At 62.5% G+C, this 112638-nt stretch carries 103 protein-coding genes, 2 tRNA genes and 1 pseudogene; 56 read left to right on the forward strand and 50 right to left on the reverse strand.

Features of this window, described 5'->3' with window-relative positions; genetic code table 11:
• Window positions 1-46: 46 nt before the first annotated feature.
• Together ILT44_RS03625 and ILT44_RS03630 are read right to left on the reverse strand one after the other, a co-directional pair.
• The gene (locus tag ILT44_RS03625; protein WP_204238207.1) at window positions 47-634 is read right to left on the reverse strand and encodes a hypothetical protein; all 588 of its coding nucleotides are present in this window, start codon (window positions 632-634) and stop codon (window positions 47-49) included.
• Window positions 635-961: 327 nt separating this feature from the next.
• Window positions 962-1597, reverse strand: coding sequence for an SGNH/GDSL hydrolase family protein (locus ILT44_RS03630; protein ID WP_204238208.1), 636 nt, complete (start codon window positions 1595-1597; stop codon window positions 962-964).
• 164 nt (window positions 1598-1761) lie between these two features.
• On the opposite strand from ILT44_RS03630, the gene ILT44_RS03635 reads away from it, so the two are divergent.
• Window positions 1762-1998 carry a hypothetical protein gene (locus ILT44_RS03635; RefSeq protein ID WP_204238209.1) on the forward strand — a complete coding sequence of 79 codons (237 nt, stop codon included), beginning with the start codon at window positions 1762-1764 and terminating at the stop codon, window positions 1996-1998.
• 21 nt (window positions 1999-2019) lie between these two features.
• On the opposite strand, the gene ILT44_RS03640 is transcribed toward ILT44_RS03635, so the two are convergent.
• Complete coding sequence (locus ILT44_RS03640) at window positions 2020-2286, reverse strand: hypothetical protein (RefSeq protein WP_204238210.1); 267 nt, start codon at window positions 2284-2286, stop codon at window positions 2020-2022.
• A gap of 260 nt (window positions 2287-2546) precedes the next feature.
• On the opposite strand from ILT44_RS03640, the gene ILT44_RS03645 reads away from it, so the two are divergent.
• The 5 genes from ILT44_RS03645 to ILT44_RS03665 all read left to right on the forward strand — a co-directional run bounded on the left by ILT44_RS03645 (window position 2547) and on the right by ILT44_RS03665 (window position 5481).
• Window positions 2547-2810 carry a glutaredoxin family protein gene (locus ILT44_RS03645; protein ID WP_204238211.1) on the forward strand — a complete coding sequence of 88 codons (264 nt, stop codon included), beginning with the start codon at window positions 2547-2549 and terminating at the stop codon, window positions 2808-2810.
• A 7-nt stretch (window positions 2811-2817) separates the two neighbouring features.
• A complete protein-coding gene (locus ILT44_RS03650) occupies window positions 2818-3192 on the forward strand; it encodes an SPW repeat domain-containing protein (RefSeq protein ID WP_204238212.1) in 375 nt (124 codons plus the stop codon).
• 70 nt (window positions 3193-3262) lie between these two features.
• A complete protein-coding gene (locus tag ILT44_RS03655; protein ID WP_204238213.1) occupies window positions 3263-3445 on the forward strand; it encodes a hypothetical protein in 183 nt (60 codons plus the stop codon).
• Between the two features lie 73 nt (window positions 3446-3518).
• Complete coding sequence (locus ILT44_RS03660; RefSeq protein WP_204238214.1) at window positions 3519-4637, forward strand: FUSC family protein; 1119 nt, start codon at window positions 3519-3521, stop codon at window positions 4635-4637.
• Between the two features lie 34 nt (window positions 4638-4671).
• Window positions 4672-5481: an alpha/beta hydrolase gene (locus tag ILT44_RS03665; RefSeq protein ID WP_204238215.1), complete on the forward strand. Its 810-nt coding sequence runs from the start codon at window positions 4672-4674 to the stop codon at window positions 5479-5481.
• A 4-nt stretch (window positions 5482-5485) separates the two neighbouring features.
• Here the strand turns inward: ILT44_RS03665 and ILT44_RS03670 are convergent, their stop codons facing one another.
• Window positions 5486-7327: an adenine deaminase gene (locus tag ILT44_RS03670; protein WP_204238216.1), complete on the reverse strand. Its 1842-nt coding sequence runs from the start codon at window positions 7325-7327 to the stop codon at window positions 5486-5488.
• 514 nt (window positions 7328-7841) lie between these two features.
• On the reverse strand, window positions 7842-8225 hold the full coding sequence (locus ILT44_RS03675; protein WP_204238217.1) for a response regulator: 384 nt from the start codon (window positions 8223-8225) through the stop codon (window positions 7842-7844).
• Window positions 8226-8325: 100 nt separating this feature from the next.
• Between ILT44_RS03675 and ILT44_RS03680 the strand changes: the two genes are divergently transcribed.
• Together ILT44_RS03680 and ILT44_RS03685 are read left to right on the forward strand one after the other, a co-directional pair.
• Window positions 8326-8616, forward strand: a complete 291-nt coding sequence (locus ILT44_RS03680; RefSeq protein ID WP_204238218.1) for a DUF3572 domain-containing protein — start codon at window positions 8326-8328, stop codon at window positions 8614-8616.
• A gap of 12 nt (window positions 8617-8628) precedes the next feature.
• On the forward strand, window positions 8629-9897 hold the full coding sequence (locus tag ILT44_RS03685; protein WP_204238219.1) for a DNA polymerase IV: 1269 nt from the start codon (window positions 8629-8631) through the stop codon (window positions 9895-9897).
• Between the two features lie 87 nt (window positions 9898-9984).
• On the opposite strand, the gene ILT44_RS03690 is transcribed toward ILT44_RS03685, so the two are convergent.
• On the reverse strand, window positions 9985-10824 hold the full coding sequence (locus ILT44_RS03690; protein ID WP_204238220.1) for a cell envelope integrity EipB family protein: 840 nt from the start codon (window positions 10822-10824) through the stop codon (window positions 9985-9987).
• A gap of 125 nt (window positions 10825-10949) precedes the next feature.
• Here ILT44_RS03690 and ILT44_RS03695 point away from each other — a divergent pair, with 125 nt between their 5' ends.
• The 3 genes from ILT44_RS03695 to ILT44_RS03705 all read left to right on the forward strand — a co-directional run bounded on the left by ILT44_RS03695 (window position 10950) and on the right by ILT44_RS03705 (window position 13468).
• A complete protein-coding gene (locus ILT44_RS03695) occupies window positions 10950-11420 on the forward strand; it encodes a RidA family protein (protein WP_204238221.1) in 471 nt (156 codons plus the stop codon).
• Window positions 11417-12169: a glycerophosphodiester phosphodiesterase family protein gene (locus tag ILT44_RS03700; RefSeq protein WP_204238222.1), complete on the forward strand. Its 753-nt coding sequence runs from the start codon at window positions 11417-11419 to the stop codon at window positions 12167-12169. Before ILT44_RS03695 ends, ILT44_RS03700 begins: the two co-directional genes overlap by 4 nt.
• Before the next feature lie 123 nt (window positions 12170-12292).
• On the forward strand, window positions 12293-13468 hold the full coding sequence (locus ILT44_RS03705) for a GNAT family N-acetyltransferase (protein ID WP_204238223.1): 1176 nt from the start codon (window positions 12293-12295) through the stop codon (window positions 13466-13468).
• Window positions 13469-13470: 2 nt separating this feature from the next.
• Here ILT44_RS03705 and ILT44_RS03710 read toward each other — a convergent pair whose 3' ends face one another.
• Window positions 13471-14046: an NADPH-dependent FMN reductase gene (locus ILT44_RS03710; protein WP_204238224.1), complete on the reverse strand. Its 576-nt coding sequence runs from the start codon at window positions 14044-14046 to the stop codon at window positions 13471-13473.
• Between the two features lie 240 nt (window positions 14047-14286).
• On the opposite strand from ILT44_RS03710, the gene ILT44_RS03715 reads away from it, so the two are divergent.
• Window positions 14287-16248, forward strand: coding sequence for a PAS domain-containing HWE histidine kinase family protein (locus tag ILT44_RS03715; RefSeq protein ID WP_204238225.1), 1962 nt, complete (start codon window positions 14287-14289; stop codon window positions 16246-16248).
• A 70-nt stretch (window positions 16249-16318) separates the two neighbouring features.
• Here the strand turns inward: ILT44_RS03715 and ILT44_RS03720 are convergent, their stop codons facing one another.
• The 4 genes from ILT44_RS03720 to ILT44_RS03735 all read right to left on the reverse strand — a co-directional run bounded on the left by ILT44_RS03720 (window position 16319) and on the right by ILT44_RS03735 (window position 20077).
• Window positions 16319-16573 carry a hypothetical protein gene (locus ILT44_RS03720; protein WP_204238226.1) on the reverse strand — a complete coding sequence of 85 codons (255 nt, stop codon included), beginning with the start codon at window positions 16571-16573 and terminating at the stop codon, window positions 16319-16321.
• Entirely contained in the window at window positions 16570-19032 is a 2463-nt protein-coding gene (gene clpA, locus ILT44_RS03725; RefSeq protein ID WP_204238227.1) for an ATP-dependent Clp protease ATP-binding subunit ClpA, read from the reverse strand. Before clpA ends, ILT44_RS03720 begins: the two co-directional genes overlap by 4 nt.
• Before the next feature lie 28 nt (window positions 19033-19060).
• A complete protein-coding gene (clpS, locus tag ILT44_RS03730; RefSeq protein ID WP_204238228.1) occupies window positions 19061-19453 on the reverse strand; it encodes an ATP-dependent Clp protease adapter ClpS in 393 nt (130 codons plus the stop codon).
• Window positions 19454-19747: 294 nt separating this feature from the next.
• Window positions 19748-20077: a phasin family protein gene (locus ILT44_RS03735; RefSeq protein ID WP_204238229.1), complete on the reverse strand. Its 330-nt coding sequence runs from the start codon at window positions 20075-20077 to the stop codon at window positions 19748-19750.
• A 263-nt stretch (window positions 20078-20340) separates the two neighbouring features.
• On the opposite strand from ILT44_RS03735, the gene ILT44_RS03740 reads away from it, so the two are divergent.
• The gene (locus ILT44_RS03740; protein WP_204238230.1) at window positions 20341-21945 is read left to right on the forward strand and encodes a D-alanyl-D-alanine carboxypeptidase; all 1605 of its coding nucleotides are present in this window, start codon (window positions 20341-20343) and stop codon (window positions 21943-21945) included.
• Window positions 21946-22023: 78 nt separating this feature from the next.
• Here ILT44_RS03740 and ILT44_RS03745 read toward each other — a convergent pair whose 3' ends face one another.
• The 5 genes from ILT44_RS03745 to ILT44_RS03765 form a co-directional block, all read right to left on the reverse strand.
• Window positions 22024-22734 (reverse strand): DnaJ domain-containing protein, encoded by a 711-nt coding sequence (locus ILT44_RS03745; RefSeq protein ID WP_204238231.1) that lies wholly within the window; start codon window positions 22732-22734, stop codon window positions 22024-22026.
• 79 nt (window positions 22735-22813) lie between these two features.
• Window positions 22814-23521 carry a glutathione S-transferase N-terminal domain-containing protein gene (locus ILT44_RS03750; RefSeq protein ID WP_204238232.1) on the reverse strand — a complete coding sequence of 236 codons (708 nt, stop codon included), beginning with the start codon at window positions 23519-23521 and terminating at the stop codon, window positions 22814-22816.
• Window positions 23522-23614: 93 nt separating this feature from the next.
• Complete coding sequence (locus ILT44_RS03755) at window positions 23615-23971, reverse strand: hypothetical protein (RefSeq protein ID WP_204238233.1); 357 nt, start codon at window positions 23969-23971, stop codon at window positions 23615-23617.
• Between the two features lie 368 nt (window positions 23972-24339).
• On the reverse strand, window positions 24340-24777 hold the full coding sequence (locus tag ILT44_RS03760) for a DUF1489 family protein (RefSeq protein WP_204238234.1): 438 nt from the start codon (window positions 24775-24777) through the stop codon (window positions 24340-24342).
• A 54-nt stretch (window positions 24778-24831) separates the two neighbouring features.
• Window positions 24832-26808 carry an acetyl/propionyl/methylcrotonyl-CoA carboxylase subunit alpha gene (locus ILT44_RS03765; protein WP_204238235.1) on the reverse strand — a complete coding sequence of 659 codons (1977 nt, stop codon included), beginning with the start codon at window positions 26806-26808 and terminating at the stop codon, window positions 24832-24834.
• Window positions 26809-27036: 228 nt separating this feature from the next.
• Here ILT44_RS03765 and ILT44_RS03770 point away from each other — a divergent pair, with 228 nt between their 5' ends.
• Window positions 27037-28383 carry an Nramp family divalent metal transporter gene (locus ILT44_RS03770; protein ID WP_204238236.1) on the forward strand — a complete coding sequence of 449 codons (1347 nt, stop codon included), beginning with the start codon at window positions 27037-27039 and terminating at the stop codon, window positions 28381-28383.
• Window positions 28384-28513: 130 nt separating this feature from the next.
• Here ILT44_RS03770 and ILT44_RS03775 read toward each other — a convergent pair whose 3' ends face one another.
• The 5 genes from ILT44_RS03775 to ILT44_RS03795 all read right to left on the reverse strand — a co-directional run bounded on the left by ILT44_RS03775 (window position 28514) and on the right by ILT44_RS03795 (window position 34390).
• Window positions 28514-31222 (reverse strand): valine--tRNA ligase, encoded by a 2709-nt coding sequence (locus ILT44_RS03775; RefSeq protein WP_204238237.1) that lies wholly within the window; start codon window positions 31220-31222, stop codon window positions 28514-28516.
• 89 nt (window positions 31223-31311) lie between these two features.
• Window positions 31312-31905 (reverse strand): PopZ family protein, encoded by a 594-nt coding sequence (locus tag ILT44_RS32170; RefSeq protein ID WP_372441128.1) that lies wholly within the window; start codon window positions 31903-31905, stop codon window positions 31312-31314.
• Between the two features lie 120 nt (window positions 31906-32025).
• Window positions 32026-33390: a TolC family outer membrane protein gene (locus ILT44_RS03785; protein WP_239467896.1), complete on the reverse strand. Its 1365-nt coding sequence runs from the start codon at window positions 33388-33390 to the stop codon at window positions 32026-32028.
• Window positions 33391-33630: 240 nt separating this feature from the next.
• Entirely contained in the window at window positions 33631-34293 is a 663-nt protein-coding gene (locus tag ILT44_RS03790; RefSeq protein WP_239467897.1) for a protein-L-isoaspartate O-methyltransferase family protein, read from the reverse strand.
• 23 nt (window positions 34294-34316) lie between these two features.
• Window positions 34317-34390: transfer RNA gene (locus ILT44_RS03795), tRNA-Cys, on the reverse strand.
• Window positions 34391-34602: 212 nt separating this feature from the next.
• On the opposite strand from ILT44_RS03795, the gene ILT44_RS03800 reads away from it, so the two are divergent.
• From ILT44_RS03800 to sseA, 4 genes are all read left to right on the forward strand, one after another.
• Window positions 34603-34677, forward strand: a tRNA-Asn gene (locus tag ILT44_RS03800).
• A gap of 86 nt (window positions 34678-34763) precedes the next feature.
• Complete coding sequence (locus tag ILT44_RS03805; RefSeq protein WP_204238240.1) at window positions 34764-36245, forward strand: cryptochrome/photolyase family protein; 1482 nt, start codon at window positions 34764-34766, stop codon at window positions 36243-36245.
• Window positions 36246-36349: 104 nt separating this feature from the next.
• Window positions 36350-37072, forward strand: a complete 723-nt coding sequence (locus ILT44_RS03810; RefSeq protein ID WP_204238241.1) for an alanyl-tRNA editing protein — start codon at window positions 36350-36352, stop codon at window positions 37070-37072.
• A gap of 25 nt (window positions 37073-37097) precedes the next feature.
• Window positions 37098-37952: a 3-mercaptopyruvate sulfurtransferase gene (gene sseA, locus ILT44_RS03815; RefSeq protein WP_204238242.1), complete on the forward strand. Its 855-nt coding sequence runs from the start codon at window positions 37098-37100 to the stop codon at window positions 37950-37952.
• Between the two features lie 197 nt (window positions 37953-38149).
• On the opposite strand, the gene ILT44_RS03820 is transcribed toward sseA, so the two are convergent.
• The 4 genes from ILT44_RS03820 to ILT44_RS03835 form a co-directional block, all read right to left on the reverse strand.
• Window positions 38150-38866 carry an amino acid ABC transporter ATP-binding protein gene (locus ILT44_RS03820; RefSeq protein ID WP_372441129.1) on the reverse strand — a complete coding sequence of 239 codons (717 nt, stop codon included), beginning with the start codon at window positions 38864-38866 and terminating at the stop codon, window positions 38150-38152.
• Window positions 38867-38941: 75 nt separating this feature from the next.
• Window positions 38942-40261: an amino acid ABC transporter permease gene (locus ILT44_RS03825; protein WP_204238244.1), complete on the reverse strand. Its 1320-nt coding sequence runs from the start codon at window positions 40259-40261 to the stop codon at window positions 38942-38944.
• 8 nt (window positions 40262-40269) lie between these two features.
• Window positions 40270-41472, reverse strand: a complete 1203-nt coding sequence (locus ILT44_RS03830; protein ID WP_204238245.1) for an amino acid ABC transporter permease — start codon at window positions 41470-41472, stop codon at window positions 40270-40272.
• A 136-nt stretch (window positions 41473-41608) separates the two neighbouring features.
• Entirely contained in the window at window positions 41609-42628 is a 1020-nt protein-coding gene (locus tag ILT44_RS03835) for an amino acid ABC transporter substrate-binding protein (protein WP_204238246.1), read from the reverse strand.
• 230 nt (window positions 42629-42858) lie between these two features.
• On the opposite strand from ILT44_RS03835, the gene metC reads away from it, so the two are divergent.
• Window positions 42859-44055: a cystathionine beta-lyase gene (gene metC, locus ILT44_RS03840; protein ID WP_204238247.1), complete on the forward strand. Its 1197-nt coding sequence runs from the start codon at window positions 42859-42861 to the stop codon at window positions 44053-44055.
• Between the two features lie 21 nt (window positions 44056-44076).
• On the opposite strand, the gene ILT44_RS03845 is transcribed toward metC, so the two are convergent.
• Genes ILT44_RS03845 through ILT44_RS03855 form a run of 3 tightly spaced genes read right to left on the reverse strand, consistent with a single transcriptional unit; the run spans window position 44077 to window position 46934 of the window.
• On the reverse strand, window positions 44077-44442 hold the full coding sequence (locus tag ILT44_RS03845; protein WP_204238248.1) for a lipid-A-disaccharide synthase N-terminal domain-containing protein: 366 nt from the start codon (window positions 44440-44442) through the stop codon (window positions 44077-44079).
• A complete protein-coding gene (locus ILT44_RS03850; RefSeq protein ID WP_204238249.1) occupies window positions 44442-45176 on the reverse strand; it encodes a glycosyltransferase family 2 protein in 735 nt (244 codons plus the stop codon). Before ILT44_RS03850 ends, ILT44_RS03845 begins: the two co-directional genes overlap by 1 nt.
• A gap of 48 nt (window positions 45177-45224) precedes the next feature.
• Window positions 45225-46934 carry an ArnT family glycosyltransferase gene (locus ILT44_RS03855; RefSeq protein WP_204238250.1) on the reverse strand — a complete coding sequence of 570 codons (1710 nt, stop codon included), beginning with the start codon at window positions 46932-46934 and terminating at the stop codon, window positions 45225-45227.
• A 191-nt stretch (window positions 46935-47125) separates the two neighbouring features.
• Here ILT44_RS03855 and ILT44_RS03860 point away from each other — a divergent pair, with 191 nt between their 5' ends.
• Both ILT44_RS03860 and ILT44_RS03865 read left to right on the forward strand, forming a co-directional pair.
• The gene (locus ILT44_RS03860) at window positions 47126-47419 is read left to right on the forward strand and encodes a hypothetical protein (protein WP_204238251.1); all 294 of its coding nucleotides are present in this window, start codon (window positions 47126-47128) and stop codon (window positions 47417-47419) included.
• A gap of 17 nt (window positions 47420-47436) precedes the next feature.
• Window positions 47437-48606 (forward strand): RtcB family protein, encoded by a 1170-nt coding sequence (locus ILT44_RS03865; RefSeq protein ID WP_204238252.1) that lies wholly within the window; start codon window positions 47437-47439, stop codon window positions 48604-48606.
• 24 nt (window positions 48607-48630) lie between these two features.
• Here ILT44_RS03865 and ILT44_RS03870 read toward each other — a convergent pair whose 3' ends face one another.
• Together ILT44_RS03870 and ILT44_RS03875 are read right to left on the reverse strand one after the other, a co-directional pair.
• Complete coding sequence (locus tag ILT44_RS03870) at window positions 48631-49062, reverse strand: hypothetical protein (protein ID WP_204238253.1); 432 nt, start codon at window positions 49060-49062, stop codon at window positions 48631-48633.
• A 221-nt stretch (window positions 49063-49283) separates the two neighbouring features.
• Entirely contained in the window at window positions 49284-49904 is a 621-nt protein-coding gene (locus tag ILT44_RS03875) for a sigma-70 family RNA polymerase sigma factor (protein ID WP_204238254.1), read from the reverse strand.
• A 283-nt stretch (window positions 49905-50187) separates the two neighbouring features.
• Between ILT44_RS03875 and xylB the strand changes: the two genes are divergently transcribed.
• From xylB to ILT44_RS03890, 3 genes are all read left to right on the forward strand, one after another.
• Complete coding sequence (gene xylB, locus ILT44_RS03880; protein ID WP_204238255.1) at window positions 50188-51660, forward strand: xylulokinase; 1473 nt, start codon at window positions 50188-50190, stop codon at window positions 51658-51660.
• 121 nt (window positions 51661-51781) lie between these two features.
• Window positions 51782-52735 carry a carbohydrate kinase family protein gene (locus ILT44_RS03885; protein WP_204238256.1) on the forward strand — a complete coding sequence of 318 codons (954 nt, stop codon included), beginning with the start codon at window positions 51782-51784 and terminating at the stop codon, window positions 52733-52735.
• Between the two features lie 14 nt (window positions 52736-52749).
• Window positions 52750-54006 carry an AGE family epimerase/isomerase gene (locus ILT44_RS03890; protein WP_204238257.1) on the forward strand — a complete coding sequence of 419 codons (1257 nt, stop codon included), beginning with the start codon at window positions 52750-52752 and terminating at the stop codon, window positions 54004-54006.
• On the opposite strand, the gene ILT44_RS03895 is transcribed toward ILT44_RS03890, so the two are convergent.
• Window positions 53997-54932 carry a ribokinase gene (locus ILT44_RS03895; RefSeq protein ID WP_204238258.1) on the reverse strand — a complete coding sequence of 312 codons (936 nt, stop codon included), beginning with the start codon at window positions 54930-54932 and terminating at the stop codon, window positions 53997-53999. The genes ILT44_RS03890 and ILT44_RS03895 overlap by 10 nt on opposite strands.
• A gap of 418 nt (window positions 54933-55350) precedes the next feature.
• Between ILT44_RS03895 and ILT44_RS03900 the strand changes: the two genes are divergently transcribed.
• A complete protein-coding gene (locus tag ILT44_RS03900) occupies window positions 55351-56085 on the forward strand; it encodes a PhoH family protein (protein WP_204238259.1) in 735 nt (244 codons plus the stop codon).
• Between the two features lie 47 nt (window positions 56086-56132).
• Here the strand turns inward: ILT44_RS03900 and ILT44_RS03905 are convergent, their stop codons facing one another.
• Window positions 56133-56717, reverse strand: a complete 585-nt coding sequence (locus ILT44_RS03905) for a cold-shock protein (RefSeq protein WP_204238260.1) — start codon at window positions 56715-56717, stop codon at window positions 56133-56135.
• 876 nt (window positions 56718-57593) lie between these two features.
• Here ILT44_RS03905 and ILT44_RS03910 point away from each other — a divergent pair.
• Both ILT44_RS03910 and ILT44_RS03915 read left to right on the forward strand, forming a co-directional pair.
• Window positions 57594-57980: a response regulator gene (locus ILT44_RS03910; RefSeq protein ID WP_204238261.1), complete on the forward strand. Its 387-nt coding sequence runs from the start codon at window positions 57594-57596 to the stop codon at window positions 57978-57980.
• A 391-nt stretch (window positions 57981-58371) separates the two neighbouring features.
• Entirely contained in the window at window positions 58372-58794 is a 423-nt protein-coding gene (locus tag ILT44_RS03915) for an SET domain-containing protein (RefSeq protein ID WP_204238262.1), read from the forward strand.
• 21 nt (window positions 58795-58815) lie between these two features.
• On the opposite strand, the gene ILT44_RS03920 is transcribed toward ILT44_RS03915, so the two are convergent.
• The 6 genes from ILT44_RS03920 to uxaC are packed head-to-tail and all read right to left on the reverse strand — an operon-like array spanning window position 58816 to window position 65806.
• The gene (locus ILT44_RS03920) at window positions 58816-60294 is read right to left on the reverse strand and encodes a mannitol dehydrogenase family protein (RefSeq protein WP_204238263.1); all 1479 of its coding nucleotides are present in this window, start codon (window positions 60292-60294) and stop codon (window positions 58816-58818) included.
• A gap of 7 nt (window positions 60295-60301) precedes the next feature.
• Window positions 60302-61144 (reverse strand): ABC transporter permease, encoded by an 843-nt coding sequence (locus ILT44_RS03925; RefSeq protein WP_204238264.1) that lies wholly within the window; start codon window positions 61142-61144, stop codon window positions 60302-60304.
• 4 nt (window positions 61145-61148) lie between these two features.
• Window positions 61149-62060, reverse strand: a complete 912-nt coding sequence (locus ILT44_RS03930) for an ABC transporter permease (RefSeq protein WP_204238265.1) — start codon at window positions 62058-62060, stop codon at window positions 61149-61151.
• Complete coding sequence (locus ILT44_RS03935) at window positions 62060-63145, reverse strand: ABC transporter ATP-binding protein (protein ID WP_204238266.1); 1086 nt, start codon at window positions 63143-63145, stop codon at window positions 62060-62062. The genes ILT44_RS03930 and ILT44_RS03935 overlap by 1 nt, the downstream gene beginning before the upstream one ends.
• Before the next feature lie 20 nt (window positions 63146-63165).
• The gene (locus tag ILT44_RS03940; protein ID WP_204238267.1) at window positions 63166-64353 is read right to left on the reverse strand and encodes an ABC transporter substrate-binding protein; all 1188 of its coding nucleotides are present in this window, start codon (window positions 64351-64353) and stop codon (window positions 63166-63168) included.
• Between the two features lie 49 nt (window positions 64354-64402).
• Complete coding sequence (gene uxaC / locus ILT44_RS03945; RefSeq protein WP_204238268.1) at window positions 64403-65806, reverse strand: glucuronate isomerase; 1404 nt, start codon at window positions 65804-65806, stop codon at window positions 64403-64405.
• A gap of 122 nt (window positions 65807-65928) precedes the next feature.
• Between uxaC and ILT44_RS03950 the strand changes: the two genes are divergently transcribed.
• Together ILT44_RS03950 and uxuA are read left to right on the forward strand one after the other, a co-directional pair.
• Window positions 65929-66657, forward strand: a complete 729-nt coding sequence (locus tag ILT44_RS03950) for a GntR family transcriptional regulator (protein ID WP_204238269.1) — start codon at window positions 65929-65931, stop codon at window positions 66655-66657.
• A gap of 68 nt (window positions 66658-66725) precedes the next feature.
• Window positions 66726-67922 carry a mannonate dehydratase gene (gene uxuA / locus ILT44_RS03955; protein WP_204238270.1) on the forward strand — a complete coding sequence of 399 codons (1197 nt, stop codon included), beginning with the start codon at window positions 66726-66728 and terminating at the stop codon, window positions 67920-67922.
• 14 nt (window positions 67923-67936) lie between these two features.
• Here the strand turns inward: uxuA and ILT44_RS03960 are convergent, their stop codons facing one another.
• Entirely contained in the window at window positions 67937-69085 is a 1149-nt protein-coding gene (locus ILT44_RS03960) for an amidohydrolase (protein ID WP_204238271.1), read from the reverse strand.
• 209 nt (window positions 69086-69294) lie between these two features.
• On the opposite strand from ILT44_RS03960, the gene ILT44_RS03965 reads away from it, so the two are divergent.
• The 11 genes from ILT44_RS03965 (at window position 69295) to ILT44_RS04015 (ending at window position 80870) form a co-directional block, all read left to right on the forward strand.
• Entirely contained in the window at window positions 69295-70194 is a 900-nt protein-coding gene (locus ILT44_RS03965; RefSeq protein WP_204238272.1) for an SDR family oxidoreductase, read from the forward strand.
• 303 nt (window positions 70195-70497) lie between these two features.
• Window positions 70498-71274, forward strand: a complete 777-nt coding sequence (locus tag ILT44_RS03970) for a FadR/GntR family transcriptional regulator (RefSeq protein WP_204238273.1) — start codon at window positions 70498-70500, stop codon at window positions 71272-71274.
• Window positions 71264-72325, forward strand: a complete 1062-nt coding sequence (locus ILT44_RS03975; protein ID WP_204238274.1) for an ABC transporter ATP-binding protein — start codon at window positions 71264-71266, stop codon at window positions 72323-72325. The genes ILT44_RS03970 and ILT44_RS03975 overlap by 11 nt, the downstream gene beginning before the upstream one ends.
• Entirely contained in the window at window positions 72322-73422 is a 1101-nt protein-coding gene (locus ILT44_RS03980; protein WP_204238275.1) for an ABC transporter ATP-binding protein, read from the forward strand. The genes ILT44_RS03975 and ILT44_RS03980 overlap by 4 nt, the downstream gene beginning before the upstream one ends.
• Window positions 73423-73463: 41 nt before the next feature.
• The gene (locus ILT44_RS03985) at window positions 73464-74963 is read left to right on the forward strand and encodes an ABC transporter substrate-binding protein (protein ID WP_204238276.1); all 1500 of its coding nucleotides are present in this window, start codon (window positions 73464-73466) and stop codon (window positions 74961-74963) included.
• A 72-nt stretch (window positions 74964-75035) separates the two neighbouring features.
• The gene (locus tag ILT44_RS03990) at window positions 75036-75983 is read left to right on the forward strand and encodes an ABC transporter permease (protein WP_204238277.1); all 948 of its coding nucleotides are present in this window, start codon (window positions 75036-75038) and stop codon (window positions 75981-75983) included.
• The gene (locus ILT44_RS03995) at window positions 75980-76855 is read left to right on the forward strand and encodes an ABC transporter permease (RefSeq protein WP_204238278.1); all 876 of its coding nucleotides are present in this window, start codon (window positions 75980-75982) and stop codon (window positions 76853-76855) included. The genes ILT44_RS03990 and ILT44_RS03995 overlap by 4 nt, the downstream gene beginning before the upstream one ends.
• A gap of 30 nt (window positions 76856-76885) precedes the next feature.
• Window positions 76886-78679 (forward strand): gamma-glutamyltransferase family protein, encoded by a 1794-nt coding sequence (locus tag ILT44_RS04000; RefSeq protein ID WP_204238279.1) that lies wholly within the window; start codon window positions 76886-76888, stop codon window positions 78677-78679.
• A gap of 12 nt (window positions 78680-78691) precedes the next feature.
• Window positions 78692-79420, forward strand: a complete 729-nt coding sequence (locus ILT44_RS04005) for a DUF1028 domain-containing protein (RefSeq protein ID WP_204238280.1) — start codon at window positions 78692-78694, stop codon at window positions 79418-79420.
• Between the two features lie 81 nt (window positions 79421-79501).
• Entirely contained in the window at window positions 79502-80353 is an 852-nt protein-coding gene (locus ILT44_RS04010) for a sulfite exporter TauE/SafE family protein (protein WP_204238281.1), read from the forward strand.
• Window positions 80354-80399: 46 nt separating this feature from the next.
• Entirely contained in the window at window positions 80400-80870 is a 471-nt protein-coding gene (locus ILT44_RS04015) for an opioid growth factor receptor-related protein (protein WP_204238282.1), read from the forward strand.
• A 32-nt stretch (window positions 80871-80902) separates the two neighbouring features.
• On the opposite strand, the gene ILT44_RS04020 is transcribed toward ILT44_RS04015, so the two are convergent.
• From ILT44_RS04020 to ILT44_RS04050, 7 genes are all read right to left on the reverse strand, one after another.
• Complete coding sequence (locus tag ILT44_RS04020; protein ID WP_204238283.1) at window positions 80903-81844, reverse strand: succinylglutamate desuccinylase/aspartoacylase family protein; 942 nt, start codon at window positions 81842-81844, stop codon at window positions 80903-80905.
• Between the two features lie 19 nt (window positions 81845-81863).
• Window positions 81864-83387, reverse strand: a complete 1524-nt coding sequence (locus tag ILT44_RS04025) for a carboxypeptidase M32 (RefSeq protein WP_204238284.1) — start codon at window positions 83385-83387, stop codon at window positions 81864-81866.
• Window positions 83388-83404: 17 nt separating this feature from the next.
• Window positions 83405-84409, reverse strand: coding sequence for an ABC transporter ATP-binding protein (locus ILT44_RS04030; RefSeq protein ID WP_204238285.1), 1005 nt, complete (start codon window positions 84407-84409; stop codon window positions 83405-83407).
• Window positions 84361-85380: an ABC transporter ATP-binding protein gene (locus ILT44_RS04035; protein ID WP_204238286.1), complete on the reverse strand. Its 1020-nt coding sequence runs from the start codon at window positions 85378-85380 to the stop codon at window positions 84361-84363. Before ILT44_RS04035 ends, ILT44_RS04030 begins: the two co-directional genes overlap by 49 nt.
• Window positions 85377-86288 carry an ABC transporter permease gene (locus ILT44_RS04040; protein WP_204238287.1) on the reverse strand — a complete coding sequence of 304 codons (912 nt, stop codon included), beginning with the start codon at window positions 86286-86288 and terminating at the stop codon, window positions 85377-85379. Before ILT44_RS04040 ends, ILT44_RS04035 begins: the two co-directional genes overlap by 4 nt.
• Window positions 86285-87259 (reverse strand): ABC transporter permease, encoded by a 975-nt coding sequence (locus ILT44_RS04045; RefSeq protein ID WP_204238288.1) that lies wholly within the window; start codon window positions 87257-87259, stop codon window positions 86285-86287. Before ILT44_RS04045 ends, ILT44_RS04040 begins: the two co-directional genes overlap by 4 nt.
• A gap of 145 nt (window positions 87260-87404) precedes the next feature.
• A complete protein-coding gene (locus ILT44_RS04050; protein WP_204238289.1) occupies window positions 87405-88985 on the reverse strand; it encodes an ABC transporter substrate-binding protein in 1581 nt (526 codons plus the stop codon).
• 186 nt (window positions 88986-89171) lie between these two features.
• Between ILT44_RS04050 and ILT44_RS04055 the strand changes: the two genes are divergently transcribed.
• The 9 genes from ILT44_RS04055 (at window position 89172) to ILT44_RS04095 (ending at window position 97120) form a co-directional block, all read left to right on the forward strand.
• Window positions 89172-90158: a GntR family transcriptional regulator gene (locus ILT44_RS04055; RefSeq protein ID WP_204238290.1), complete on the forward strand. Its 987-nt coding sequence runs from the start codon at window positions 89172-89174 to the stop codon at window positions 90156-90158.
• On the forward strand, window positions 90155-90850 hold the full coding sequence (locus ILT44_RS04060) for a creatininase family protein (RefSeq protein WP_204238291.1): 696 nt from the start codon (window positions 90155-90157) through the stop codon (window positions 90848-90850). Before ILT44_RS04055 ends, ILT44_RS04060 begins: the two co-directional genes overlap by 4 nt.
• Window positions 90850-91866 carry a ketopantoate reductase family protein gene (locus ILT44_RS04065; RefSeq protein WP_204238292.1) on the forward strand — a complete coding sequence of 339 codons (1017 nt, stop codon included), beginning with the start codon at window positions 90850-90852 and terminating at the stop codon, window positions 91864-91866. Before ILT44_RS04060 ends, ILT44_RS04065 begins: the two co-directional genes overlap by 1 nt.
• Window positions 91863-92618 carry an SDR family NAD(P)-dependent oxidoreductase gene (locus ILT44_RS04070; RefSeq protein ID WP_204238293.1) on the forward strand — a complete coding sequence of 252 codons (756 nt, stop codon included), beginning with the start codon at window positions 91863-91865 and terminating at the stop codon, window positions 92616-92618. Before ILT44_RS04065 ends, ILT44_RS04070 begins: the two co-directional genes overlap by 4 nt.
• A 49-nt stretch (window positions 92619-92667) precedes the next feature.
• Entirely contained in the window at window positions 92668-93564 is an 897-nt protein-coding gene (locus tag ILT44_RS04075) for a polysaccharide deacetylase family protein (RefSeq protein WP_204238294.1), read from the forward strand.
• Window positions 93564-94619: a DmpA family aminopeptidase gene (locus ILT44_RS04080; protein WP_204238295.1), complete on the forward strand. Its 1056-nt coding sequence runs from the start codon at window positions 93564-93566 to the stop codon at window positions 94617-94619. Before ILT44_RS04075 ends, ILT44_RS04080 begins: the two co-directional genes overlap by 1 nt.
• Window positions 94620-94622: 3 nt before the next feature.
• Complete coding sequence (locus ILT44_RS04085) at window positions 94623-95603, forward strand: isoaspartyl peptidase/L-asparaginase family protein (protein WP_204238296.1); 981 nt, start codon at window positions 94623-94625, stop codon at window positions 95601-95603.
• A gap of 78 nt (window positions 95604-95681) precedes the next feature.
• On the forward strand, window positions 95682-96536 hold the full coding sequence (locus ILT44_RS04090; RefSeq protein WP_204238297.1) for an oxidoreductase: 855 nt from the start codon (window positions 95682-95684) through the stop codon (window positions 96534-96536).
• 125 nt (window positions 96537-96661) lie between these two features.
• Window positions 96662-97120 carry a YbaK/EbsC family protein gene (locus tag ILT44_RS04095; protein ID WP_204238298.1) on the forward strand — a complete coding sequence of 153 codons (459 nt, stop codon included), beginning with the start codon at window positions 96662-96664 and terminating at the stop codon, window positions 97118-97120.
• Window positions 97121-97189: 69 nt separating this feature from the next.
• On the opposite strand, the gene ILT44_RS04100 is transcribed toward ILT44_RS04095, so the two are convergent.
• Both ILT44_RS04100 and ILT44_RS04105 read right to left on the reverse strand, forming a co-directional pair.
• Window positions 97190-98338: a glycerophosphodiester phosphodiesterase gene (locus tag ILT44_RS04100; protein ID WP_204238299.1), complete on the reverse strand. Its 1149-nt coding sequence runs from the start codon at window positions 98336-98338 to the stop codon at window positions 97190-97192.
• Window positions 98339-98444: 106 nt separating this feature from the next.
• Window positions 98445-99182, reverse strand: a complete 738-nt coding sequence (locus ILT44_RS04105; protein ID WP_204238300.1) for an FCD domain-containing protein — start codon at window positions 99180-99182, stop codon at window positions 98445-98447.
• Between the two features lie 375 nt (window positions 99183-99557).
• On the opposite strand from ILT44_RS04105, the gene aldA reads away from it, so the two are divergent.
• From aldA to ILT44_RS04140, 7 genes are all read left to right on the forward strand, one after another.
• Entirely contained in the window at window positions 99558-101030 is a 1473-nt protein-coding gene (aldA, locus tag ILT44_RS04110) for an aldehyde dehydrogenase (protein WP_204238301.1), read from the forward strand.
• A 77-nt stretch (window positions 101031-101107) separates the two neighbouring features.
• A complete protein-coding gene (locus tag ILT44_RS04115) occupies window positions 101108-102088 on the forward strand; it encodes an ABC transporter substrate-binding protein (RefSeq protein ID WP_239467882.1) in 981 nt (326 codons plus the stop codon).
• A 69-nt stretch (window positions 102089-102157) separates the two neighbouring features.
• A complete protein-coding gene (locus ILT44_RS04120) occupies window positions 102158-103687 on the forward strand; it encodes a sugar ABC transporter ATP-binding protein (RefSeq protein ID WP_204238303.1) in 1530 nt (509 codons plus the stop codon).
• Window positions 103680-104681 (forward strand): ABC transporter permease, encoded by a 1002-nt coding sequence (locus ILT44_RS04125; RefSeq protein WP_204238304.1) that lies wholly within the window; start codon window positions 103680-103682, stop codon window positions 104679-104681. Before ILT44_RS04120 ends, ILT44_RS04125 begins: the two co-directional genes overlap by 8 nt.
• Before the next feature lie 8 nt (window positions 104682-104689).
• A complete protein-coding gene (locus ILT44_RS04130) occupies window positions 104690-105664 on the forward strand; it encodes an ABC transporter permease (RefSeq protein ID WP_204238305.1) in 975 nt (324 codons plus the stop codon).
• Window positions 105665-105697: 33 nt separating this feature from the next.
• Window positions 105698-106786: a mandelate racemase/muconate lactonizing enzyme family protein gene (locus ILT44_RS04135; RefSeq protein ID WP_204238306.1), complete on the forward strand. Its 1089-nt coding sequence runs from the start codon at window positions 105698-105700 to the stop codon at window positions 106784-106786.
• Between the two features lie 42 nt (window positions 106787-106828).
• Window positions 106829-108517 carry a GMC family oxidoreductase gene (locus ILT44_RS04140; protein ID WP_204238307.1) on the forward strand — a complete coding sequence of 563 codons (1689 nt, stop codon included), beginning with the start codon at window positions 106829-106831 and terminating at the stop codon, window positions 108515-108517.
• A 271-nt stretch (window positions 108518-108788) separates the two neighbouring features.
• Here ILT44_RS04140 and ILT44_RS04145 read toward each other — a convergent pair whose 3' ends face one another.
• Window positions 108789-109982, reverse strand: a complete 1194-nt coding sequence (locus tag ILT44_RS04145; RefSeq protein ID WP_204238308.1) for a 2OG-Fe(II) oxygenase — start codon at window positions 109980-109982, stop codon at window positions 108789-108791.
• 1055 nt (window positions 109983-111037) lie between these two features.
• Window positions 111038-111650 (reverse strand): annotated as a pseudogene (locus ILT44_RS04150) (histidine phosphatase family protein).
• Window positions 111651-112638: the final 988 nt, after the last annotated feature.

Here is a 112638-nt window from a genome sequence, read left to right on the forward strand (position 1 = left end):
TGTTTGAGCTTCAGAGGTCAGCCCCAGCAGGGTTGCCTCGTGGGGCTTAGCGGTAGGAGTCGATCCGGCGGATCTGCCGGACTCGACGCTCACTGATCGCACCCGTGGTCAGCACGTCCCGGCGAACCGACCGCACGACGGGGCCGCGGTCGCGATAGACGACACGGGTCACCGCACGTGGCTGACGGTAGACGGCGCGGGTGCGGTAACGCGGCTCAGCATAAACAACCCGGTTCACCACCCTCGGCTGCCGATAGACCACGCGGGTCCGGTAGACGGGAGCCGGATCGTAGACGACCTGGGTGGCGGGAGCTGAGTAGTAGCCATAGGCTGCAGGGCTATAGGCCGGGCTGTAAGCGGGTGAGTAGCCATAGCCATAACCGTACTGGTTGCCGTAAGCAGGGTAGCTGCTGGGGTAATAGCCATAGCCAGGATATCCATAGCCCGGATAGGCATAGGCAGGACGAGCCGCAGCGGTGATGAGACCGCCAAGCACCGCACCACCAACTACACCGGCAGCAACAGCCCCGCCGTTCCAGCCGTGGCGATGGCCGTACCAACGCTGAGCCTCAGCCGAGCCGACGCTTCCGGCAGTCATGATGGCAACACTTGCCAGTAATGCTAACTTCTTCATGATCAACCTCTTGAGAAGTGGCAAATACCCTTCAATGCAAATCAATTCATAACTTGAGGTTTGGTTCGCAGCTTGGCTGCCAAGCACTTATGTTTATTTAAAGATTGCGAGCTTTTCTGACAATTTGTTCATTTTTGTTGGAAATTTTAAACGCTCTTAGCTTGAGGAAGCCCTCAAGCCCAAAACTTGGTGGGACTGATCCTGTTAGACGCCTCGCGCCATGCCGCTCCGCGCCGCTTGGCCAGGAAGCAAGCTGCTTTGCCTCACGGGCCGAGGCCGTTGTCGTCCAAAAGTATGCGGCGTGGCCGTATCCACGAGCTTAACCGTTCAATGGGCATAAACTTGCGAACGCGGAAAGATGCTGTTTCCGGCCACCACCTGGGCAATCACGGAGGCGATCTTGTCCCCGCCCTTGGCGGAGGGTTCGATGGGATTGGCATAGTCGTCGGATTGATCGCAGATGAGACGCAGATCGATCAGCGGGAGCCTGCGGATGAAAGCCTCGCGGGTAATGATGTCGTTGAAGATCGACAGGGCCGTCACGACGAAGCGCTGCTCCTGCGGATCGGGGAAACGCGCATCGTAGATCGTGCAGAGCGCCGTTGGCAGGCGCCGGTCCAGAACACTGTCCAGCATGGCCCGGTAGCTGCGCGCGAACTCGTCCTGAACACCCGCGAACCTGCCGATGACCTCGGCGACGGAACGGGCCTGCTCGCGCAAGATCCCGCTGTTGCGCAGAGCGTCATTGCCGCCGGCGCTCACCACCAGATGAGTGGCATCCGGCGGCACGCGCCCCATCTGGCGGTCTATATCCGCAGTCACGGCACCATCGACGGCGCATAAGGTCGCCCTCCAGCCCTGCGGAAGCCTGGCTTGGACCTGCCTCACCACGTCGGGCTCGCCGCGATTCACATAGGCGCCGTTGTCGAAGATGCTGTCACCGAGCAGAACCACATGGGTCATGCTTCTCTCCCGAGCAGTCACGCACGTGCTCCTCGTCTCAAGAAATCAAACCGTTGTGGCGAAAACCTGGGCCAAGCTGCCCTTGTTCCGGCCCGAGCCTGCGGAACGGGCCATCGCAGGCGGACGTTGAACCTAGGCCCGATAATGGGCCGAGGAGAGATCAGATGATCGAGACATTCAAGGCATCCCTGCTGACCCTGATGCTGACCGTCTGGAGCACCATCGTCATAGCCCAGACACCTCCCAGCAGCACCCCATCCCCTTCCGGCCCGGCGACGGGTACCACGCCGGGCGCGGCCGCGGATGCCGGAATGGACTGGATCTGGATCATCGTCGCCGTCGTCGTTGTCGCTGCCCTGCTCTACTATTTCCTCGGGCGCGGCCGCAGCACGCGAGTCTGACCCACACAGGATCGCTATAAGTCAGACTGACGGCGGCTCGCCGTCAGTCTGAAAGAATAACCGAAAATTCTCCAGCCAGGACGCAAGCCAGAACTCGAGAGCCGTTTTGGCCGCCTGCTCGGTGGGTCCATAACCCCAGGCATCCTCCTGCAGAGGCGTCGACCAGATCCAGAACCTGTTGCTGCCGTCATAGGCCACGCTGCCGACCTCAACGGATCCGACCGTGCCGATATGGCGGTTGAGGGGCACGCCAGCCACCTGATCCTGCCGCCACTGAATCCTGCTCATGCGCCGCTTCGGCCTCTTGCTGACGCCTGCGAACTAGAGCGCTCAGCCACTCACACAAGTCCGCGAGCCTCAAGGAACAGGGATCCGCCGCCGACGTTCACGCAGGTGATCGAGAGGACGGGCTCGCATGGAAGGCGGTGCGATTTGGCCGATGACGATCGGCATGATCATCGTGCTTTCCAGCCTCATCCTCTGGATCGCGATCATGCTGCGCCGACGTCGGGGATTCCTCAAATGACAGCGTGCGAAAGGACGAGGCTTTGAAGCTCGAACTCATTCACAAATGGACCTGCCCCTACTCCGCCCGCGTCCGCGACTTCATCGAAGAGCATGGGCTGACGGACCGGATCGCGTTCATGGAAATCAACGAGACCGACGGTGCCAAGGACAGGCTTACCTATTTAACCGGAAAGATCCAGGTGCCCTGCCTCGTCATCGAAGGGCAGCCGAAACTCGAAAGCCGCGACATCATCCAGTGGCTCTACCGGAATCTCGTTCGGGCGCAGGGCGAAGCCCGGACGTGAGACCATCATGCGTTTCCTCCCCACCAGCGTACATGGCGTGATCGACTATCTCTGGGGTCTGGCGCTTCTCGCATCCCCCTGGATTTTCGACTTCGCGGATGTCCCGGCGGCCAAATGGGTCGCGCTCGTGTTCGGGGTTGGGGCGATCCTCTATTACGTCCTCACGGCCTACGAACTGGGTCTCCTGAAGATCCTGCCTATGCCGATGCACCTGATCCTCGACGGGATCGGCGGGATCGTGCTCGCAGCCTCCCCGTTCCTGTTCGGCTTCGCGGATCAGGTGCTGTGGCCGCATCTTCTCTTCGGCCTGTTCTCGGTCGTCGCGTGCTTTGTCACACGTCTCGAACCGATGCTGTCCACCGGCCACCGGGAACCCGCCTGAATAGCCAGAAAGCTTCGTTGACGGAGCCTCATAGCAGGCGCAGCATCGTGGCTCCTCAAGGGAGGCGGCCATGTTCGAGAATGTCGTCCAGGCGAGCGAGGCGTATCGGGAAAGCGCCCATCGGATGCAAGGAACACTTCGGATGGCGATGAAGGGCTGTCCGGAATGCGGCACGGCGCAGATGATCGCCTCGCCCAGCCTCGGCATCTGCGACGATTGCGGCTCCAATCTGGTGGTGCTGCCCCACGAGTAGGCTCTCCGGCAAGGCGTCATTCCCGTAGCCGGTCGGGCGAACCACCCTCTATGCTCCGCGTTCGGAGAATCGCATGGCATGGTCTGGGTGGATCGAAGGGACAGGTGAACGCATTGGGGCGCGCGCGGCCGAGCTGAAACTGGCCTTGCGGGTCACCATCGCCGGGACGCTCGCCTTTGCCGTCACGCGCTTCTTTGACCTGCCCCAAGGTTATTGGGCCGTGATCACGGCCGTCGTCGTGATGCAGGCGAGCGTAGGCGGCTCCCTCAAGGCTGCCGTCGAGCGGTTCACCGGCACGCTCGCAGGGGCCGTCTATGGCGGCGCTATCGCGGCCCTCCTTCCTCACGGCTCGACCCTGAGTCTTGGGATCGCTATCGTCCTGGCCGTGTTCCCTCTGGCGCTCCTCGCTGCGATCAAGCCGGCTTTCCGGGTAGCGCCTATCACTTCCCTCATCATGTTGCTGCCGCCGACCGGACAGGCGATCGGCCCCCTCGCCTCGGTCATCGACCGGGTGCTGGAGATCACGCTCGGCAACATTGTCGGTGTGGTTGTCTCCCTGTTCGTTCTGCCCGCCCGCGCCCATACGCTGATGACGGAAGCCGCCGCCAAGGTCGTCTCGCTCAACGCCGATCTGGTCTCGGTCTTCATCGACGAGCTGACGGATGACCCTACAAGCCGCGCGGCGTTGCAGAAGCTGCATCCGCAGATCCGTTCCGCCCTGAAGAAGGCGGAGGCCGCCGCCGAGGAGGCAGTTCGCGAACGCAGGAGCCATCTCACCGAGGCTCCCGACCCCGAGCCGCTCGTGCGCACCCTCTATCGGGTACGCCATGACCTCGTGATGATCGGCCGCGCGGCTTACAGCCCCCTGCCTGCTCCTGTCCTTGAAAGACTTGGGCCTTCTCTGACCGCGTTGCATCAGGCAACGCGCAAGCTTCTCTTGAACCTGTCCGAAGCTCTCCGGCAGCGCAGAAAGCCTCCTGATCCGAAGGCTTTCCGGGAAGCATTGGATGCCTTCACCAGCGCGGCGGAAGCGTTGAGGGCGGATGCACTCGTGCGGGAACTGCCCGGAAAGACTTTTGGACAGGTCTTCGCCCTGGGCTTTGCCTTCGAGCAGTTCCAGAAGAATCTCGGCGACCTGCTCGCCCGCACCGACGAGTTGGCGTTGGGACGCAAAGAGGCTGCGGGGAGTTGATGTGCCTGTGGTCCGGAAATCCAGGTCGGCACTGATGTGGCTGCTCATCCTCGTCCTCGGCGCGGCGCTTCTCTATGCAGGGTTGGTGCTTGTCACGGTGCTGTTCCAAACGAAGATGCTGTTCCCGGCACAGATGGCAGCCGCCAACCGTCCGCTGCTGCCGCCTTCGACTGAGCGTCTCGAACTGATGCTCCCGGATGGTGACCGTCTCGCCGGAGTGCGGCTTGGACCCTCAGCCGCCCCGAAACCTGTTCTGCTCGGCTTCGGCGGCAATGCCTGGAATGCGGAGGCCATGGCGCTCTACCTGCACGGCCTCTTTCCCGAGCACGAGGTGATCGTCTTCCATTATCGCGGCTATCCGCCGAGCAGCGGCACGCCGAGCGCGGAGGCGCTGTTCGCGGATGCGCTGACGATCTTCGATCACCTGCAGCAGAAGATTCCTCGCACCATCGTCGCCATCGGCTTCAGCATCGGCAGCGGAGTCGCGGCGTATCTGGCGCACCACCGAACGGTCGCAGGCCTGATCCTGGTCACGCCGTTCGACTCCTTGAAAGCCTTGGCGCGCGAACACTTCTCCTGGGCGCCGACGGGTCTGCTCCTGCGCCATCACATGCCGACCATCGATCTGGTGAAGGACCGGCAGACACCGACCGCAATGATTGTGGCGGGGCGCGATACCATCGTTCCGGCACGCCGCACCGAGCCCCTGCGCAACGTCATCCCCAACCTCATCCTCGATCGGACCATTTCGGATGCAGGGCACAACGATCTCTACGATCACCCTGCCTTTGCCGCCGCCATGCAGGAAGCGGTGACACAGTTCGAAGCCAGCGCTTCCCGGTAAGGTCTCATTTCTCGTAGAGCGGCACCAACTCCATCTCCGGCACCAGAACCAGCCCTTTGTCGGTGATCCGGATTTCCGGAATCACGGAGAGCGGAATGAGGTTGAAGCCCATATAGGGGATCTTGCAGCCGGCCTTCTCCCAGGCCGCCTTCAGGGCACGGGTCTCCTCGGCCACTTCCGTCACGCGCTTGTCGGAGAGAAGGCCCGCAATCGGCAGCGCCACCATGGCGACGACCTGGCCCTGATCGACCACGCACACGCCGCCCTGGGCCTCGATGAGCGTCTCGAGAGCCACGCGCATGTCGCTCTCGTTGGTGCCGGCGACGATGACGTTGTGGGAGTCATGGCCCACGCTGCTCGCCACCGCGCCACTCTTCAAGCCGAAATCCTTCAGCAGGCCATGGGCCACGCCCTTGCCGCCCGTGCGGCCATGACGCTCGATGACCGTGACGAAGGTGAGATCGTTCTTCGACAGCAGAGCGTCCCAGCTCTCTTCCTTCTGCAGCTGCACCTTGTCGTGAAAGAGCACGATGCCCGGCAGCGCCACGCGGATCACGTTGGCGGTGCAGGCCTCCTTCGGCAGGTCCGGGATCAGGTACGGAATGCTTGGAATGTGAACCGTCCGGTACGCCGCGTCCGGGTAACGGTAGCGGTTGGAGAGCGCCTGATCGAGCACGGAGGTGATCGTCTTGTTCTCGACGACAAGCTCGCCGCCATACCAGGTGTTCTGCACGTCGAGATCGTCGTTGAGCAGCACCAGATCGGCGCGGCGTCCGCCGCCGAGACCGCCGATCTCGCCCTCCATGCCGAAGCGGGTTGCCGGATGCAGGGAGCCCATGCTCCAGGCCTGCTCGCGACTTAATCCCGCGCGGCGCGCTTCGCGCGTGACCCAGTCCATGCCGAACATCATCAGGTCGTCCGCGTCACGATCATCGGTGCAGACACAGATGCGCTTGTGCGACGAGCCCAGCTCCGTGATCGTCTTGATGGCCTCGGGCAACGAATGCCACGGGGTCGTGGGCGGACCGCCGCGCAGGAAGATCCATACGCCTGCATCGAGCAGGTCGTCCGCAATGTCCCGGTCGATGGCCTCGTGCGTGTCGGTGACGCCGCTTGCCGCATAGGCCGCCACGAACTCGCGCCCGTAGATGTGGCCCGAGACCGGTTTGCCGCGCTCCAGCGCCGCCGCAAGGATCGCGTGGCTGCGCTCGTCGCCCATGGTCACGGGCACGAAGTCCATCTTCTCGCCGAGCGCCGCAGCCTCCGGCCAGCGGTCGAACAGGGCCGCGATCTTCTCAGGCGTGAGATCGCCGCCTGCCGTCTCCAGATCGGGCGTGGTCGCCGGCACGGTGCTCGGCACGGTGAGAAAAATCGAGAGCGGGGCGTGGCGTGCATCCTCCAGCATCATCTCGATGCCGGCCGCATCCATCACGTTGCCGATCTCGTGGCTGTCGCAGAAGATCGTCGTCGTACCATTCAGCAGCGCCGCCTCCGCATAGGCGCAGGCAGTGATCATGCTGCTCTCGATGTGAATGTGCGGATCGACGAGGCCCGGCGCGACGATGCCGCCCTTTGCATCATAGATCCGCCCCGGCCGGCCGTTGACCTGCCGGTAGGAGCCCGCGGGCTTCACCGCAGCGATGCGCCCGCCGGCGATCCAGACCTCCCGCTCCGGTGCGATGCGCTCGCTGTAGGTGGACAACACGCGCGCGCCGGTGATCACGAGATCGGCGGGGGCACGTCCCGAGGCGACGTCGGCCAGGCGCCGGGTCATGGTGGACAGAGGAGCGACGGAAAAGCGGGTCAGAGCTGTCTTGGGCGGCAGCGAAGGCGTACGATGGTCCATGTCCCTCATCCCGTTGAAATCGGCTCTCCCAGCGTAGCAGGGCTGGACGCGGACCGCATCCCGGAATGCCTTGGGCGGACGGCGTTACCCTAACGGCATATTTCCTTAAGGCCAAGCTTGGCTTAAACAGGAATGAAGCTGATTCGCTTGAAGAAACAGGGGGGTTCGACTGAATCCACCCGCGCGGAACGCTGGCCAAAACAAAAGGCGCCTTGCGGCGCCTTGCTAAAAAGTTGGTGGCCAGCCGGGAGCAGCGTTGAGGAGGCAACGATCTGCTACCAGGCTGGCCGAGCCCCCGAAGTCCCAGGAGATGCGGCGGACCTGAGCATCCGTAGGGCATTTCTTCCGCTCTGGGCGGAAACTTTGGCTGAACGTATAGAAAAGAAGCGGCTATGCAAGCGCCCATGTGGCAAAAAAGCGGCATTTTCCCAGAAAATTTAAAGCCAAGTTTTTCCAAGGAGATGAATCGGCTTGCTGAAGCTGTGGATTCGATCCAGCGCCAGATCAGGCAAAGTCACACGGGCTTGCCATCTGCCTCAAGGTAAGTCTTCACGGTGGCGATGAACTTGGTGACCGATATGGGCTTCGACATATAGGCTTCGCAGCCCCCTTCCCGGATCCGCTCCTCGTCACCCTTCATGGCAAAAGCCGTGATCGCGATCACGGGAATCGATTTCAACTCTTCATCGGCCTTGAGCCAGCGGGTGACCTCGAGGCCGGAGACCTCGGGCAGCTGGATGTCCATGAGGATCAGGTCCGGCTTGTGGGCCCGGGCCAGTTCCATGGCCTCGATGCCATGGCTGGTCTTGAGGGTTGCATAGCCATGGGCCTCGAGGAGATCGTTGAAGAGCTTCATGTTGAGTTCGTTATCCTCAACAATGAGCACGGTCTTCTTCATTGGCGTTATCCCGGGGCCCAAAAACGCACTTCACCGGCCCTATATTTCGTCTGATGGTATAGATAGGTCCAAACCTATTGATGAAATGCAAACTGACAGCATGAACACTCCCTTAAAAAGAGTTACCCGCGAGGAGGCTGAAAATGTCGCAGTCGGGGCCTTCTCCTTCATCACGAGCGACGAGGAGCGCCTGAGCCGGTTCCTGGCCGTCTCGGGCCTGCAGCCGGACACTATCCGCTCGGCGGCTGCGTCCCCTGGCTTCTTTGCCGGTATCCTGGATTATGTCGTCTCCGACGAGCCCTTGCTGGTCGCGCTCGCCAAGGAGCTGGACGCCAAGCCGGAGCACATCATGCAGGCCCACTGGACCCTCTCGCCCTCCGAGTTCGAATAACTCTCTTCACCCATGAGCGACGCGCCCTTCTGCCGTGACTGCCTGACGCTCTCCGCCAATCCTCTGGCGGAGCGGTGCAAGGCCTGCGGGTCTCCTCGCCTCCTGCGGCACAAGGAGCGGGATACGCTGTCCATCGCCCATGTGGATTGCGATGCCTTCTTCGCGGCGGTGGAGAAGCGGGACGATCCGAGCCTCGCCGACAAGCCTGTGATCATCGGCGGCGGCAAGCGCGGAGTGGTCTCGACCGCCTGCTATGTGGCGCGCACCTATGGCGTGCGCTCCGCCATGCCCATGTTCCAGGCCCTGAAGCTCTGCCCCCATGCGACCGTGATCAAGCCGAACGGGGAGAAATACAGCAAGGCGGGGCGCGAGGTACGCCAGCTCATGCGGGAGCTGACACCGCTGGTCGAGCCCGTCTCCATCGACGAGGCCTTTCTCGACCTGACCGGAACGGAGCGGCTGCACCACGGCAGCGCGGCCCTGACGCTCGCCCGCTTTGCCCGCAAGGTGGAAAACGAGATCGGAATCTCGATCTCGGTCGGGCTCTCCTACAACAAGTTCCTCGCCAAGATCGCCTCGGACCTTCAGAAGCCGCGAGGCTTCTCCATCATCGGGCGCGAGGAGGCTGCCGATTTCCTGGCCGACAAACCTGTCGGGGTGATCCCTGGGATCGGCGCCTCGGCTCAGAGCCGGCTCGCCAAGGTCGGAGTGACTCAGATCGCCCATCTGCGCGATGTGCCGCTGAAGATCCTTTTCGAGGCGCTCGGCCGGGATTCGCAGCGCCTGTCGCGGCTCGCCTGGGGCGAGGACCGCAGAGCCGTAACGCCGGAGCGGGAGACGAAGAGCATCTCGGCCGAGACGACCTTCGAGACGGATCTGCGTTCCTTCGAAGATCTGGAGCCGATCCTCTGGCGGCTTTCCGAGAAGGTTTCGCGCCGGCTCAAGACCGCGGGTCTGGCCGGACGCAGCGTGACCCTGAAGCTCAAGGACAAGGACTTCAGGCTCCTCACCCGCACCCGCTCGGGCTTCGCGCCCACGCAGCTTGCCGCCCGCCTGTTCGATCCGGCACGGCAACTCCTGAAGGCCTCCTGCGACGGCACCGCCTTTCGACTCATCGGAATCGGAGCGGCCGATCTCTGCGATGCGGCGGATGCGGACAAGGGCGATCTCGCCGACCAGTCCGTGGTGCGTCAGGCCCACATGGAAGCTGCCATCGACAAGATCCGCGAGAAATTCGGTGCGGGGGCCGTGCAGAAGGGCATCGTGCTGCGCAAGCCCTAGAGCATCGGATTCGGAAGCAGACTTGCACCTTTGGAATCCATTCCGATGCTCATCCCCTGAGCTGGCGCATCGTGCGGACCCGATGGCCTATCGCTGACAGGGGCTCGGCTTCTGGACGTCGAGGCTCTTCAGCTCGCCCTTGAGGGCGAAGTCGCCGTAATCGAGCTTCAGGTCGCGGCTGATACCGTTCTCATAGAGTTCGAAGGAGATGGTGTAGACCGGCATTCTGTCGGCCTTGCCCTCCTCGAAGTAGCTGATAGTGATCGGCCAGCGCGCCAGTGTGGCGAGGTTGTCCTTGCGGACGGCATCCTCGAGCGATGCCTGCGCGGCGCCCGGCTCGATCCGGCGGCCGATCAGCCCCAGGGTATCGTAGACCTTGTCGCCCTTGTTGGAGCCGTCATAGACCCTGATGGACAGGGTCGCATCGCCCCGGCGGCCGGCCTCGATCAGGCGCTTGAGGTGCTCTGTCGGAAAAACCGTCTCGCCGTTGGCTTCGAAGGCGGCTCGCTTCGGCTGCTTCAGATCGACGTTGAGGGTGCCCTGCGGCGAGATCTTGGCATCGCCGTCGACCTCGCTGTCCTTGATCAGGCCCTGCCGCAAGGACGTGGACTTGAAGTGCATGGAGCGGCCGTCGCCGGTCTCATAGGTCGCGGTCTGGACGTCCATGGTGTTGGGCCCCGACTCGGAGCCGTTGAGGATCGTGACCTGACGATACTTGAGAGTGTAGCCGTCGCAGGCATCGCCGCCGAATTCCATCGCGATGCGCCCTCTTGCGTTCTCGACCCCGTTGGAGCCGCCCGCCCGCAGCAGGGAGAGGTCGTAGACGGCCCGGTGGGGCGTGAGTTGAACCGGAGGCTTCACGGTCTCGGCAAGTGCCGGCACCAGCGAGGCGAGGATCAGGCCCGAGGCCACAACGAGCAAACGCATATCTTCTCCCGACGCAACGCCAGCTACGATAGGCGTGTCTTGCGGACAGGGCAATGTTCCCGCTTGCGTCCTTCCGGCTCATCCGCCACTACTCCGTCCGGATGATGTCACACATCGAGGCTTCCATGAGCGCAGTCGACAAGAAACTTCAGGAATTGGGGATCACCCTGCCGACCCCAGCGGCGCCGGTGGCGAATTATGTACCGTTCGTTCGAACCGGCAACCTCGTCATCATCTCCGGACAGCTCTGCCTCGGTCTCGACGGCAAGCTCGCCGACGCCCACAAGGGCAAGGTCGGCGCGGAGATCTCGCCCGAGATCGGCCAGCAGGCCGCGCGTCTTTGCGCCATCAATCTGCTCGCCCAGCTCAAGGCTGCCGTCGGCGATCTCGACAAGGTGACCCGCTGCGTCCGTCTCGGCGGCTTTATCAATGCGGTGCCCACCTTCGCGGCCCTTGCTCCCGTCATGAACGGCGCATCGGACCTGATGGTCGAGGTTCTCGGTGACGCCGGCCGTCATGCCCGCTCCACCATCGGCGTCGCCGAGTTGCCGCTCGATGCCTGCGTCGAAGTCGAAGGGATGTTCGAAGTCCAATGAGCACTCCAAGCTGGCTCGTCGCGAAGCCCATCGCCCATCGCGGCCTTCACAACAAATCCGAGGGCGTCATCGAGAATACGGTCTCGGCCGCGGAAGCCGCCATCGCGCACGGCTTTCCCATCGAGCTCGACGTTCAGCTGACCGCCGACAACGAGGCCATCGTCTTCCACGACTTCGAGCTTGAGCGCCTCACAGGCGAGAGCGGAATGGTGGCCGAGCGCAGGCTCTCCGACCTGACCCGGATCGACATCACCGGCGCCAAGGGCGGAGACAAGATTCCCTCGCTCCGGGATTATCTTGGCACCGTCGCCGGGCGCACGCCGCTGGTCATCGAGGTCAAGAGCAAGTTCAACGGCGACATGCGGCTAACGAAGCGGGTCATCGAGATCCTGAAGGACTACAGCGGTCCTTTCGTGGTGAAGTCCTTCGATCCGGATATCGTCGCCCATCTGCGCGAGCATGCGCCGCATATCACGCGCGGTTTCATCGGCGAGCTGGAATATGCGTCGAAGGCCGACAGCTTCCTGACGCCCGAAAAGAAGCACCGGATGGCGAACCTGTTGCATTTCGCGGAAACGCAGCCCCATTTCCTGTCCTGGCGCGTGAAGGACATCCCCTGTGCTTCGACCCATCTCAGCAGGCTCCTGGGAAACCTACCGGTCATGACCTGGACGGTGCGCAATCCCGAGGATCGCGCCCGTGCCGAGAAGCACGCGGATCAGATGGTGTTCGAGGGCTTTCTGCCCTGATCGACTCTTTATGGCATCCCCGCGGCCCCGGGATGACAAGGGCCGGGCCGTCATAGACTGATATTGCAAGGATCCCGCCGAGTGATTAGCTCTTAATCCCTAACGGCGGGATCCCTCCATCCAGTGACCTTCCAAGTCAAAATCGCCCAAGGCCTGAAGGCGGTCCCGGCTGCCGAATGGGATGCGTGCGCGCTCGGTGCGGGCACGGGCGACGACGATCCCTTCAATCCATTCGTCTCCCATGCTTTCCTGTCCGCGCTTGAGGATTCCGGCTGCGTCGGGGCGAAGACCGGGTGGGCGCCGTTGCATGTTCTCGTCGAGGACGAGGCTGAGCAACTTCTGGGCGCGGCTCCCTGCTATCTCAAATCACATTCCATGGGCGAATACGTGTTCGACCATTCCTGGGCCGACGCCTATACGCGGGCCGGAGGACGATATTATCCCAAGCTCCAGGTGGCGGTGCCCTTCACGCCCGTCACCGGCCCTCGCCTCCTCGTGCCGAATGGGGATCGGGCGGAGGAGATCCGGTCCTATCTGGTTGCAGGACTGCGCTCGCTCCGGGACCAGACCGGAGCCTCGTCCATCCACGCGACTTTCCTGCAGCAGAACGATCTCGAAGCCTTCACCGCTGAAAAATTCCTGCGGCGGGACGACCAGCAGTTCCACTGGTTCAACGAAGGCTACGGCAGCTTCGACGACTTCCTGGCTGCCCTCGCCTCGCGCAAGCGCAAGGCGATCCGGCGCGAGCGCCGCGATGCGCTTGGCGCTGGGATCACCATCGAGTGGGTGACCGGAAAGGACATCACGGAGGCCCACTGGGACGCCTTCTTCGCCTTCTATATGGATACGGGTTCCCGCAAATGGGGCCGGCCCTACCTCAACCGCCTCTTCTTCTCGCTCATCGGCGAGCGCATGGCTGATCGGGTGCTGCTCGTCATGGCGAAGCGCGACGGCCGCTACATTGCAGGCGCCATCAACCTCATCGGCGACAAGCGCCTCTATGGGCGCAACTGGGGCTGCATCGAGGATCATCCGTTCCTGCATTTCGAGGTCTGCTATTACCAGGCCATCGCATTCGCCATCGCCCACGGCCTCGACCGGGTCGAAGCGGGCGCCCAGGGCGAGCACAAGCTGGCGCGCGGCTACCGGCCCGTCCTTACCTCATCGGCGCACGACATCGCCGACTCCTCTCTCCGCCGTGCGGTGCAGGCCTATCTCGACCAGGAGCGGCGCTACGTGTCGGAGGCTGCTGAAGAGCTGGAGGAGTCTACCCCGTTCAAGCATCGGGAGGAGGATTGATCTCAGGAGGCGGATGCCTCCTGCCGTAAGGCGTGCGCATGAGCAACGAAGCCTTCGAGGTATTTCCGGAGCTGCTCCTCGATCTTCTGGTCGGCCAGCGTACCGTCCTGATTGAACACCGTCTGCGCGCGCGACACCATCATCCGCCCTCCCGTCCACAGATCGGCTCCCAAGGTGCGGAGCACCGGAAGCCAAGCATTCTGGGACAGGATGGTCCCGAAGCCACCAGGCGAGGCGCCGATCAGAGCAACCGGCCTGCCGCCGAAGACGCGCTTGATGTCGGCTGGCGGGCGGGAGAGCCAGTCGATGGCGTTCTTGAATACGCCGGGAATGGAGTTGTTGTATTCCGGCGTCACGAGCAGCAGCCCGTCCGCAGCGGCAATCGCCTCCTTCAGCTCTGTCACTCGCTCTGGGATCCCTTGAGTCTCTTCAAGGTCGCCATCATAAAGCGGAACGCCGCGTATGGTATCGACAACAAGCTCCGAACCCGCTGGCATCAAGCCCGCGGCGGCCCGCAAGAGTGCGGAGTTGTACGAAGCTTGGCGGAGGCTTCCCGATAGGCCAACCAGTCTCGTCATGATGGCCCGATCCTCCAAGCTCCGCGTCCTCAAGGGAGGTTAGCGTCCCGACAGGTCATGTCAAACCCAAAGCGAGGCTGGCCATCCGACCCGTGCGAGACGCGTCAGCAGGCCTCAAGACAGCCACTAGAAATCACGCGACATCAGTTCATATGTGGACTATGCACCAGCGACCCTCCTGTCGAACTCTCCGACATTCATGAACTGTCCTCTCCCATACCCCTCTCGCGAGTTTGCTTGATGCATCAGCGTTTCAAGCCACAGCCGGATTTTCTCGGCGATGGTGGAGTCATGGGAGAGCGCATCCGCCATCACGATTGGTCGGCAACGCCGGTCGGACCGATCGAGGCATGGCCGCATTCCCTGCGCACGGCCGTGGGTATGATGCTCCATTCCAAGTTCCCCACCTATCTGGTGTGGGGTCGCGACCTGACGAGCTTCTACAACGATGCTTATGTGCCGATTCTGGGGGCAAAGCCGGAGGCGCTGGGTCAGCCCTTCCGTGACGTATGGGGGGAAGCCTGGGATGTGGTCGGGCCGATCGCAGAGAAAGCTCTCCTCGGCCAGGCAAGCTATTTCGAAGACCTGCCGATCATGATCGAGCGCAATGGCTATCCCGAGCAGACCTGGTGGACCTTCTCCTACGGCCCTATCCACAACGAGGCGGGTGATGTCGCCGGCATCATGTGCATCGTTCATGAGACGACCGCGAAGGTTCAGAGTGAGCAGAGGCTTGAATTTCTCGTTCGGTTGAGTGACCGCCTTCGCAGCCTCAACGAGCCGATCGAGGTGATTACCGCCGCTCAGGAAATGCTAGGCGAACATCTCCAGACCAGTCGTGTCGGTTATGGTGAGGTTGAAGAAACGGCCCGCTACTTCACCACAGAGCGGAACTGGACGGACGGCACGGTCGCTCATCACACCGGGACCCATGACCTGGCGGCTTTCGGGCCCGAGATCCACAGCGCTCTAAAGCGGGCAGAGCCTCTGGTCGTCCATGACGTTTCGACCGATCCCCGCACCAATTCACCCGCGCACCTCGCTGCCTTCGCCGCCCTGGAATTCTCTGCGGTCGTCACCGTGAGCCTGATCAAGCGAGGGCACATGGTGGCAGCCCTCTACGTTCATAACCGAACTCCCCGGCTCTGGAATGACAACGAAGTCAAGCTCATTCAGGATGTGGCTGAGCGGACCTGGGATGCGGTCGAGCGGGCTCGCTCCGAAGCAGCCCTGCGCAAGAGCGAGGAGCGGCTGCAGCTCGCTGTCGAAGCGTCCGGCGTCGTCGGCACCTGGGACTGGGACGTGACGTCCAATCTCATCTATGCAGATGAGCGCTTTGCCACCCTTTTCGGAGTCGATCCCGAAACCGCAGCAGCAGGCACTCCGATTGCGAACTTCATGGACGGCGTTCACCCGGACGACCGCGGCAGAATCCGAAAGCAGATCGGCGAGGCGGTCGATACGGGCGGCCACTACGCCGCCGAGTATCGCACCATCGCCAAGGATGGACAGATCCACTGGGTGTCAGCCCAGGGGCGCTGCTATCATGTCGCTGGGCAGCCGGTTCGCTTCCCAGGGGTTATCGTCGACATTACCGAGCGAAAGCGCGCGGAGGAGCACCGGGAGCTTCTGATCCATGAGCTGAACCACCGGGTGAAGAACACGCTGGCTACCGTCCAATCCATCGCTTCCCAGACCCTGCGCAATGCCGGCGCCATGGAGGAAGCCCGCTCCGCCATGGAGTCGCGCCTGCTCGCCCTGTCCCGAGCCCACGACGTGCTCACGCGGGAGAACTGGGAAAGCGCGGGCCTCCTCGAGATCGTCAGGGAAGCCATGGCTCCCTACCGCCACGAGCGTGAGAAGCGCATTCACATGGAAGGCCCGGATGTACGCCTGTCGCCTCGCATGGCGCTGGCCATTGCCATGGCCTTGCAGGAGTTGGCCACCAACGCCGTGAAGTATGGCGCTCTTTCCGACACCGTCGGCGAGGTGCGGATCCTCTGGTCGGTGCGCGAGCAACCGGAAAAGCTTCTGCACCTCACCTGGTCCGAGATCAACGGTCCGAAGGTCGGCGTCCCAAAGCGCCGCGGCTTCGGCAGTCGGCTCATCGAGCGGAGCCTCGCTCACGATCTCAATGGCCGTGCGAAGATCGACTTCGCGCCGACGGGGGTCATCTGCACCGTGGATGCTCCCCTGATCTGAAGCCTAAAGAAAAGGCCGCACCGGAATGTGGTCCCGTGCGGCCTCATGAATTCAGCTGAAAAGACTGTAATCAAAGACTGGCTAGAATAGCCTCGATGCCTTCCATGATCGCCTGCGGCGAGGTCCCGAGCGCGTTCAGGCCGACGTCCAGGGCCCAATAGCAACCAATGAGGATGACCGGAACGAGGACCCAACCCATGACCTCCTCGAACCAGACGCGACGGCGACGGCGCTGGTAGCGCTTTTCGCGCCATGACAGCTTCGCCGCCGGAGCCTCCAGAGTACGAGAGGCCTGCAGGGGCCCCTCGTGGATTTCAGTCGTCATGCTCTCACCAACGGAACTTTCGGAACGGTACGGACGCCACCGCCTCCATTACCATCGGATCCTTTCGGCTTCACCGCTTTTTTCGTCTTCGTCGAAGCGGACTTCGCCTTGGGCTTCTTCTTGGCGTTCGTCACGACCTTCTCGGGCTTCGGCTTCACCGGGCCTTCGACATATTCGAAGCCAAGGCTCTGCAGGCCGATCTCGTCGGTCTTGACGATGACCTTGACCGCCCCGCCCTCCTTGAGGCGGCCGAACAGCACCTCGTCCGCCAGGGGCGTCTTGATAGTCGACTGGATCAGGCGGCCCATGGGGCGGGCGCCCATGGCCTCGTCATAGCCATGCTCGACCAGCCAGTCACGGGCTTCGTCGGTAAGCTCGATCGACACGTTGCGGTCGGCGAGCTGGGCATCCAGCTGCATGACGAACTTGTCGACGACCTTCTGGACCACTTCCTTCGGCAGATGCCCGAAGGAGATGATGGCGTCGAGGCGGTTGCGGAACTCCGGCGTGAACAGCTTGTTCACGGCCTCCGTGTCGTCGCCTTCCCGCTTGGTGCGGGTGAAGCCGTAGGCCGGGCGGGCCATGTCGGCGGCACCCGCATTCGTGGTCATGATGATGATCACGTTGCGGAAATCGACTTGCTTGCCGTTGTGGTCCGTCAGCTTCCCGTGGTCCATGACCTGGAGCAGGATGTTGAACAGGTCCGGATGCGCCTTCTCGATCTCGTCGAGCAGGAGCACGCAGTGCGGATGCTGGTCGATGCCGTCGGTCAGCAGGCCGCCCTGGTCGAAGCCCACATAGCCGGGAGGCGCGCCGATCAGGCGGCTGACCGTGTGGCGCTCCATGTACTCAGACATGTCGAAACGCAGGAGCTCGACGCCCAGGGAAACGGCCAGCTGCTTGGCCACTTCGGTCTTGCCGACGCCCGTGGGACCGGCGAAGAGATAGGAACCGATGGGCTTTTCCGCGTCGCGCAGGCCGGCACGGGCTAGCTTGATGGCCGATGACAGCGCCTCGATGGCCTTGTCCTGCCCATAGACGACCCGCTTGAGGGTCTCCTGCAGGTGCGCGAGCACCTCCGCGTCGTCCTTCGACACGGTCTTGGGCGGAATGCGGGCCATGGTGGCGATGGTCGCTTCGATCTCCTTGATGCCGATGGTCTTCTTGCGACGACCCTCCGGCAGGAGCATCTGCGACGCGCCGGTCTCGTCGATCACGTCGATCGCCTTGTCCGGCAGCTTCCGGTCGTTGATGTAGCGGGCGGACAGCTCCACCGCCGCCTTCACGGCGTCGTTGGTGTACTTGAGCTTGTGGAAGTCCTCGAAATAGGGCTTCAGGCCCTTCACGATCTCGATGGCATCCGGCACGGATGGCTCGTTGACGTCGATCTTCTGGAAGCGACGGACGAGGGCCCGATCCTTCTCGAAATACTGGCGGTACTCCTTGTAGGTGGTCGAGCCGATGCAGCGGAGCGTTCCCTGCGCCAAGGCCGGCTTCAGCAGGTTCGAGGCATCCATCGCGCCGCCCGACGTGGCGCCGGCGCCGATCACCGTATGGATCTCATCGATGAACATGATGGCGTTCGGATGCTGTTCGATCTCCTTCATCACCTGCTTGAGGCGCTCCTCGAAGTCGCCGCGGTAGCGGGTGCCGGCCAGCAGCGTGCCCATGTCGAGGGCAAAGACGGTGGCGCCTTTGAGAACTTCGGGCACCTCGCCCTGGATGATCTTGCGGGCCAAGCCTTCCGCGATGGCGGTCTTGCCGACGCCGGGATCGCCGACGAGGAGCGGGTTGTTCTTCTGCCGGCGGCAGAGGACCTGGATGGTGCGCTGGACTTCCGACTCACGGCCGATCAGCGGATCGATCCGGCCTTCCTTCGCCTTCTTGTTGAGGTTGACGCAGTAAGCCTCGAGCGCATCGCCCTTTTTCTTGGCTCGCGCATCCCCCTCTTCCTGGGTCGGGCGCTCGGTCGACGATTCCTCCTCGGATCCACGCGGAGAGCGGCTCTCCGTGAGGCCCGGGCGCTTGGCAATGCCGTGGCTGATGTAGTTGACCGCGTCGTAGCGGGTCATGTCCTGCTCCTGCAGGAAGTAGGCCGCATGGCTCTCCCGCTCGGCGAAGATGGCCACGAGCACGTTGGCGCCCGTCACTTCATCCCGCCCCGAGGACTGGACATGGATCACCGCACGCTGGATCACGCGCTGGAAGCCGGCCGTCGGCTTGGAATCCTGGCGTCCGTCCGCGACGAGGTTGGCAAGTTCGCTGTCGACATAGTCCACCAGATTGCGGCGGAGGATCTCGAGATCGACATTGCAGGCCCGCATGACGGCCGCTGCATCCTGGTCATCGATCAGGGCCAGGAGAAGGTGTTCGAGGGTTGCATATTCATGGCGGCGCTCGCCGGCAAGAGCGAGGGCTCGGTGAAGGGCTTGTTCAAGACTGCGAGAAAAGCTCGGCAACGGCTTGTCCTTTATGAGCGGGGCTCGGCTAATTCTTTTCCATTACACATTGCAGAGGATGCTGGTGCTTTCGGGCGAAATCCATCACCTGGGTCACCTTGGTCTCGGCAATTTCGTACGTAAAAACTCCACATTCCCCGACACCGTTCTGGTGTACGTGCAGCATGATCCGGGTGGCATCCTCACGGTTCTTGTTGAAGAAGCGCTCCAGCACGTGCACCACGAACTCCATCGGGGTGTAATCATCGTTCAAGAGGAGAACGCGGTAAAGGTTAGGCCGTTTCGTGCGCGGCTTGGTTTTCGTGATGATGGCCGTGTTGGAGCGACCGCCATCATCGCCTCCAGGAGGCTGTGACCCGCCGGCAGCCGAGATCGGACGCTGATCCGACAGAGTCAAAGTACCTTGAGCTAACCGCAGCATCGTCGAACGACCGCCCCTTCTGTTCGCCTTGGCCCTGACCTGTGGCCCGCATCCCGGTTCAAGCCAGAACCCATAGCCCAATCTATAGTCGCTCCATTCGGTTCGCCAGATCAACCAGATGGGTGGTCGCAGCCTTGATGAAAAGAGCGACATCTTAGTCACGCCTTCGCGAGTGCCCCATGTTCGCGAGTGCCCCAACGGAGCGGCCAAGCTTCCGGCGCATGGCAGCCCAACGCGAAACGCCCGGCACGAGGCCAGGCGCTTTATCCCAAAGGGATGCAGAGGCTCTTTGGTTTAGGCCGCCTTGGAGAGGAGCCCCTCGTAAGGCTTCAACGTCTCGGTGGCGAGAGTGGAATAGAGCGAGCCGATCTTGGCCGACTGGCTGACGAGGCTGTCATAAGCGCCCCGCATATAGGCCGTCTGGATCTCGACCGCCTTGTCGAGAGTCTGGACGCCGATCAGCTTCTCGAGCGTGGAGGAGGTCTGCTCGAAGGACTTGCGGGCGAATTCAGCCGTCTCGGTGGCAATCGCCTGGGAGTTGCTGGAGAAAGCGCCGAGCGCCTTCATGGTGGCATCCAGGTTGTCCTGGCCGAATTTCTGAATCTGGGTGAACGGCTGAAGCATTGTGAACCTCGACAATAAGGCGTTAGGATAGGTGTTGGCGCCACTGGAGAGCCGACGGATGGCAATATGTGCACTGCACAATAATTTGTCAAGTTCTATTGTGCACCGCACAATAAGTCCCCTGATTCTGGCAAGGAATCGTCCCCGTTAACCCCCCCGTAACCGCAACCTCTTACCGTCAGAACATGTGTTGCGCCGGCAACGGTTCCTCTCAGAGAGCCGGGCGCGAGGGCCTAAAACCAAACGAAACAGGGATTTTGAGTATGAATTCGGTTTGGATGGGACACCGAAAGGCGTGGACTCTCGTTGGTATCGTTGCGTCATTTGCGATCACGATCACCTCTCCCGCTGAAGCAGCCCGCCGCAGGGCTCCTGCAGGGGGCGGCTACAGCCCCCTCGCCGCGTCGATCGTCGTCGACGCCAAGACGGGTAAGATCCTCCAGGGTGAAAATATCGACGAGCCCCGCATTCCTGCCTCCATCACCAAGGTGATGAGCCTCTACCTGCTGTTCGAGCAGCTCGAGCGCGGCCGGATGCGCCTCGATACTCCCCTGACGGTTTCGTCCTATGCCGCCAGCCAGCCGCCGACCAAGCTCGGTCTGCGGCCTGGCTCGACCATCGAGGTCGACGATGCCATCAAGGCTATGGTCACCCTCTCCGCCAATGACGTCTCGGTCGTGGTGGCCGAGAATATTGCCGGTTCGGAAGATGCCTTTGCGCAGATGATGACCCGCAAAGCCAGGGAGCTCGGCATGAGCTCCAGCGCCTTCTACAACCCGCACGGATTGCCCCATTCTCCCGCAAACATCACGACGGCCCGCGATCTGTCGATCCTCGGTCGGGCGATCCAGGATCGCTTCCCGAAGTACTTCGCCTATTTCCAGACCAGCTCCTTCCAGTATGGCAGCCGCACCATCCGCGGCCATAACCGCCTCCTGGGCAAGGTCGAGGGCGTGGACGGGATCAAGACCGGCTATACCCGCCTGTCGGGCTTCAACCTGCTGACCTCGGTCAACACCGATACGCGCAGCATCGTTGCCGTTGTGCTCGGCGGCCGCTCCGGCGCCTCGCGCGACCAGAAGATGGCAGCTCTCATCGACAATCACCTGCCCCGTGCCTATGCCGGCGCCCGCATCGCCCCGCCGGTAGTCGAAGGCTCCCCACAGCCTTCGATGGTCGCCGAGGCTCCGGCCCCGCGTCCGGTCGAGCCTGCCCCCACTCAGGCTCCCGTGCGCGTGGCTTCCGCCACGCCGCAGGCTCCCGTCGCTCAGGCTACGACCCCTCAGCCTGCGCCTGAGCGCAAGCCGCTCGACCTGAATACCCTGCGTCCGGTGGTGGCATCGGCCACCGGCGCGAGTTCCACCACGACCCCCTCCTCCACCTCCTCGGTGCGCTGGCAGAAAGGTCAGGAGCCGCTGCCCCTGAACGCTCAGGCCTATGCGGCCCTGCCATCCCAGGCCGCTCCGGCACAGATCCCCGCCTCGCAGAAGGCCGCCCTCCAGGCCAAGATCGAGGCAAAGTCTGTCGAGCCGGCTCCGGCCGCATCCGCCCCGGCGGCAACGAAGACCACCTCGCTCAAGGCCGAGGATATGGAGCCAAAGAAGGTCGAACGTCCGGCCATGGCGGGTTGGGTGATCCAGCTCGGCGCCACGGATGACGAGGACAAGGCGAAGGAGATGCTCGACACCGCACGCAGCCGCTTCGGCAAGGTCCTCGGCAAGGCCTCGCCCTTCACGGAGAAGGTCAACGTCGACGGCAGCACCCTCTACCGCGCCCGCTTCTCCGGCTTCTCGGAATCGGATGACGCTGCAAAGGTCTGCAAGCAGATCAAGAAGAGCGGCATGAACTGCTTCGCCGCCCGCGGCTGAGACGGATTTTACAGTCACTGAGACGGTGCGTGTGTGTGCACCGTCTCAGCTTAAGACAACCGGATCGCGCGTGGAGTATCAGCGATGTCGGCCCAGCAAGACTTCTCTAGCCTCGTTGACGCGGGCCGCGAGGTACGCCGTCCCTCCCTGGTCGGGGTGCAGCTTCTTCATCAGCGTGCGGTGCGCTTTCCGGACCTCATCGAGGCCCGCGCCCGGCTGAAGCCCCAGGATCTGATAGGCTTCTTCTTTCGTCATTACGCCCGACTGCGCATGAGTGCGCGTCCGCGTGTCACGATCTCCCTGAGCGTTTTCACGCCAGCCGGCAAACCGGCGATCAAGATAAGCTTCTAGCAGCGGAACGCCCTGTGGATCGTGAGCCATGCACTCGTCGTAGACACGGCGCAGGCTCTGCGGGTCGAGGCTGGACAGGCGCCGGCCCGCGAAGGCTCCGACCAGGATGCTGCCCTCGACGGCACCGGTCGCATGGTCGATTTCCATCTCGATCATCGCTGAGCGGATGCGGGAGTAGCGGCCCGGTTGGGGCTGAAGCCGGCTCCAGGGTCCAGGAAGTTTGAGGACGTTCCATCCGAGCGCCCAGGCTCCAAGCCCGCCAATGAGGAGCGCAAGGCCTAGTTGGCCTTTGGCGCCCACCAACACGGCCGCACCCAACGCGGCAACTCCGCCTATGGTCCTGACAGCCTTCGCCAAAGCCTTCGGGTCGGTACGTGTGTAAGTCTTGCCTAGCCACCACAGAAGAGCGACCGCGGCGATTCCGAAAAGAAGCATCATAGTTCTACGTCCCCACCCCAACATGTGGGCCGGGATGGGGCGGATGTAAATTGCCGGCTTGAAGAATGGATTGCGAGACTCAGGCCGGACGAGCCGGAATGGTGAGACCGCGCTGGACCGCCGGACGGGCCAGCCCCCGCTCCAGCCAGGCAGGAACGCGCTTCAGGCTGTCGAACTCGACCAGCTCGCCCGCATCGTAGAAGCCGACCAGGTTGCGCACCCAGCCCAGCAGGGAAATGTCGGCGATGGTGTATTCGTCGCCCATGATCCAGTCACGGCCGTCGAGCCGGGTTTCGAGCACACCGAGCAGGCGCTTGGATTCGTTGCGGTAGCGCTCCAGCGGCCGCTTGTCCTCGATCTCGCGGCCGGCGAACTTATGGAAGAAGCCGAGCTGCCCGAACATCGGGCCGACGGATGCCATCTGGAAGAACACCCATTGAATGGTCTCGTAGCGGCGCAACGGTTCGGACGGGAGGAGTTGTCCCGTCTTCTCGGCGAGGTAAAGGAGGATGGCGCCCGACTCGAACAGGGCGAACGGCTTTCCGCCGGGACCGTCAGGATCGATGATCGCCGGGATCTTGCCGTTGGGGTTCAGCGCGAGGTACTCGGGAATCCAGGTCTCGTTCTGGCTGATATTGATGAAATGCGGCTCGTAAGGCAGTTCGGTCTCCTCCAGCATGATGGAGACCTTCACTCCGTTGGGCGTCGGGGTGGAATAGAGCTGGATCCTGTCGGGGTGCTGGGCCGGCCAGCGGCTGGTGATCGGGAAGGCGGAGAGATCGGGCATATAAACTCCATCATCGACGTGAGTCGGGGTGGAGCGATGCTAGAGGGATGGCAACGGCTTGCAAACGCGAAGCCGCTGCCTGCCGATCAAGTTTCAGTGCAGCAGGCGCGCCGCGCCGCGCTGGCTTTCGCGCTCCCAGGCCTGGACGACGATGCCGTTGATACCTGAATCGTGCAGCCTGTCGCTCAGATCGATGAAGTGGCGCTCGGTGGCCTCCACGTCGAACTCGATCTGCTCATCCTCCGACTGCTCCAGCTCGCAGGCCGCATAGCGCTCATAGGCCGCGGACATCTCGGCATAGGCGAAGGCGACAGGCAGGGTGCGGAAGATCGTGGAGAATTCCTCATCCAGCTCGCCGGTCGTCAGGTCGCGCATTTGGACGAGGTAGCCATCGTCGTGCTCGCAGACCTCATAACGCCAGTGCCGGCCTTCGGATGCACACATCAGCATCGGAACCTCCACTCAACTTAACTGCTGAGCCAATGCGAATCGCGGCAGCGAGGTTCCAGGGTGATCCCCAGCAAAAAAGTCTAAGGGCGTACGCCCATTTCAGCCCGAACCCGGCCGTCGATCCTCACCTGGGTTCCATTACCGAGATCGATGAATCCCTCATTTGCCCTAAGACGATCCTGGCTTCTGGCCTCCGTGCGTCCCGAGCGGAGGGGGGCCTTGCAGCCGGGCGGCAACTGCACCTGAACACCGGGCGGCAGGTCAGACATGCGGCACTCTTTCGCAAGTGCGGAGCTGACGGAACTGATCAGCAGAACGGCAATAACAATCGGGAGCTTCATCGGAATGCCTCCACAAATTCACATAGGTTATAGAAGCCCCAGCTCGGCCAGCTCCCGACGCATGTCCTCGGGCATCTTGGCGAGGTCGCCCGTCTTTCCATCGATATCACGTGGGGCATCCTTGGCAACGAGGTAGCGCCATCCCTGGAACGGCCGATAGGGCCGCGGCTCCACGGCAACCACTTTGGGCTCCAGCACCAGGTGGCAGCGTCCGATGCCGTCGCCATCCGTGAAGGGATGCACGTCCAGGAGCGTCTGCCGGGCTGCCACCTGACCCTTTATTACCCAGAACAGAGAACCGCCTCCGAGAAGCTCCTCCACGCGCTTGGGAACCATGCGGGTCGTATGCGTCTGCTCATAGTCGCGGCCGAGCCGGCGGTGAAGCGCGCGGTTCTCCTCGATCCATTCCTCGAGATCCGTGATCGAATCGCATCCGACGCAGAGTTTGATCAGGTGAAGGGCCATGTTCGCTTTCAACCATGCGCCTGCGGGATCCGAAATCCGGCGATGCGCCGCAGGTTAATCTTCCATCTTCAGCACGATCAACCGCGCCCCCTCAGCCACCTGAGCACCCGGCTCAGCTGCGATCTCCGCCACCTCGGCGTCGGAGGGCGCCACCAGCACGTGTTCCATCTTCATCGCCTCGACGATGGCAAGGCGCTGTCCCTTCTCGACGCGGTCGCCCGGTTGCACGAAGACGGCGATAAGCTTGCCGTGCATCGGCGCCTTCACCGAACCGCCTTCGTCCATGTGCTCGAGATCGACGTCGAAGGGATCGTACGACTGCACCAGCGTCTGACGCCCGTTGCGCAGGATATAGACGCCATGCGGCGCCTCGACCTCCCGATCGATCTCTTCGTCGGCCCAAGGATCGCTCGTCCCGACAGCGACGGTGCTTGCACCGTGATGCTCGGCACTGAACACCTCCCGCGCGTCGACCCGCTCGCCATCGACGAGAAGCGGCACCCCGACGCTGCGAGTTCCGAGCAGCTGGAAGCCATCCGGGTTCGACCAGGGCGAGGACGGCTCGTCGCTCTTCTGCAGTTCGGCCATGCGCAGCCGCTCGATCTCCCGCGAGATAAGCGCCGCGGCGCCGAACGAGACGGCGACGTCATCGCGTGGCTGAGGTCCGACACCGAGCGCGTCGAGATTGCGGTCGATGAAGCCCGTATCGAACTGTCCTGCCCTGAAGGTTTCCGCCTCGCAGAGTTTTTTCAGGAAGGCCGCATTGGTCTTCGGACCGGCAACGATCGTCTGCCCGAGCGCCTCCGCCAGCATCGCCAAGGCCTCCCCGCGCGTCTCGCCGTGCGCGATGACTTTCGCAATCATCGGGTCATAATAGGGAGTCACGTCAGCTCCGGCCTCGACGCCCGTATCGATGCGGATGCCCTCGCCTTCCGGAAATTCCAACGCCCAGAGCTTGCCTGTCGAAGGCAGGAATTCCTTCTCCGGATCCTCCGCATAGAGCCGCGCCTCGACCGCATGGCCGTTGATCGTGAGATCCGCTTGCGTGAAGGGGAGCGTCTCGCCCGACGCGGCGCGGAACTGCAGTTCCACCAAGTCGAGCCCCGTGATGGCCTCCGTCACCGGATGCTCCACCTGCAGGCGGGTATTCATCTCCATGAAGTAGAACCGATCCGGACGCAGGCCCTCGCGGGCGTCGGCGATGAACTCGACGGTGCCGGCGCCCACATAACCGACCGCGCGGGCAGCCTCGACGGCAGCCCGACCCATCACCTCGCGCATCTCCGGCGTCATGCCGGGAGCCGGCGCCTCCTCGATCACCTTCTGATGGCGGCGCTGGAGTGAGCAGTCGCGTTCGAAGAGATGCACCACATTGCCGTGGCTGTCTGCGAAAACCTGGATCTCGATATGGCGCGGCGAGAGAATGTATTTCTCCACCAGCACGCGGGGATCGCCGAAGGCGCTCGATGCCTCCCGCTGCGCGCTCTCGAGCGCCGCGTCGAAGTCGGCAGCCTTCTCGACCCGCCGCATGCCTTTGCCGCCGCCGCCCGCAACGGCCTTGATAAGAACCGGGTAACCGATCTCGTAGGCCTTCTGGCGCAGGAAGTCCGGATCCTGCTTGGCGCCGTGATAGCCCGGTACAACCGGAACGCCGGCCTGCTGCACGAGGGCCTTGGCCGCATCCTTCAGGCCCATGGCCTTGATGGCGGAGGCAGGCGGGCCGACGAAGACGATGCCGTTCCTGGCGCAGGCCTCGGCAAATTCGGCCCGCTCGGACAGGAAGCCGTAGCCGGGATGGATGGAGGCGGCCTTGGTGCGCTTGGCGACCTCGATGATCCTGTCGATCTGGAGATAGCTCTCACGGGCGGGCGGCGGGCCGATGAGATGGGCCTCGTCCGCCATCTGCACGAAAAGGGCCTCCGCATCCGCTTCCGAATAGACAGCGATGGTGCGCATTCCCAACTGCCTGGCAGTGCGGATGATACGGCACGCGATCTCGCCACGGTTCGCGATCAGGACACTCTCGAGCATATCCATCCCTTATTCGAATGTTCCGTACGGGTTTTGGCCAACCTAGAGCAAACCTCGGGCCTCTTGTCACGCGCGAAGCTGCAAACCAGACCCTGCTCCAACAGGCTCACAGTCCTTTGGAGTTAGAGCCGGGCTTCAAATGAAACTTTGTGCAACTCACCTCTTGCTCCAGCGTTTGTTCCACGCTAGCCTTCTTTTGCAAATAATTTGCAACTGCAGAAAGTGACCATGGATCAGCCGGCTCCCGTCTCCCTCGTGCAGAAGGCCGCATGGCGGCGCTCCTCGGACCTGCCTTCCCTAGCGGAGGTCAATCGCACGATCGCGGTGCGGCCGGGCTCGGCATGGCGCCGGGCGGCGGCCTTCCTCGGGCCGGGCTATCTGGTGGCCGTGGGCTATATGGACCCGGGAAATTGGGCGACCTCCCTCGCCGGCGGCTCGAAATACGGCTACGCGCTGCTCTCGGTGGCGCTGATCTCCAATATCATGGCGATCATCCTGCAATCGCTCTGCGCACGGCTTGCGGTCGCCACCGGCCGCGATCTTGCCCAGGCCTGCCGGGACGCTTACCCGAGGCCCATAGCATGGGGTTTATGGTTGCTGGCGGAACTCGCCATCTGCGCCACGGACCTCGCCGAAGTCATCGGCACGGCCATCGGCCTGAACCTGCTCTTTGGCATCCCGTTGGAGATCGGCGTCATCATCACGGCGCTGGACGTGTTCCTGATCCTCTATCTGCAGAATCTCGGTTTCCGCTGGGTCGAGGCTTTCATCATCACGCTGCTCGGCGTCATTGCGGTCTGTTTCGGCATCCAGATCGCCATGGCCGATCCGGACTGGTCGGGCGTCATCACCGGCTTTGCACCGACCACCGAGATCGTCACCAATCCGGACATGCTCTACCTCGCGCTCGGAATCTTGGGCGCGACGGTGATGCCGCATAACCTCTACCTTCACTCCGGCATCGTGCAGACGCGTGCCTATGGCGATACGGTGAAGGAGCGCCGCGAGGCGCTGCGGTTCGCAACCCTCGATTCCACCATCGCGCTGATGTTCGCGCTCACCATCAACGCATCCCTGCTTATTCTCGCGGCCGCCGCCTTCCACGGTACCGGACGCACGGAGATTGCCGAGCTCGGCGAGGCGCACACCCTTCTCCAGCCGATCCTGGGCAGCGCCATCGCGCCGATGCTCTTCGGACTGTCGCTCTTGTGCTGCGGCCTGAATTCCACGGTGACGGCCACCATGGCGGGACAGATCGTCATGGAGGGCTTCATCAACTTCAGGATGGCGCCGTGGATGCGCCGCCTCATCACCCGCGGCATCGCCATCATTCCGGCCGCCGGCGTCACCATCGCCTATGGCGAGAGCGGCACGGCGAAACTTCTCATCTTGAGCCAGGTGATCCTGAGCCTGCAGCTTCCCTTCGCCGTCATCCCGCTCGTGACGATGACCGCCTCGAAAGCCAAGATGGGAGTGCTTGTCACACCCCGCTGGCTCACTGCCATCGCAGGCATCGTCGCGGCAGTCATCGTGATCCTGAATGTAAAGCTGCTGGTCGATTTCGTGACGGGGTAAGCGGTTCCAAACTTCCCACTCATGTCATGGCCGGGCTTGTCCCGGCCATCGCGATCAGAAGAGCGCTGGGCCTTTCAAAGCGAGATCACCGGCACAAGGCCGGTGATGACGAGCGTATGAACGCACTGCCCTACACGTCTCTCAAACGACCGAGCGCCTCTTCCATCTTGCCCTTGCGGGTCAACGCCTCCTCGCGGCGCTCGCGCTGCTCCTCGACCACCTCTTCCGGCGCCCGCCTGATGAAGTCGGCATTCCCGAGCTTCGCATCGATCTTCGCCACTTCCCCATCGAGCTTCTGGATCTCCTTGGCGAGACGTGCGCGCTCAGCATCGAGGTCGATCACGCCCTCCAGCGGCAGGGCCGCCACCTCGCCGCGGATGAGGAGCTGGATCGAGCTCTTCGGAGCCGAATCCGCGAAGGAGATGTCGGAGATGCGCGCGAGGCGCTTCACGATATCGCCCCAGCGTCCGGCGCGGGCCTGCACGTCGGCTGACGGCGAGACAAGCGCGAGGGGGATCTGCGCTCCGGCCGGCACGTTCGTCTCCGAACGGGCGGAGCGGATCTCGTTGACGAGGTCCACCACCCAGCCGATCTCGGCCTCGGCCTGCTCGTTGATGAGGTGATCCAAGTTCGACCAGGCGCTCAGCGCCAGGATCGTTTCACGCCGCGGACCTTCCTCGCCCTTGATCGCCCACAGCTCTTCCGTGAGGAAGGGCATGAACGGGTGCAGGAGCTTGCAGATCTCGTCGAAGATGAAGGCGATCGTCGCGCGGGTCTCGGTCTTCGCCACCGAATCCGCGCCTTGCAGCACGGGCTTGGCGAGTTCGAGCGTCCAGTCGCAGAACACGTTCCAGACGAAGCGATAGGCCGCGAGCGCTGCCTCGTTGAACTTGTAGGCCTGGATGCCCGCGGAGACCTCGTTGATCGCCTTGGCGCATTCGCTGAGCGCCCACTTGTTGAGCGTCTCCTTGACAGTCTTCGGGTCGAAGCCGTCGACGCGCCGGCACTCGTTCATCTCGGCGAAGCGCGCCGCGTTCCAGATTTTGGTGGCGAAGTTGCGGTAGTTCTCCACGCGCTGGACGGAGAGCTTGATGTCGCGTCCCTGCGCAGCCATCGAGGCCAGGGTCATGCGCAGGGCATCGGCGCCATATTGCTCCACCACGTCGAGCGGGTCGATGACGTTGCCCTTGGACTTCGACATCTTGGCGCCCTTCTCATCGCGGACGAGGGCGTGGATGTAGACCGTGTCGAAGGGCACTTCGTCCATGAAGTGCAGGCCCATCATCATCATGCGGGCAACCCAGAAGAAGATGATGTCGAAGCCCGTGACCAGCGTGTTGGTCGGGTAGTAGCGCTTGAGCTCCGGCGCATCGTCCGGCCAGCCGAGCGTCGAGAACGGCCACAGAGCGGACGAGAACCAGGTGTCGAGCACGTCCTCGTCGCGCTTGAGTGCAACGTCCTTGCCGTGCTTGGCACGTGCCTCAGCCCGTGCCTCCTCTTCGCTCATGGCTACGTAGGCATTGCCCTGATCGTCGTACCATGCCGGGATCTGGTGGCCCCACCAGAGCTGGCGCGAGACGCACCAGGGTTCGATGTTCTCGAGCCACTGGAAATAGGTCTTCTCCCAGTTCTCCGGCACGAACTTTGTCTGGCCCTTGCGCACGACATCGAGAGCACGGTCTGCCAGCGGCTTCACATTCACGTACCACTGGTCCGTGAGATAAGGCTCGATCACCACGTTCGAACGGTCGCCGTGCGGTACCGTGTGGGTATGCGGCTCGATCTGGACGAGGAGTTCGCGCTCTTCGAGCATCGCGACGATCTGCTTGCGCGCCTCGAACCGGCCAAGGCCGTCGAGGGCGAGCACAGCCTTGAGATCATCCGACTGCGCGAGCCCTTCGAGGAAGTCTTCGTTGCCGGCGAGCGCAAGCTGCGCCTCCGTGCCGAAGATGTTGATGAGCGGCAGCTTGTGCCGCTTGCCGACCTCGAAGTCGTTGAAGTCGTGCGCCGGGGTGATCTTCACCGCACCCGTCCCCTTCTCCGGGTCGGAATATTCGTCCGCGACGATCGGGATGCGACGGCCCACCAGCGGCAGAATGGCGAACCGGCCGATGAGGTCCCTGTACCGCTCGTCTTCGGGATGGACCGCGACGGCCACGTCGCCAAGCATGGTCTCCGGGCGGGTCGTCGCCACCGTGATCGAGCGGTCGGGCATGCCTTCGATGGCATAGCGGATGTGCCAGAGATTGCCCTTCACCTCGACCTGCATGACCTCCAGGTCGGAAATGGCGGTCTGGAACTTGGGGTCCCAGTTCACGAGGCGCTTGTCCTTGTAGATCAGGCCCTGCTTGTAGAGGTCAACGAAGACCTTCAGCACGGCGCGGGACAGGCCCTCGTCCATGGTGAAGCGCTCGCGCGACCAGTCGCAGGAGGCGCCGAGGCGCTTGAGCTGTCGCACGATGGTGCCGCCGGATTCCTCTTTCCACTCCCAGACGCGCTTGACGAATTCCTCACGGCCGAGGTCGCGGCGCTGAATCTGGCGCTCGGCGAGCTGGCGCTCCACGACCATCTGGGTGGCAATGCCGGCATGGTCCATGCCCGGCTGCCAGAGCACGTCCTTGCCCCGCATGCGCTCGAAGCGGCAGAGAATGTCCTGGATCGTGTTGTTGAGGGCGTGCCCCATATGGAGCGAGCCGGTGACGTTCGGCGGCGGAATGACGATCGTGTAGGGTACCGCGTCCTTGCGATCCTCGCGGCCGGCCTTGAAGGCTTCGGCCTCCTCCCATCGGGTGGAAATGCGTGCTTCGACAGCGGAGGGATCGAACGTCTTGTCCATCATGATGAATACCGGCCAGTTGGCGCGAGGAGCGCAAGCAAGACGGCTACAAACCGGACGGACAGGCTGAAGTCAACAGAGGGGCGAAAATCTTAGCCCCGGCAACGGGCCACGCGCTCGATTTCAGCCCGGACCAGGCGCTCGACCAAGGAAGGAAGATTGTCGTCGAGCCATGCCTTCAGCATGGGCCGCAGCATCTCCTTCATCAGGTCCTCGACGGTCTGGGGCTGGGCCGGCCTGACCGTCTCGCTCAGCCGGTTGAAGGCGCCGGACACCGAGGCACTGGCCTTGCTCGAGAGAAGCGCATCGGCCGTCGCCGGTTCGACCATGGCCGCGGTTTCCGCCGTTTTCAGAACAGGCTCAGGCACGACGATTGGAGCGCAAGCCGGCTTCTCCGGCTCGCTGAAAGCCTGCACATCCAGGTCGGCTTCATCCTTGGGAGAAGAATCGTCGAACGAGACTTCGCCACGGTTCCATCGCCCAAGAACCGGCTCGTTGGGCATGGTGCCGAGAAGCGGCGACACATGAAGCTCTGCGATGTCGAGCACGTTCTGCAAAGGGGAAGTACTTGGCTCCTGGAACTCGGAGGGCTGCGGCTCCTCCTGATCGTCGGAGATGATACGCCGGATGGAAGCCAATATGTCTTCCATCGATGGCTCATTAACTTTCAGGCTCGTTGAACCCATAGCCGCATCCAAATCAAAAACTCTAAGAATCACATTCTGATGAATGTTCGTTAAGTATTTTACTCACCATTTAAGAAAACAAGCGGGGCCAGAACTAAAAAGTTCTGGCCCCGGATCTTATCAACGACCATCCGGCGTCGACGTTCCGATCCAAAGATCCTTGACCTGATCGTAGTGAATCTTCGGGCTGTAGTGATTCACCTTCAGGGCTAGCGCACGGGAGTTCAGCCGTCCCATGGCGTTGACGAGGCTATAGGAGGCGACCACGCGATCGCGCTGAGCCTGGATGAGATTGACGCGGGCGGTCAGGAGTTCCTGCTGCGCATTCAGAACGTCGAGGGTCGTGCGCTGGCCGACCCGGGCCTCCTCGCGAACACCACTGAGGGCCGTCTCGGCGGCATCGATCTGCGCCTGGGCGGCTTGGATCTGCGCGCGGGCCGCCTCGAGGCGAGCCCAGGAGGATTGTACGGCGGCGCGGACCTGATCGCGCACGGAATCGGCCTCGAGACGGCGCTGGCCTGCCTCTTCCTTGGCCTGCCGTGTGGCCGCATAGGCCTGCCCGCCCTCGTAGATCGGAACGGTCAGCCGGGCGACAACGGAAGCAGACAGCGCAGAGTCCCCTTCCGTCTGGCGGTCATAGCGCTGGTCGACCGCGCCGGCCACGCCCAGTTGCGGCGCAAGCGCCCCCTGGGCGACCTTGACCTGCAGCTCGGCCACATCCACGGCATGCTGCCGGGCCTTAATTGCCGGATGCTCGTTCAAAGCGATCTTCACGGCGGCATCGACGCTGCGTGGGGTCAGGCTGTCCAGAGGCCGTCCCGGTGCCAGCTGCTGCGGGTCGACGCCGACAACCTGGCGATAGACGGCGATGCTGTTACGCAGATTGGCCTCGGCCAGGCTTGCCTCGGACCGGGAGGCGGCCAAGCGGGCCTCAGCCTGGGCGACGTCAGTCCGGGTGACCTCGCCGACATTGAAGCGGTCCCGCGTCTGCCTCAGCTGCTCATCGATCACCTCGACGTTGTTGCGCTGCAGATCGAGAATGGCCGTATCCCGCAGCACATCCATATAGGCGGTCGCGGCATCGAGCAGCACGCCCTGCTCGGTGGTATTCAAGGTTTCGCGGGAGCCGAGCACACCGGACTCGGCGGCGCGGACGCGGTTGCTGGTCTGGAACCCATCGAAAATGGGCTGGGTGATCTCGACGCCGAACCCGCGGGGGGTCAGGCGACTGATGCTGCTTCCTCCGCCGAAAACAGTCCTTGGCCTGCCAGTATCGGCATCCGTAAAGGTCCGGCCGATATCCGCTGTGCCGTTAATTCGGGGCCGGTAGCCCGATTTCGCCTGAGCGACATCCTCGTCCCTGACACGCACGCCAGCCCGCTGGGCATTCAAATCGGGGTTGTTGCCATAGGCGCGCGACAAAGCGCTTTCCAGGGTCTCGGCAGACGAACCGCTGGCGCCCATCAACACGAAGGCCGAGGTCATGGCCCCAAAGAGCAAGCGGTACGTCTTTTTGGAATGCTTTTCGTTCACGCGCACCTGCCTAGCGATCCAAAGCGGTCCCCCCGCCAAAAACGCCACTTTCAGAAACCAGTCCGACTCAAGCGAAACAATACCCAACGGAACCGAGTCGGCAACAAGGCGCAGGCATCGATTCCATTTTAATGCAGGAGTGGCGCAAAAAAGCGACACTCTTAACCGAGGAATTTAAGGATTCAGAAAGGATTAGAACGTGAAGCCGGGAGTCTGAACGAAGGCTGCCAGCAAGGGGGCCGCAGCCTCGAACAGGGCGCGTTCGCCGAAGGCATTGCCCGAGCGGACATAAAGGGTTGCACGGGCAGCGCGCCCCCTGCCTATCACGCAGACCAGACGGCCGCCTTCGGCCAGTTGCTGGAGCAGCGCATCGGGGCGGATCTCCACGGCTCCGTTGACGAGAATGGCATCATAGGGGGCGTTGCCCGCATGCCCCTGATCGAGAGGACCCGCCACGACCACAACATCGCCTGCACCGGCGGCGTTGAGGCTCTGTCGCGCCGCAGCGGCCAAGGTCTCGTCGGATTCGAGCGCCGTCACCTGCGCCCCCAGATCACGGAACACCGCCGAAGCGTAGCCGCGGCCGCAGGCCACATCGAGAACCCGCTCGCCCGCCTTGATCCCGAGGGCCTGGATCATGCGTCCCAGGATCATCGGAGACAGCATGTAGCGGAGCTCGGCGCCGTCGCTGACGAGAATGTCCTGGTCGATATAGGCCAGCTCTTCACGGCCCGGGAGCACGAAATGCTCGCGCGGAACGGTATCCATGGCATCGAGAAGGGGCATGTCATTCACATCGAAAGTGCGCAGCTGGCCATCAACCATGATACGGCGCGCTTGAGCGAAATCGACCATCGACAGTGCCTTTAGAAACTTGTTGGAGGCCTCGCCCGGAATCGAACCGGGGTGCAAGGATTTGCAGTCCTCTGCGTAACCACTCCGCCACGAGGCCATCCGGGGCGTGCCGCGAACGCGACGGGTGCTCCATAGCAAGCGTCCCCCCAAAGAGCAACAGCCCCTTTTCAACTCCCGCGCGTCAACAAGGGGCTTGCAACGGTCGAAACCCGTGCTATATGCCTCCCACCTCGCCGGGGTACGGTCCTTGAAGACACCACGGCGCTCAAGAAGCTCCTGTTTTCAGCTTCTTCGTAAGGTTAGGCTTATTCCGGCGTGGCGCAGCGGTAGCGCAGCGGACTGTTAATCCGTTGGTCGTAGGTTCGAATCCTACCGCCGGAGCCAACCTTTCTTCACTCATCTGATCAAAATCTGTCGATCTGCACGACACATCACGTCGTACTCTTGAAGCGTAGCTGTATGGTGCCGCCATGAGCACCGATTCCCACACCCCCGTTCTCGTCTGGTTCCGCGACGATCATCGTCTGACCGACAACCCTGCCCTTTCGGCTGCCGCGGCAACCGGTTCGCAGGTTCTATGTTTTTACATACTGGATGAAGTCTCGGAGGGAATCCGACCGCTTGGAGGTGCGGCTCGATGGTGGCTTTATGGATCGCTCAAGGCGCTCGGAAACGCCTTGAAGCGGGTTGGCTCCAATCTGCTGATCCTGAGAGGCTCCGCTCCTCTAATCGTCGACAAACTGGTCCAGGCGACCGGCGCCTCCGCGATCTACTGGAACCGCCGCTATGGCGCGTCCGAGATCGCCCTGGACAGCATGATCAAGAAGCACCTGATGGATCGCGGCATCAAGGCTCACAGCTTCAATGGCCGCCTCCTGCACGAACCGTGGGAGATCGTGAACCAAGCCGGGAAGCCGTTTCAGGTCTTCACTCCCTACCTGCGGGCTGTAAGGACAAGGGCCATCAAGGCACCGCTTCCGGCACCTCGGACGTTGCAAGGCGGCATCTGGCCTGAGACATCTCCCGATGAAGTGGCCTCCCTGCACGAACTCGGCCTTGAGCCTTCATCGCCCGACTGGGCCGGAGGGTTAAGGCAGGAATGGCAGCCAGGCGAGCGGGCCGCCCGGGACAAGCTCGCGCGTTTTCTCGAGGCGGGGCTGAAAGGCTACATGGACGACCGTGATCGCCCCGGCCGTGATGGAACATCTCGCCTGTCACCACATCTGCGCTTCGGGGAGATCGGCCCCCGGCAGGTCTGGCATGCGGTCATGGCAGCGGTCGCACGCCGGCCGGATCTGGAACAGGATGCGGAAAAATTCTTAAGCGAGATCGTCTGGAGCGACTTCACCTACCAGCTGCTCCACGAACATCCGCACCTGCCGGACAAGCCGCACAGCAGCAGGTTCGAAAGCTTCCCCTGGATCGATGATCACGTCGCCATCAGAGCCTGGCGGAAGGGGCTCACCGGCTACCCTATCGTGGATGCCGGCATGCGCCAGCTCTGGCAGACGGGCTGGATGCATAATCGGGTGCGGATGATCGTGGCGTCTTTCCTGGTAAAACACCTGCTCACCGACTGGCGGGAGGGTGAGCGCTGGTTCTGGGATACCCTGGTCGATGCGGACGCGGCCAACAATGCCTTCAGCTGGCAGTGGATTGCAGGTTCCGGCCCGGACTCGGCCCCGTTTCACCGGATTTTCAATCCGGTCGCACAGGGCGAGAAATTCGATCCTGACGGGTCCTACGTTCGAACCCATGTGCCCGAGCTGTCAGAACTGCCTGCCGCCTTCATCCACAAGCCATGGGAGGCTCCGCCCAGCATGCTCCGTGAAGCCGGTGTCGGCCTGGGGGATACCTACCCCAGGCCCATCGTTCCGCACGGCCCTGCCCGGGAACGCGCCCTGGAGGCTTTCCGCAGCCTGCGCGGCCTGACGGCTGAGCCCATTGCCTGACATCCGGCGAAGGAAGCGACTTGACCCGCCGAGCCGCTTGCCGTCAGCATCGCCCCTGCCTTTCCGAAAGGGGTTGCCCTGCCCCGACAAACATTGAGACGCTCATGACCGCTACGACGCTTCTGTTCCGCGACGATGCCTATGCCACCTCTTGCGAAGCACGGGTTCTCGGAACCACGCCGGAGGGCGGCGTCATTCTCGACCGGACGGTGTTCTACGCCCAGGGCGGAGGACAGCCGGGAGACGTGGGCGCTCTCGTGAGGGCCGATGGCGAAAGGATCGAGGTCACCAACACCGTTTATGCCGCGGACCGCTCGCAGGTCGCGCATCTGGTCGGGCCAGACGCAGCTTCCCGGTTGGCCGAAGGCGAAGCCGTGACCCTGCATCTCGATTGGCCGCGGCGCCTCAGGCGCATGCGCGTCCACACGGCCCTTCATCTCCTGAGCGTAGTCTTGCCCTACCCTGTCACCGGCGGCTCGATCGGCGACGGCGACGGACGGCTCGATTTCGACATCCCGGATGCGGGCCTCGACAAGGTCGATATCTCGGACAAGCTGAACGACCTGATTGCGCGGGATGCACCGGTCACCGAGCGTTGGATCACCGATGAGGAGCTCGATGCCAATCCCGGACTGGTCAAGACTATGTCGGTGAAACCTCCACGCGGGTCCGGCCGGGTGCGCCTCGTGGAGATCGAGGGCATCGATCTCCAGCCCTGCGGCGGCACCCATGTTCGGCGTACGGCTGAGATCGGATCCGTCGTGATCACCGACATCGAGAAGAAGGGAAAGCAGAACCGCCGCGTTCGCCTGTCCCTCGCTGATTAGATCCATTCATTTCAAGGAAATGCTCATGTCCCAGCCCTTCGTGTCGGCCGCCTGGCTGCAGGAACACCTGAACGATCCGAACCTCGTGGTCGTGGACGGCTCCTGGTATTTGCCCACGCAGAACCGGGATCCGCAGGTCGAGTACCTGTCAGGCCACATTCCCGGCGCAGTGCGCTTCGACCTCGACGCCGTGAAGGACACCTCGTCCTCCCTGCCCCACATGCTGCCCTCGCCGGAGAGCTTCGCGAAGACCGTCGGGTCGATGGGAATCAGCGAAGACATGACCATCGTCGTCTACGATGGCGCGGGTCTGTTCTCGGCACCCCGCGTCCGCTGGACGTTTCAGGTCTTCGGCGCGCGCAACGTATCGATTCTCGAGGGCGGCTTTCCCGCCTGGAAGGCGGAGGGTCGACCCGTCGAGACCGGACCGGAAAGGCCCCGTCCCGCACGAACCTTCAAGCCCTCCTTCGACGCTTCCGTCGTTGCGGATGCCTCAGCCGTGCAGGAGGCGCTCCAATCGAAGGCGGCTCAGGTGGTCGATGCGCGCCCCGCGGAGCGTTTCAGGGGCGAGGCGCCCGAGCCGCGCCCCGGCCTTCGCATGGGGCACATTCCGGGGAGCCTCAACCTGCCCTTCGACCGGATCGTCGAAAACGGCCGGCTGAAGGACAAGGCAGGTCTCGAGAAGGCGCTGACCGACGCAGGGATCGACCCCGACCAGCCGGTGATCACGAGCTGCGGTTCCGGCGTTTCGGCCGCTATCCTCGGTGTGGCCTTCGAGGTGGCCGGGCGGCCGATCAAGGCGATCTATGACGGCTCCTGGGCCGAATGGGGTGCACGGGACGATCTGCCGGTGGAGACGGGACCGGGGAAGACGGGCTAGTCAAGCCGATCTTGGCTGCGAATAGCCTTTCGTCATCACCGACCTTGTGCCGGTGATCCCGATCAGGGAGGCACATTGATTCACCGCATCGGGATGGCCGGGACAAGCCCGGCCATGGCGCGAGGATGAACACCCAACCGAAACAACAATGGCCCCGAGCCAGCTCGGTGCCATTGTTGCATCTCGCGGGATCCGCCTCAGTGGAGGATCTGGGACAGGAAGAGCCGGGTGCGTTCGTGCTGCGGGTTGCGGAAGAACTCGTCGGGCGTGTTCATCTCCACGATCTGCCCGTAATCCATGAAGATCACCCGGTCCGCCACCTGACGGGCAAAGCCCATCTCGTGCGTCACGCACAGCATAGTCATGCCCTCTTCCGCCAGGCCAACCATGGTGTCGAGCACCTCCTTGACCATCTCAGGATCGAGCGCCGAAGTCGGCTCATCGAACAGCATGATCTTCGGGCTCATGCACAGGGAGCGGGCAATCGCCACGCGCTGCTGTTGGCCGCCCGAGAGCTGGCCCGGATACTTGTTGGCCTGCTCCGGGATCTTGACCCGGGTCAGATAGTGCATGGCAACCTCTTCAGCCTCCCTCTTGGGCATCTTCTTCACCCAGATCGGCGCCAGGGTGCAGTTCTCCAGGATCGTCAGATGCGGGAAGAGGTTGAAGTGCTGGAACACCATGCCGACATCCCGGCGCACCTCGTCGATGCGCTTGAGGTCGTCGAGCAGCTCGACACCGTCGACGATGATGCGGCCCTTCTGGTGCTCCTCAAGGCGATTGATGCAGCGGATCATCGTGGACTTGCCCGAGCCCGAAGGGCCGCAGATAACGATACGTTCGCCGCGGCGGACGTTCAGGTTGATGTCCCGCAGCACGTGAAAGTCGCCGTACCACTTGTGAACATCAACCATCTGGATCGCAGGCTGAACCTGAGGATCGACCGAGGCGGGAATTTGTTGAGCTGACATTGTCGTTGCCATGGGTGTTTACCGTTTCTGACCAGCTGCAAGGCGCCGCTCGACCCCGAGCGAATACCGTGACATGCCAAAGCAAAAGATGAAGTAGAACAGGGCTGCGAAGGCATAGCCTGTGATGCCGATGGTGGGGGCAGCCCAGTTCGGATCGATGCGCGAGGCCTCGATGGTCTTGACCAGATCGAAAATGCCGACGATCGCCACCAGCGAAGTATCCTTGAACAGACCGATAAAGGTGTTCACGATGCCTGGGATCACGATCCGCAGGGCCTGCGGCAGAATGATGAGGGTCATCATCTGCGGATAGTTCAAGCCGAGCGACATCGCGCCCTCATACTGACCCTTCGGCATGGCCTGCAGGCCGCCGCGCACGACCTCGGCCATGTAGGCGGAGGCGAAGAGGGCAGTGCCGATGAGCGGCCGCAGCAGGCGGTCCACCGTCATGTCGCCCGGCAGGAACAGCGGCAGCATGGTGTTCGCCATGATCAGCACCGTGATCAGCGGCACGCCGCGCACGAACTCGATGAAAATCACCGACGCCATCCGCACGATCGGCAGCCTTGAGCGGCGTCCGAGGGCCAGCAGGATGCCGAAGGGGAGCGAGACCACGATGCCGACCGTCGCCACCAGCAGGGTCACGAGAATGCCGCCCCACAGAGACGTCGGCACATGAGCAAGGCCGAAATCGACGTCGATGAGCGCCAAGGTGATGCCGATTACCGCGACGATGGCGCCAGCCATGATGAGTGCCGGACGCATTGCGGTCTTGAGCAGCGCGGCGAAGAAGGCAAACAATGCGATCACGAGCGCACCAAGGATCGCAAAGCCGGCCCAGAAGCGGCCGCTGAAACTGGCATTGCCACCCGTCAGCAGGATGTAGGAGACGATCGGGAAGATCCAGAAGAAATAGACTGCTCCCAGATCCCGGCGCGGAGCCCTCAGCCACAGCAGCCAGACGACGCCGATGGCGAGAAGAGCGAAGAAGATGTTCACCCGCCAGCGCTCGGATATCGTGTAGGAGCCGTAGATGAAGTAGTTGAGCTTGTCCCAGATGAAGGCCCAGCAGGCCCCGCTCTCGCTGCCGCCCGTATCGGCGCGGCAGGCTGCCCGGTCGCTGCCGGTCCAGACCGCATCGATGATCAGGAATTTCAGGAGCGGCGGGACGCTGACATACAGGAGGTAGAAGACCACCAGCGTCAGGATCGTGTTGAACGGACCTGAAAACAGGTTCTGCCGAACCCAGGCAATGGGGCCGCGGGCCAGATTGGGCGGAGGCAGCGCCTCCACCTGCTTGGCACGGACGAAACGGGGCATATCGACGGCGGTGCTCATAGGATCTCCTACCGTTCGACGATCGCCACACGGCGGTTGTAGATGTTCATGATGAACGATGTCAGCAGGCTGATCGTGAGATAGACGCCCATGGTGATGACCACGACCTCGATGGCCTGACCCGTCTGGTTGAGCACGGTTCCCATGAAGACCTGAACGAGGTCTGGATAGCCGATGGCGACAGCCAGGGACGAGTTCTTCGTCAGATTCAGATACTGGCTCGTCAGCGGCGGAATGATGACGCGCATGGCCTGCGGGATCACCACGAGGCGCAGGGTCTGGCCCGGGGTGAGTCCGAGGGAGCCCGCGGCTTCCGTCTGCCCCTTCGACACGGCGAGGATGCCGGCGCGGACGACCTCGGCGATGAAAGCCGCCGTATAGGTCACAAGACCGAGAAGCAGCGCCACGAATTCCGGCAGGATCTGCATGCCGCCCGTCAGGTTGAACGTGCCCTTGCGCGGCAACTCGAAGGAGATGGGATTGGCACCGACGAGGGCAAGCACGATCCAGGTCAGGATCGGTAGGCCAAGCACCAGAGCGAGCGTCACCTTGCCGACGGGATATTGCCGGCCGGTCTGTTCCTGCTGCTTCCTGGCCCAACGGCGATAGACGAATGTGCCGACCAGCCCGATCGCGAGGACCGTGAGAAGGATCGAGATATTGGATGCATAGAGCGGCTTGGCCATGAACAGGCCGCGGGAATTCAGATAGAAGCCGGCGCCCATTTCGAGGGAGTTGCGCGGCTGCGGCAGAGCGCCGAGCACCGCGATGTACCAGAACAGGAGCTGGACCAGCAGCGGGATGTTGCGCAGGACCTCGACATAGACCATGGCGACCTTCGCGACCATCCAGTTCTTGGACAGGCGGGAGATGCCGATCAGGAAGCCGAGAAAGGTCGTGAAGAAAATGCCGATGGCTGAAACGATAAGGGTGTTGAGAAGGCCGACGATGAAGGCATCGCCATAGGTGCCGCCGGCCGCACTGAACTGAATCAGGGTCTGGCTGATGTCGAAGCCGGCCGTATTGTTGAGGAAGCCGAAGCCTGAGGCGATCTTGGCGCGCTGCAGGTTCTCGATGGCATTGGTCGCGGCCACATAGAACAGGAAGATGATCGCGGCGACGAGAACGACCTGATAGAAAATTCCGCGAACCTTCGGATCGTATAGAAACGATTTCTTGGGGGGCGATGTCTGGCTGACAGCGGTCTGCACTGAGTTTATCCTCTGACGACGCTTGATTTCCGGCCGTCCTCCCCTGTTCGTGGCCGGGGTCAAGCGGCATGCTTTTTGTTCTTGCACGATTCTTGAAGGGCGCCCGGATCACCGGGCGCCCTGTTCTTGGGTAGGCTTAGCGAACCGGGATGCCGTATTGCAGGCCGCCCTTGGTCCAGAGCGCATTCTGGCCGCGCTTGATCTTCAGGCGCGAGCCTTCGCCGACGTTCTTCTCGAAGGACTCGCCGTAGTTGCCCACGTGCTTGACGATTCGGACGGCCCAGTCATTGGGCAGGCCGATGGCCTCGCCGAACTTGCCCTCGGTGCCGAGCAGGCGCTTGATCTCCGGGTTGTCGGAGGTCTTCATCTGGTCGACATTGGCCTTGGTCACGCCGAGCTCTTCTGCGTTCAGCATGGCCATGTGGGTCCAGCGGACGATGTCGCCCCAGTTGTTGTCGCCGTGGCGCACTGCAGGGCCAAGCGGCTCCTTGGAGATGATCTCGGGCAGAACGATATGGTCGTCCGGAGCCGAGGCGCGCAGACGCTCGGCATAGAGGCCGGAGGCGTCGGTGGTGAAAGCGTCGCAGCGGCCGGCGTCATAGGCCTTGAAGGTTTCGTCCGAGGTCGCGAAGGCCACCACTTCGTACTTCAGGTTGTTGGCACGGAAGTAGTCGGCGAGGTTCAGCTCGGTCGTGGTGCCCTGCTGGGTGCAGATCGAGGCGCCGTTCAGCTCCTTGGCGGAGGAGACGCCGAGCTTCTTGCGGACCATGAAGCCCTGGCCGTCGAAGTAGTTGATGGCCGGGAAGTCGAGGCCGAGCTGCGTGTCGCGCGACATCGTCATGGTCGAGTTGCGGGACAGGACGTCCACCTCGCCCGACTGAAGCGCCGTGAAGCGGTCCTTGGCGGCGAGCGGGATGTAGCGAACCTTGGTCGGATCGTCGAAGATGGCGGCCGCAATGGCGCGGCAGAGATCGACGTCGAGACCGGTCCAGCTACCCTGGGCGTCCGGCTGGCCGAAGCCGGCGAGGCCGGTATTCGAACCGCAGGTCAGAAAGCCCTTCTGCTTGACGCTGTTGAGCGTCGCCTGGGCCGAGGCGCCCGTGGCGAACAGGCTGGCCGTCAGGCCGAAGGCAATCGATACGAGAGCCTTTTTCATGTTTGTATCTTCTCCCAATAGTTCCACATGACTCGACGGATCCTGGATATAGCCCCCAGCCGAGTCCCGGTTAGACCGTTCCGCGCCGCCTCGGTCGAGACGGCATCGAAATCCATCAAATTCAATGATTGATCACTGGTCAAGTCTTGATGGAAGGCATTTCGTGCCTGACTTGACGGCAGAGGCTGCGCGGTTTCAGATCGAGACCTCCTCAGCAAGCCCTTGAAGCGATGTCAAAACTCCCCCCAAAGCCCCACAACGTCTCAGAACGCACCCGCCTCGTCCATGCCGGCCGGGAGCCCTTCGAGCAGCACGGATTCGTGAATACGCCGATCTATCGCGGATCCACGGTCCTCTACCCTACGACCGATGACTTACTTCATCGGCGCGGGCGTTATTCCTACGGAACGAAAGGGACTCCGACCACGAATTCCCTTGAGACGGCCTGGACGGAACTGTCCGGTGCAGCAGGAACGGTGCTGGCGCCGTCGGGCTTGGCTGCCGTTACCGTGGCTCTCATGTCCTGCCTCAAGGCTGGCGACCACCTGCTGATGACGGATTCGGTCTACTTGCCGACGCGGCATTTCTGCAATGGGATGCTCAAGAAATTTGGTGTGGAAACCACCTATTACGATCCCCGGATCGGTGCCGGAATCGAGACTCTGCTCCGTCCGAACACCACAGCCGTGTTCACGGAGGCCCCTGGATCGCAATCTCTGGAGATGCAGGACATTCCTGCCATCGCCGAGGTGGCACACCGGCATGGCGCGGTAGTCCTCATGGACAATACCTGGGCGACACCCCTGCTCTTTCCGCCTCACGAGCGCGGCGTGGACATCGCCATCGAGGCTGGCACCAAGTATCTGAGCGGCGGCTCCGACCTGCTGCTCGGCATGGTCTCGGCCAACGAGCGATGCTTCAAGGCCCTGCGCGACGCTTACGATTCCTTCGCCATGTGTCCAGGGCCGGAAGACGTCTTTCTAGGTTTGAGGGGACTGCGCTCCATGGCGCTGCGCCTTCGGGAACACGAGAAGCAGGCCTTGGATATGGCCCGCTGGCTGCAGGCCCGTCCCGAGGTGGCACAGGTGCTGCACCCGGCGCTCGAGAGCTATCAGGGCCACGAGATCTGGAAGCGGGACTTCAAAGGCTCCTCGGGCCTGTTCTCGATCATTCTCAAGTCATGCTCGGATCAAGCTCTGGCCAATATGCTCGACGGGCTTGCCCTGTTCGGCATGGGTTATTCCTGGGGTGGGTTCGAGAGCCTCGTGATTCCGTTCAACTGCGCCAGCTACCGCACCGCGACCCGCTGGGAGCCTGGCGGCCACTCGTTGCGCTTTCATATCGGGCTGGAGGATCTGGACGATCTAAAGCGGGATCTCGATGCCGGCTTTGCCCGCCTTCGGGAGGCGGATACCCGCGCCGCCTGATCAATATCGAGGCTTCGGCGATCAGCCCGTCGAAGCCTCGGCCTCCGCGCCGGCAATGGCCGAGCCCTGGGTTTTTTTCCTGTCCTTCGAAATCAGCATCAGGTTGCGGACATAGATGAAGATCGAGAAGGCCTGGCCCAAAATGATGACGATGTCGCTGCGGACAAATCCGTAAACGAGGGTCATCAGGCCGCCCGAGATGGACAGGATCCAGAACCCGACCGGGATGACGCTCTTCTCGGCCTTCTCGCTCGCGATCCACTGCACGATGAAGCGCGCTCCGAAGACGAACTGGGCCAGCACGCCGAAAGCCGCCCACAGATCGAACCGCGCAACGACCAGATCGTAGAAATAGAGTCCCAAGTCGTGGGAGAGACGCATCAACATCAGACGATTTCCTGAACAGTGGGAACGCGGCGGCGGCGGCGGATCAACCACCAGACTCCGGCTAAATCAAGGATGCCGACCCACAGGCGGTCGAACATTCCGTAATTGGACCGACCCGCATGGCGCGGCCGATCGACCACGTCCACATGAGCGATCTGATACCCCTCGCGCTTGACCAGAGCCGGCATGAAGCGGTGAAGGGCATCGAAATACGGCAGGCGCAAATAGACGTCGCGCCGGAAGGCCTTGAGGCCGCAGCCCGTATCCCGCGTTCCGTCCTTGAGAATCCGCCCGCGCACGCCGTTGGCGATCCGGGACTGCCACTTCTTGTAGGCTCCGTCCTTGCGGCCCAGCCTCTGCCCGGCCACCAGAGCGACCATTGGATTGTCGAGGGCGGCCACGACTTGGGGGATGAAAGCCGGATCGTTCTGCCCGTCCCCGTCGAGGGTGACCACGATGGGCGCGCGGGTGGCATGGACGCCCGTCCGGACAGCGGCGCTCTGGCCGCAGCTTGCCTCATGCCGGACGAGGCGCAGCCACGGACGCGTTGTCCGGGCGTTCAGAACCTGCTGCCCGGTATCATCGGTCGAGCCGTCATCGACATAGATGACCTCGAAGGGCGCCAGTTGGGCGCAGGCCCGCTCGATCTCCTCCACGAGGGGAAGGACATTGAGCGTTTCGTTCTTGACGGGAACGACGACGCTGATGCGCGGGCTTGAAGAAAGGTCAGTCATCCGTGCAGGGCCATCTTCGGCCACCCCTTCGAAGTGCATGTCCAGGCTCTAGAAGCCTGCCGCATAGGCCGCAATGTCGACCCGTCGCCCGCTGTTGATATTGAATCCCTCGATCCTGGTCGAGAGCACAGGCTGCTGCTGCAGGCGCTCGTTCTCGGCCTGGAACTCACCCTCGAAGCGCTTGTCGACGAAAACGACACGGCAGCCGCCCTGGTGCAGAAACCGGGAGGCCTCGGCTCCGGTATCGACCATGCCCAGGTTCGTGCCCGTAAGGAAGACGAGGCTGGGCTCCCGATAGCCGAGAGTCGCGACCTTCGGGTTTTCACAGGGCACGTTGCGGGCGATCTCCGCCAGGCGATCCGAAATCTTGAGGGACCGCAGATCGAGCTGAGCGAACCCGAACACGCCGATGGCGAGGAAGGCCGAGGATAGGAAGCTCGCCCAGAGGGTCGGAACCATCCGGTTCTTCACGAAGAGCCACCAGGCCCAGAGGGCAAGGAGCGAGGATACGACGAGTGCCGGCAGCGCCCGGAACGGTGGCAGGCCATCGAAAGACCACGCGACCGCAGACAGGCCGATCGTCAGGCCGACCGGAATAAACGGGATCAGCACCGTCGCCAGCTTCGCGGCCGGTCGATGCGGCCCGACGAAGTGCCGCGCGATCGCCATGACCGTGATGATCGCCACCGCGGGAAGCAGCGGCATCGTATAATGTGGCAGCTTCGTCGGGACGATCTCGAAGATGATCCAGGACGGTACGATCCAGGCCAGGGCGAAGGCCACCGGCTCCTCACGGCGATGGATCCAGGCGAAGGGGGCCGCGATGGCAGCCAGGATGGCTCCGGGCCAGAACGTCGCGAAGAACGAGAGCAGATAGAAGCCCGGCGGCGCCCAGTGGTATCTCTGCGCCGTTCCCACCTTGCCCAGCATGTCCTGCCCGACCGAGGCCGCGAAGAAGGCGCCGCTGCTCTTGATGGCGATGGCGACGAACCAGGGGAGAACGACCGCGAGGGTGAAGGCGAGACCCAGCCAGGGCCGCAACGTCAGCAGCCAGCGAGCCGAGCGCTCTTTATAAGAGAGCAGCGCGGCCGCGAGGCCGGCGAACATGAGGATGAGAGGGCCCTTGATCAGGATCCCCAAGGCAAAGCCCACCCAGAAGATCAGCAGCGCCCGCCGGGGCAGGACGCCGGCACCCCGGCTCAGGTAAGCCCGGGCGAGACCGCCCATCACCGCCACGGAGCAGGCGGTGAGCATCGCATCCGTCTTGGCGAGCCGCGCCTCGACCATGAGGATGACGCAGGTCGCCATGAGGCATGCGGTCAGGAAGGCCCCTCGCCTGCCGAAGAAGGCCAGGGCGGCCCAATAGGTCAGCAGGACCGTCGCGATGGCTCCGAACAGGGAGGGCATCCGGTAGAGCGCGATGGTAGTCCGAGCTTCCGGCACCCCGAGCGCCTCGCCGATAGCGACACTGACGCTCTGCATCCAATAGATGCCCACCGGCTTCTTGTGTCGGGCCTCGTCCTGAAACCGGATATCGACGAAATCCCCCGTCTCCAGCATCTGCTTGGAAGCTTGAGCATAACGCGGCTCGTCCCGGTCCATGGGCTGGAGCGTGGTGAAGCCCGGCAGGAAGCAGACGAGCGACAGCAGCACGAGAACGGCGCACAAGCGGGCGTGGCTCCGCTCGACGATGCTCGTCAGCTGGGCCACGGAGAAGTGGCGCAAAGACATCCGCTGCTGGGGGACAGAACCGTCCATCAAACACTCCGGAGGCGGGAAAGCCGTCATGCCGACAGGGATTCCACGGGCACGGGGCCATCAAACCGCGTGATGTCCTCCAAACCCAGCGCGAAGTCAAATTGACGGAAGGTAGCGGGCCGCCCTCAAGGAACAGGGCCGCTCGAGCCGGCATTGCCTGAGAGGTCAGGTCCAACGCGGGAGGTGTCGCCATGAACAGGTCTGCCCATGGATGCGCCATCGTCCTCTTGGTGCTGCTGGCTTGTCCGGCCGCAGCCCTCGATCAGCCCGTCGTCTGGCGGGATGAGGATACCGGATGCGCCTATCTGCTCACCCCGCAGGGCGGCATCGCGCCCCGGCATCGCCGGGACGGGACCCTGGACTGCCCCGATGTGGCGGCCGGTACGGGGATCGTCGAAAGCATGGGGCGGGACATCGCGCGCGGGCTCGATGCCTTGCAACGGGAGGTCGAGCGCCTGCGCGAGCGCTACAACAATCGACCTTGAGCCCAAGGAGTAAACGAGTGCCGGAGAAGACCCGCATTTATGGCGAGCACGACGAAAAAACGGTCAAGCAGCTTAACCGCTGCATGGAGGCGGGAAGCGCCTTCAAGGGTGTGCTCTGCGCCGACGGGCATCTCGGCTACGCCCATCCCATCGGCGGGGTCGTGGCCTATGAGGAGCATATCTCGATCAGCGGCGTCGGGTTCGACATCGCCTGCGGAAATATGGCCGTCCGGCTCGACACCCGCTACGAGGAGATTGCCGGTCAGGCAGGTCGCATCCTCGCGGATATCGGCCGCAGCATCAGCTTCGGGATCGGCCAGAAGAACGCCGTCACCGTCGATCACGAGCTCTTCGATTCTCCGCTCTGGGACGAGGCCGGGGTCCGGGATCTCAAGAAGACGGCTCAGCAGCAGCTGGGAACGGTCGGATCGGGCAACCATTACGTGGATCTATTCGAGGACGAGGAGGGCTTCGTCTGGATCGGGGTTCATTTCGGCTCTCGGGGCCTTGGCCACAAGATCACCACTAAGCATCTGGCGCTGGTCGGCGCCAAGGACGGCATGGAGGTCGAGCCCGCCCTTGTCCATCAGGACAGCGAGGCAGGACAAAGCTACTTGGCGGGTGTGAAGCTTGGCGGTCTCTATGCCTATGCGGGCCGTGAATGGGTGGTGGAACGCGTCCGCCGGGTCATCGGCGGCCATATCACCGATTCCGTCCATAATCACCACAACTTCGTCTGGCGGGAGAGCCATGGCGGAAGGGATTGCTGGGTGGTCCGCAAGGGCGCGACGCCTGCCTTCCCAGGCCAGCGGGGCTTCGTCGGAGGCTCCATGGGCGACAATGCGGTGATCCTGCACGGGGTCGACGGCCCTGAGAGCGCCGACAGTCTCTACTCGACCGTCCACGGCGCAGGCCGCCTCTTCGGCCGCATGGAGGCGAAGGGCAAGAAGAACAAGGCAGGTCAATGGGTTCGCCCTCCCCGCTTTACCCGTGACGAGATGGACGCGTGGCTGCGCGGGAAAGGCATTCTCCTACGCGGCGGCGACGTGGATGAGAGCCCCATGGTCTATCGCCGCCTTGAGGATGTGCTCGCCTATCACCGGGGCACAATCGAGATCGAGCACAGCTTACGGCCCTTCGCCGTCGCCATGGCAGGCCCCGGCGAGTTCGATCCCTACAAGGACTGATCCCAGGCCAGGACTGCCCAATCGTTATCGAAACCAACCGAAGTACAGCGCCCAGAGGCTCGGAGACCGGATGCCCCGCACCCGGCGGGCAGCCTCGTCGGCCCGCATCGATTCACCGCCATGGCATGAGCACAGGACGATATGGGCGTCGTGCTCCGAGATGTCGAAGAAATCGACCGCATCGCCGAACGTGTCGCTGCGCAGCCCGGCCTGCCGGAGCACCGGATCGGAAAAGGCGATGGCCAGGGCGGATCCGTCGGCACGCATGGCGAGGCGCTGGGCCCTGGGTTTCCATTCGATCTCGTCGAGGGTTCTGAGCTCCCGGTCCGGCTCTTGCTCCAGAAGCTCGATCCAGCGGTCCAGGCGGTCCCGTTTCGATAGGACCGGAACTTTCATGTGCTCAGGGATCTTCAGGTCGGCGACGCCACTGAGTTCGGACAGAGGCCTGTGTTCCATGCTCCCCTCCTTGGCGGAAGAGTGGTTGCGAGCCCACCAGCTACAAGCTCAACCTTGAAGAGCATGAAAAAGTTCGAGGAACATGCTGTCCGACGCGCTGATATTTTAGGCAGGCATGCGCCGTCCTGCGCCTCGCCTCCGGGAGAAACGACGGCGAATTTCCCGATATCGGAACATAGATAGGAAAACCCGATGCCTTAACGGCATCGGGGCATGGCCGATCAGGCGGTAGCCGAATGGTCGTGATCGTGCTCGGCCCTTGGCGTACCCATCAGTTCGGCGAGACGATTGCGGGCCCGGTTCACGCGGCTCTTGATCGTTCCGACCTTCACGCCCAGCGCTTCCGCAGCATCCTCGTAGGACATGCCTTCGGCGCCGATTAGGATGATCGCCTCACGCTGTTCCTGGGGCAGCTTCTCGAGCGCCGTCGAAAGATCCTGAAGCGCGAGCTTGTCCTCTTGGTCGGGGATCGCGATCATGCTGGCGGCATGGGTGCCGTCCCCGTCCTCGACCTCACGGCTGGTCTTGCGGTGGGTCGAGTAGAAGCCGTTGCGCAGGATCGTGAAGAGCCAGGCCTGAAGATTCGTGCCGGATTCGAAAGTATCCTGCTTGGTCAGCGCCTTGAGCACCGTATCCTGCACCAGATCCTCCGCCTGATCGACCTTGCCGGTCAGTGAGAGGGCGAAGGCGCGGAGATTCGGCAGGGCGTCCATCACGCCATTGACGAATTCCTGATCGACAGGCTCCGTATGCGCACGGATGACCTGCGCGACGCGATCAGCCAGACGCGCGAGGTCGCGCGGGAGCTTGTCCTCTGCGGGATCGCCGTAGAGGTTACGCAACTGCTTTCCGAGATGCAGCCGGACAGCGGCGCTCAGCGCAGCCGCCGAGGAGGGCCTATCAGAACGGGTCGGGTCAGACGGGTTTTGAGATTTCTCAGGCATGCCGCACTATTTGGGGCATGCCGCTGCCATTTAAATATCCGGGCGACATTTCGACCATGAGATTTTTTCATGGCCTGACCTCTAGATTTCACCGCTGACGTGCCCCATGAGCGAGACTGAGCTATATGCTTGCGCCGCGACGGCCAAGCCGGATGTCGTCACCACCTAGGGAGCATGAGGCGTGCCTCACTATCTCGGCATCGATGTCGGCACGTCGGCGGTGAAATCCATCCTCGTTGACGAACGGCAGGCAACGATCGCGGAGGCGGACATTCCGCTGCAGATCTCGCGGCCATACGATCTCTGGTCGGAACAGCATCCTGATGCATGGTGGCAAGCCGTTCAGGCGGCCATGGATCAACTCCGCATGAAGGTGCCGGGCATTCTCGCGGACGTGCGCGGGATCGGCCTCTCCGGGCAGATGCATGGGGCCGTGCTGCTGGCTTCGGACAATACTCCCCTGCGTCCCGCCATTCTGTGGAATGACGGCCGATCCTTCCGGGAAGCGCAGGAGCTCGGAGCGAGGCATCCGGAGCTCGCGCCCATCACGGGTGTCATCCCGATGCCGGGCTTCACCGCCCCAAAGCTCCTCTGGCTGGCACGGCACGAGCCTGAGACATTCCGCTGCGTCAGCAAGGTGATTTTGCCGAAGGACTACATCCGCCTGAAATTGACGGGCGACCTTGTCACCGACATGTCGGATGCGGCCGGCACCTGGTGGCTCGACGAGGCCAGGCGCGACTGGTCCGACGAGGCGCTGGCAGCGACAGGGCTCAGATGCGATCACATGGCAAGCCTCGTCGAGGGATCGCAGGCTTCCGGCACCGTGCGTGCCGAGATCGCCCGGCGATGGGGTCTGCGGCCTGATGTTGTCGTGGCTGGCGGTGCCGGCGACGCGGCTGCGGGCGCCGTCGGTCTTGGCGCCATCGAAGATGGTTCTGCTTTCATCTCCTTGGGAACTTCCGGGCAATTGTTCGTCACAACGGAAACCTTCAGCCCGACGCCGGAAGCCGTGGTTCACTCCTTCTGCCACGCCGTGCCCGGCCGCTGGTTTCAGATGGCCGCGATGCTGAATGGTGCAAGCTGCCTCTCCTGGGCAGCCCATCTCCTGAAAAGAGATATCGGCGAACTCCTGCGCGAGACGGAGGCCGCTTACAAAGGGCCGTCCTCACTTCTCTTCCTGCCCTATCTTATGGGCGAGCGAACGCCTCACAACGATCCCTATGCGCGCGGAGTCTTCTTCGGCCTTACGCCTGAAACGCGGCAGACGGATCTGGTGCAGGCCGTCCTCGAAGGTGTCGCCTTCAGTTTCGCCGATGCCAAGCGTGCGCTCGCGCAGGCCGGTACAGCCCTGACCCATGCCGGCCTCATCGGAGGAGGCTCGAAGAGCGCCTTCTGGGCCAGGACCTTCGCCAATGCCCTGAACGTGCCCATCGTGCGCTATCGGGGCAGCGACAAGGGACCCGCCTTCGGCGCAGCGCGACTGGCACGCCTCGCGATTACAGGAGAGGCGCCGGACAAGGTTTGCACCCCACCGGACGTTCTCGAAACCATCGCGCCGGAGAATCCGCTCGTCGACCTTTACGAGGCTCAGGTCGAGGCGTTCCGGAACCTCTACCAAGCCCTCAAACCGGAATTTGCGCGGGCCTTGTGAGAATGATCTTGCGGGCAATCGCTATTGGGATATCGAATCCAGGCGGAATCCGAGCCGGCCCATGCTGCTTGAAACGCAGTGCCCTCTTGAGTAACGACACGATCGTGTCGGGAGCCTTCATATGATCTTGGTGACGGGCGAGGCCCTGATCGATCTGTTCATCGGACGACCTGATCCAGCAGGTTTCCCGGCTGAGGCCATCGCTGGCGGATCACCTTTCAATGTGGCTATAGGGATCGGTCGCCTCGGCCGGCCCTCGGCTTTCCTGTCGACCCTGTCCGAGGACGTCTTCGGCTCCTTCCTGACCGACAAGCTCGCCCAGTCCGGTGTGAACACATCCTATATCCGGCGATGCCCGAACTATACGACGCTCAGCGTCGTTGCGACCGATGCTTCGGGGCAGCCGCAATACTCCTTCTATGCTCCGGACAGTGCGGATCGCGCCCTCACGCCCGACGCGCTGCCTGCCCGACTGCCGACGGATGTGAATGCGATCGCCGCAGGCTCCTATGCACTCGGTGTCGAGCCTGTCGCGACGGCCATCGAGATCCTTCTGCGCCGGGAGGCCGGCACGCGCGTGATCTCGCTCGACCCCAATGTGCGGCCGCGCGTCGTCGGTGATCTGAAGGTCTATCGGGAGCGATTCGAGCGCCTGCTGGCCTATGCCACCATCGTGAAGGCGAGCGACGAGGATATCGAGCTGCTCTATTCCACGCATGATCTCGCATCAGCAGCATGCTCCTGGCTGGAGCGCGGCCCCAAGCTCGTCATCATCACGCGCGGCGAGAAGGGATCCCTGGCTGCGCTCGCCGACAGGATTGTGGAGCGCCCTGCCCCCAGGATCGAGGTCGTCGACACCGTCGGTGCGGGCGACACCTTTCACGCCGGCCTGCTCGCCTGGCTCGATGCCAAAGACCTGCTGACGCCTCAGGGCATTGCGGGATTGAGCGAAGCGCAGGTCACGGGCGCAGTCGATTTTGCGGCAGCGGCGGCTGCCATCGTCTGCACCCGCCGCGGCGCCGATCCGCCTTCATGGTCCGAGACGGAGCAATTCATCGCCTCACGTGCTCGATGACAATGGAACGTATCATGACAAACTCTCAGCCCGTCCTTCCTCCCCTCGGCACATCCTGGCGCTCCAACCGCTTTCACCGGCAATGGCTGTTCGAGCAGGCCAACAACCTGTTCGACTTCTTCCAACACAGCGTCATCAATCCCGCCGGCGGCTTCTTCAATCTCGGCGATGCGGGACAACCCATCGGAACCAGAAATACCCTCCGGCAGATTCATAGCACCACCCGCATGGTGCATTGCTTCGCCATCGGCACCCTGCTCGGTCGACCGGGCTCCGATGCGATCGTCGACCATGGCATGAATTACCTTTGGAACGCCCATCGCGATGCACAGAACGGCGGCTATGTCTGGTCGCTGGACGATGACGGGCCTCAGGATGACACCAAGCAGGCCTATGGGCATGCCTTCGTGCTGCTGGCTGCCTCCAGTGCGAAGGTGGTCGGTCACCCCATGGCGGACCGCCTGTTGGAGGATGTCACGCAGGTCCTGGAGGAGCGATTCTGGGAGGAACAGCACGGTGTCGTAAGGGAGGAATTCTCCCGCGACTGGCAGCCTCTGAGCCAGTATCGCGGCCAGAACTCCAACATGCACCTGACGGAAGCCCTGATGGCCGCTTTTGAGGCGACGGGCAGCCGCACCTATCTCGACAAGGCGGAACGTATCGCAAGCCTCATCATCGGTCGTCACGCCGCCGCCCTCGGCTATCGGGTTGCCGAGCACTTCCATGCCGATTGGAGCCTCGACAGGGACTACCGCGGGCACGAAATGTTCCGTCCCTTCGGCACGACCCCCGGCCACTGGCTCGAATGGGCAAGGCTCCTTCTTCAGCTCTGGTCCCTTGGCGGAGAGCGACATGCCTGGATGCCGGAGGCATCCCGCGAACTGTTCAGGCAGGCCATTGAACTCGGCTGGGACAAGGACAAGGGCGGGCTCTTCTACGCCCTCGACTGGGACGACAAGCCGAGATTGCCGCATAAGCTCTGGTGGCCCTGCGCAGAAGCCATCGGCGCGGCGTCGTTCCTGAGCGAGCATAGTCCAAGCGATTTCCACGAGCAGTGGTACCGCACCCTCTGGGGCTTCGCCGACCGCTACCTGATAGATCACAGGCACGGGGGCTGGCGGCCTGAACTGGCGGAAGATCTCAAGCCGAGTGCGACTCTGTTCACTGGCAAGCCCGACCTCTACCACGCTCTGCAGGCCTGCCTGATTCCGCTCTTTCCGGCGACCGGCAGCCTCACCAAGGTCATTCCTGAAGCCGTCGCTCAGGTCTGAGCGAGGTGCCGCTCCAGCGCATCCCTGTGCGGCATTCCCGCCTGGGCACCGGCTGTGAGGCAGGATAGGGACGCGGCCGCGCAGGCTCTTTCCATGCCGGGACCGGTCGCCAGGCCTTCCGCGAGGCTGTTCGCCAGCACGCCGACGAAGGTGTCGCCTGCACCGGTGGTATCGACCGGGATGATCGGATGGACTGCCGCATGTATCTGGGTCCCATCGGCGGCGATGGCGTAAGCCCCCCGCGCGCCTGCCGTCACGATGCTGGTCGGTCCGAATTCATGGGTGAGGATCGTGGCGGCCCTGAGATAATCGTTCCCGACTGGCTCGCCCACGATCTCGGCGATGGCGAGCGCCTCGTGCTCATTGACGACCAGCACATCCGTCGCTTGGAGGAGTTGGGCCATGACCGAACGTTCCTTCACAGGCGGAACCGGAGCGAAGTTCCAGACCACCTTCGCGCCGAACCGGCGCGCCCGTGTAGCGACGTCGAGACTGTCGGTCGGGGACACCTCCATCTGTAGCACCAGGACGGTGGCCTTGGAGAGCAGGCTGTCAGAAAGATCGGTGGAGCGCAGGGCCATGTTCGCGCCATTGGCGACCGTGATAGCGTTCTCCCCCGTGCCGTCGACCGTGATGAACGCACAGCCGGTCGGGTCCTCCGCGATCCGGATGGCCTCGACATCGATGCCGTTCTCTTCGAGGTTCTTCAGGCAGGCCGTTCCAAAGGGATCATTGCCAACGGCTCCCGCCATGGCGACCCGGACCGGCCCGCCTCGACTGATCCGCGCGGCGGCAACCGCCTGGTTGGCTCCCTTGCCTCCGAAGAAGCTGTCGGCCCGACGCGACAGGACGGTTTCGCCTGGCCGGGCGATCCGCGGCACCCTGGCGACCAGATCCATATTGATCGAACCGAAGACGATGATCATGCCGCTGCGCCTCTCTTGAAGCTCTTCCTTACCATCATGCCTCCGGACCGGGCATGGGGCTGCAGATCATCCTCACCTTGCGAGGGGCCATGGCAGCCATCCACAGCTATTTCCCGCCTCTGCACCACAGAGGGATTATGCTCTGGAACTAAGCAGGCTGCCTCAACATTTGACTCGCAGGTAGGCGTAGCAGCGGTAAACTGTCATCAGAATCAAAGATAGTTTGCCACTGGCAGATATAAGACAGGCTTTAATGGGCAGGCAGGCTGATCCTTTCTCTCTGGATCGCGGAAATTCACCGCCCGCAGCGACTCGCTCTCGAATCCCCGTTTCTTCACTCGCAAGTTTCTTCCCCAGGCACCTCTGCGCGGCGCCTGGATAGGTCTCTGTGCGCAGTCTTAAAACCCGGAGTAGGTCATTGAGCAAGCATCATGAGAAGCAGAGACGCAAGACCCGCCGCTCCCAGGAAACAGCGGAAGTCTTCGACCTCACCGGGTCCAAGTTCCAAGCCGAACGCAGCCTTCCGCCCATCAAGCCGCTCAATGCCACCCAGGACGATTATCTCGATGCCTTGAAAAGCAATTCCCAGGTCGTGGTGCTCGGCCCTGCAGGCACCGGCAAGACCTGGATCGCCGCAACCTATGCTGCGGACCTTTTCCGCCAGCGGCGCATCCGCAAGATCATTCTCACCCGGCCCAATGTCCCGAGTGGCCGCTCGCTCGGTTTCTTTCCCGGGTCGCTCGAGGAGAAATTCGGTCCATGGGCTGCTCCCGTGATCGAGGCTGTCAAGGAACGCATCGGCTCCGCAGCCTACGAGATTGCGGTCAAGAACGGCGATATCGAGATGGTGCCCTTCGAGGTGATGCGCGGCCGATCCTGGCGCGACGCCTTCGTCCTTCTGGACGAGGCACAGAATGCCACTCCTGCCGAAATGAAGACCTTCCTCACCCGTATCGGAGAGGATTGCAAAGTGGTGATCAACGGTGATGTGAGCCAGTGCGACCTGCGCGAGACCTCCGGTCTTCGCACGGTCATTCACCTGATCAAGTCGCAGATGCTCCCCGTTCCTATCGTCGAGTTCACCCTCAACGATATCGTGCGGTCTGGCGTCTGCGAAATGTGGGTGCGTGCATTTGAGGAGGTCCACTGCTAACGCAGTGGACCCTGATTATTTCAACAAAACACGAAGGAGGCTGAAAGTCAGGCGAGTTCGATCGCGCCCACTTCGGGGCCCTTACGGCCTTCGACGATGGCGACGCGCACTGCCTGTCCCTGGTCGAGCTGGCCAAGGCCGGCGCGCTCCACGACGGAGATGTGCAGGAACAGGTCCTTGCTCTCGCCCTCGACGGAGACGAAGCCATAGCCCTTAACGGAGTCGAACCACTTCACGGTGGCCGGCACCTCCGGCGGACCGCTCACGGGACGTGGGCTGCTCGGACGGGAGAACCCGCCGGATTGCCCGGGTCCGGGACCACCACCAGCACGCGGTGGCCGAGGCGGCCGAGCACCACGGGGTGGCTCGGGCTCTGCCGTGCTGGTGTCCACGCTGACGATTTCCTGGACCTGCGGACCCTTCTGGCCCGAGCCGACCTTGATGACCAGGGTCGTGCCGGATTCGAGTGCGGAATAGCCCGCCGCCTCGACCTGCCGGATATGCAGGAAGGCCTCGCCCGATCCGTCGGTCATTTCGACGAAGCCAAAGCCCTTCTCAGGATTGAACCACTTCACCCGCGCCCCAGTCTCGGGTCCCGCGGCTGAAGAGCCATAGGATGTCTGCTGCCGCATGGGCCGTTCAAAAGATGTTGGCGGAGCGAAATCGCCCCAGTGATCTTCGGGTTGACCGCCAAATTGACGTCGGCGATCACGGTGATCATTTCCCCGGCCCATCAGGACTGCCTTCTAAAGTCTCAAGTTTCGTAAACGCCATAGGCGTAACGCCCCCAACCATTGAGGGCAAGAAGATAACTACTCATACCTATACGTTTCATGCAAGGTCCCAAAAAGGGGACCAGTGCTGTTTGTGGGGTGTCGGCAGGAGAATTCAGGCCTGAGGCCCGCTTTTTTAAGGACATGCCGACCATCCCGCCTGTCCTATCGTGGCTCGAATGCCGGCCAAGGAGAGCACAGTTATGCCTAGATCGGCCCCAGACCAGCCTCATGATCCCGGATCGGCAGCCCCCCGGCTGACCCTTTCCCGACCGTCTCCAAGATGTGATCCAGCTTGACCGTGACCGTGGATGGCCTCCCATGACCCCATCACCCTCTCCGAAGCCTAAATAGAGCTTGGGTTCTTTGGCCATCGGGACGGATTAGAAAGTAATTGACAAGATCCGTCCCCCGAATGAGCGGTCCGCCCCGCCTGTCATATGACGCAGTACAGTATCGATGCCATGCCGAAAGGGCAGGTCATCACCTCCTTTGAGGTTGTAGGGACGAAAGCTGCACCAGAAATTCGCGCAGGGATTGCATTGCAGACCCTGGCATTATGGAGATGGTCGCAGGTATTTACTTTCGCTCAGTAGCAGAGTTACGATGCCGCTTAAGATCATCCTAACCTATGATAGTGAACGGACCCTAGCTATTCGCATATATTGATTGCCTCTGATTCGTATAACGACGCCAAAAGGCGCATCATGAGGTGGAATCCGGCCAGGAGGGGCTATGCTTGAAGACCGCAGAAAGCGAGTCCTGATTGTCGAAGACGAGGCCATGATCTCGATGCTGATCGAAGACATGGTTCTGGATTTCGGTTGCCAGATTGTGGGACCAGCAGCCCGGCTAGACCACGCTCTTACTCTTGCCCTGCAAACTGAAATCGATATCGGCCTTCTCGACATCAATGTGGACGGATCCGTCGTGTTCCCAGTCGCGGATGTTCTGCGCTTTCGCAAAATTCCCTTCATTTTCTCGACAGGCTACGATTTCCGCTCGCTCCCGGAACGTTTCCGCGACTGCCCGACATTGTCGAAGCCCTTCTCGTACCAGAGTTTCGCCGATACGCTCCGAGTGGCCCTCGCGGCAGCCCCGGGCGCTTCGGAAGTCGTTTAGATTCCGCTGGGTAGAAGACAGCCAGCCTCACTTTCATCATTGACGGGGAGTTGTCGCCCGACTTGGATCGTATCCGGGCCTCCCTGAGCATCACGGCCAGGACAGCGGTTGCCTTCATCCTTCTGAGAAGGCATTGCAACGCAGCGCGCCATTCCCTAACCTTCGAACGGGCATCGCTGCTCATGCAGGCCCGTCTCGATAATACTCACAGCGCGTCCAACATGTACCGGGAGCCGAGAGCGTTCATTCCGCATGGACAACACGCCAAGAGGCAGAGCGTACAATTTGAACTTCAGATCTGGAGAACATCGTCCCGTGACCCATCTTGTTGATCGATAATCCCAGTCCAAACACACAACGCCTCTTGGATGGCGCGGAGCTTATTAAGACTATGAGTAGCAGACGGCCGGATGGCCCCTTTCGTGTCGGACGGGCGGAAACAGGCCTTGGACTTTTCGCGACGGATGTCATCGAAAAGGATGACTTCATCATCGAGTATATCGGGCCTCGGATCACAAGCGAGGAGGTGGAGAGGCGTCGTAACACACGCTACCTGTTCGAGATCAACAGCCGCTGGACAATCGACGGATCGCCGCGCTGGAACACCGCACGCTACATCAACCATTCGTGCCGCCCGAACGCTCAGGCAACCGTGTCACGCGGCAAGATCCGCATCAAGGCGATCAAGCGCATCAAGCCCGGTGACGAGATTACCTACAACTACGGGAAGAACTATTTCGAGACATTCATCAAGCCGAACGGCTGCAAATGCCACTCCTGCGAACGGAAGCGCGCGAAACAGGCCGGTGACTGATTGTCGCGAAGGGGGCCAGAGCTAACCGGCCCTGAACTCCGACACCGTTTGCTTGGCACCGAGTTCATAGAGGCGCACGAGGTTTGCCGTGACCTCGCCCGTAAAGCGAGGATCATTCGGCAGATCATCCCCGAAGATCTCGCGGATGGCAAACAGCTCACGGGCCAGCCCCTCGGGCGATCCCCCTGCCCGCTCCGCAATCTCATTCAGCCGCGCCGCCATGGGGTCGCGTACGTCGATGGGCGCCCCTTTCTCATCAAGGCCGGTCACATAGCGCATCCAGGCGGCGACCCCGAGGGACAGTCGCCTGATCGGTGCATTGCTGCGCAGGCGATCGCGCAAAGTGCCGAGAAGGCGCTGCGGCAGCTTCTGCGATCCATCCATGGCGATCTGCCATGTGCGATGCTTGAGGGCCGGGTTCTTGAACCGGTGGATGAGCGCGTCCTTATAGGAGGTCAGATCGGCGCCCGGCGGCATGTGGAGGGTCGGCGTGACCTCTTCGTCCATAAGCCCCCGGATCAGCCGGACGAACGCCTCGTCGGCCATGGTATCGGCAACGGTCTCATAGCCCGCAAGATAGCCAAGATAGGCGAGCGTGGAATGGCTTCCGTTCAGCAGCCTCAGCTTCATGTGCTCATAGGGCTCCACGTCGTTCACGAACTCCGCTCCGGACGTCTCCCAGGCGGGACGCCCCTGCGGGAACTGATCTTCGATCACCCACTGCGTGAAAGGCTCGGTGACGACCGGCCATGCGTCGTCCATGCCGAGCGACAAGCCGATCCGTTCGCGATCCTGATCGCTCGTGGCGGGAACGATCCGGTCGACCATGGTCGAGGGGCAGGAGACTTCGCCCGCGACGAAGCGGCCGAGTTCGGGATCGACGAGTTCGGCGAAGCGGGTGAGAACGCGCTTCACCGTACGCCCGTTGGAGGGAAGGTTGTCGCATGTCAGCACCGTGAAGGGCGGCACGCCGGCCATGCGGCGCCGGCGTAGCGCCTCGATGATGAAGCCAGGAGCGGATTTGGGCGTCTTCAGGTAGGCCAGATCGTGCACGATGTCGGGGTGAGCCTCGTTCAAGGTGCCGGTTGCGGGATCGTGGCAATAGCCCTTTTCGGTCACCGTAAGGGTGACGATGCGCGTCTGGGGATCGGCCATGACGTCGAGCAGGTCGTCGATCTCCCGAGGAGCGACGATGACCCGGCGGATCGCCCCGATAACCCGCAATGCCTCCCCCTCCTGCGAACGCACCGATAGGGTGTAAAGCCCATCCTGCGGCTGGAGCGCATCGTAGGTGTCGGGACTACGCAGGCTCGCAGCCACGATGCCCCAACTCGCATCGCGGGCCAGAACATCGTCCGTGTAGACGGCCTGGTGAGCCCGGTGGAACGCGCCCACGCCGAGATGGACGATGCCGGTCTTTACGGCTCTCCGGTCATAGGCAGGGCGTCGAACACCTGCCGGAAGATCGGTGAGCGTGTCATTGTTCAGGCGGTCTGACATCGGATCCTCAATGAGCCGGCTGCTGCTTTGCCCGGGTCACGATCTGCGTCGGGTTGACGAAGCGCAGGGCGATGATCAGCCACACCAGGGTTGTCACCATGTAGATCACGGCCATAGCGTCGATGGACTGCACTGCGCGCACGCCGGCCGCGAAGACGGCGTAATAGAGCGCCACCACAAGGGTCTGGCTGGTCGGACCGGCCACGAGGAAGGTCAGCTCGAACATGGCGATGGTGCGCACCAGAACCAGCAGCAGCGCCGCCAGGATGCCGGGCAGGAGCAGCGGCAGGAGCACATAGACGAACAGCTTGAAGGTGTTGGCCCCGAACACGCGCGCCGCCGCCTCGATCTTTGGGTCGATCTGCTCGATGAACGGGATCATGACCAAGATCACGAAGGGCACCGTCGGCACAAGATTGGCCGCGACGACGCCCCAGAAGGTACCCGCGAGGCCGGTCCGATAGAGCACCGTCGCGAGCGGAATGCCGAAGGTCATCGACGGGATCAGGAGCGGCAGCAGGAAAAGCAGCACGAGTAGCCGCTTTCCCGGAAAATCCCGCCGTGCCAGCGCATAGGCTGCCGTCACCCCGAGAGTGCCGGAGATGAGGACCACGGCCCCGATCACCTGGAAGGTGACGATCAGGACGTCCCAGAGCTGGAACTCACTCCAGGCGGATGAATACCAGCGGGTCGTCCAGCCCGCCGGAAGCCACGTGCCGAGCCAGCGGGTGGCGAACGAGCTCGTCACCACGGTAGCGATCATGGCGAACAGGTTGATGACGAAGAAGCCCACCGTGGCCCAGATGGCCGCGGCCCAGAGCTTGGAGCCGAGTGTGGTATCGCGGATCATCGGCTTACCCTTTCGCGCCGGAGGCCGGGCCGCGGTAAAACAACCCGCGGGAGGCGAGCACCGCCACGACGATGGCGAGCTGGACGAAGCCCATGATCATCGCGATCGACGAGGCCATGGAGTAATCGTATTCCTCGAACGCTGCCGTTGCCGCCGCAATCGAGATGACCCGGGTCACACCGGCGGGCTCACCGAGCAGCACCGCCGAAGGAAATACCGAGAAGGCCTGCACAAAGGACAGGCAGAACGTGATGGCAAAGCCCGGCATCAGCAGCGGCAGGTATACATGGCGGAAACGCTGCCACGCACTGGCGCCGAGGGTCGCCGCCGCCTGCTCAAGTGCCGGATCGATGCCCGTGACGTATGAGAGGGTCAACAGGAACGTGAACGGGAAGCCCGTGATCACCAGCGAGGCGAAGACACCCCAGTAATTGTGAACGAGCTTTAAGGGCTGTGAAATTAGGCCGAAAGTGAGCAAGGTGCGGTTAAACCAGCCCTGGGGCCCGAGATAGTTCAACAAGCCTTCGGCTACGAGAACGGTGCCGAGCGTGATTGGCAGAACGAGGATCGTGGTCAGAAGACGCTGGCGCCGCATGAGGCGCACGCGGAACGCGATCGGGACTGCAAGCAGCAGGTTGACGAGGGTGACGGGAATTGCGAGCCAGAGCGTGTTGGCGATCGTCTTATAGAGGAACGGATCCGAGAAGAAGCGCCGGTAATTGGCGAGCCAGTCGCCGCCACCCTTCGGCTCGAAGGACAGGACGAAGCCGAAGGCGAAAGGATAGACGAACAGCAGCAGGCTGAAGATGGCGGCGGGAACAACGAGGAGGGTGACCGCGTCGAAACCACGTGCGGCAAGCCGCTGGCGCAGGTTTGGTCCATGTTCGGCGGCAGGCGCGTGAGCAACAGCGTCCATTACTGCCTCCCTTGAACGGGCTCCGCGAAAACGAGAATACGCTCGTCCTCCGTCCGCAGATGAATCCTTGATCCGGGCTCCACCGACACATGAGAGCGGAACACGAAATCCAGCCCTCCGGTTGAATGGGCAGTGCCGACGAATTCGCGACCACGATACTCGATGGTATCGACAGTCGCGGCAATGGCATTCGGTCCGGCCTCGCCGACCTCGAGATCATCGGAACGGATGGCAGCATAAGCCGTCGAGCCAACGGAAACCCGCTCACGGGCGACGCCGCTGATCCTCGCGCCTTCCACATCGAGAATGGTACGATCACCCTCGATAGCGACCACCTGCCCCTTCAGCTTGTTGCGGAAGCCCATGAAGTCGGCCACATCGAAATGAGCCGGCGCCTCGTAAAGCTCCTTGGGCGAACCGACCTGACGCACGATGCCGTCGCGCAGCACGACGATCCGGTCGGCCAGCGACAACGCCTCGTCCTGATCGTGGGTCACGTAGATGGTCGTTGCCCCAAGCTCGTTGTGAATGCGTCGGATCTCCGCGCGCATCTCGAGGCGCAGCTTGGCATCGAGATTGGAGAGCGGCTCGTCCATCAACACCAGAGGCGGCTCGATGACGATGGCGCGGGCAATCGCCACGCGCTGCTGCTGACCGCCTGAGAGCTGGCCTGGCAGCTTGTTCTCCTGGCCCTTGAGGCGGACGAGGTTGAGCGCCTCTTCGACCTTGCGATCGATTTCCGCCTTCGGCCGCCCGCGCATCTTCAGGCCGAAGCCGATGTTCTGGCGGACGTTGAGATGAGGAAAGAGCGCGTAGTTCTGGAACACCATGCCGAACCCCCGCTCCTCGGGACGCAGGGTGTCGACCCGACTCTTGTCGAGCCAGATCGCTCCACCGGTGACAGGCAGAAGACCCGCGATGCAGTTCAACGTCGTCGACTTCCCGCAGCCAGAAGGTCCGAGCAGGGCGATGAACTCCCCCCGCCGGATGGTGAGGGAGACGTCGCGCAAGGCGTTGAGGGCCCCGAAATCGCGGCTCACACGATCGAGCCGGACTTCGTCGAATTGGGAAAGGGCTATGGTCATCGCGGGTCCTTGGTTTCGATTTACTTGCGCTTGCCGCCGGCGACCTGCTCGTCCCACATGCGGAAGGCGACGACCATCTGCTCGGGCTGAAGCGGCAATTCGATCGGGTTCTCGGCGATCCACTTCTCGTATTCGGGACGGCCGAATTCCTTGATCGCGGCTTGACTCTCGGGCGGCGCCATGTCGAGGGTCACGCCCTTCACGGCCGGCCCCGGATAGAAATAGCCTTCATCGTAGGTGTAGGCCTGCTGCTCCTTGCTGAGCAGGAAGTTCATGAGATCGAGGAGAACCGCGACCTTCTCGTTCGACAGACCCTTGGGCACGCACATGTAGTGAGCATCCGCCACCCAGTGGAAGCCCTTGAGAGCCGCCACCTTGGCCTCCTTAGGCACGACGCCGAGCACGCGCGGGTTGATGTCCCAGCCGGTGGTCGAGACTGTCATGTCGCGCGAGCCTTCGCCGAGTTCCTTCATCACCGCACCGGTGCCCGCCGGATAATACTCGATGTTCTGCCCCAGCTCCTTCAGGTAGGCCCAGGTCTTGTCCCAGCCCTTGGCAGGATCCTGCGGGTTGCTGTCGCCCAGAATGTACGGCAGGCCCATGATGAAGGTACGGCCGGGACCGGAATTGGCCGGACGGGCATAGATGAAGCGTCCCGGATTGGCTTTGGTATAGGCGAGCAGTTCCTCGGCCGTGGTCGGAACGGTCTTCACCTTATCGGGCATGTACTCGAGCAGAGGACCGGACGGGTAATAGGTCACGACTACCCCCTGCCCCTTGGCGAGGCCCTGCATCTTGGCCGCTGCCGGAAGATAGATGTCGTCGAGCTTCGGGAGAGAATTCGCATGCCCAGGGATCAGGTCGACCCAGAGCTTCTGCTCGATGCCTGCAGACATTGCATCGGTGCCCGTGAGCACGAGATCGATGTCCACCCGGCCCGCATCCTGCTGCGCCTTGATCTTGCCGGCGAGCTCGGGAGCCGTCGCCTTGGTGAAGGTGATGCGCGAGACGAGGTTGGGCTTCGCCTTCCGGTAGTTCTCAATGGCCTTCTGGGTCAGCGCGAGGTTGCCGGCCACGTCGATGATGTTGAGCGTCACAGGGCTCGTCGGCAGATTGGCTTGAGCAAAGCTCGTGCCGCCGAGTGCGGCAACGCCTGCGGCGCCGGCGACACTGCCGACGAAGGTCCGCCTGGTGATCAGGTTTGTCATGTTCTTCCTCCCATTCTGTGTGACATGGCCCTTGGGTCCATGTCCCGTATCACAGCTTGTAAGCCTTTTTCGCAAGGCGATAGGCAAGGTCGTAGGCCACCTCATGAGCCTCATCCTCATCGAGGCGGTGAGTGGTCACGAGGTTGGCGAGATAAGCGCAGTCGACCCGGCGGGCCACGTCGTGTCGTGCCGGAATGGACATATAGGCCCGGGTGTCGTCGTTGAAGCCGACCGTGTTGTAGAAGCCGGCGGTTTCCGTCGTGAGTTCGCGGAAACGGCGCATTCCCTCGGGCGCATCGAAGAACCACCAAGCGGGACCGAGCTTCAGAGCCGGATAATGCCCGGCGAGCGGCGCCAGCTCGCGGGAATAGCTCGTCTCGTCCAAGGTGAAGACGATGATCGTCAAGTTCGGCTCGTTGCCGAAGCGGTCGAGAAGCGGCTTGAGCGCACGCACATAGTCGGTCTGCGAGGGAATGTCGGCGCCCATATCGCGCCCGAAGCGGCGGAAGAGCCCTTCGTTGTGGTTGCGGAAGGAACCGGGATGGATCTGCATGACCATGCCGTCCTCCACGCTCATGGCCGCCATCTCGGTTAGCATCTGAGCCCGGAACAGCTCCGCATCCTCTGGACTCGCGCCCTGTGTCGAGACGCGGCGGAACAAGGACTCCGCATCTCCTTGCGAGAGATTGGCCGTCCGGGCCGTAGGATGACCGTGATCGGTGGATGTGGCGCCATATTCCCGGAAAAACGCACGCCGCTTCCGATGCGCCTCAAGGTATCCACTCCACGTGGAGGTATCGCAGCCTGTGATTTCGCCAAATTGCACGAGATTCTGCCGAAAGCCTTCGAATTCGGGATCGACGACAGGATCAGGGCGGTAAGCCGTGACGACGCGCCCTTTCCAGCCCGACTGCCGGATGGTCTCGTGATGCTTCAGCGGGTCGATAGGACTTTCCGTCGTGGCGATGGCTTCAATGCGGAAGCGTTCGAAGAGCGCGCGCGGGCGGAATTCGGGCGTGCGCAGGGCCGCATCGATCCGGTCATAATAGGAATCCGCGTTCGCGGCTGAGAGCCGCTCCGTAAATCCGAACAGAGTTGCGAAGGTGTGATCGAGCCAGGCGCGCGTCGGCGTCCCGCGGAAGAGATGGTAGTGGGCTGCGAAACGTCGCCAGATCTCGCGGGGATCACGCTCGATGGCACTGCCGTCCTTGGTCGGAATGCCAAGCTCCTCAAGCCGCACACCCTGACTATAGAGCATGCGGAAGACATAGTGGTCAGGAATTACGAACAGCGTTGCCGGATCCGGAAACGGCTCGTTCTCCGCATACCAGCGCGGATCCGTGTGGCCATGGGGCGAGATGATGGGCAGGTCCCGGATTCCCGCATAGAGTCTGCGCGCCACATCGCGAGCAGCGGACTCTGTTGGAAAAAGCCGGTCCGGATGGATCAGCATCGCGTACTCCCTTGGCTCACCAACAAGCGCTTTACGCTGGCTTTCGAGCATCTCATTTCCAAAGACCTTAAATCGTTCCAGGGCGCTTTGCAATGGTCTACTAGTATGGTAGTGTGCCACTTATGAATGAGAGAAGCCCCCTTGCAAAGCTCGATGTCAGCCGCGAGCCGATGGCTCGGCAGGTCGCACGCGCCCTTCGGCAGGCCATCGTCAGCATGAGGATTGCTCCCGGTGAAATGCTGTCCGAACAGGATCTTGCCCAAAGATTCGGGGTGAGCCGCTCGCCGGTGCGGGAAGCGTTGATCAAGCTGAGCGAGGCTGGTCTTGTGCGGGTTCTGCCTCAGAGAGGCACCCAAGTAGTCAAGATCTCGCGCGCCGCCGTGGAAGATGCGCGCTTCATCCGCCAGGCTGTCGAATGTGCCGTCGTGCGCGAGGCCGCAGTGAAAGCCACGCCCATCATGCTTGCCGAGTTGAATGCCAGTCTGACCCGGCAGCGTCGCGCCCAGCGCGCCACGTCCTCGGACGATTTCATGGCTCTCGACGAAGAGTTTCACCGCCTTCTGGCGGAAGTAGCAGGTAGACCCGCGGCATGGCGCATGATCGAGGATGTGAAGCCTCAGATGGATCGGGTGAGATACCTGGACGTGACGCAGGCAACACCGCGCCATACCATCGTGGCTCAGCACGCGCTGATCGTCGATGCCATCAAGTCTGCTGACCCTGTCGCGGCGGATCATGCTATGCATCAGCATCTGAGTGAGATCCTTCGCTCGCTGCCCGAACTCGCCGCAAAGTATCCCGACCTGTTCGAACGGGAAGATGACGCTGTGGCGGAGGCACTCAGCGCGTAAGATCGGCAGGCACACAGTTCGCATTCACGCCGTCGATCAAGAGCGGCTCTATTATAAGAGGCAAATCCATGGAACAAGCTTGGCGCTGGTTCGGTCCTGAAGATGTCATCAAGCTGTCCCATGTCCGTCAGACCGGCGCGACCGGAATCGTGACGGCCCTGCATCACATTCCCTATGGCGTCGTCTGGAGCATCGAGGAGATCGAGAAGCGTAAGGCGCTGATCGCGGCCGACCCCTCGCTCGGCCTGCGCTGGAGCGTGGTCGAGAGCCTGCCGATTCATGAAAGCATCAAGATCGGCGAGGGTGATCTGACGCCCCTGTTCGACAATTACCGACAGTCCCTCCGGAATCTTTCACAGTGCGGCATTACCACCGTCTGCTACAATTTCATGCCGGTTGTGGATTGGACACGCACCGAGCTCGCCCACCCTCTTCCCGGCGGCGGCACGGCGCTACGGTTCAACGCGCATGAGTTCGCCGCCTTCGACTGCTTCATGCTGCAGCGCCCCGGTGCAGAGAGGGATCATTCAGTTGAAGTCCTGCAACGTGCAAAGGAATGGCACGACGGCTCGTCGGAAGCGGATCGGCGCCAGCTTCTGTCTAACATCATGGCTGGTCTGCCCGGCGCTTACGACCGCTATGACATTCCCGGTCTTCGGGTAATGCTCGATCGTTACAGGGATATTGACGCAAAAGCTCTCCTTGAGAATCTCGCCCGCTTTCTGCGCGAGGTGATCCCAACAGCGGAAGAAGCCGGCATCCGTATGTGCATCCATCCCGACGATCCCCCGCGCCCGCTCATGGGGCTACCCCGCATCGTTTCCAATGCGGATGATATCGCGTTCATTCTCGAGGCGGTCGACTCGCCTGCGAACGGCCTCACACTCTGCAGCGGCTCCCTCGGCGCCAATCCCGCCAACGACGTTCCGGCGATCGCCAAGCGCTTCGCCGACCGCATCTGGTTCGCCCACCTGCGCAACGTGGCGAAGGAGCCGGACGGCTCCTTCATGGAGGCTGATCATCTCGGGGGCGATACCGACATGGTGGCCCTTGTCACGGTGCTTCTGGAAGAGCAGAGGCGTCGGAAGGATGCAGGTGACGTGCATTGGCGCATCCCCATGCGCCCGGATCACGGACACGAGCTTCTCGATGATGTGGGCAAGCCCACCCATCCGGGCTATCCGGCCATTGGCCGCTTGCGCGGCCTTGCCGAACTTCGTGGCGTGATGAAGGCCGTGTCGGCCCTGCGCAACCTGCCGCTCTGAGGACTGAGACAGCCTTATCCAAGCAGGTTACGCAGTGTCCTCATGAACACGCGGGCGCCGATGGGGATTAGGTCATCGGGAAAGTCGTAGTCGGGATTGTGCAGGCTCGGATGCTTCTCGCCCGCGCCGAGGAAGAACATCGCGGCCGGTGCCTTCTGGCCGAAGCGGCCGAAATCTTCCGAGGCGCTCATCGGCAGATTACCTTGGTCGTAGGGCACACGCTCGGCTTCGAGCGCCTGACGCAGATGCGCAACTGCTTCGGGCGCGTTTTCGCAATGATGAAAGATGTCATCGTAGGCGATCTCGACGCCGAGCCCTTTCTCCCGCGCGGCGCTCAGCACCAACTGCTCGGCGCTCGCACAGAGCTCCTCCATCCCCGCGTCGGTGAGCGTCCGCAAGGTCGCCCAGATCTCTCCATGCGCAGGCGCTACGCCGAAGGCCGGCTCACCGATCCTGGCATGGGTCACGGTCACCATCGAGAAGCCCTCCTCCAGCGGCCCGCCCTTACCCAGCGCTGTGAGCCTGGGCATCAACTCGGCCACGACGTTCACAGGTGAGAGGCCAGTCTCTGGCATGGAGGCGTGGGCGGTCTTGCCGGTGAGCACGATGCGCATACCCCGCGAGGCGCAGTTGACCGGCCCTTCGGAGAGCGCCACCTTGCCAAAGGGCAGTCCCGGTACGTTGTGCAGGGCAAAAGCCAAGTCCGGCGAAATCTGGCGGAAGCGCGGATCGGCCACCACCGCTGCAGCCCCGGATCCATCCTCCTCCGCCGGCTGGAACGGCAGGATGGCCCGACCACGCCGCGGCCGCTGGCGGCCGAGTTCCCGCGCCAGCGCGGCCAGAATGGCCATATGACCGTCATGTCCGCAAAGATGCCCCTTGCCTGGCGCGGCGGAGCGATGAGGAGCCTCGGAGATTTCCTGGATCGGCAGCCCGTCAAGCTCGGCGCGCACCATCACGGTCGGTCCCGGCTCCCGGCCCTCATAGACAGCGGCAATGCCGTGGCCGCCAAGCTCGGTGAGCATCCAATCGGGATGAGTAGACTTGAGAAAGGCTTGGACCTCACGCGCGGTCTCCGCTTCTTGGCGGGAGAGTTCGGGCATCCGGTGGAGCTTGCGCCGGAAAGCCGTCAGCTCGACCATATCTTGGTTGGTCAGGACCATGCATCACCTCCAAGGCCAAGAACTTGAAAGCCAAGCTGAAGGCCTCACGATACCAAGCTTGCTAGGCACAGGTTTATGGCGGGAGTCCAGGACATGATCAACCAAAACAAACGCACCCCTGAAGGATGAGTGCTCACTTCGCGCATCGATTGCTGCGCCGCATCTATGCCGCTAAGTTACCTGCGACTGCTGCAAGGCTCCACGATCTCATGAACCTGTTCGTCTTCGGGCTCGGCTACACCGCCCTCCAGTTTATTCGACTTCACCGTCATAGATTGACGAGTGTCAGCGGCACCGTTCGTTCATTGGAGAAAGCGAAAATCGTCGAGGGCGCGGGAATCCAGGCCTTCCGCTTCGATGGCAAAGACTTCAATCCCACCATTCTCCAGCATCTCGAACGGACGGAGGCCCTCCTGATCTCCGTGCCGCCGGCGGACGGGAGCGACCCTGTCCTGGAGCGGTTTTCCGAAGCCATTGCCGCGGCGCCTTGCCTGCGCTGGGTCGGCTATCTGTCAACCGTCGGTGTTTATGGCGATGCGGGCGGCGCCTGGGTCGATGAGACGACGCCGCCAAATCCAGCAACACCCCGAGCGCGTTATCGGATCGCTGCCGAGCGGCAATGGCTCGAACTTGGCGCCAGTGCGCCGTTTGCCGTGCAGATCTTTCGGCTCGCAGGCATCTACGGTCCTGGCCGCAATGCATTGACGAAGATCGCAGACGGAACCGCCAAGCGCATCGTCAAACCGGGACAGGTTTTCAACAGGATTCATGTGGTGGACATCGCCCAGGTTCTGATGACGTCCATGGAGCATCCGAGCCGGAATGCGATCTACAATGTCGCAGACGATGAGCCGGGACCGCCTCAGGATGTCATCGCCTATGCCGCAGAACTGCTCGGCTCTGAGCCGCCGCCCGAGATCTCTTTCGACGAGGCCGAGCAGACGCCGATGGCTCGCGCCTTTTATGCGGACAACAAGCGTGTCCGGAATACGCGGATCAAGTCGGAGCTTGGCGTGAGACTTCGGTATCCGACTTTTCGTGACGGTCTCCGGGCGCTCCACGAGGCTGGCGAAGGCTCTAAAGCGGGACAAAGCGGACCTGGAGGCTGAAACAGAGCCTGACTCGATCAGTATCTGCGCTTAGCGAGCGATCAGTTCGGCAGATTTATCGTGGATCCTTAATGCTGCGGATACTTTGAGCAATCTGTGTAGGGACTTCATGAGTGTGGCAGCAGGTGTGCATGGTGCCGTGCTCATAGAAAAGTCAGCAGCGACTAACGAACCATCATCGAACCACTTGCAAATTGGTTCAGAATGAGCATAGCCTTATTTCGTTGAGACCTCTATAGGCGCAACAAGCCGTCGTTGCTGGGCATCCAGCAGCAAGATTGGTTCACAGGGAGCTGGATCGCTATGTCCAACCCGGATCCGTCAGCCGACAGCTCCAACTTTGCCCTTGGCCAGTTGCGGGCTCTTCTGGACGACAGTTCCTTCGAGGGGGAGCAGCGGCTCCCGCCGGAGCGCGTTCTGGCGGCCAAGATTGGGATCGGACGCCGTGCCTTGCGGCGGGCGCTCGAGGTGCTGGAGGCAGAGGGACGGATCTGGCGGCACCAGGGCAAGGGAACCTTCCTAGGGTCACGCCCTGCGCAGGCCCCGACCAGTCTTGAGGAACTTTCGAAGCGTACCCATCCCCTCGAAGTCATGGATGTGCGCCTGGAAATCGAGCCGGCCCTCGCCCGACTGGCAGCAATGCGTGCTAAGAACGGCGACATTGAACGCCTCCTGCGCCTCGCCGAGAAGACGGCCTCCTCTTCGGATGCAGATGGGCGAGAGCTTTGGGACAGCGCCCTGCACCGGACCATCGCCGAGGCGGCGGGCAACTCCCTGCTGCTCGCCATTTTCGACATGGTCGACCGCATCCGGCAGGACACCACGTGGCGGCTTCTGCGGGAGCGGGCGCGATCCGGTGAGCGCCAGCAAATCTATGTCGAACAGCACCGCCGCGTTATCGCTGCCATCGCCCAGCGTGAGGCCCATGCCGCCGAACACGCCATGCGCGAGCATCTCGAACTCGTTCGCGAAGGCCTTCTCAAGGTCATGACCAGCCCCCTGCCCGACCCTATGGACGGACAAATTCCGGAAACACCCGTGACAGCAAACACCAAAAAAGAGATACGCCATGGGACATGAGGCAGTCCGACAGCCGAGTGCAGAGGTTCATCGTATCGGCGATGCCGCCGTGGCCTCTGAACCGCCGCTTCTCAACGTTCAAGGACTCTCCGTTCGCTTCGACGGAGCCCCTAAAGGCGTGAACGTTGTCGATGACGTCAGCTTCTCGGTGAGCAAAGGAAAGACCCTCTGCATCGTCGGCGAATCCGGCTGCGGTAAGAGCGTGACGTCGCTGGCGCTCATGGGGCTTCTCCCGACCCCTCCAGCGCGGATCGTCTCGGGCACGGCCATGTTCGACGGGCGGGACCTGCTGACGCTCTCCGAGCGCGAGCGGGCGGATCTGCGTGGCGACCGGATGGCGATGATCTTCCAAGAGCCGATGACCTCTCTCAACCCTGCATTCACCATCGGCGACCAGATCTCGGAGGGCATCGTCCGGCACCGCAAGGTCTCCAAGGCCGAGGCCACGCAGCGGGCGCTCGATATGCTCAAGAAGGTACGCATCCCTGCGCCCGAGAAACGTATGCGCGCCTATCCGCACGAGATGTCAGGCGGCATGCGCCAACGCGTCATGATCGCCATGGCGCTCGCCAACGATCCACAGCTTCTGATCGCCGACGAGCCGACCACAGCGCTCGACGTGACGATCCAGGCGCAGATCCTCACCCTCATCCGTCGCCTGCAGGAGGAGACCGGCACGGCCATGATCCTCATAACGCACGATCTCGGTGTCGTGGCGGAGGTCGCCGACGAGGTTGCGGTTATGTATGCGGGCAAAGTCGTCGAGAGCGGTCCAGTCGAAGCGATTTTCGACGATCCGCAGCATCCCTACACCATCGGCCTCATGGGCTCGGTGCCATCATTGGGCCGTCGTCAGGGGCGGCTTGCCACGATCCGCGGCACCGTTCCGCCGGCGGAGCTGATGCCCAAGGGCTGTCGCTTTACTCCACGCTGCCCCTTCTCCGATGACCATTGCGCGAACGATCCGCCGCCGTTGGCAGAAATCAAGCCCGGCCACCGGGCGCGCTGCTGGTACGCCCCCCTCGAAATTCACCGTGGAGCCGCCTCATGAGCGCGATTCCTGCTGATGACATCATTCTCGAAGGAGTGGGCCTGAAAAAGCACTTCGGCGGTGGCGGTCTGCTGTCTTCGCCCACGATCGTGCGCGCAGTAGATGGTGTGTCCCTCGGCATACGGCGCGGCGAGACCTTTGCGGTCGTGGGTGAATCCGGCTGCGGCAAGTCCACCCTCGGCCGCCTCCTCCTGCGGCTCATCGAGCCGACCGACGGCGATGTGCGCTATGAGGGCCGCTCGATCCTGAAGCTCAACAAGAGCGAGTTGCGGGGGCTGCGACGCGAGCTGCAGATCATTTTCCAGGATCCTTACGCCTCACTCAATCCGCGCATGAATGTCGGTGACATCATCGCGGAACCTATCTGGCTGCATAATCTGGCCAGCGGCGCCGAGAAGCGCGAGCGTGTGGCAGATCTCATGCGCACGGTCGGCCTCCTGCCAACCCATTCGGATCGCTACCCGCACGAATTCTCCGGCGGCCAGCGTCAGCGCATCGGCATCGCCCGGGCGCTGGCGGGCGATCCCAAGCTGATCGTGGGCGACGAGCCGGTTTCGGCTCTCGACGTGTCGATTCAGGCACAGATCATCAACCTGCTCGAGGATCTGAAGGATCGCTTCGGCCTCACTCTCGTCATCGTGGCGCATGACCTCGCCGTCATCCGGCACATGAGCGACCGGGTTGCCGTCATGTATCTCGGTGAGATCATGGAGCTGTCGGATACGAATGCGCTCTTCGACAACCCGCTGCATCCCTATACCCAGGCGCTTTTGGCCGCGATCCCCGTTCCCAGCCCAACGGGCCGGCAACCGAAGGCGCTGCTCCAGGGTGACGTGCCGAGCCCCGCAGCTCCGCCATCTGGCTGCCGCTTTCATACCCGCTGCCCCCATGCACGTGCCCTCTGCAAGGAGCAGCATCCCGCCCTTGAGGCAGCGCCCGATGGGCGACGGGTGGCCTGCCATTTCTGGCGCGAAATCCAAGGAGCGGGCGCTGGTTCCATCAGCGCTCCGCCCCCGAGCGCGGCGCTCGCCAAGCGCCTTGCGCTCTACCAAACTTGGCGTGAACGGCAGGATAAGCCCGTCGCGACGAGCCCCTGAACTCCGAAGACAAATCTAGAGGACTATTGGAGGACGACAGAATGAAGAAACGACTGCTCCTAGCCATGGCCACCGGGCTCCTGATGAGCACCGCGGCCTCCGCGCAGACCCTGCGCATCGGCCTGAACGAAGACCCAGACGTGCTCGATCCTCATCGCGCGCGAACCTTCGTGGGCCGCATCGTGTTCACGTCGCTATGCAACAAGCTCGTCGACATCACGCCGGACCTGAAGTTTACCCCTGAACTCGCCACTGAGTGGCAATGGGGCGATGATGGCAAGTCGCTGACTTTCAAACTACGTCCGGGCGTCAAGTTCCATGACGGCGAGCCCCTGAATGCGGCTGCTGTGAAGGCCAATATCGACCGCGCCCGCACGCTGCCGGACTCTCTCCGCAAGAGCGAGCTGACCTCAGTCGACAATGTCGAAGCCGTTGATGACCTGACCGTGAAGGTCAATCTCTCTCGCGCCGACGCGACCCTGCTCTCGCAGCTCTCCGACCGCGCCGGCATGATCATGTCGCCGAAGGCACTTGCATCCGCCGATTTCGGCCAGAAGCCTGTCTGCTCCGGTCCGTATAAGTTCGTCGAGCGCGTGCAGAACGATCGCATCGTGCTTGAGAAGTTCGCCGACCACTGGGATGCCAAGAACTTCAACTTCGAGCGCATCGTGTTCCAGCCCATTCCGGACACGACCGTCCGCTTGGCCAATCTGCGCTCCGGCAACCTCGACCTGCTTGAGCGGCTTGCCCCGAGCGATGTTCCGGCCGCGAAGGGCGACACGAATCTGGTCTTTGCGCCGGTCTCGGGCATCGGTTACCAGGGCCTGACCATCAACACCAATAACGGTGAGCGCGCCAAGTCTCCGCTCGGCCAAGACAAGCGTGTTCGGCAAGCACTCGAACTCTCCATTGATCGAAACGTGATCAACGAGGTAGTCGGCGCTGGCATCTATCCGCCAGCCGGTCAGCCCTTCCCGGAGGCGAGCCCGTACAACAATCCGAAGTTCAAGGCCAATCAGCGCGACGTTGCTAAGGCAAAGCAGCTTCTCAAGGAAGCCGGGGTCGCCCGGGTGAAGTTGGAGCTGACCTTCGGCACGGGCACCACGGCTCAGCAGATCGCCGAAATCATCCAGGCCATGGCGGCCGAGGCAGGCTTCGATATCTCGCTGCGCCCCACGGAGTTCGCGGCCATGCAGAAGGAAGCTCAGGCTGGCAATTTCGACGTCAACGTGATCGGCTGGTCCGGCCGTGTCGATCCGGACGGCAACATTCATCCCTTCGTCACCTGCAAGGGCGCCCTGAACGACGGCAAGTACTGCAACGAGCAGGTCGACAAGCTGTTGAACGATGCCCGCGTCACCAATGACGAGGCCAAGCGCAAGCAGCTTTACGATCAGGCTCAGGAGATCCTGAAGCAGGATCTGCCGATCATCTACACCTATTACCAGCCCTGGCCCTTCGTTCACACGAAGAAAGTCCAGAACTTCAAGCCCTATCCGGATGGCATGATCCGTCTGAAGGGCGTGAAGTTCGCCTCCTGACCGATTGACAACTACGTGCCCGGCCATGGGCCGGGCACGCCCTCCTTTCTCTGACGCGGGTTCCTTGGGCTGATGCTGCGCTACATCGGACGACGAATACTGATCGCCATCCCGACATTGATCATCGTGTCGGTTCTGGTTTTCGCCCTGCAGAAGCTCCTGCCCGGCGATCCGGTCCTCACCATGGCGGGCGAGGAGCGCGATCCTCAGGTGCTCGCCTTCCTGCGCGAGAAGTACCGCCTGGATGATCCCATCCCGATTCAGTACTTCGCCTGGATCGGCTCCGCATTGACCGGCAATCTCGGAATCTCGCTCCGCACCGACATTCCCGTGCTCGACCTCATCATGAGCAAGCTCCCTGTCACGATCGAGCTCGCCATCATGGCCATGATCGTGGCTCTGGCCATCGGCATTCCTGCCGGGATCATCTCTGCGGTAAAGAAGGGGACGGCCGTCGATTACACAGCCAACGTGATCGCGCTGTCGGGCCTGTCGATCCCGAATTTCTGGCTCGGCATCATGCTCATCATGCTTATCTCCGTGCGCTGGCAGCTCTTGCCCGCTTCCGGCTACGTGCCGCCGACCGAGGATCTGTGGCTCAACATCAAGACCATGCTCATGCCGGCTTTCGTGCTCGGCACAGGGCTCGCCGCCAGCCTCATGCGCCACACCCGTAGCGCCATGCTCGGTGTCATGCGCTCCGACTACATCCGGACTGCCCGCGCCAAGGGCCTCCTGTCCCGGAAGGTCATTCTGAAGCACGCCCTGCGCAATGCGCTGGTTCCCATCGTGACCCTTTCGACCCTGCTCTTCGGTGAACTGCTCGCCGGCGCCGTGCTGACAGAGCAGATCTTCACCATTCCAGGCTTCGGCAAACTCATCGTGGACGCCGTGTTCAACCGTGACTACGCCGTCGTGCAGGGTGTGGTTCTCTGCACCGCCGTCGGGTTCATCTTCATGAACCTCTTGGCCGATGTCCTTTATGTTCTCGTCAATCCCCGCCTGAGGCACTCAGCATGACCGCTACAGCCATTGTCGCCGACGAGGTCGCCCTGCCGAAGAAGCGCAGCCGTGTACTTTCCAAGTTCCTGAAGAACAAGAGTGCCGTTGTCGGGGGAGCAATTGTTCTGTTCTTCATTCTCGCTGCCGTCATCGGGCCCTATCTTGCGCCCTACGATCCAATCAAGCCGAGCTTCACGAGCATTCGGAAACCACCTTCCGAGCTGTTCTGGTTCGGCACAGACGAATTAGGACGTGACGTGCTCTCCCGCATGCTCTGGGGTGCGCGCGCCTCCATCATGGCTGGCGTGATTTCGGTCTTCATCGCTATTGTGCTCGGCGTCCCCTTCGGCCTCATTGCAGGCTATTTCGGCGGCTGGATCGATGCCGCCATATCGCGTGCGACGGACGCCATGCTGGCGATCCCCTTCCTGATCTTCGCCATCGCGCTTGCGGCATTCCTCGGCCCCAGCCTCAGTAATGCGATGATCGCGATCGGTTTGTCGGCCATGCCGATCTTCATCCGCCTCACCCGCGGGCAGGTGCTGACGGTGAAGGCCGAGGATTACGTGGAAGGTGCGCGGGCCATCGGCCTTCCCGATTTCTGGATCATGGCGCGATATATTCTCCCCAACGTCCTGCCGCCGATCCTGGTCCAGGGGACGCTCACCATTGCCACGGCCATCATTGCGGAGGCGAGCCTGTCCTTCTTAGGGTTAGGTCAACAGCCGCCCAACCCCTCCTGGGGTTCCATGCTTAACACCGCTAAGAACTTCATGGATCAGGCTCCTTGGATGTCGGTCTTCCCGGGTTCCGCGATCTTCCTGATCGTGCTCGGCTTCAACCTTCTCGGCGACGGGCTGCGTGACGCACTCGATCCCCGCGAACAGTAAAAACGACAAGCAAACTTCGGATAAAGAACCATGTTTACGACTCGGCCAGAGATTCTCGGCACCTTCGGTATTGTCACCTCGACCCATTGGCTTGCATCTGCCGCCGGTATGGCGATGCTGGAGAAAGGCGGCAACGCCTTCGACGCCTGCGTTGCCTCCGCATTCGTGCTGCAGGTTGTCGAGCCGCATCTGGTCGGCCCATCCGGCGAGGTTCCGGCCGTGTTCTATTCGGCCAAGACAAAAAAGGTCGAGGTGCTCTGCGGTCAGGGCACTGCACCGGCTGGCGCCACCATCGGCCATTATAAGAGCGAGGGTCTCAAGCTCATCCCCGGCAATGGCCTGCTCGCCACCGTCGTGCCCGGCGCCTTCGATGCTTGGATGCTGCTTCTTCGCGACCATGGCCTTCTCTCCTTGAGAGAGGTGCTGGAGCCAGCGATCTACTACGCCGAGCATGGTCATCCACTGCTGCCGCGCGTCTCAGACACCATCAAGGGCTTGAAAGAATTCTTCGAGGCTGAATGGCCGACTACCGCCGCCGTCTTCCTGCCCGGCGGCGAGGTGCCCAAGCCCCGCCAGCTTTTCCGCAACCCGCAGCTCGCCGACACCTGGAAGCGCATCATCCGCGAGGGTGAGGCCAAAGGCAGCGACCGCGAGGCGCAGATCGAAGGCGCGCGGAACGCGTTCTACAAGGGCTTCGTCGCCGAGGCCGTCGATGCCTTCGTGCGCAGGACTGAGGTGATGGACCAGAGCGGTTCACGTCATCGCGGCGTGCTCACTGCCCACGACATGGCGAACTGGCAGGCCTCGTACGACACGCCTCAGACCTACGAGTACCACAACTTCCGGGTCAACAAGATCAGGCCCTGGGGTCAGGGACCAGTTTTCCTGCAGACACTTGCCCTGCTCAAAGGTTTTGACCTCGCCACAATGGGTCCAACCAGCGGCGAGTTCGTTCATACCGTCGTCGAAGCCATGAAGATCGCCTTCGCCGACCGCGAGGCCTATTACGGAGATCCGGACTTTATCGATGTGCCGATCCAGGCTCTGCTGTCGGATGCCTACAACGACGAGCGCCGCAAGCTGATCACCGACAAGGCTTCCTTTGATCTCCGCCCTGGCCGCATCGAAGGCTATGAGGCCCAGGTCGAGCGTACCTTGCAGGCCCTGCGCGATCTTTCCACCACGGATAAGAAGGTCTCAGGCGGGGAGCCAACACTTCAGTCCATGCGCTCGGCACGTCGTGGCGACACGGTGCATATCGACGTGGTCGATCGCTTTGGCAACATGATCGCAGCAATGCCCTCCGGTGGTTGGCTGCAATCCTCGCCCGTCATTCCGGAGCTCGGCTTCATGCTCAACTCCCGCGCCCAGATGTTCTGGTTGGAAGAAAACCTGCCTGCGAGCCTCGCGCCCGGCAAGCGCCCCCGCACCACGCTCACGCCTACACTCGCGGAGAAGGATGGCGAGCCCTACATGGTCTTCGGCTCACCCGGCGGCGATCAGCAAGAGCAGTGGCAGATGCTCCTCTTCCTGCGCCATGCCCATCACGGGCTGAACCTGCAGGAGGCCATCGACCTGCCGATGTCGCATACGGCCCACTTCCCCTCCTCCTTCTATCCTCGCGAGCAGAAACCCGGTCATCTCATGGCCGAAGAGACCTATGGTGCGGCGGTGCTCGACGATCTGCGTGCCCGCGGTCACGAAGTCGAGGTGGCGCCGGCCTGGACGGTCGGTCGTCTCGTGGCGGCAAGTCGCGACAAGGATGGAATGCTGCACGGCGCCGCTACGCCGCGCCTCATGCAGGCTTATGCGGTCGGACGCTGAGGAGCGAAGATCATGACTTGGTCGATTATCGCAAAGGATCCCGAGACAGGCTCGTTCGGGGTCGCCGTTACCACAAAGTTCTTCGCCGTGGGGGCACTCTGCCCCCACGGCGCGGCCAAGATCGGCGCACTCGCGACCCAGGCGCTCGTCAACCCGATTTACGCCACGGACGGCATGAGATTTCTTGCTGAGGGACGAAGCGCCGAGGAGATCGTGGCAGTGCTCACCGCAGGCGATCCCGGCCGTGAGTCCCGCCAGCTTCACGTCATCGACCGCGATGGCAGAACCGCAGCTCATACAGGGCGGGAGTGCATCGACTGGTGCGGGCATCTCACGGATGATGGTGTTTCGGTGGCTGGCAATATGCTGGCAGGGCCGACCGTGATCGAGGCGACCCTTGAAACCTACAAGCGCCGCATGGACCTTCCGCTTGCCGACCGACTTCTGGCCGCGCTCGATGCGGGACAGGGCGAGGGCGGCGACAAGCGCGGCAAGCAATCGGCTGCGCTCAAGATCTGGCGTGACGAGCCCTACCCCATGCTCGACCTGCGTGTCGACGATCATCCCGAACCTCTGGACGAGTTGCGCCGCCTCTATGGCGTCGCCCATGAGCGTTTTCTGGCGTTCATGGATGCCATGGCGACTCGTGCCAACCCGGGCGGAATCACGGATCGAGCCTGGATCGACCAAAGAGCAAGCGAATATCAGGCTCGGCTTGCCGGAAGCGCCTCCTCGTCCTGAGGCGCTCTCATAAAACTCTCGCTTGCCGTGGGGTCGAAAAGATCCTACGGCGATTTTCGTTTCTCTTCCATGGACCTTCCGATGTTTGGAATTCCCCTGTTTGATCTGGCCTGGCTCGTGGTCGCTCTCCTGGCGGCCGGTGCCATCACCGGCCTGCTGGCGGGCGTATTCGGCGTCGGCGGCGGTGCGGTTGCCGTGCCGATCCTCTATGAACTTTTCCGAATTCTGGAGGTGCCGGAGGAGATTCGCATGCCGCTCTGCGTCGGCACGTCGCTCGCCATCATCATCCCCACATCGATCCGATCCTTCAACGCTCACAGGGCCAAAGGTGCGGTCGACATGACGATCCTGCGCGTCTGGGCCGTGCCCGTGGTGCTCGGCGTCTGCATCGGCAGCATCATTGCCCGTTATGCTCCTGCCGATCTGTTCAAGGCTGTCTTCGTGGTGGTGGCCGGTATCTCCGCAATCCGCCTTCTCTTCGGCAAGGACACATGGCGTTTCGGCCTCGACATGCCTGCAAAGCCCATCATGATCGCCTATGGCTGGTTGATCGGCATTCTTTCGGCCCTCATGGGCATTGGCGGCGGCCAGCTCTCCAATCTGTTCATGACCTTTTACAATCGTCCCATTCATCAGGCGGTGGCGACCTCGTCTGGCCTCGGCATTCTCATCTCGATCCCCGGCGCCATCGGCTACATCTATGCCGGCTGGCCTCACATGGCCGAGTATCCCGAGGTGGTCGCTTTCCAGCTGCCGCTGGCGCTGGGCTATGTATCTCTGATCGGCCTCGTTCTGTTCATCCCCACCAGCACTTGGATGGCCCCTGTCGGTGCCCGTCTGGCGCATCGCCTCTCCAAGCGCCGGCTCGAGGTCGCCTTCGGCATCTTCCTGCTGCTCGTCTGCGCCCGTTTCGCCGCGAGCCTCCTTACGTAAGCCATAAACAATCTCCAATCTGCAATGCCGGATAGGAGATGGCATAATGGCTGAGTTAACGGCTGGGCCTCTGCATGCCTTCCTTGCAGGCGTGGGACGGGATGGTCGCGGGCGCCTAGCTCCCGATGTACTCGGCTTTTCCGATGGCGAGCTGGAGACCGTTCACGACTACATTCAGTGGCTGTTCCCCCTGCCGACGCGCAGCGCTGCGCAACCGCATTCACCTTTTCTGACACCGGCCGAGATCGCTGCAATCAGAGCCGATCCGCGTGCTGTCGACACTCTGAAGAAAGCAACCGAACGGATGCTCCGTTTCTACCGTGGGACACGGTGGTGGCTGACCTCACATGACCACAACCATCTACGGATCACACGCATCCTTCGCAGCCTATGTCTGCTCCTCGGCTCTGCGGAGGCCCGAAGCTCTCACCACGCTATTCTCGGGCTGCATACGGCAGCCGGATCTCCCGTCAATTCCCGCAGTCTGCGTTTCTGGGAGGAAGCTGTCGGAGAGTGAAGGCCGGAGCGCCCTGGATGCAGCAGCTCGATTTAGCCCTCGCTGACGAGAGGAGTGCCGACACCGATCAGGGCCTCCCCCTGATTTACGGAAAGGCTGGTCAGGCGATAGAGAATGAACCCATCCTTTTCGGAGCGGATGGTGGCAAGGGCGGTTCCGAACACATCCCTGATTTCCCCAAGGATCTCACCCGCGGCAACAGGCTCAGAGACCTCCTTGCTTGCATACCAGAGCCCGCTGACAGGAGCTGAGGGCACCCACATCGTCACGAAAGCCGGATCGGCCTGAGGAGCAGGCTCGATAGGCCCGGAGATTATGCCGAGATGGTGCATCACGCGCTCGATGCCGGCCAGCATCCGGCCAACGGTCTCCTCGCTCCACAGCCCGTTACCGCTGACCTCCGGAAGAAGGCTCGGCACGCCGAGCTTATAAGCCGCATTGATGGTGTACCCCTCCCCTCCGGCTGCGACGGCGACTGGCAGGCCGAACGCCGTCGCCAGAGCTTTCGACTTCTCGCAGCCATTCGGAAACAGCGTGAAGGGTGCAAGCGACTCATCAAGATCGCCGCCGTGAAGGTCGAGATAGGCATCAGCCAGCGGATAAACGCTCGTGACGAGCCAGTGAGCGAGCTTTTCGCTGACCGTTCCGTCGGGCCGACCGGGGAACATCCGGTTGAGGTTCTTTCCATCCTCCGGCATCACATAAATGCTGCGCTTCAGGAATCCCTGGACATTGAGGATTGGGAAAATGAGAAGTGTGCCCTTGATCCTGCCTGGATCCATTCTCAGCATACGGATAGCCGCCTCGATGGAGCAGTATTCGGAGCCATGCACGCCCGCCGTGATGAGCAGGCACGGTCCCGGCTTGGCCCCCTCGATGATGCCGAAGGGGATTTCAACCCCCTCGATCGGATTGAGGTAGCCGTGCTCCACGCGGGGCTGTCCAGTGCGGAGAGCTGGGAGTGCCTTCATCATTGGAGACCTACCGATGCCGTTACTGTGCGTATTTGCCCTTGAGGTAAGCGAGATAAGGCGCCGGGTCGAGGCGGCGGCCCGTCTCGCGCTCCAGCAGCTCGTCGCGCATGAAGCGGCGTCCGTGCTGCCAGATCCGCGTGCGGAGTTCCCCGGCCAGCATGCTGTAGTCACCTGATTCAATGGCAGCATCGAGAGATGAATTCTGCTTCCGCAGGGTCTCCATGACCTGCGCCCCCATAATGTTGCCGATGGTGTAGGTCGGGAATGAGCCAATATAGCCGGTCGACCAATGAACGTCCTGCAGTACGCCTTTGGCGTCGTTCGGAACAGTCAGGCCGAGGTCACGCTTGATCGCGGCGTTCCAGGCGCCGGGCAGGTCCGAAACTGGGAGCGAGCCGTCCATCAGCGCGCATTCGATATCGACGCGCAGCATGATGTGGAGGTCGTAGGTCAGCTCATCCGCCTCGACGCGAATGAAGCCGGGCTCGACCCGTGTCACGGCTCGGTAGAACTCCTCAGCGCTTACATCGCCGAGCTGTTCAGGGAAGTGCCGCTGCAGCTCAGGGAAATGCCGCTGCCAGAAGGTACGGCTGCGGACGATGTGGTTCTCCCAAAGACGCGACTGGGACTCGTGCGCCCCGAAGCTGGTGCCGCCGACCGCATAAAGCCCGACCAGGTCGGTCGCCAGCGTCGTACGGGTATAGGCTGGATCGACGCCTTGCTCGTAGAGGCCGTGTCCCGTTTCATGGGCCGTGCCGAAGATCGAGGCCGGAAGGTAGTTGCGGTTGTAGCGTGTGGTGATCCGCACATCGTTGCGGGTGAACGACACCTCGAACGGATGCACGGTGGTGTCGAGACGCCCGCGCTGGAGATCATAATCGAGCTTCTCGGCGAGGCTCAGGCCGAAGGCGCGCTGCCCCTCCTCCGGAAAGTCCCTAAACAGGAAATCCGAACGAGGCTGCGGCCGCGAGCGGGCGGCATCGAGGATCGGCAGCAGCCCATTCCGAAGCCTTGAGAAAAGCGCCTTGAGGCTCGCGGCATTTTCGCCCGGCTCGTAGATCGACACCATGGCGTCATAGGGATGCTCGGTCCAACCGATGCAGTCGGCATAGGCACGTGAGAGTTCGACAGTCCTCGCAAGATGGGGCGCAAAGATAGAAAAATCGCTCCTCGAGCGCCCCTCGATCCATGCAGCCTGGGCCACAGTCCGGAGAGCGGCTCGCTCTTGGATCAATGATGCCGGTACACTCCGGTGATGCTCGACCGCGTGGCGTGTCTGCTCGATTATGCGCCGCTCGGCTGAGTCGACAGGCAGACCTTCAATCGCTTGCTCGGCCTGTTCCAACGCTCTTTCAGTCTCGGGGGCAAGCAGAAGGTCACGGGCGATCCGCGTCAGGGTCGCGATCTGCTGTCCACGGGTTTCCGCGCCGCCTGCCGGCATCATGGTGCGTGAGTCCCACGTCAGCAGCGAGGTCGCGTTCAGCACGTCGTTGACGGCGGCAATGCGCTCCTGGAGCGCCGCTAAGGAGGATGGCTGGGTCATGTCTTGAGGCTTTCAGTTCAATCCGTGCCGCCGGTGTTGAGATGGCAGGCGGAAAAGCGGCCCGGTCCGATCGCTTCCAGAGGCGGCGCCTCACGTTTGCAACGCGGGCCTGCGAAGGGACACCTAGGATGAAAGTGGCATCCGCTCGGCGGGTTGAGCGGCGACGGAATTTCGCCCGCGATGGGGCGAAAGTTCTTTCGACCGACGCCGACCCGTGGAACGCTCTCGAAAAGCGCGCGTGTATAGGGATGGTTCGGCTTGGCATAGAGTTCAGCCGTCGGCGCAAGTTCGACGATGCGTCCGAGATACATTATCGCGACCCGATCTGAGACGTGCCGCACCACACCGAGATCGTGGCTGATGAAGATGCCTGTCAGGTCGAGATCGCTGCGCAGGTCCATGAAAAGGTTGAGCACCTGAGCCTGGATCGAGACGTCGAGGGAAGCCACCGGCTCGTCGAGCACCAGCAGATCCGGCTTCATGGCCAAAGCGCGGGCGATGGCGATGCGCTGCCTTTGACCTCCGGAGAACTGATGAGGGAACCGTCGGCGGTAGCTCGGATCGAGTCCCACGCGTCCGAGCAGATCGGCCACATAGGAGTCGGCCTCGCGGGCTTTGACGATATTGTGGGCCACCGGGCCCTCGGACACCGTGTCGCCGATGCGAATGCGGGGATTGAGGCTGGCAAAGGGATCCTGATGGATCATCTGAACGCGTGTGGTCAGCTTATGGGTACGCCTTCCCTGCTCCTTGGCAACTGGTGCATTGCCGAACAGGATCTTGCCGTCGCTCGGCGTATAGATGCCCGCAACCATGCGCCCGAGAGTCGATTTCCCGCAGCCGGACTCGCCGACAAGGCCGACGACCTCGCCTTTGGCAACCGTGAGGCTCACATCGGATACCGCGCGCACGATCTCGGTCTTGCGACCTGCGCCGAGAAGGCCTGCGATCTGCTCCCCGAGATTGGGGCGCTTTACGAAGCGCTTCGATACGTGGTCGATGTCAAGGAGAGCGGCTGGCATGAAACGGGCTCTATCGGATAATGGCAGAGGGCGGTGCGCCCGCCCTCGAATTGCTGAAGAGGCGGCGTGGTGGTGCAGGCGGGTCCCGCTTTGGCGCAGCGTGGCGCGAAGGCGCAGCCCGGCGGAAGATTGGCGAGGGAAGGCGTCGACCCAGGAACCTGCGGCAGCTTCGTGCCGGGCTCGTGCTCGGCTGGGACGGACGCGAGAAGTCCGGCTGTGTAAGGATGGCGAGGGGATCCGATGACGTCCGCGGCCGGTCCGCTTTCTACGACACGCCCCGCATACATGACGCAGATGTCGTCGGCGAGGCTCGACACCACGGCGAGATCGTGCGTCACCCAGACGAAGGCCGTGCCTGTCTCGTCCGCGAGGCGTCGCACCTCGGCAAGGATCTGTCCCTGGATCGACACATCGAGCGCGGTGGTCGGCTCATCGGCGATGATGACGGCAGGACTGTGCAAAAGCGCGATCGCAATGGCTACTCTCTGGCGCATGCCGCCGGAGAGCTGGTGCGGGTAAGCCTCGAGACGCTCCTCGGGGCTCGGAATGCCGACCTTCGCCAGCGCGTCGCGAGCCCTTGACCGGGCTGCCCGGCGTGAGACCCTGGCATGGGCCCGCACGGCCGCGATCATCTGGGTTCCGATCTTGAGAACCGGATTGAGCGTCATCATCGGGTCCTGGAAGACCATGGCGATCTGAGCACCCCTGACCTGCCGCATGGCATCACCCTTCAAGCGGGTAATGTCCTTGCCGTTCAGAAGAACCTCGCCGCCTGCGATCCTGCCGGGCGGCTCGACGAGGCCGAGGATCGAGTAGCCGGTCACGCTCTTGCCGGAACCGGATTCGCCGACGAGTCCCAGGATCCGGCCGCGGCCGACCTCGAAGCTGACGCCATCCACAGCCTTGAGCGCTCCGGCACGGGTCTGGAACTGAGTTTGCAGGTTTTTGACGCGAAGAACGACTTCATTCATCGGCTGCGCCTCGGATTCAGAACATTGCGGACCTGATCGCCGACAAGATTGATGGCGACCACAGTCAGCATCAGCGCGATACCGGGATAGATCGAGATCCAGTAGCGACCCGACAGCAGGAACTGGAAACCGTTGGAGATCAGGGAGCCGAGCGAAGGCTGGGTGATCGGCAGGCCGAGCCCAAGGAAGGACAGAGTTGCCTCGAGAGCAATGGAGTTCGCCACCTGCACCGTTGCGACAACGATCAAGGGAGGCAGGGCATTGGGCAGAAGGTGCCGGAACAGAACGTGGCGCGCGGGCAAGGGAGTCGACAGCGCCGCCTCGATATAATCCTTGCGCCGCTCGGCACTGGCAGCGCCATGGGTGGTGCGGGCGAAATAGGCATATTGCGCGGCAACCAGGGCGGCTACCAGCTGCATTAGCCCCTGCCCCAGCAGCGCAACCAGAACCAGCGCCAGGAGAATCGCCGGCAGGGAGAGCTGCAGATCGATAATGCGCATGATCAGCGCCTCGATGCGGCCACCGTAATAGGCGGCGACGAGGCCCACCGTTGTGCCGAGGATCAAAGCCAGGGTACCGGCCATGACGCCGACGATCAGACTTGTGCGCAGGCCATAGAGGATCGCGGAGAAAATGTCGCGGCCAGCGGCATCGGTGCCGAGCCAATGGACATAGCCCCCGGAGCCGACCTCGCCCGGTTCGAGCCGGGCGTCGAACAGATCGAGGGCCTCCTGGTTATAGGGATCCTGCGGTGCCACGAGCGGTGCAAGGACCGCCATGAGAACCACCACGACGACCACGATCAGAGCCGCGACAGCCACGGGGCTCTGACGGAAATCGGACCAGAAGTTCGAGAGCCGGGTCCAGCTCGTTTCAGCTGGCAGGGTAAGGGCAGGAGAGCTGCTCATGACGCGGCCTTTACGCGAATACGCGGGTCAAGCTGGCCGTAGATGAGATCGACCACGAGATTGATCATGACGAAGAGGAATACCACGAGGATGAGATAGGCGACCATGACAGGGCGGTCGAGCACGGTGATCGAATCGATGATCAGCTTGCCCATGCCGGGCCAGTTGAAGACCGTCTCCGTCACAACTGCGAAGGCCAGGGTTGAGCCGAGCTCGAGGCCGAAGACCGTCACGATCGGGATCGAGATGTTCTTCAGCACATGCAAGCCGACGACCTTGCCTTCGGAGAGTCCCTGGGCGCGGGCAAAGCGCACATAGTCGGAACTCATCACCTCAATCGTGCCGGCCCGCGTCAGGCGGATCAGCAAGCCTAGCTTGAACAGGGCGAGGTTAAGTGCTGGCAGAAGGATATGACTCCACCCTTCAAACGAGGTGATCGACAAGTTCATGCCGAGCACTTGCGTCGTCGGGCCGCGTCCGCCTGAGGGCAGCCAGCCCAGTTCGACGGCGAAGACCATGATCAGGAGAAGCCCAACCCAGAAGCTCGGCACGCTGAAGCCGAGCACAGAGAAGCCCATGATAGCCTTTGCGGAGAGCGAGTCCGGCTTATAACCGGCCCACAGACCGAGAGGAATTCCCAGACAGGTGGCGATCAGCATCGCCGTCAGCGCGAGCTCCAGCGTTGCCGGCAGGCGCGACAGGATCAGGTTGAGCACGGGCAGGCGGTAGATGAAGGACTCGCCCAGATCGCCGTGGAGCATGTTGTTCATGAAAATGAAGTACTGCTCGATCAGGGGACGATCGAAGCCGTAGCGCTGGATAAGCGCCGCGCGCAGCGCCTGGTCGGAGGCCGGATCGATCATGACATCGATCGGATTTCCAATGGCGTAGACACCCAGGAACACGATGATCGACATGGCGATCACGACCATGAGCGCCTGCAGTACGCGTTGAATGAGAAAACCGATCATGCTGTCTCGTGAATGGTCTTCGGAACAGGAGAGCCAAGCGGCAGCCGCTCGGCATTCTACGAATATCATCAAGTAGAAAGCCGGAGGGGAAGAGTGTCCCCTCCGGAAGAGATCAGCCGGGTCTCCCCGGCTGACTGTATCAGGATCAATTCTTCGGCTTGATCTCGTAAGCCAGGGTTTCCTGATCGACCCGCGGCGGGATGGTCACCGTGCCCTTCTTCGCAGCCCAGACTGTCTGGATCTGCACGGTCGGGATCAGCGCACGGTCGTTCATGGAGACTTCCGTCACCTTCTCGAACAGGGCGCGCCGCTTTGCGTCATCCATCGTGCGTGAGCCTTCCTGCAGAAGCTTGTCCACCTCCGGATTGGAGTAGCCCTGCTTGTTGAAGGCGCCGAGGCCGATCTGAGGATCCGCGGTATGCACTAAGGAGCCGTAGGTGTAGCTCGCCTCGCCGGTCAGCGTGCCCCAGCCGCTCATCCAGAGGGAGTATTCGCCCTTCTGCTGAGCCGGGAAGAACACGGTACCGTTGAGGGCGTTGGCATTCACCTTCAGGCCTGCGCGAGCCCACATCTGCGAGAGCGCCTCGCACACCGCAGCATCGCCCGGCAGGCGGTTGTTGGTGCAGTGGAAGTCGATCTCGAAGCCCTTCGGGTAACCCGCATCGGCAAGCAGCTGCTTGGCCTTTGCCAGATCGTATGGACGCTCGGGAAGGTTCTTGTTGCCGCCGAAGAAGCTGGCGGGCATCAGCTGGTTGGCCGGGCGACCGAGGCCTTCGAGCACGACGCGCACGAGCGTCTTGCGGTCGATGGCGAGGTCCATGGCCTCACGCACCTTCGGGTCGCGCAGCGGGTTGGCGTCGATCTCCTTGCCGTCGACCTTGACCTTCTTCGGCAGGGTCTCCTTCACGTTCGGCGTGAGATTCAGGAAGTAGACCGAGTCGGCCACGAAGGTGTCGACCGACGTGTCCTTCTGCATGGCTGCATAGTCGGTGGCCGGCACGTAGTTGACGAGGTCCACCTGACCGGACTTGAGCGCCGCCATGCGGGCCGGATCGCTCGGAATCTCCTTGCGGATCACCTTCTGCCAGGGCTGTTTTGCGCCCCAGTAGTTGTCGTTGCGCGCAAGGACGAGATCGCCCTTCGGCTCCCACGAGACGAACTTGTACGGACCGGTGCCGATGGCAGCCTTGCCCGAGTTGAACTGCTCGTTGCGAGCCTCCATGCCGACGTTCTTCGACACGACGAAGAGACGGATGAAGTCGTTCGGCAGGGTCGGTGCCGGAGCCTTCGTCTTCACGTGCAGGGTATACTTGTCGGCGACCTTCGTTTCCGCAACCTGCTTCGTATAGATCGTCATGCTCATCGGGCCGGTGACGACCGGAATGCGGTCGATCGAGAACTTCACGTCCTCCGCAGTGAGCTCGGATCCATCGTGAAATTTCACGCCCTCCCGGATCTTGAACTCCCAGGTCGTATCGTCGATCGGCTTCCACGAGGTCGCGAGACCCGGCTTCAGGCCCAGGTTCTCGTCCGACATGACAACCGTATCGAAGATGTGGCGCAGGGCCTCGGCCTGGCTGCCCAGGGTCGACCAATGCGGGTCGATGGAGTCGGGTCCGGCCCGCAGCCCCATGGTCAAAGTTTGCGCCAATACGCCACCGCTGAGGACGGTGCCGAGGACGAGAGCCGCTATGAGTGATCCACCCAGCTTGAAGTTTTGTTTCAATTCACTTCCCCTCTTGCTAAGACCCTGGCTTTTCGTCCAAGGTGTTCTTATCGATTAGAACGGTAGGTCACTCTAACAAGAAAAGTCAACAGCCCCTTGCCTAAACCTCAACCAGCAGCTGACGCTTACGAAGGCATCCGTTATGGTGGCTCGGAACAGAGCCAAGACGAGCGCATCCTTGCCAACTTGGCGGGCTCCCTCGACCGGTCTCTTCCCGTGCCGCTCGGAACGCAGCTGCGCGGGCTGATCGAGTTCGGGATTGCCTTGGGCGAACTGCCGACCGGTCAGCGCCTGCCCTCGGTGCGGGAACTGGCCGAGCGCGCCGGCATAGCGCACATGACGGTCGCAACCGTCTACAGGGAATTGCGCGAGACAGGCCTCATCGAAGCGAAGCCAGGGGCAGGCACTTATGTGGGCGATGGGCACAACAGCGACGGCCTTCGCTCCCATGCGATCCGAAAGATCCAGCGCCGCATCGAAACGCTCTTCAACGAAGCCGGGCAGCTGGGCCTTGCACCATCTGTCGTTTCCTCGCTCGTGAATGCCCGCGCCGCACGTGGTCCAACTCCGACGCGGCCGCTCCGTCTCGTGATGGTGGGCAATTTCATCGAAACGACTCAGCAATACGCCAATCGCATTCAGGACCACCTCGGCTCCGACGACACCATCGTGGTGACGACCGTGGACGCCCTCCATGCAGGCGAGACTTTCCCCATGCCCTGCGACATCTGCGTGACGCTGGCGCATCGCCGCGGTGAGGTCGAGCATCTCGTGCCCAGTGGCATCCCTGTCCTCGGCCTGAGCTTCATCCCTGCGGAAGAGACGCGGGCCAAGCTTGCGATGATCGACCCCATGGCACGCATCGGCATCGTGTCGATCTTTCCCGAGTTCACAGCTCTGATGAAGCCCGGGGTTCTGCGGTTTGCACCTCATGTCTCGGAGGTCGATGTACGCCTGATCACGGCACCCGACCTCTCGGCCTTTCTCGCTCAGGTCGACGTGGCGGTTTATGCGAGCGGTGCCGAGGCGACCGTCAGGAAGCTGCTGCCGCCGGAACGTCAGGCCATGGAATTCCGCTATGTACCGGATCCGCATGCGATTCGTGCCACGCTCCTGCCCATCATCGAGCGCCTGCGCTCATCCATCGTTTCTCAAGAGGAAGAGGCTTCATGAAGATCAGTGAGATGAACTGGCTTCAGGTGGAAGAATACCTGAAGACGGATGATCGCGCCGTTGTCCCGCTCGGCTGCACGGAGCAGCATGCTTACCTGAGCCTGTCCGTCGACAGCATCTTGGCAGAACGTGTCGCTGCGGAAGCCGCTGCGCCCACCGGCGTTCCTGTCTTCCCAGTTCAGGCCTATGGCATCACACCCTATTTCATGGCCTATCCCGGCACGGTCTCGCTGAAGGCGGACACCTATCTGCGCATCATCACGGACATCCTCGATTCGCTGAAACGCACGGGCTTCCGCCGCATTCTCTTCGTCAACGGGCATGGCGGCAACACTCCGGGCCATACGGCAGCCATCGAATGGATGGGCGCCAATCCTGAGTGCCGCGTGAAGTTCCACAATTGGTGGAACGCTCCGCGCACTTTCGAGAAGGTGAAGGAGATTGACCCCGTCGCATCGCATGCATCCTGGATGGAGAACTTCCCCTGGACGCGCCTACCCGGCATCGAGCAGCCGTCCCACCAGAAGCCCATGGTCGATCTGGAGTGCATGCGGACCTTCGGTCCGGAAGGCGTGCGTGAGATCCTGCAGGACGGCAATTTCGGCGGCTACTTCCAGCGCTCCGACGAAGACATGCATGCCATCTGGTCGGTCGCCATCGACGAGACCCGCGCCCTGATCGAGAACTGGTGATGAACGAGAACACGATCCTGATCTGGGGTGCGGGCGCTATCGGCGGCACCCTCGGCGCCTATCTGGCCCGCGCTGGCGAGGATGTTCTGCTCGTCGACATCGTCGAGCCGCATGTGGAAGCCATGAAGCGCGAGGGCCTTCTTATCGAAGGTCCTGTGGAAACCTTCCGTCAGCCCGTGAAGGCCGCCTTGCCCGGCGCGGTGACAGGAAAGTTCAAGCGCATCATCCTCGCGGTCAAGGCTCATCACACCCGCGATGCCGTCCGTGCGGTGAAACCGCATTTGGAGGAGGATGGCACGATTCTTTCCGCTCAAAACGGCCTCAACGAGATCACCATCGCCGAGGAAGTCGGCGCCGAGCGTACGGTCGGCTGCTTTGTCAACTTCGGTGCTGATTGGCTGGAGCCCGGCCGCATTCTCTTCGGCAACCGGGCTGCGGTGGCAGTCGGCGGGCTCGACGGGCAGGCGAGCGAGGCAGTGCGCGACTATCACCGCCTGCTTTCGATCTTCGAGCCCGAAGCCGTGCTTACCGAGAACATCTGGGGTTATCTCTGGGGCAAGCTCGGTTACGGCTCCCTGCTCTTTGCCACGGCGCTGACGAATGCCTCCATGTCGGAGAATCTCGCCTCCGAGCGCCACTTCCCGGTCTATCATCGCCTCGGACAGGAAGTGATGGCAGTCGCCAAGGCTCGTGGCGTAAAGCCGCTGGGTTTCAACGGCTTCAATCCCGACGCCTTCATGCCCGGAGCCGACGAGGCGGCCGCGCGGAGCTCCGTCGCCGACATGGCGGAGTTCAACCGGCACACGGCCAAGACCCATTCGGGCATCTGGCGCGATCTCGCTGTGCGCAAGCGGAAGACGGAGGTCGACGCCCAGATCGCCATCATCGCGACCCTCGGCCGGGATGCCGGTATCCCGACACCTGCCATCAGCAAGCTGGTCGGCCTGATCCATGACATCGAAGACGGACGGCGTGAGCAATCCTGGGCCACTCTCGACGAGATGCTGAAGCTATGAAACTCGATTTCGCCAATCGCCGTGTCGCCGTCACCGGGGCAGCGCAGGGCATCGGACGCAGCATTGTCCAGTCGCTCGCGGCTGAAGGCGCCCATGTCTGGGCGCTCGATCTGGACGAAGCCGGTCTGCGCATCGCTGCTGAGTCCGGCGCCAACGCGACCCGCACCCTCGACCTTGCGGATCGTGGCGCAGTCGCCGCCGTTTTCGCCGATATGGCTGCGTCCCTCGGCGGCATCGATATCCTCGTCAATTGCGCTGGCGGCGTTCGCGGGCAGGTGGCCAAGCCTATCGAGGAGGTACGCGAGGAGGATTGGCTCGTTCTGTTCGAAGCCAATGTGCATGGTGCATTCTGGTGCTCGCAGGCGGCAGCTCCACATATGAAGCGCGGGAAGTTCGGACGCATCGTCAACATTTCGTCCGGAGCCGGTCTGCGCCCGAGCCTCACCGGCATCCAGGCTTATACCGCTTCCAAGCATGCACTTGTCGGACTGACCAAGCAGCTCAGCTTCGAACTCGGACCGTTCGGCATTACCGTGAACAGCGTCGCGCCCGGCTTCGTCCTGTCAAATCCGGCAACGCAACGCCAATGGGAGAGCTATGGTCCTGAAGGTCAGGCGCGTCTCGTCGAGGGCATTCACACTCGTCGCCTTGGGTATCCCCGGGACATCGCCAATGCCGTGATGTTCCTGGCCTCGGATGCAGCAGCCTGGATCTCTGGGCAGATCATCTCGGTCGATGGCGGTCGCTCCTGACGCCGTAGCCAATCTTACGGATCATTTCAGACAAGGAATTGAGAGCACCATGGACGATATGAACAGCCAGCCCTGGGCTTGGGATGAACAGACCTGGCGCGGCAAGGTGGATTATGTGCGAGCCGGTCGCTCTCTGAAGCCTGCCCGTTGGAAGGGCGGCGCCCGCTGCGCCGTCGCCCTCTCTTTCGATTCCGACCATGAGACGAACGAGCTGCGGGACGGCGGCAAGTCCATCGGCCGCATGTCGCAGGGCCAGTACGGGAATCGTCAGGGTGTGCCGCGCATTTTGAACGCCCTCGCCAAATACGATGCCAAGGCAACCTTCTTCGTCCCTGCCGTGGCCGCCCTCCTCTACGAAGACGAGCAGCGGCGGGTCGTTGCGGAAGGCCATGAGGTCGGCATCCATGGCTGGATTCATGAGCTCAACAGCCAGCTTCCCTACGAGATCGAACGCGACCTGATGTTCCGCGCCGCCGATACCCTGGAGCGGATCACCGGGATGCGCCCTGTGGGGTTGCGTACGCCGTCCTGGGATTTCAGCCCGAGCACGCTCCGCATCGAGCGCGAGCTCGGCCTGCTCTACGATTCCTCGCTCATGGCCGATGACGATCCCTACGAATTGCTGGAGCAGGGCGAACCTACGGGCATCGTCGAACTGCCGGTGGAGTGGATCCGTGACGACGCCGTCTACTTCAACATGCACCGCTTCAACGGTCTGCGCCCGCACACCCCGCCGACCGCCGTCTATGATATCTTCCTCCGCGAGTTCGAGCGAGCCTATGAGGAAGGCGGGCTGTTCCTTCTGACCATGCATCCGCATGTGACCGGCTACCGCTCGCGCATCTGGATTCTCGAAAAGCTTCTGGAGGAGATCACACGGCGCTCGGATGTATGGGTGGCGACCCATGCGGAGATCGCGGCTTTCGTGAAGGAGCAAGGCTCCTGATGAAGTCCCATCCTCGTGCCCGCGATGCTGGTCTTGCCTGCGGCGCCCTGCCGATGGGTGAGTTGAACAGTATTGCGGACGTGCCGGGCGTCCGTGTCGGCCATTGCACTCTCGTCGAAGGGGAAATCCGTACAGGGGTGACAGCAGTTATTCCACACGGCGGCAATCTCTATCGCGAGAAGCCCATGGCGGCGGTTCATGTGCTCAACGGGTTTGGCAAGAGCGCTGGTCTGGTGCAGGTGGAGGAACTGGGTACCATCGAGACCCCGATCCTTCTCACCAATACTCTCTCGGTCGGCACCTGCTGCACGGCGCTGGTGCGCCACGCCATTGAGCACAATCCGGACATCGGCCGCGAGACCGCCACCGTGAACCCGGTCGTCTTCGAGTGCAACGACGGCTATCTGAACGACATCCAGGCCCTTGCCGTCACGGAGGAGCATGCGCGCGCTGCTCTGGCACGCGCGTCATCCCATTTCGAGGTCGGCTCCGTAGGCGCCGGTTGCGGCATGAGCACCTTCGGCTTCAAGGGCGGCATCGGCAGCTCATCCCGACGCATCGATCTCGACGGCCGAAGCTATCACCTGGGTATTCTCGTCCTATCCAACTTCGGGCGTTCCGGGGACCTGCGCCTTCCCGACGGCAGGATCATCGCTCCCCCCAAGGGGCACATGGAGAAGCGTGCCCCGGAGAAGGGCTCGATCATCATCATCGCAGCCACGGATGCTCCATTGAGCGACCGGCAACTCAAGCGAATCATCCGCCGCTCCGGCGTCGGTCTTGCTCGGCTCGGTTCCTTCTGGGGTCACGGCAGTGGCGACATTGCGCTTGGCTTCACGACGGCCAATGTTCTTTTGCATGACGAAAAGTCGGACTTGGTCGACATCCGCATCCTCAATGAGAACCGCATCGACCTGCTCTTCGAGGCGATGGCCGATGCCACGCAGGAGGCCGTTCTGGATGCGCTGGTCGCCGCCGGCTCCATGACCGGCCGCTCCTGGCATTACCGCCCTGCCCTGGTCGACGCACTTTCACTCTCTTCATCGGACGCATGACCCATGACCAGCAGCACGATACCAGGCAACGATTTCGCGCTCGCCATACACGGCGGTGCAGGCACGATTTTGCGCAGCAAGATGACGCCGGAACGGGAGGCCGCCTATCACGCAGGCCTACGCCGCGCTCTCGAAGCGGGACGTATCGTTCTCGCCGATGGCGGCAGCGCGCTTGACGCAGCCACCGCCGCTGTGATGGCTCTCGAAGACGAGCCCCTTTTCAATGCCGGGCGCGGCGCAGTCTACACGTCGGCCGGCAAGCAGGAAATGGACGCGGCCGTCATGGATGGCCGCGATCGTGCCGCCGGTGCTGTTGCCGGAATCTGCGGCCCACGCAATCCGATCCTCGCCGCGCGAGCCGTGATGGAGCATTCCGGACACGTCCTCCTCATCGGCGAGAGCGCCATGGAGTTCTGCCGCCGGCAGGGTTTAGCCTTCGAAGAGCCCTCCTACTTCTTCACCGAACAACGCTGGCAAGCCCTGCAGGAGACGCTTGCCATGCGCAGGAGCGGCGCTGAGGACCTGGACGAGTCGCGCAAGCACGGCACGGTCGGCGCAGTGGCACGCGATCGCAACGGGAATCTTGCGGCAGCCACATCCACGGGTGGCATGACGGCGAAAGCTCCCGGGCGGGTGGGCGATAGCCCTGTGTTCGGTGCCGGAACATGGGCCGATAACGAGACCTGCGCCATCTCTGCGACTGGACATGGCGAGATCTTCATCCGCTATGCGGCGGCCCACGAGATCGCCTCCCGCATGCGCTATGCGGGTCAGTCCCTGGACCAGGCAGCGCATGCGGTCGTGATCGATATGCTCGCCCCGGCAGGTGGCTCGGGCGGCATCATCGCCGTGGATCGCGCCGGCAACGTATCCCTCCCCTTCAACTGCTCCGGCATGTATCGCGGTGTCGTCAAAGGGAACGGCAGGCTCCTCACCGGGATCTACGACGAGCCTCTTGTCGACTTTCAGATTGTCGGAAAATGAAGACGGAGGAGCCGGTTCACGGCCATAGATCCGACCCTATATGCCCCTCCCGCACTCGTTTGGCAGAGGAGATCGCACATGCCGCTCAATGACAATCCCGTCTGGTTCATCACGGGCTGTTCAACCGGATTCGGCCGGGAGTTCGCCCAAAAGGTGCTCCGCAGGGGCTGGCGCGCCGTCGTGACGGCTCGGGATGCGAGCCGGGTTCAGGATCTGGTCGACGGTCATGGGGATCAGGCTCTCGCCCTGTCCCTCGACGTCACGAAGCCTGACCAGATCGCCGCTGCAGTCCAGGAAGCGGAGGGCCGCTTCGGTGCCATCGACGTGCTGGTGAACAATGCCGGCTACGGCTACCAGTCCTCCATCGAAGAAGGCGACGATGCCGAGATCCGCGCCCAGTTCGAGGCCAATGTGTTCGGCCTCGCGGCCATGACGCGCGCGGTTCTGCCCGGCATGCGCGCTCGCCGACGCGGCCATATCGTCAACATCTCTTCCCAGGCAGGCTTCATCGGCTTCGAGGGCTCCGGCTATTATGCAGCGACCAAACATGCGGTGGAGGGCCTGTCGGATTCGCTCTTCAGGGAGGTGGCTCCGCTTGGCATCAAGGTGACTTGCGTCGAGCCGGGTCCGTTCCGCACCGATTGGGCGGGGCGCTCCCTGCAGCAGCGGCGTCCGACGATCGCCGATTATCAGAACACGGTGGGAGCCCGCCTCGCATCGACGGCCAGTATCAGCGGCAAGCAGCCCGGCGACCCCGTCCGCGCCGTGGAGGCGATCATCAAGATGGTCGAAGCGGACAACCCGCCCAGGCATCTTGTGCTGGGCTCCATCGCCCTCGACGGAATCCGGAATAAGCTGAACGAAACTCTGGCCGAGATCGACGGCTGGGCCGAGACGAGCCGTAGCGCAGATTATCCGGAAAGCGAACGCTAGATCGGGATTTGCACATCCTTCGAGACGGCACTTATCATGGGAATATTGCGACCCCGTGTGATGGGCGTTCGTCGCTTTGGCGCAGCCCTCACTTCTCACATCTTTTCGAAAGGAGGCCTTCGGCCATGAGCCTTGAATCCGTTCGCGCCTTTCTCGCCCAGAACGCACCGGAAATCGAGATCATCGAAATGGGGACGAGCACCGCCACGGTCACCCAGGCGGCGGAAGCGCACGGCGTTGGGCCGGAGAAAATCGCCAAGACCCTGTCCCTCCGCGTCGGAGGGAAGAGCTTCCTCGTGGTCACGAGCGGCGTTGCGCGACTGGACAACAAGAAGGTGAAGGCGACATTCGGCGGCAAGGCGTCGATGCTGGATGCGGAGCAGGTCCAGGCCCTGACCGGTCATCCTGTCGGAGGGGTCTGCCCTTTTGGATTGGCAACGCCCCTCCCCGTCTATTGCGACATCTCGTTGAAGGCTTTCGACGAAGTCGTCCCGGCTGCAGGTTCCATCCATACGGCCGTGCGAATCAACCCGCAGCGCATGGCCGACCTCGTCGGTGCCGATTGGGTGGATGTGTGCCAGTAAGGACCTCCACCGGCGGAAGAACCCGGCATCGGGGGCGATGCCGGGCGTTTCGACTGGAAGTCTGTAAGATCAGCGCGCCTTCACGGCAGTGTCCGGGAAATCGCTGAAGAGCCCGTCGATGCCGAGAGCATAGAACGCCTTGTACTCGGCCGACGGATCGCCCTTGAAGGTCGATGCCAGGCGCTTCGGCTCGTTTCGGAAGGTCCAGGTGAAGACTTGGAGTCCTGCAGCATGAGCGTCCTTCACGACACTCGTCGGTGAAGCAAGAACACGGTCCTGCTCATCGGCCTTTCCGTCACCGTTAAGATCGTCCGCCTTGCCGTCGTTGTTCAGGTCAACCTGGTTGGTGGGGAGGATGTAAGGTTTCCATGGCGCGAGGATGTCGGCATAGGATTTGACCTCGGCCAAGCCATCCTTCGTCAGCAGGTCCTTGTAGGTGCGCTTGTCGCCGACCACCACGAAATCATAGGGCTGAGCATAGGGCGCGCTGAGGACGATGCTGCCGTCCTTGTCCACGTCCTCCGCATCAAGCAGTTGCGCCAGTTTCACATCGATCCGGGTGTTGAGATATTTCAGGTTCGCCACCTCGAAGCTCTGGATCACGACCGGCGCCGAAGCATCGCCCCAGCCGGCCTCCTTCAGGACGTTGACCAACCTGTCCTCGATCGGAAGCCCCAGGGCCGCATGGAAGGTTGGATGCTTTGTCTCAGGAGCAATGCCGATGGCCTTGCCTCTCGCGGAGCCCTCTTTCTTGGCAAGGTCGATCACCTCCTGAAGCGTCGGAACCTGGAACTGCCCGTTCTTCGACTGGTCGCGGTCGGCCATGGCCTGCTTGGCACGAAGCTGCTTGATTTCAGCCAGGGTGAAGTCGCTCGCGAACCAATCGGAGGTATCAACGCCATCAACCTTGCGGGTTGTCTTGCGGGAGGCGAACTCGGGCCGGTTTGCGACATCGGTCGTGCCGCTCAGCATCGGTTCGTGCCGGGCGATCAGAACACCATCCTTGGTCACGACGAGATCGGGCTCGATGAAATCCGCTCCCATCTCGATGGCCATCTTGTAGCCTTCGAGCGTGTGCTCGGGCAGATAGCCGCTTGCGCCGCGGTGAGCGACGACAAGGGTCGGTGCGCCTGTGAGGGTCTTCTCCTGAGCAAGGGATGACCCGATCATCACCGGCAGAAGGGCGGTCACGGATCCGAGCAGTGCGAGATAGTTCATGGGCTTTCCTCCTGGGGAGGTCTCTAGCGACGCTTCTGTGACGCCGTGATGACCATTCCGTCCCTAGGAATTATCCCAGTTGTTTCCTGGAGCAAGCGTTGTCGGGTCAGTTATCCGATGAAAAGGTTGATCTGACAAATTCCCATGCAGCGACAAGGTGCCGGCGCATGGCCTCCTCGGCATTGTCCGGATCGCGAGCGACAATGGCCTCGAACACAGCCTCGTGCCCGGCATAGTTCATCTGGTCGATGCCGGAGCCGCGCTTCATCGAGCGCCAGTGCTCGGTCAGCCATTCCACATAGGCCTTGTGAATGGCCGGATAGATCGGATTTCCCGGGATGCTGTACAGAACCGCATGAAAGGCCACATCGGTCTCATCGAACAGGACCGAGTTTCCGATTGCTGCGCGGTTGGTCTCAAGCGCCGCACGGAGTTCATCAAGATCATCGCGTCGCGCATGTTTGGCCGCCCAACGGGCCAGCGCGGCTTCCATGAAGATGCGCGTCTCGAAGAGATTCCAGACCCCCTTCCGGTCGACCATAAGATGGCCGACGAGATTTCCGACCTTGTCGACAGCGATTTCGTAATCGGGTTTTCGCACGACGGGCCGGTGCCCGAGGCGGGTTTCGATCAAACCGCGGTTGGCCAGGGAGACGATGGCCTCTCGAATGGCGGCTCGGCTCACGCCGTATCGCTGCATCAGATCGCGCTCGGCCGGAAGGCGCTCTCCCTCCTGAAGCCCGCCCGACTGGATTATCCGCACCAGCTCGGCTGCCACCGCATCCGACCGACGCGCCCCTGCCCCCATCGTTGCGTGCCCATGCAGCTTTTCGCTCTGGTCCATGGTCACCTCGTTCCTGCCATTCAGCTCCTGGCTTCCATGCCGGATAAGCCAAAGCTGATCTACGGGCAAAGTAAAACTACCATATGGTCCGACCAAAATCTATCATGGCACGACAAGATCAGCCCAAGATCCGCCTGAATTCACCTCAATCCAGAACTTCTGAAGCTTAGAATCCCTAGACCATGGCCCTTGACAGCTATTGGCTGTCTGACCATTTTATTTTCGGTCGAACCAAATAGTCCATAAACTGGGGTTTGGTTTGACGTTGCTCCGCTTGAGCACACAGGGAGAGAGACTGGTGACGCCATCACACGGCACCCTTCCGTCGACCTCTGACAGGCAACTTCCTTGCCCGGAATTTTGCGAGGGACGGCTATGACCGGCTCTTCTCTCACCGGTCGCGCGGAGACCGTGACCCACTACCAGATGTATATCGACGGCGCCTGGACGGATGGTCGTTCCTCGGGGCGTTCCGATGTCGAGAATCCCGCCAATGAAATTGTCTTCGCCACCGTCCCTGCCGGATCGGTCGATGATGCAACGGCGGCCTTGGAGGCAGCGCGGCGTGCACAGCCTGCGTGGGCGGCCCTCCCGCCCATCGTTCGCGCCGGCTATGTCAGCGACCTTGCCGCAGCGGTGAAACGGGAAAAGGCGCATCTCGCCCGCATCGTCGTGCTTGAGCAGGGCAAACCCCTGAATCAAGCCGCAGGCGAGATCGACGCGGTCATCACGTTTCTGACCTTCGCGGCGGAGAGCGCACGCCGCATCGAAGGCGATATCCTTCCGTCCGATTTCCAGAATGAGGAAGTCTGGATCCGCCGCGTTCCCTTCGGCGTGGTCGTTGGCCTCACGGCCTGGAACTATCCGGCAGCCCTGGCGGCGCGCAAGATCGGCCCTGCCCTCGTCGCCGGCAACACCATGGTGGTCAAGGGGCACGAATCCACCCCCCTGTCGGCGCTCGAGATTGCCCGCCTCGCCCATGAGGTCGGAATTCCAAAGGGTGTGCTCAATGTGGTTACGGGTGACGGCCGCACGGTGGGCGATGCGCTGGTGCGCTCGCCCATCAGCGCCATGATCACCATGACGGGCAGCGTCCGCGCCGGGCGGGAGATCTATGCGGCGGGCGCTCAGGAACTCAAGGTTGTCCGTCTCGAACTCGGCGGCAAGGCACCTTTCATTGTTCTCGACGACGCGGACATCGACGCGGCCGTGGAGGCGGCCATCGTTTCGCGCTTCACCAATTGCGGCCAGATCTGCACCTGCAACGAGCGCATGTACCTGCATCGGGCCATTGCGGAGCCCTTCCTCGACAAGTTCGTGTCCCGCGTGAAGCAGATGCGGCTCGCCGATCCGATGACCAATCCCGATATGGGACCGAAAGTAAACCGGCCCGAGGTCGACAAGGTCGAGGAGATGGTGAACGACGCCATCGCGGCCGGCGCTGAGGTTCTTGCCGGAGGACGCCGCCTGACGGAAGGCGACTTCTCCCGCGGCCACTGGTTCGAGCCGACGGTCCTTCGCGTCGACACCAACGAGGCATCCGTCATGCAGCGGGAGATCTTCGGCCCGGTTGCTCCGGTCATGACGGTCGACAGCTTCGAGCAGGCGCTGAGCTTCGCCAACGATAGCAGCTACGGCCTATCGGCCTATGTCTACACGAATGATCTTCGCCGGGTGATGCGGCTCTCGCGGGAGCTCTCCTTCGGCGAACTCTATGTCAATCGCCCCTGCGGCGAGCTTGTGCAAGGCTTCCACACCGGCTGGAAGCATTCGGGTCTCGGCGGTGAGGACGGCAAGTACGGTTTCGACGGATACCTGCGGAAGCAGACCGCTTATGTCCGCTGGTGACGACCCGCAGCCATAGACAGCGGCGGCAACACCTCAAGAACCCCGACAACGGGGCATAAATAACTTGATGGAGGAAAATGATGCTGAGAAGGACATTCCTTGCCCTCGCGACGGGTGTCGCTGCCATTGGTCTGGGACTTGGCGGCGCATCGGCGCAGGAGCTGCCCAAGCTGAAACAGAAAGATAAGTACAAGGTCGGCTTCGCGCAGACCGAGTCGAACAATCCTTGGCGCATCGCGCAGACGGAGAGCATGAAGGCCGAGGCCGCCAAGCTCGGGTATCAGCTCGTCTACACCGATGCGGCGGGTTCTGCCGCCAAGCAGGTGGCCGACGTCAACTCCATGATCGCTCAGGGCGTCGATCTGATCTTCCTCGCGCCTCGCGAGGAGAAGCCCCTGATCCCGGCTGTCATGGCCGCCAAGAAGGCTGGCATTCCGGTCGTTCTCCTCGACCGCAACGTGGACCAGAGCCTCGCCAAGGCAGGCCGTGATTATGTGACGTTCATCGGCTCTGACTTCGTGGATGAAGGCAAGCGCGCAGCCGAGGCCTTGACCAAGGCCATGAACGGCAACGCCAAGATCATCCAGCTCGAGGGCACTACCGGATCCTCGCCGGCCAATGACCGTCGCAAAGGCTTCGAGGATTACATCAAGGCCCATAGCGTAATGAAGATCGTCGCATCCCAATCAGGTGACTTCGCCCGCGACAAGGGCCGCCAGGTGGCTGAGACCCTGCTGCAGGCGCATCCAGACGCAACGGCCATCTATGCCCATAACGACGAGATGGCGATCGGTGCGATCGCAGCGCTCGAAGCGGCGGGCAAGAAGCCGGGCAAGGACGTGATCGTCGTCTCCGTCGACGGCACCCGAGATGCGCTGCAGGCCATCATCGACGGCAAGATGCTCGCCACCGTCGAGTGCAATCCGAAGTTCGGGCCGAAGGCTTTCGAGACCCTGGCTCGCTACGCCAAGGGCGAGCAGATCGAGCCGTGGGTGGTGAACACCGACCGCTTCTTCGACAAGGCGAACGCGGCGCAGCTCATCGCCGACGCCTATTGAACGCAAAGGCGCTGCCTGTACCATCAGGCAGCGCCTTCTCGTCTGGCCGGACCCTTGAACGGAGCTTCCATGGTGCCGCTTCTTTCCATGCAAGGCATCGACAAGCGCTTCGCCGGCATACCGGCCCTGCGCACGGCCGAGCTCGTGGTGGAGAAGGGCGAGGTTCACGCGCTGATCGGCCAGAACGGTGCCGGCAAGTCGACCATGATCAAGATCCTGACGGGCTATTACCGGAAGGATGCGGGCGAGATCCTGTTCGATGGCAGGCCGGTGGAATTCTCTTCACCTCAGGAAGCGCAGCGCTCCGGCATCAGCACGATCTACCAGGAAATCAACCTGGTTCCCTTCAGGTCCGTGACGGAAAACATCTGCCTCGGCCGGGAGAAGCGCCGCTTCGGTCTGCTCGACTGGTCCGCCATGCATGAGGAGGCGCGCACCCTCCTCGCCCGCTTCAGTATCGACATCGACGTACGCCGCCCGCTCATGGCTTACCCGACCGCCGTACAGCAGATGGTTGCCATTGCCCGCGCGATCGGGTTCGACGCCAAGCTCGTCATCATGGACGAGCCGACTTCCTCCCTCGACGAGCGCGAGGTCGAGGTGCTGTTCGGCGTAATCCGTCAGCTTAAGGCTTCCGGCGTTTCGGTCATCTTCGTGAGCCATAAGCTCGACGAGCTCTACGCCGTCTGCGACCGTGTCACCATCATGCGTGACGGCCGCACCGTGCCGGTCGCACCGATGGCCCAGCTGTCGCGGCTCGACCTCGTCACCTCCATGCTCGGGCGCGAACTCACACAGGTCCTTCACGAAGGTCATGATGCGGGCAATGCACGGGATGATGTCCGCGAGCCGGTTCTGAAGGTCAGTCATCTCGCCATCGGCCGCAAAGTCCGCGACGTCAGTTTCGACGTGCACCCCAGCGAGATCGTGGGCCTCGCCGGCCTTCTCGGTGCAGGCCGGACGGAATCCGTGCGCGCCGTCTTCGGAGCCGATAAGCCGGATGCGGGAACCATCGGTTTCGCGGGGACGGAGAACACGATTTCCGCTCCTCTGGACGCCATTCGAGCCGGCATGGGTTTTTGCTCGGAGGATCGAAAGCTCGAGGGCATCATTCCCGATATGTCGGTGCGCGAGAACCTGACGCTGGCGCTCATGCCGCAGCTGGCGCGGCGCGGCATCGTGGATGAGGCACGAAGCCGGGAGGTTGTCGACCGTTTCATCAGGCGTCTCGGGATCCGCTGCACTGGGCCCGAACAGCGCATCCGGGAACTCTCCGGCGGCAATCAGCAGAAAGTGCTCCTGGCCCGCTGGCTCTGCATGAGTCCCAAGCTGCTCATCCTCGATGAGCCGACCCGCGGCATCGATGTCGGCGCCAAGGCCGAGATCCTCAGCCTGATCAGGGAGCTTGCCGGTCAGGGTCTTGCTGTTCTGATGATCTCCTCCGAGCTGGAGGAGGTGGTGGAGGCGGCAAGCCGCATCTTCGTCCTCCGCGATGGCCACACGGCTGCGGAGTTGAAGGGCGATGCCGTGAATGAACAGACGGTCATGGCAGCCATGGCGCATGGGCATGAGGAAGCCCAGGAGGCCGCCCATGGCTGAATCCGCGACCACGCTGCCTCCCGCGCATAGGACGTCCCGCCTGGACATCGGGAGCCTGCTCACGCGCCATGGAGCCTGGATCGCCCTGGCGCTGTTGATCCTGGTCAACCTCGCCATCACGCCGAACTTCGCGACCTGGCAGACCCTCAACGTCAACCTCACGCAGGTCTGCGCCATCGTGATCGTCGGCGTCGGGATGACCCTGGTCATCGCCACCGGCGGCATCGATCTCTCGGTCGGTGCGCTCATGGCGATTGCCGGGTCGCTGGCGCCGCTGATTTTCCTCGGGAAGCTCTTTCCACTGCCTCATCCGGCCGTCGGCATCGCCCTGGCTTTCGTGGTGCCTGTTGTCGTTGCGGCAGCATTCGGCTGGTTCAACGGCTGGCTGGTGACGCGCCTGCGGATCCAGCCGATCATCGCAACCTTGGTGCTCTTCATCGCAGGGCGGGGCATCGCGCAGGTCCTCACGAATGGCAATCTGCAGGTATTCAACCTGCCGAACTTCCAATTCATCGGTCTCGGGCGTGTCTTCGGCATTCCCTTCCAGGCTGTTCTGATGATCGTCATCGTCGCTGCGGCGGCCTGGATGCTGAGGCGCACCGTATTTGGCCGGCAGATCCTCGCTATCGGCGGCAACGAGAAAGCGGCCCGGCTCTCCGGTATTCCCGTGACTTCCGTGAAGCAGCGCGTCTACCTGATCAGCGGGCTTCTCTCCGGCATCGCGGGGCTCATCGTCATCGCCCGCAATTCCGCCGCCGACGCCAATCTCGTCGGCCTCGGGATGGAGCTCGACGCCATTGCTGCGGTGGCCGTCGGCGGCACCCTTCTGACCGGAGGCCGGGCCACGGTGATCGGCACATTGGTCGGCGCCCTCATCATTCAGCTTGTCCGCTATACGCTGCTGGCCAACGGGGTCCCGGATGCGGCCGCCCTCGTGGCCAAGGCCGGCATCATCGTGCTGGCCGTCTGGCTGCAGCGGCAGAGCCATCGCTGAGGTCGCCGATGAACAATACCACGCTCAAACTGTTTCAGGGCATCGGGCGCTACGGCGTGCTCCTCGCGCTTCTTGCCCTGATCCTGTTCGGCTGGCTGCGCTACGAGAACTTCCTTGGCACGTTCAACGTGCTCTCGGTGCTTCGCTACAACAGCATGTTCGCGCTGGTGGCGCTCGGGATGTGCTTCGTCATCATCACCGGCGGCATCGATCTCTCGGTAGGGTCGACGGCAGCCCTCGGCAGTGTCGTCGCCGCCCTGCTCTCCCCCTATGGCGTCGTGCCCGGACTGCTCGGAGGGCTGGCGGCGGGGCTGGCGGTCGGCGCCTGCAATGCCTTCATCATCACACGTCTCAACATCCTGCCCTTCATCGCCACCCTGGCGACGATGCTGGCGGCGAGCGGCTGCGCGCTGCTTCTGGCCGGAAACCAGTCCGTCTCCGTGTCGTATGAATCGGGCTTCGTCGAACTCGGTCAGGGCGATTTCCTAGGCTTTCCCATTCCGGCGTGGATTGCCCTGATCGCCTATCTTCTCGGCTCTCTTGTCCTCAACTTGACCTCGTTCGGGCGCACCGTGCTTGCAATCGGCGGCAACGAGGATGCGACCCGCCTCATGGGGTTGCCGGCTCAGCGGGTGAAGGCGCTTGTATACTTGGCGAGCGGCGGACTCGCCGGCCTTGCAGGCGTGATCCTCGCCGCGCAGTTCGGCGCAGGGCAGCCCATCGAGGGTGTCGGCTGGGAGTTGTTTGCCATCGCGGCTGTGGTCGTCGGCGGCACGCTCCTGACCGGCGGCGTCGGCTCCGTCGGCTCGACACTCGCCGGCGTGCTCCTCCTCGGCCTGATCTTCAACATCCTGAATTTCGAGAACGGCCTCGGCTGGATCAGCCTCTCAGCCTATTGGCAGTCGGTCATCCGCGGTGCTTTCCTGCTGCTCGTCGTCGCCATTCAGGCCCGGCTGAGCATGCGCGCGGAAGAGGCTGCCTGACGGCGACGCATTCCATCATCGAGAAGGACAATCATGCCCCGGATCACCTCCATCGAACCCGGCTTCTACCGCATCCCGCTGCCGACCGTCCTGACCGATTCCATGCATGGCGAGATGCGAGCCTTCGAGCTCAACACGGTGCGCATCCGCGATGCCGATGGTGCCGAGGGCGTCGGCTACACCTTCACGGTCGGTCGCAACGGTGCCGCCATCGACACGATCCTCGCCCGCGAACTGCCCGAGATCATGGACGGCGAAGAGGCCGACGAGATCGAGCGTCTCTGGCACAAGGCCTGGTGGGCTCTCCATTACGGTGGGCGCGGCGGGCCGACGGTCCTGGCGCTTTCCGCCTTCGACATGGCCCTGTGGGATCTCAAGGCCAAGCGCGCCAACCTCCCGCTCTGGAAGGCTCTCGGGGGCTTCGATTCCAAAGTGCCCTGCTATGCGGGCGGGATCGATCTCGAACTCCCCCTCGACAAGCTTCTGCGCCAGACCGACGACAATCTCGGAAAAGGGTTTCGCGCCATCAAGATGAAGGTCGGCCGCGCCAACCTGTTCGAGGATGTGGAGCGGGTGAAGGCCATGCGCGAGCACCTCGGCGCCAGCTTCCCCTTGATGGTCGACGCCAACATGAAGTGGAGCGTCGATGGCGCCATTCGTGCGGCGCGTGCTCTTCAGCCCTTCGACCTCACCTGGCTCGAGGAGCCAACCATCCCCGACGATCCGGCGGGTCATGCCCGCATCGTGCGGGAGGGTGGGCTGCCGATCGCGGCCGGCGAGAACCTGCGGACGCTCTGGGAGTTCAAGCTTTATGTGGCCGGCGGCGCGGTAACCTATCCGGAGCCCGACGTCACCAATTGCGGCGGGGTCACCCCCTTCATGAAGATCGCCCATCTGGCGGAGGCGTTCAATCTTCCGGTCACCAGCCATGGCGCCCACGACGTCACCGTGCATCTTCTCGCCGCCTGCCCGAACCGCTCCTACCTCGAAGCCCACGGCTTCGGTCTTGAGCGCTACATTGCCGAGCCCCTCACGATTCAGGATGGCTTCGCATTGGCGCCGGACCGTCCCGGTCACGGCATCGCCTTCGACTGGAAGGGCCTCGAAAAGATAAGGGCCTGAGGTATCGAAGTTCCTCCAGTGCACTTGAAGCAGGATGCAGGCATGAAAGAGCGTTTTGACCACATCGTCGTCGGCGGCGGCTCCTCGGGATCCGTGGCCGCCGCACGGCTCGTCAACGAAGGCAGGCGTGTGCTGCTGCTCGAGGGCGGCTATTCCCATCGCCATCCGCTTCTCGACATGCCGCCGGGCATCTTCAAGATGATCAATGGCAGCAAGTACATGCGGTATCATCATACGGTGCCGCAGGAGCACCTGGACGGCCGCGTGCACGACATCCCCCAGGCCAATGTCCTGGGTGGAGGCTCCTCGGTCAACGCGCAGGTCTACATGCGCGGCCGACCGTCCGATTACGACGAGTGGCACGAGATGCTGCATGGGGATAACGACTATCCGGGCTGGAGCTGGCCGGATGTTCTGCCCCACTTTCGCACCATGGAGGGCAACAACAGGTTCTACAACGAGCTGCACGGCGCGGACGGACCGCTCCTGGTGTCGGACCCAGGCCACATCAACGACATGTCGCGATGGTTCGTTCAGGCCATCCAGGCTCTTGGCGAACCCTTCAATCCGGACTTCAACGGCCCCAAGCAAAGGGGCGTCGGCTTCTATCAGTTCATGAACCGCCGTGGCCGACGCAGCAGCGCGGCCTATGCCTTTCTCGCCCCGCTCGCGGACAATCCGAACCTCGTCATCCGCCTCCAGTCGCGGGTACGAAAGATCGAGATCGAAAACGGACGCGCTATTGGTGTCACCTATCGGGACGCGAAGGGCATGGACCATCAGGTTTACGCGGATGGCGAGGTGATCATCGCATCCGGAGCCCTCGTCACGCCGCAGCTTCTCATGCTCTCGGGGATAGGCCCTGCCGACCAGCTGCGGAAGCACGGCATCGCCTGCATCGCCGACCTTCCCGGCATCGGCGAAAACCTGATCGACCACCCGGAGGTGCCGATCATTGCAAAGGCCAACGGGCCCTACGGCTACTACAAGCAGGGCGTCGGCTGGCGGATGCTCCTCAACGGCATCCATTTCCGCCTCTTCGGCTCAGGCCCGATCCTCTCGGCGGGTGTCGAGGCCGGCGCTTTCGTCAACCCGACCGACCCTGACGGCGAGCCGACGATCCAGGCGTTCTGTGTGCCGATCGTCTATCTGGACCGGGATACGCTCAACCTCGTCGAGGACACTTATGGCCTGACGATCACGACGGTCGTGGTCAAGCCCAAATCCCGCGGGTACGTTCGCCTGCGCTCCGCAGATCCGGATGACATGCCGCTGGTCTCACCCAATCTGCTGAGTCATCCCGACGACGCCCGGTCGATGATCGATGGTCAGCGCTTCTTCATCCGGGCCTTCCAGACCACGCCCCTGGCCGAGCGGATCGAGCGCGTCTCGATTCCTGATCCGAACGACCTCAGCGACGAGGCGATCATGAAGCATTGCCGCCGCTTCGTGAAAACGAACTATCACCCGAGCGGAACCTGCCGGATGGGCAGGGCGAGCGATCCCATGGCGGTTCTCGACTCGAGGCTTCGCCTCCGCGGCATCGAGAACCTGCGGGTCTGCGATCTCTCGGCCATGCCCAACATCAATGCGGGCAACACCAATGCGCCCGCCATGATGCTCGGAAGCCGTTGCGCGGAACTCATCACCGGCCGCCCGACCATCAGCACGTCCCAGTTCGGACCGCGCCTGTCCGAACACGGGGACATGAGCATCGCCACGATCAGCTGAGACAACAAGAACCGGGCCTTCGGCGCCCCGATCCTTTTCGGCGGCCACTCACCGCGGACAGCCTTGGCCATATTGTCGGCGACCGGTTTCCTCAGGTTCGAGAACACCGTGCGGCAGCCCGTTTTGGATCAGCCCCTCCACGGGCATGCCCGGGACCAGCTTGAGATCGCCGAGACGCTCCCGCTCTCGTCGCCGACCGTGAAAGCGGCACGCACCGAATGATGCTGCACGCCCGGGCGCCGATCCTTCAGCAGATCGGCCGCGATCATGCTCACCGTCCTTCTGTTCCGGCGTGGTCCGCTGGGTGAAGGCCGACAGGCGCAGAACTGGCCTCATAGGGCTCGCTGCCTTCCAGAGATGGACTATTGGCCTCTCGCACCTTTGCCGCCTCTTCATCATAGAGGAAAGGCAGGAAGGCATAACGCTGTCCAACGGTGACCTTCGATACGGCGTGCAGAAGCGGGCACGAGAACACCACGGCTCCGCCAACCGGCGCCTTGTAGCTGCGCGGGCCGTATTCCGGGAAGCTCACCTCGCCGCCTTCGAAATCGCTGTTCAGGTTGATCGAGACCGCGAAGCGGCGATGGGCCGTGCCCTTGGTGGTGTTGTCCCGGTGCGCCCGGAAATGCCCGCCGTCCTCCGCCGCATAGCAGGAGACGATGTAGCGCTCCATGCGGGTCGGCCTGAAGAAGTGCACCTTCTCGATCTCCGGGTTCACGCGCCGGATGATGCGCTGCTGGATCTGGCGCATCAGCGCCAGATCCTCGATGCTGTAGTCCTTGCGCCGCTTATGGTTCGGGTCGTGGGCTGTAACGGTCCTGCCGTCGACCTCGCGCATGAAGCCCGACTCCCGGCCGCCATGTTGTTCGTACAGGCCGATCAGGCGGCGGCAGAATTCAGGCTCGAACACGTTCGGGATGATCAGGATCGGGGCCGGGATCTCGAACCCGGCAAACCGCTCCGGCGGCGGCAGGCTGCCCAGGCAGGCGAACACCTGATCCATATCGCTGCCATCCGGCCGGAAGGGGAATACCGCCCGCACCCGCAGCGTCGGGTCGAGCACCATCCAAAGCCGCTGCACGGCGACGGGACCGCTTCCGGGCTGTGCGTTGACAGGCAATGCGCCATAGAGCCGCCCGACCGTGCCGTCGAAGTCCCAGAAGAAGCGCAGCCCCGGCAGGCTCTCGCGCACCCGCCCCGCGCTTTCGTCCTTGGGATCCATGCTGACCCCGAAGAAGGAGGCATGCTTATCGTCGAACAAGGCACGATGCCTCACGACAGCATCCAAGGCCGCCCGGCTGCGAGGATCGGCGCTGCTGGCGAAGAAGCAGAGCACCACGTAGCGGCCCGCCACCATGTCGAAGGAATACCGCGGGTTGCTGGGGGATCGTTGCTTGAACCAGGGGGCCGGATCGCCCGGCCCGAGATTGACGTAGGTCTCAGGCGTGCTGGTTATCTGGTTCATGAACGGTTGCCCCATCTATGATTGACAGATTGTTAGCCCGGTCGAGGGAGCTTCTGAAAGGGACGAAAGTCTGACACCAATTTGGAAATTAGCCGCGCAATTCCGCGTAGCGCCCGGTCTGGAACCGCTCCGGAGCCGCTAGGGAAGGTCCCCCTCGCCGTTCCAGGGTACCTGTACCGGGCGCGTCGCGTATCAGCCGATCATCACCATCGCCGCCACGCGTGGAGATCGCCTTGGCTGAGAGCCCCTACCTCTCGGCTGGGGGGTTTTATTATGGCCGCAGGCAGACGTGCGAGCGATCTCTGACCGAGCCAAGCCTCACGCCAGCTTCGATGCCTAAAGGGATGAGGTCGAAGCGCCGCGACCTTTGCTGCCCTGCAGGGCTCCGCGAGCGCCCAGGCTTCTAACTCTAGGCCACTGGACGCAGTGGCCTTTTTCTTTGGAGTCCCACGGGAGCCTCACGCGAAACCGGCCCCACGATTTCCCATCGGCCGTTGGATGGAATTCATCATCAGCGACGAGGCGCCAAGACTGCCGGAGGCAGAGGGAGCTGCCTCCGGCGGTCCGACCGCACATACAAGGATCAACACGCAGCGGTCATCCCCACAGTAGGGGGCAGCAAAAAGGTTGAGATCTGTCTTTGGTCCGACAATCGCCCCAACCTTGGTCCATGGTGCCTGATTGCGGCGCAGGTTCGCGCAACAGCCAGTGCGGAATGAGGTGAACGTCGATCCTCTGCGCTGCCTCAGATCGCCATGATCAACACGGCATGGAACACAAAGCCGACGAGCAAGCCATCCAGGGCAAGCTTGAACATGGTACGCCTCTTCGATCCGACAGGCTCTTCGGCCATTTGACAACCTGGACCCAGGGTCCTGGTGTTATAACTAACGGGAAGCTACAACCTGCGGGAAGTTGCCATCCGGATACTGACGCTCAGCAATAGTATTAGGCATTTGGTCCATGCCATAGGAGCCATCTGGCGATATGATCCGGTGTCCGCGAACGCCGCAGATGTGGAATGTTCTGCCATCCTCAGCATGGAACGCCCTGTTTCAGCGGGGAGCAATCTCACGCCATCGGTGGATCACATGGCGTGTCGCAACGTCGAATGCCCAGAAATGTCCCTGGAAGGGTTGATCCGCGATCCGACTGATCGGCACTCCGAAGATACTTGCAGATCAGCAGCGTCCCAACCCCGCCATGCGCGACAACCGCGATGCCCTCACCTGAAAAATCCTGAAGGACCTCATCCACGGCGGCTGCCACTCTGGCTTGGGCGTCAACCGCGCGCTCCCATCCCTGCACGCTCTCTTCCGGTCTCGCGAAGAATGCATCCGCCATTCGGTCAAAGTCGGAGGGCGGAAGAAACCCGGTGGCACTGCGGTCATTCTCGTGCAGCCCATGATGAACGCCGACAGGAAGTCCGAAGTGGCCCGCCAGGATCCCGGCCGCTTCGATCGCCTTGGTTTCGGCGCTCGCCCAGACGGCAGAGGGTTGGCCTCCATCGTACAAAGCAGCAAAAGCCCGCATGCGATGGATACCCCCATCCGACAGGTGCCACCGGGGAACGGGTGTGCTGGGGTCAACCACAACTTCAGGGTGGGTGAGCAGCACCACAATGCGGAGGCGGTGTTTCGGATAGCCAAGGCAAAACGCGGCTCCCATAGCGGCAAAGGCGGTAAACCGCTCCAGACTGACCGGTGCCGCAGTGACGGGCCGAAACTCGATCGGCGCAATTGTAAACACCGCAACGGGAGGACGAGCAGCCAGGCCACCCAGCGGAAGAAGACTTTCAGTGTCATGGTGAGCGGTTTAGCGGATTGCGCCAGACCTATGTATGGCTCTTTTGGGCTTCCGGTGCCCGTATAAGGGCGACGAATTCCTCATAAAGCCGCTTTATGGGATGGGCCGAAAGCGTTCCGCAGGTGCAAGTTCCTCTCCAACATCCCTTGCAAAATCAGTGAAGGCGCCCGGAAATCCTATGACTCATAGGCCGGTCTCAATTGAGACGCCGTTGCAATGCGTTTGCGACCGTCCTGAGGGGCTTGGATGCGGGACTGGCATCTGCCCTCCGATGGCTGTAGCTTGAATACAACCTCCCAGACCTCGCCCGTCGTGTCATCGCATACTGTGATGAGGCTGAAGAAACCCAAGTCGCTGGGTCTGGCCTCAGGATTGAAGAGAACGCGGTCACCTGGGTTGAACGTGTGCGGCATCGCTCGATCCCATTCCATGGACGTTCGGAGAAGGGGTGTTGCCGGAACGGGAGCTTTTCGTGGACAGGGGGCGAGAACCGCAGCTTCTCGCCCCCTGTGCGCCTGTTCAGAGCGATGGGGGCAGCGCACCGCCAGGCCAAGGAACCATAGCTGGCTCCGGATTTCTCTGCACCAGGGCAAGGGCCGTACCCCGGCGGAGCATGGCTGCTCTCCTCAGAGCGGCTACGCAGAGGACTGTCGATTCGCTGGCTCGCCTTCGTATGTTTGAGGGATTTCAAGCGCCTTGAGTCTATGGCTGGGCGGATCACAGAGCCCGCGGCCGAAGGACTGGATTGCCTCATCAACACCAGGGTAGCCATTCCAGCCCTGGACAAGTCCGTACAGCGGGGCGCAGGCTCCAAGCCTCCGTGTCTGCCTTGATGGAAAGACGCCGCTCT

Source organism: Microvirga arvi (assembly GCF_016892765.1).
Taxonomy (GTDB): Bacteria; Pseudomonadota; Alphaproteobacteria; order Rhizobiales; family Beijerinckiaceae; genus Microvirga; species Microvirga arvi.

What these genes read in the sequence shown, in the direction of transcription:
- ILT44_RS03655 (WP_204238213.1), top strand. Translation starts at nt 3,263, where the DNA reads ATGTTCGAGAATGTCGTCCAGGCGAGCGAGGCGTATCGGGAAAGCGCC.
- ILT44_RS03970 (WP_204238273.1), top strand. Translation starts at nt 70,498, where the DNA reads ATGTCCAACCCGGATCCGTCAGCCGACAGCTCCAACTTTGCCCTTGGC.
- ILT44_RS03980 (WP_204238275.1), top strand. Translation starts at nt 72,322, where the DNA reads ATGAGCGCGATTCCTGCTGATGACATCATTCTCGAAGGAGTGGGCCTG.
- ILT44_RS03785 (WP_239467896.1), bottom strand. Translation starts at nt 33,390, where the DNA reads ATGACCTCGGCCTTCGTGTTGATGGGCGCCAGCGGTTCGTCTGCCGAG.
- ILT44_RS04140 (WP_204238307.1), top strand. Translation starts at nt 106,829, where the DNA reads ATGAAAGAGCGTTTTGACCACATCGTCGTCGGCGGCGGCTCCTCGGGA.
- ILT44_RS04005 (WP_204238280.1), top strand. Translation starts at nt 78,692, where the DNA reads ATGACTTGGTCGATTATCGCAAAGGATCCCGAGACAGGCTCGTTCGGG.
- ILT44_RS03745 (WP_204238231.1), bottom strand. Translation starts at nt 22,734, where the DNA reads ATGATGCTTCTTTTCGGAATCGCCGCGGTCGCTCTTCTGTGGTGGCTA.
- ILT44_RS04060 (WP_204238291.1), top strand. Translation starts at nt 90,155, where the DNA reads ATGAAGATCAGTGAGATGAACTGGCTTCAGGTGGAAGAATACCTGAAG.
- ILT44_RS03910 (WP_204238261.1), top strand. Translation starts at nt 57,594, where the DNA reads ATGCTTGAAGACCGCAGAAAGCGAGTCCTGATTGTCGAAGACGAGGCC.
- ILT44_RS03660 (WP_204238214.1), top strand. Translation starts at nt 3,519, where the DNA reads ATGGCATGGTCTGGGTGGATCGAAGGGACAGGTGAACGCATTGGGGCG.
- ILT44_RS04080 (WP_204238295.1), top strand. Translation starts at nt 93,564, where the DNA reads ATGAAGTCCCATCCTCGTGCCCGCGATGCTGGTCTTGCCTGCGGCGCC.
- ILT44_RS04015 (WP_204238282.1), top strand. Translation starts at nt 80,400, where the DNA reads ATGGCTGAGTTAACGGCTGGGCCTCTGCATGCCTTCCTTGCAGGCGTG.
- ILT44_RS03920 (WP_204238263.1), bottom strand. Translation starts at nt 60,294, where the DNA reads ATGTCAGACCGCCTGAACAATGACACGCTCACCGATCTTCCGGCAGGT.
- ILT44_RS04065 (WP_204238292.1), top strand. Translation starts at nt 90,850, where the DNA reads ATGAACGAGAACACGATCCTGATCTGGGGTGCGGGCGCTATCGGCGGC.
- ILT44_RS03950 (WP_204238269.1), top strand. Translation starts at nt 65,929, where the DNA reads ATGAATGAGAGAAGCCCCCTTGCAAAGCTCGATGTCAGCCGCGAGCCG.
- ILT44_RS03855 (WP_204238250.1), bottom strand. Translation starts at nt 46,934, where the DNA reads ATGGACGGTTCTGTCCCCCAGCAGCGGATGTCTTTGCGCCACTTCTCC.
- ILT44_RS03930 (WP_204238265.1), bottom strand. Translation starts at nt 62,060, where the DNA reads ATGGACGCTGTTGCTCACGCGCCTGCCGCCGAACATGGACCAAACCTG.
- ILT44_RS04025 (WP_204238284.1), bottom strand. Translation starts at nt 83,387, where the DNA reads ATGACCCAGCCATCCTCCTTAGCGGCGCTCCAGGAGCGCATTGCCGCC.
- ILT44_RS04130 (WP_204238305.1), top strand. Translation starts at nt 104,690, where the DNA reads ATGAACAATACCACGCTCAAACTGTTTCAGGGCATCGGGCGCTACGGC.
- ILT44_RS03700 (WP_204238222.1), top strand. Translation starts at nt 11,417, where the DNA reads ATGAGCACTCCAAGCTGGCTCGTCGCGAAGCCCATCGCCCATCGCGGC.
- ILT44_RS03935 (WP_204238266.1), bottom strand. Translation starts at nt 63,145, where the DNA reads ATGACCATAGCCCTTTCCCAATTCGACGAAGTCCGGCTCGATCGTGTG.
- ILT44_RS03885 (WP_204238256.1), top strand. Translation starts at nt 51,782, where the DNA reads ATGATCTTGGTGACGGGCGAGGCCCTGATCGATCTGTTCATCGGACGA.
- ILT44_RS03735 (WP_204238229.1), bottom strand. Translation starts at nt 20,077, where the DNA reads ATGCTTCAGCCGTTCACCCAGATTCAGAAATTCGGCCAGGACAACCTG.
- ILT44_RS03845 (WP_204238248.1), bottom strand. Translation starts at nt 44,442, where the DNA reads ATGTTGATGCGTCTCTCCCACGACTTGGGACTCTATTTCTACGATCTG.
- ILT44_RS04120 (WP_204238303.1), top strand. Translation starts at nt 102,158, where the DNA reads ATGGTGCCGCTTCTTTCCATGCAAGGCATCGACAAGCGCTTCGCCGGC.
- ILT44_RS03770 (WP_204238236.1), top strand. Translation starts at nt 27,037, where the DNA reads ATGGATCAGCCGGCTCCCGTCTCCCTCGTGCAGAAGGCCGCATGGCGG.
- ILT44_RS03755 (WP_204238233.1), bottom strand. Translation starts at nt 23,971, where the DNA reads ATGCTGATGTGTGCATCCGAAGGCCGGCACTGGCGTTATGAGGTCTGC.
- ILT44_RS04010 (WP_204238281.1), top strand. Translation starts at nt 79,502, where the DNA reads ATGTTTGGAATTCCCCTGTTTGATCTGGCCTGGCTCGTGGTCGCTCTC.
- ILT44_RS03695 (WP_204238221.1), top strand. Translation starts at nt 10,950, where the DNA reads ATGAGCGCAGTCGACAAGAAACTTCAGGAATTGGGGATCACCCTGCCG.
- ILT44_RS03630 (WP_204238208.1), bottom strand. Translation starts at nt 1,597, where the DNA reads ATGACCCATGTGGTTCTGCTCGGTGACAGCATCTTCGACAACGGCGCC.
- ILT44_RS03820 (WP_372441129.1), bottom strand. Translation starts at nt 38,866, where the DNA reads ATGGTTGATGTTCACAAGTGGTACGGCGACTTTCACGTGCTGCGGGAC.
- ILT44_RS03760 (WP_204238234.1), bottom strand. Translation starts at nt 24,777, where the DNA reads ATGGCCCTTCACCTGATCAAACTCTGCGTCGGATGCGATTCGATCACG.
- ILT44_RS03640 (WP_204238210.1), bottom strand. Translation starts at nt 2,286, where the DNA reads ATGAGCAGGATTCAGTGGCGGCAGGATCAGGTGGCTGGCGTGCCCCTC.
- sseA (WP_204238242.1), top strand. Translation starts at nt 37,098, where the DNA reads ATGTCCCAGCCCTTCGTGTCGGCCGCCTGGCTGCAGGAACACCTGAAC.
- clpS (WP_204238228.1), bottom strand. Translation starts at nt 19,453, where the DNA reads ATGCTGCGGTTAGCTCAAGGTACTTTGACTCTGTCGGATCAGCGTCCG.
- ILT44_RS03905 (WP_204238260.1), bottom strand. Translation starts at nt 56,717, where the DNA reads ATGCGGCAGCAGACATCCTATGGCTCTTCAGCCGCGGGACCCGAGACT.
- ILT44_RS03995 (WP_204238278.1), top strand. Translation starts at nt 75,980, where the DNA reads ATGACCGCTACAGCCATTGTCGCCGACGAGGTCGCCCTGCCGAAGAAG.
- ILT44_RS03710 (WP_204238224.1), bottom strand. Translation starts at nt 14,046, where the DNA reads ATGACGAGACTGGTTGGCCTATCGGGAAGCCTCCGCCAAGCTTCGTAC.
- ILT44_RS04040 (WP_204238287.1), bottom strand. Translation starts at nt 86,288, where the DNA reads ATGAGCAGCTCTCCTGCCCTTACCCTGCCAGCTGAAACGAGCTGGACC.
- ILT44_RS03715 (WP_204238225.1), top strand. Translation starts at nt 14,287, where the DNA reads ATGCATCAGCGTTTCAAGCCACAGCCGGATTTTCTCGGCGATGGTGGA.
- uxaC (WP_204238268.1), bottom strand. Translation starts at nt 65,806, where the DNA reads ATGCTGATCCATCCGGACCGGCTTTTTCCAACAGAGTCCGCTGCTCGC.
- ILT44_RS03940 (WP_204238267.1), bottom strand. Translation starts at nt 64,353, where the DNA reads ATGACAAACCTGATCACCAGGCGGACCTTCGTCGGCAGTGTCGCCGGC.
- ILT44_RS03635 (WP_204238209.1), top strand. Translation starts at nt 1,762, where the DNA reads ATGATCGAGACATTCAAGGCATCCCTGCTGACCCTGATGCTGACCGTC.
- ILT44_RS03960 (WP_204238271.1), bottom strand. Translation starts at nt 69,085, where the DNA reads ATGGTCCTGACCAACCAAGATATGGTCGAGCTGACGGCTTTCCGGCGC.
- ILT44_RS03750 (WP_204238232.1), bottom strand. Translation starts at nt 23,521, where the DNA reads ATGCCCGATCTCTCCGCCTTCCCGATCACCAGCCGCTGGCCGGCCCAG.
- ILT44_RS03665 (WP_204238215.1), top strand. Translation starts at nt 4,672, where the DNA reads ATGTGGCTGCTCATCCTCGTCCTCGGCGCGGCGCTTCTCTATGCAGGG.
- ILT44_RS03915 (WP_204238262.1), top strand. Translation starts at nt 58,372, where the DNA reads ATGAGTAGCAGACGGCCGGATGGCCCCTTTCGTGTCGGACGGGCGGAA.
- ILT44_RS03965 (WP_204238272.1), top strand. Translation starts at nt 69,295, where the DNA reads ATGAACCTGTTCGTCTTCGGGCTCGGCTACACCGCCCTCCAGTTTATT.
- ILT44_RS04070 (WP_204238293.1), top strand. Translation starts at nt 91,863, where the DNA reads ATGAAACTCGATTTCGCCAATCGCCGTGTCGCCGTCACCGGGGCAGCG.
- ILT44_RS03650 (WP_204238212.1), top strand. Translation starts at nt 2,818, where the DNA reads ATGCGTTTCCTCCCCACCAGCGTACATGGCGTGATCGACTATCTCTGG.
- ILT44_RS03685 (WP_204238219.1), top strand. Translation starts at nt 8,629, where the DNA reads ATGAGCGACGCGCCCTTCTGCCGTGACTGCCTGACGCTCTCCGCCAAT.
- metC (WP_204238247.1), top strand. Translation starts at nt 42,859, where the DNA reads ATGTCAAAACTCCCCCCAAAGCCCCACAACGTCTCAGAACGCACCCGC.
- ILT44_RS04085 (WP_204238296.1), top strand. Translation starts at nt 94,623, where the DNA reads ATGACCAGCAGCACGATACCAGGCAACGATTTCGCGCTCGCCATACAC.
- ILT44_RS32170 (WP_372441128.1), bottom strand. Translation starts at nt 31,905, where the DNA reads ATGGGTTCAACGAGCCTGAAAGTTAATGAGCCATCGATGGAAGACATA.
- ILT44_RS04135 (WP_204238306.1), top strand. Translation starts at nt 105,698, where the DNA reads ATGCCCCGGATCACCTCCATCGAACCCGGCTTCTACCGCATCCCGCTG.
- ILT44_RS04125 (WP_204238304.1), top strand. Translation starts at nt 103,680, where the DNA reads ATGGCTGAATCCGCGACCACGCTGCCTCCCGCGCATAGGACGTCCCGC.
- aldA (WP_204238301.1), top strand. Translation starts at nt 99,558, where the DNA reads ATGACCGGCTCTTCTCTCACCGGTCGCGCGGAGACCGTGACCCACTAC.
- ILT44_RS04105 (WP_204238300.1), bottom strand. Translation starts at nt 99,182, where the DNA reads ATGGACCAGAGCGAAAAGCTGCATGGGCACGCAACGATGGGGGCAGGG.
- ILT44_RS03825 (WP_204238244.1), bottom strand. Translation starts at nt 40,261, where the DNA reads ATGAGCACCGCCGTCGATATGCCCCGTTTCGTCCGTGCCAAGCAGGTG.
- ILT44_RS04145 (WP_204238308.1), bottom strand. Translation starts at nt 109,982, where the DNA reads ATGAACCAGATAACCAGCACGCCTGAGACCTACGTCAATCTCGGGCCG.
- ILT44_RS03925 (WP_204238264.1), bottom strand. Translation starts at nt 61,144, where the DNA reads ATGATCCGCGATACCACACTCGGCTCCAAGCTCTGGGCCGCGGCCATC.
- ILT44_RS03975 (WP_204238274.1), top strand. Translation starts at nt 71,264, where the DNA reads ATGGGACATGAGGCAGTCCGACAGCCGAGTGCAGAGGTTCATCGTATC.
- ILT44_RS03670 (WP_204238216.1), bottom strand. Translation starts at nt 7,327, where the DNA reads ATGGACCATCGTACGCCTTCGCTGCCGCCCAAGACAGCTCTGACCCGC.
- ILT44_RS03675 (WP_204238217.1), bottom strand. Translation starts at nt 8,225, where the DNA reads ATGAAGAAGACCGTGCTCATTGTTGAGGATAACGAACTCAACATGAAG.
- ILT44_RS04075 (WP_204238294.1), top strand. Translation starts at nt 92,668, where the DNA reads ATGGACGATATGAACAGCCAGCCCTGGGCTTGGGATGAACAGACCTGG.
- ILT44_RS03850 (WP_204238249.1), bottom strand. Translation starts at nt 45,176, where the DNA reads ATGACTGACCTTTCTTCAAGCCCGCGCATCAGCGTCGTCGTTCCCGTC.
- ILT44_RS03810 (WP_204238241.1), top strand. Translation starts at nt 36,350, where the DNA reads ATGACCGCTACGACGCTTCTGTTCCGCGACGATGCCTATGCCACCTCT.
- ILT44_RS03985 (WP_204238276.1), top strand. Translation starts at nt 73,464, where the DNA reads ATGAAGAAACGACTGCTCCTAGCCATGGCCACCGGGCTCCTGATGAGC.
- ILT44_RS04090 (WP_204238297.1), top strand. Translation starts at nt 95,682, where the DNA reads ATGCCGCTCAATGACAATCCCGTCTGGTTCATCACGGGCTGTTCAACC.
- ILT44_RS03740 (WP_204238230.1), top strand. Translation starts at nt 20,341, where the DNA reads ATGAATTCGGTTTGGATGGGACACCGAAAGGCGTGGACTCTCGTTGGT.
- ILT44_RS04030 (WP_204238285.1), bottom strand. Translation starts at nt 84,409, where the DNA reads ATGCCAGCCGCTCTCCTTGACATCGACCACGTATCGAAGCGCTTCGTA.
- uxuA (WP_204238270.1), top strand. Translation starts at nt 66,726, where the DNA reads ATGGAACAAGCTTGGCGCTGGTTCGGTCCTGAAGATGTCATCAAGCTG.
- ILT44_RS03990 (WP_204238277.1), top strand. Translation starts at nt 75,036, where the DNA reads ATGCTGCGCTACATCGGACGACGAATACTGATCGCCATCCCGACATTG.
- ILT44_RS03835 (WP_204238246.1), bottom strand. Translation starts at nt 42,628, where the DNA reads ATGAAAAAGGCTCTCGTATCGATTGCCTTCGGCCTGACGGCCAGCCTG.
- ILT44_RS04115 (WP_239467882.1), top strand. Translation starts at nt 101,108, where the DNA reads ATGATGCTGAGAAGGACATTCCTTGCCCTCGCGACGGGTGTCGCTGCC.
- ILT44_RS03895 (WP_204238258.1), bottom strand. Translation starts at nt 54,932, where the DNA reads ATGATCATCGTCTTCGGTTCGATCAATATGGATCTGGTCGCCAGGGTG.
- ILT44_RS03625 (WP_204238207.1), bottom strand. Translation starts at nt 634, where the DNA reads ATGAAGAAGTTAGCATTACTGGCAAGTGTTGCCATCATGACTGCCGGA.
- ILT44_RS03890 (WP_204238257.1), top strand. Translation starts at nt 52,750, where the DNA reads ATGACAAACTCTCAGCCCGTCCTTCCTCCCCTCGGCACATCCTGGCGC.
- ILT44_RS04035 (WP_204238286.1), bottom strand. Translation starts at nt 85,380, where the DNA reads ATGAATGAAGTCGTTCTTCGCGTCAAAAACCTGCAAACTCAGTTCCAG.
- ILT44_RS04000 (WP_204238279.1), top strand. Translation starts at nt 76,886, where the DNA reads ATGTTTACGACTCGGCCAGAGATTCTCGGCACCTTCGGTATTGTCACC.
- ILT44_RS04045 (WP_204238288.1), bottom strand. Translation starts at nt 87,259, where the DNA reads ATGATCGGTTTTCTCATTCAACGCGTACTGCAGGCGCTCATGGTCGTG.
- ILT44_RS04020 (WP_204238283.1), bottom strand. Translation starts at nt 81,844, where the DNA reads ATGATGAAGGCACTCCCAGCTCTCCGCACTGGACAGCCCCGCGTGGAG.
- ILT44_RS03860 (WP_204238251.1), top strand. Translation starts at nt 47,126, where the DNA reads ATGAACAGGTCTGCCCATGGATGCGCCATCGTCCTCTTGGTGCTGCTG.
- ILT44_RS03805 (WP_204238240.1), top strand. Translation starts at nt 34,764, where the DNA reads ATGAGCACCGATTCCCACACCCCCGTTCTCGTCTGGTTCCGCGACGAT.
- ILT44_RS03775 (WP_204238237.1), bottom strand. Translation starts at nt 31,222, where the DNA reads ATGATGGACAAGACGTTCGATCCCTCCGCTGTCGAAGCACGCATTTCC.
- ILT44_RS04100 (WP_204238299.1), bottom strand. Translation starts at nt 98,338, where the DNA reads ATGAACTATCTCGCACTGCTCGGATCCGTGACCGCCCTTCTGCCGGTG.
- ILT44_RS03870 (WP_204238253.1), bottom strand. Translation starts at nt 49,062, where the DNA reads ATGGAACACAGGCCTCTGTCCGAACTCAGTGGCGTCGCCGACCTGAAG.
- ILT44_RS03765 (WP_204238235.1), bottom strand. Translation starts at nt 26,808, where the DNA reads ATGCTCGAGAGTGTCCTGATCGCGAACCGTGGCGAGATCGCGTGCCGT.
- ILT44_RS04095 (WP_204238298.1), top strand. Translation starts at nt 96,662, where the DNA reads ATGAGCCTTGAATCCGTTCGCGCCTTTCTCGCCCAGAACGCACCGGAA.
- ILT44_RS03790 (WP_239467897.1), bottom strand. Translation starts at nt 34,293, where the DNA reads ATGGTCGATTTCGCTCAAGCGCGCCGTATCATGGTTGATGGCCAGCTG.
- ILT44_RS03680 (WP_204238218.1), top strand. Translation starts at nt 8,326, where the DNA reads ATGAACACTCCCTTAAAAAGAGTTACCCGCGAGGAGGCTGAAAATGTC.
- ILT44_RS03720 (WP_204238226.1), bottom strand. Translation starts at nt 16,573, where the DNA reads ATGACGACTGAAATCCACGAGGGGCCCCTGCAGGCCTCTCGTACTCTG.
- ILT44_RS03690 (WP_204238220.1), bottom strand. Translation starts at nt 10,824, where the DNA reads ATGCGTTTGCTCGTTGTGGCCTCGGGCCTGATCCTCGCCTCGCTGGTG.